Here is an 82,707-nt window from a genome sequence, read left to right as displayed (position 1 = left end):
CTTAATCTCTTAATGGTAAAAAAATCTTAATCTCTTAATGGTTCAATTCCAAAAAAGAAGAAGAATGAATAAAGAATATGCCGTTGGATTAGACATTGGGGGCACACATATTACCGCAGCAATTATAGATATAGTAAGCATGAAAGTGATTGATTTTTCGCTGCATAAAGAATCATTTGACTCTAATTTGCCGGTAGAAGAAGTGATGACTATTTGGGAAAAAGCAATTAGAACTTCTATAGAAAATTCTAAAGTAGAAAAACCGACAGGATTAGCCATTTGTATGCCAGGTCCGTTTGATTATATTAATGGAGTTTGTTGGATAAAAGGACAATCTAAATACGAGCATTTTTACGGATTAAACGTTCGTGATTTATTTCAGGATAAATTAAATCTTTCGACAGATTTTCCGATTCTTTTTGAAAATGATGCGGTATGTTTTGGTAAAGGCGAAGTTTTTAAAGATTCAGATAATCTTTCTAAAAAAGTAATGGCAATCACGCTTGGTACAGGACTTGGAGCTTGTTTTATAGACAAAGGAGAATCGATTTGTACAGGGAATTTAGTTCCTAAAGATGGCGAAATATATGACCAACCATATAAAGATGGAATAGCAGAAGATTATGTTTCGGCACGAGGACTTATAGCTGGTTATTTCGCTTTAAGCGGAAAAAAACTCAACAACGGATTAGAGCTTTTTAATTTGGCTAAAGCCGAAGATGAAATGGCGATAAAAGTATTCGAAGAAATGGGAGAGGATTTAGCTGCGATTGTTATTCCGTGGTTAGAAAAATTCTCTGCTGATAGTTTTATTATTGGTGGAAAAATTGCAAATGCAAGTGAGTTTTTCTTGCCTACTTTCATTAAAAAAATAAAAGGAGCAGGAAGTAAAGTCGATGTTTCTATTTCTACAGATAATGAAATTGCAGCTTTATTAGGAGCGACAAGTTTGCTTTATAAAGCTTAATAAGTTAAACCATATAAGTTATATAAGTTCATGTAAAAGAATTTTTGATAACTTGGTTTTAATTTTTTAGTAGCTATAAATAACTGTAAATGTTCTAAAAATTACTTATATGATTTAATTTTGAGTTGCTATAAACAGCCCACTTAAATGATCTTATATAACTTATATGGTTTAAAAATATTTAATATGACAAACTCAAATCGTAGAAATTTTATAAAAACAGCAGCAATAGCTTCAGTTGCTGTAGCATTGCAATCTTTTAATACAGACCAAGAAGAAGAAAAGATATTGGTATCTAAGAAAGTAAAGAAACCAATTGTACTTTCTACTTGGAAGTTTGGAATTCCTGCAAACGAAGCTGCTTGGGAAGTTTTAAAAAGCAAAGGAAGCGCTCTGGATGCTGTCGAAGCAGGAGTTAAAATTCCCGAAGGCGACCCCAAAGAGCGAAGCGTAGGTTATGGCGGACGCCCTGATAGAGATGGTCGTGTAACACTAGATGCTTGTATTATGGATGAAAATGCCAACATAGGTTCAGTTGGTTGTTTAGAGTTTATAAAACATCCTATATCTGTTGCAAGAGCCGTGATGGAAAAAACACCACACGTAATGTTGGTTGGTGATGGAGCTTTGCAATTTGCATTAACACAAGGTTTTAAAAAAGAAAATCTGCTAACAGAAGAGTCCGAAAAAGAATGGAAAGAATGGCTGAAAGACAGTAAATACAAACCAATTGCCAATATCGAAAATCACGATACAATCGGGATGATTGCTCTGGATGCCAACGGAAATCTTTCGGGTGCGTGTACTACAAGCGGAATGGCTTTTAAAATGCATGGACGCTTAGGAGATTCACCAATTATAGGAGCGGGTTTATATGTTGATAACGAAATTGGAGCCGCTACAGCAACAGGTCATGGTGAAGAAGTAATAAGGATTTCGGGTTGTCACCTTGTTGTTGAATTAATGCGTCAAGGAAAATCACCTCAAAAAGCCTGCGAAGAAGCCGTAGCAAGAATCGTAAAACTAACCAAGAACAGAAACAAAGATTTAAAAGATATTCAGGTAGGTTTTATTGCTTTGAATAAAGCGGGAGAATATGGCTCGTATTGTATTCAGGGCGGTTTTAATTATGCCGTTTATGACGATACTGGCAACCGATTAATCGATGCCGATTATTTTTTGAAGTAATTTTTTTGTTTTATCCCCAATCTTGTCTTTCTTATCCCGAGGTTTTAGGACAATAATCTCCACAAGAGATTCTGTAATCTTTGTCGAGCTACTAGCGGAGACCCTTCGTTCCTCAGGGAGACAAGATTGTGGAGTTTCTTTGTGTAATTGCGGTGTCGACAATCTTGTTTTATCTCAATCTTGTCTTTCTGACGAAGGAAGAATCTCCACAAGAAATTCCGTAATCTTTGTCGAACTACTAGCGGAGACCCTTCGTCAGGGAGACAAGTTTGTGGTTGTTTTGCATAATTGTATAATTGACAATCTTATGGATTTAAAACTATTCAAATAAGTAATCTAAGAAATTCAAATCAGGATTTATTGATTTTATAAGTTGTATTTTTTTATCTCTTTTCCATCCTTTTATTTCTTTTTCTCTTGCAATTGCTTCCTGAATCCAAGTAAATTTCTCAAAATAAAGTAAAAAATGGACATCATATTTAGAAGCAAAAGTTTTATTACCCACTAAAATATTTTCTTTATGTTGTCCTAATCTAATTTTTAAATTATTTGTGACTCCAGTATACAAAACAGTTTTTGCTTTGTTTGTAATTATGTAGATATAATAAGTGTGGTATCCTTCATTTAGATGCATTAAACGAAATTAATGTTTTTAAGTTTAAGTAAGTTAAAACTTATTTTTTTATTCCCTCAATCTTGTCTTTTCGACGCAGGAAGACACGAGCGATAGCGAACTGGCGAAGCAATCTCCACAAGAAACTCCATAATGTTTGTCGAGCGACTAGTGGAGACCCTTCGTTCCTCAGGGAGACAAGACTGAGGATAATCGTGCTGTTCCAAATTCAGATTATTATTTACTGTCTTTTAAAGCAGTTATTAATTCTACCATATCGACTATAGCGTATGTCGATGAATAATCGGATACGGCATAGGGCAATATTAAGCTGTTGTTGTGGATGATTGCTCCACAGGAATATACAACATTGGGTACATAACCTTCTCGCTCATCTTCGAGTGGCGAAAGTAGTGGTTCTTTAAGTCTTCCGATTTCTTTGGAAGGGTCATCAAGGTCAAATAGTGATGCGCCTATGCAATAGCGTCGCATAGCGCCTACGCCGTGGGTTATTACGAGCCAGCCTTCTTGAGTCCAGAGTGGAGATCCGCAGTTTCCTATTTGTGTAAATTCCCAAGTATAACGTGGTTCTTGGAGTAGGATAGGATTGTTCCATTGTGTGGCTCTGTCGGAATACATGATGTAATTGTTTACGCCATCGATACGGGAAAGCATGGCATATTTGCCTTTTATTTTTCGGGGAAATAACGCCAGGTTTTTATTTTGCGCACCTGCGCCATGCAGTGGCATTACCCTGAAGGTATAAAAGTCTTCGGTAGAAATAAGTTTTGGGAGTATGGTATGCCCATTATAAGCTGTATATGTTGCCATAACCCGATTGGAGCCATCATCATCGACAAAACGAACAAAACGAGCATCTTCGATTCCTTTGCTTTCAGAGTCAGATATTGGGAATATAACCCGTTCGGTAATATCGGAGTCATGTTTGAATTGTAAATCATAAAAAGAATCGGCTAACCAAATTATTTCTTCGAGCGCTGTTCTCCTTTCCTGACGAATTGATGGATCGCTTAATGCGATATTTACCATACTTTTTAATACTGCATACTCAAATTCATTTGGTAAATCCTGCATGATTTGCGCTATGTATTTGTCATGCGTATGCATTTCGGACAATTTTAAGAGGAATCGTTCTTTATTGTATAGACTTTTGTGCTCAATCTCGGCTTTATCGATATTATGCCCAATTTTCATTACTTGGAGGTTGTTGTCTTTATCGAGAATTCCTCTCCTAAAAACAATTGACGAAATATGTCCTTCGCCTGTGGCACGGAATGAAATAATAACTCGTTTTTCGCCTATTTGAAGATCCGATTGATCTAAATCTTCAACAATAGATGGGTTGAAAATAGCAGCCGATTCAATAGCATATTCCATCGTGCAGTAAGAACCTATAAGCATTTTTCGGTCGAGAGACATGGCTTCATAGTCTATTTTCATCCCTTCGATTATACCTCTTATTTTTCCGGAATGTTTAAGAAAGATGCTTGAAATATTTCGGTGACGTCTTGCAAATTCACGAAGTGTATGTTCTAAGGTTTCTACGACTTGTTTTTCATCGAGTGTCATTATGCGCGCAACCATTTGGATTGTCCGTTCATCACCATTCATAAAATATCGGGCAACAACTCTTTTGGAATCTGGGATAAATCGTATATTTTTTCGGATGACAGGTACTCGCATAGTTTTATTTTTTAATTAGAATAAAATAGGAACGCTATTTATTTTTGAAGAAATCAACTTTAAAAATCTAGGATTCTTAGGAAGTATTAACTTCCGATAAAGGGATTATTCCAAATTTACGAAAAAATAATAAATAAAATAATTGCAAATAATTGGTTTACAGTAGAAATGAATTTTCAGGATTTACCAGTTTAACAAAATGGGTATTTATACTGGGGGCTTTACTTTTATTTATTGGTATCCTTGTTGGAAATAAATTTTTTAACTCGATTGCGGTTTTCCGTAAGGAAGGGGATTATCTAGTGATGATATTTGTTTTGAATTAAAACAATCTAATAAAAATATAATTATGGCAACAACTTACCATTCTAATGGAAAAATAAAATGGAATAATTTAGGAAGCGCATATCACGATAATGGAAAGATTGCATATTCTTCATTAGGAACAGCGTATCACGATAATGGAAAGATTGCATATTCTTCATTAGGAACAGCGTATCACGATAATGGAAAGATTGCATATTCTTCATTGGGAACAGCGTATCACGATAATGGAAAGATTGCATATTCTTCATTGGGAACAGCTTATCATGACAATGGAAAGATAGCATATTCTCCATCTTTTAAGATATTTTACGAAGCAGATGGAAAAATTGTTAAGAAGTCAAGCTTTAGTATAAGTTTAGGCAAAGGAATAATTTTGAAAATAATACCAAATATAAAAGTTAGTGTTTATGGAAGAGTAGTTTAATTTTTTTAGGAAAAGGGGAGAGAGTACCAATTGAAGAGGTATAATAAAGTCTATGGAAAAATTTGAAAAAAACAATTAGTAAAGAATATATATATGTTCTTGATAATAGAATAAAATTCAAGAATTAATTAAACTTATTAATAAATCATTATAAGTTTTAAATCAATTAAAGATGAATTTATTGAAATTAAAGAAGTAAACACATTATTTAAAATTCTTATGTGTGAGTTGGCTTGAGTATAAATAATTAAATGTATTAAGAACTTAAAGTTATAATAAATCCTACATTTGATTTTATAAGATTAGAATATTAATTATAATTAAGAAAATGAAAAAAACATTATTGAGTTTCGCATTGCTATTTGGGTTTGTAAGTTTTGGGCAAACTATAAACGGAATTCCTATTAAAGATTTGGATGTACAATATTTGCAAATTTTGGGGACTTCTAAAATGATGTCTTCAAAACTTACTATAACAATTGACATTGGGCAAAAAACTAAATATTTTGCAAGTAATACAGATGCAACACTTTTAAAAGATGAAAATGGAGAAGGTTTAGTATTCAATTCGATGATAGATGCTTTAAATTATATGTCTTCAAACGGGTATGAATTTGTAGCGTCAAATGTTGTGACAGTTGGAGGACAGAATGTGTATCATTACTTGATGAGAAAAAAAGCTTAAAAGAATATTCCTTCTGGAAGTATCTATCATGAAAAAGTGCAAAAGTCTCTGATTTTGTGCTTTTTTTTATGATAAACTAATTAAAAAGATCTCTAGTCTTTTCATTGATTGTTTTTCTATTAGCTAGAAGTATATAGAATTTTTCAAAAAGCAAGACCATAATATGTTAGTAAGAGATAAAACTAAGGTTTAATCTTTTAAAAGAAGATTTGTATCTCTGAATCTTTGAACCTTAGTCCCTCAGAACCTCTGTACCTAAAAAAAACTAAGCAATATTCTCTAATCCACCAGGAAATGGTCTGTAGGCATAATAATGCAAGACTTCTTCGATGGCCATTTTTAAAGCTTCATTTATTGGGAGCAATGTAATTCCCATTTTGAGGTCTATTTGTGCTAATTGCATATAATAATCAGTAAAAATAGGCACGTACTGTCCTTTATTAATCAATTCTTCGGCTGTATTAAAGTTATCTTGTTGTTCTTCTTTTATGATTTTGCAGGTTGCCAATCGCAGTTTTCCGTATTTATCGGTATTTGCGGCATAACCAAATAGACGACATATAAGTCCTCTATAACGATAATTGCTACATTTTCCTTTATGATGTTCCAGAACAGAGAGAGGGCGGTATAAATGGCAATTTTTGTTGGATGTATTATTTAATTCTGCTAAAGTTTCTTCAGCCATACCATTCAAAAACAAATGAAATGCCCAGGGCAAAAATTCTAGAGGTGAAGCTTCTATATTAGGTTTAGAACAACATTTTCCACAACCAGCGTTACAAAATATATGTGTTTCAGATTGAAAAGCAGTAATTTCAATTTCAAGGCGGTCAAACAATGCTTCTACGAGCCGAACTTTATGTTCTATTGCCATTTTTTTGTGTAAGGTAGGCTAATAGAAATGGCTCATGCTACATTAGGTGTTTTTTTAATTTAGAAAGGTTCAAAGGAGCAGAGAAACAAAGGAACAAAGGTTTTTTAGGAAAGACACTAAGGTGCTAAGATGCAAAGGGACAAAGGCAGCTTCGTTTATGAATAAAATAGTTTTTTTTAGTTATTATATTTGTTTCTAAAAGAAATAGTCTTAGAATCTGTATAAGTAGCTTCTCAAGTTACTCTCAGAGGTTTTTTTAATTTAGAAAGGGTCAAAGGAGCAGAGTAGCAAAGGAACAAAGTTTTTTTTAGGAAAGGTACTAAGGTGCTAAAATGCAAAGGGACAAAGGAAGCTTCGTTTATGAATAAAAAAGTTTTTTTTTAGTTATTATATTTGTTTCTAAAAGAAATAGTCTTAGAATCTGTATAAGTAGCTTCTAAAGTTACTCTCAGAGTTTTTTTTAATTTAGAAAGGCTCAAAGGCTATTTAGTTTGTGTAGAGAAAGCTCTCTAGCATTATACTTTATCCGCAAACTAGGCAGTCTTTGTTCCTCTGTTTCTTAGGACCTTTGCATCTTTGTTTCTTAGCACCTTTGTACCTCAGAAACTAAAAACCTTTGTACCTTTGAACCTTTAAAATAAGCCCCCAAATTTTATATGAACCGAGAACATTATATTCCCTTTAACAAGGAGTTCTTACTCGAACAACAAATTGCAACTTTTAGTGAAGACCAAAAAAAGGTCGATGATTTTATAAAATTATTCGATATTATAGAGCACTATTATCATTATGAAGCTTTTAATCTTAACCGAAATTTAAAACAAAATTATGCTCTATTCGATCCTGATTTAAGCCCGAAAGAACGTGAAAGTTTTATAGGCAAGAGTGACTTTTCTGTTTTTAAAGAAACGCTTGTTACAGTTTTGGAACATGGTAATTATAGTCGCATTGACAAGGAAACGTTAGACAAGGCATTTAAAGATTCAGATTTAATAGGTCTAAATTTAGCAATAGATTTTAATGCTTTTAAAGATTACGAATTATATGTTAGAGGCAATCATAAGGCAAAAGAAAAGGTCACTAAATTTATTTTCTGGAAGAAAGAAATTGAGATAGAATATTATGATCGTGTCATGATTTATCTTAATTATAATGATGCCAATTATCTTAGAGAGAAAAAAGTAAAATTAGGAAAAATGCCTATTGAGCCTGGTTCTGTGGTTTTAAAAATCTTTAAGCGCGTTCCTAAAAATGACCTCGAAACGATATTCCCAAATGCAATCCCCAAGATGTCCACTACAGACAAACTATTGTTGTGGGTTCCTGGTATTTTTGGTGGAGTTTCGTTATTAAGTACTACCGTAATTCCGGCATTGATTCGTATGTATGCTGCATACAAATCGGGAGAAACTCTTGATTTGCTAAATAGTAAAGCTTCGCTAAATCAGGGCTTAATTGCATTAGGAATTTTATCTGCATATTTATTTAGACAGTATAGCAATTTTGTGAATAAGAAGATAAAATATTCTAAGATGCTTTCTGATAGTCTTTACTTTAAGAATCTAGGAAATAATAGCGGTGCTTTTTACTCTTTATTAAACTCATCAGAGGAGGAAGTACTTAAGGAAACTATCTTGGCTTATGCATTTTTAGAAAGAAGTAAGAATCCTTTAACTGCAGATGAACTCGATTATCAAATTGAATCTTGGTTTATGACAAAGCTAAATACAGATTTAGATTTTGATGTAAATGACGCTTTGTTGAAATTAAAAAACATTGGTCTTGGTATAGAAACAAATGGAAAATGGGAAGTTATCTCGCTTGATAAAGCGCTCATTAAGATTGATGAATTGTGGGATGGAGTTTTTTAGGAAAGGCGCTAAGGTTTTTTTTAAAAGGTTCAAAGGTTGCTTAGTTTGCGAGTAAAATGATTGTGATACATAAGTAACTCGACATAGTTTGAGGAACAATTTGGTACTAATATTTAAAAATGAGTAAATAATTGTGAAAAAAAAGGAATGATAAATATGAAATCAATCATGACAAAAAAGATTCTATTAATGTTAGCAGGTGTATTTTTTTTGAGTTGTCAAAAAGATAAAAATAATGTATTAATATTTGATGAGGTAGAGTATTATCACAGTAGCTTTTATAAATTGGCTGGTCCACCAGATAATACAGATAGGTTTGATATTTATTATTCTGATTTTGTGCAGGAAAAAAATAAATTCAATTATACAAAATTAGCTCAGTATGGATTTTTAAAAAGAGAAATAAGTAACGATTTTGAGGCCAATATAAAAGATTTTCTGACAGATAAAAATCCTGGAAAATATTTCCCTGACTATAGATGTTTAAACTGTTATCAAGATATTTTGATTTTTTACAACAAGAAAGAGTTAATAGGTGTTGCGAAATTTGACTTTTTATGCAACAAGTATTGTTTTACAAGTTTTCTTTCTGATAAAAATATTTATTTAAAAAAGGATTGTTTAAGGTATAAACACTTTTTTAAAGAATAAAGAAATGCGGTAGTTATCTTGTATGAGTTTAAGAACTTTTATAGGGTGATAGTATCATAATCATTTTATCCGCAAACTAAAAGCCTTAGCACCTCAAAACCTTTCTCAAAAAAACCTTTGCCTCTTAGAACCTTAGTACCTTCTTTAAAAAACCTTTTTTGTATCTTTCATAAATTTTATTAGATTTACGTATACCTAAATCCTGAAATATGAGAACGTTAGAACAATGGTTTGATGAATATGCAGTAAGTCACCAAAACCCAAAGAATAAAGCGATACATTATGTATGTGTTCCTGCAATTTTCTTTTCGATTGTAGGTTTATTAATGAGTATTCCGAGTGGTTTAATTGCTCGCACTCTAAAGTTGAATGCCCCAATAATCGAAAATTGGGCTGTGGTTGTGTTACTTTTTGTACTCGTTTTCTATATTAGATTGTCGGTTGGAATGGCTTTTAAGATTGCAATTTTCTCGGCTATTTGTCTGGTTGTAAATTATTATATCGGACAAGTTTTTCCGTTATGGATATTTTCTATTGGTGTTTTCGTTATTGCGTGGATTGGGCAGTTTTATGGACACAATATAGAGGGTAAAAAGCCTTCTTTCTTAAAAGATCTTCAGTTTTTAATGATTGGTCCAGCTTGGGTGGTTGAGAATTTATTCTCGAAGAAAAGGGTTTGAAATCCTGATTTTATAAGGGGTACGAGTTCAAATTGGTGGCGAGTTAACAGGCAAAACTGCTTGTGAAATTTTAGAATACTTATGATTAAATAATTGTCCTAATTTATTAATTATAAAACTTTTTATAGTTAAAGAGGAAAAAAAATAAAGGCATTTTTGGAGTTAAATTTTTTAACTTAAATAAACCTTTATGAATAGAACTTTACACCAAATTTTTAAGCGTTTTTTTTTATTGATAGTTTTAGTATCAATTTCTACAACTGCACAGATTAAAATAAATGAGGTCATGGCGAGTAATACCATGAGTTATGATCCTACACAATACAACTTTTCGGATTGGATAGAATTATATAATCCAGCGAATACTACAGTTAGCTTTCGAAATTATTATTTTTCTGATGATATCAATTTGCCTACTAAATGGCAAATTACAAGCTCTAAGGCTAGTATTTCTAAAGTAGGATATTTGCTAGTTTATTTTGATGAAACTAATACAAGCACAAATGCAAGTTTTAGGTTGGAGCCTAAAGGTGGAACTATCTATATGTTTGATGCCAGTAAAAATCTTGTAGATAAAATAACTTATCCTCCTTTAAATAATGGTAATATATCGTATGGCAGAACTACTGATGGTGGTAGTGAATGGAGTCTTATGAGTTATCCTACTCCTAAAACAACTAATGCTAAAGGTTTTCCTGCAAGTAAACAGGCTGAACAACCTTTGTTTAGTGAAGCGGGTGGATTTATTAGTGGGACGAAACAAATCACGTTAACCAGTAAAACTCCTGCAGCTTTAATTTATTATACATTAAATGGTGACGAACCTTTTGATGCAACAACTCAGGTAACTGATGCATCTAAAATGCTTACTGGAAAAGCGTTGCTTTATAATGGCGCAATCTCTGTTACTAATGCTGTTATTAGAGCAAAAGTTTATGCACCTGGTTATTTACCAAGTACTGTTGTTACTCAATCTTATTTGCTAAATAAACGAAATATTGATTTGCCTGTTTTTTCGGTTTCTATGAATGAAAAATATCGAAATGATGGAACGCTGGGAATATGGAGAAACTATAATAATAAGGTTATGAAAAGACCTTCTAATGTTGAATTTTTTCCAACTCAAAATGGGACGTCTAATTTTAACTATCAAATGAATGTTGAGATATTTGCAGCTAGCCAGCGTGCAAAAGAGCATAAACAATTTAATATTATAGCAGACAAAAGGTTTCAGGGAAATAACCGAATGAAATATGATTTTTTTAATGAGAAGAAAGGTCAAAAAAGAAAGTCGGTTACATTAAGAACTTCGGGACAGGATGGTAAAAAAACGATGCTGCAGGATGCATTAGTACATGTTTTGATAAAGGACCAAATGGATATAGACCGTAGAGCTTATGAACCTGCTGTTGTATATATTAATGGTAATTATAATGGCTTGATGAATATTAGAGAAAGAACTCAAAAGGATTATCTGGAATCTAATTATGGTTTGGAGACTAACGAATACGATTTGTTAGGTAAACATAACGATTATTCTACTATTCGTGCTTCTCAAGGGAATATGAATCAGTGGAATGAAATGGTAAGTTATCTTAAAGCAAATGACCTTAAAACTGAAGCTAATTATCTTAAATATGTAGAGAAGTATATTGATGAGCCTGAAGTACTAAATTATTTTTTAGTACAAACTTATATTAACAATCGTGATCAACCTGATAATAACATTAAAGCATGGAGACCTTATACTAATAAAACAAAATGGCGTTATATATTGCATGATGCTGATTTGGCTTTAATAGTTTATTCATCTGCGGATAATAACATAAACCGTACACAAAAGAGTTCTACAAGCTCGATGGGATATGTTTTTTATAGTCTTTGTAAAAATGCAACGTTTAAGCAAAAATTTGCTGGTCAGTATATTGTTCATGCTTATCAAACATTTGATCCTACCAGAACAACACCTATTACTGATAGTCTTGCAAAAAAGATTGAAAATGAAATAGGCTATACACATGATGTTCATTCTTCGGTTCCAACTTTAGCAACTTGGAAAAAAAATATCCAATCAATGAAAGATTATTGGATTAAAAGACAACCCTATGCTACTAAACACGTAAAATCTTCTTTTGGTTTGAGCGGTAATGAGATGGCATTGAATGTAAATAATGATTTTTCTAAAGGGGATGTGTTGTTAAATACTATTAAATTGTTGAATAATTTTAAAGGGAAATATTTACAAAGTCTTTCTTATTCTTTGGAAGTTAAACCTAAAGCAGGTCATACTTTTAGATATTGGGATATTAAAATAGATAATGTAAGTAGTCAAGAATTTGGTGTTACTTATTCTGGAGTAATTCCTGCTAAAGCAGCAAATGTTGTTATTACTGCTGTTTATGACAATGATACTGTAAGTTCTGAAACTAAAAAGAATGATGAAGATAGTACTGTAGATGTAGATGAGAATGTAATGAAATCCTCGGATGTGAATTTATCTGAGAACAAAGTTGTTATCGAGGAATTAAATAAACAGTTGGTAGCAAGCGATGTTAGACTATATCCTGTGCCAATTACGGAAGATATCCTTACGATTACTGCTGATGGAAATACGATATTAGCAGTCGAATTTTACGCTATAAATGGTTCTTTAGTAAAGAGAGTTGTACCAGAGGAAATGCCTCTTGATGTTTCTTTTTTAAGTAAAGGTGTTTACTTGTTGCGTATTTATACTGATAACGGAGTGGTTGTAAAAAAGATTATTAAGTAAACACAAATCAACTCGTACTACGTGAGTAGGTTTTAAAAAAGCGCATTGTCTATGACTTTGCGCTTTTTTTGAATGTTTTTTGAGTTTATTGTTTTTTAGCCCAGATAGTAACGGCATCCTTTTCTTTGTTTCTTTAACAAAGAAAAGATAGAGTGGATAGCTGGATTAGCTCCTTACAAAAATAATCAGGGTAATAATAAATCTAGATAATTAATAGGTCTAGTGCCGATAATTCTGTTACAAAAGGGCAGAACATACTAATTACCACTTCTTTTATTTTCATAAGTCCTGAACCTATGCAATTATTTTGATTCTTGATTTGACTAGGTGGATACCCAAAGTATTTACGGAATGCTGTACTAAAATGATTAGGAGATTTATAACCTAATGATTCTGCTATTTGGTATATGTTTAATTCGCTTTTTAGTAATTTTTGTTTGGCTTCAGTCATTTTTAGTTCGTTTAGATAACCAAAAACGGTTGTACCAAATATTTCTTTAAAGTATTTTTTTAGCTTAAATTCATTAGTTCCTACTTTTCGGGCAAGATCTATTAATGAGCAGGGTGCCATAATGTTTTGAGTAACTATTTCTCTGGCATGGTGCATTCTTTCGACATCAATTTTCGGAATTGAATGTAAAACCTTTTGCGCTTGAGTTAATTGCTCTACTTGTAATAATAATAATTCAGATACTTTTGTTTCCATATACATTCTGCGAAAATGACCTGTTCTTTCGCAAGTGCTAATATCTCTTACTACAGCCAAAATTTCGGGTGTCATAATTTCACTATAGTTTACTTGCTTGGCTGGATTTTCATTAGAATATGTTGTGATGAATTGAAAATCCAGATCTAAAGAATCTACTAGTGTGTTGTAGGTATCTTGCGGTATTAATATCGAGAGGTATTCTATTGCTGTAGGTGTAGCGGGAAGTTTAGCCAGTTTTGTACCTGCGGGTAAGTAATGTATTTGGTGATGCATCATGTTAGTACACCCTTTCATAAAAAAGAACATTTGCATCACAGGTTCGTCTGTGTAATATTCAATTTTTATGGGCTGTAATAAATCTACCTCGATAAAGTTTATAAAAAACGATCCTGCTAAAGTTTGGCTATCTTTTATGCTGCCATATTTGGAATCACTGAATGTAATAATATCTTCAATAATTTCGTAAGCGTGATCTTTTTCTTCAAAAAAAGTCTGGTCACAGAGCTTGTAATCTATATCTTTTATCGTGGTTTTAAGTTGCATTCTAATTCTTACTATGTTGGTTACAAAGATACGTTTATATTTAATATCTGTATTGAGTCTAAATAAAAACAATCCTTTTTGTGTATGTTATAATCCCTTATTGACACCCTTGACCCGAGAGACTAGAGGTAATTTTGCAGGCAAATTAACAATGCCAATTTTACTTTTTAATGCGTTTCAAAAACTACATCGATTGTTTTATAGCAATCAAGAATATAATAACTGATTGTATTACAAATGGATGCGATGATGTATTTGGGTTAAAAGAAAAACTTTTTTTTGTAACCAATACAAATATTCAGCCTTTAAAAGAGAAAAACTCTTTATTACAATCTCTAAAATATAGTTTGTTATTTGTTGGTATGTTTTTTCTGCCTTCAGGGGCATTTGCTCAAAACGGAACTCTTTCGGGAGTTTTAAAACTAGAAAATGGTACACCAATTAGTTATGCAGCTGTTGCTGTTAAAAACACAAAGAATCAGGTAATTACAGATGATGAAGGTAAGTTTGAATTTAGAGGTCTTGCTTTTGGGCAGTATGAGATTGAGGTAAGTTCTATCGAGATTACCAGAAAAAGCATTAATGTAGAATTTAAAGGCAGCAACGAAAGGATTATTCTGGTTGTTGAACCTTCAGAAAGTTTAGGCTTAAAAGAGGTTGTTATTAATGTAAAGACTGAGAAAAAAGAGGTTGAAACTAAGGGTTTTGCTGTAAATGTTATTGATACTCAAAAGATGGCTTTGCAGTCTATACAAACTAATGAGTTGCTGGATCGTTCGGCAGGGGTTCGTATTAGGCAAGATGGTGGATTGGGTTCTAAGATTGATTATAATATTAATGGTTTATCGGGTAATGCTGTAAAGGTTTTTATTGATGGTGTTCCTGCTTCTAACTTTGGTTCTTCATATTCATTAAATAGCATTCCTCCAGCATTAATTGACCGTATCGAGGTTTATAAAGGAGTTGTTCCTGCCAATCTTTCTGAAGATGCATTGGGTGGAGCGATTAATATTATTCTTAAAAAGAAAACTAGAAACACGCTTGTTACATCTTATTCATTGGGTTCTTTTAATACTCATCAATGGAATATAGCGGGTAATTACCGAAAAGAAAATGGGTTAACAGTTGATGCTTCTGCATTTTACAATTATAGCGATAATAATTATGAAGTTTGGGGAAAAAGTATCGCTTTTAAGGATTACACAGGACAAACGAAGACTGATCAACGTGCAAAACGTTTTCATGATGCTTATAAATCATCTGGAGTAAAGTTTGAAGCTGGTTTTACAGATGTTAAATGGGCAGATAGGTTTATGATTGGTGGTATTTTATCTAAGGATTATAAAGAGGTTCAGCATGGTATTACAATGGATAATGTATATGGTGACCGCCATACCAGACGTAATTCTAGCATTGCAACATTAACTTATAGTAAGAGTGATTTATTTACAAAAGGATTTTCGCTAAAAGTTGATGCAAGTTATTCTTATTTAAAAAGGCAGGCTATAGATACTGTAGGTGTTATGTATGATTGGACAGGAAAACCAATAATGTATCCTGACGGAACTTATGTAAAATATAGTAGTGGGGCAGAGGTAGCAAGTGCTAAAACTCTAGGTATTAATACTGATAAGACTTTGTTTGTTCGTACGAACTTAGGATATACAATAAATAGCAATAATACGATATATGCCAATTATATGTATAATAATTTTATACGTGGTATATCGGATGAATTACAACCTTTGGGTCTGCAATTACTAGAGAATACCAGGGATTTAGAAAAAAATATCGTTTCGTTTACGTATGAGAATTTGGCCTTTTCGCAGAAATTGAGAACTAATATTTTTTACAAGCATTATTTTCAAAAGGCAACTTCAAATGAACCTTATAGGAAAGATATTGTTACAGGAGTGCCTAATTACGAAATGAGAGTATTTACCAAAAAATCTGATTTTAGCGGATATGGTATTACTTTATCTTATGAATTAAATCCTAATTTGTATTTGTTAGGATCTGCAGAGAAAGCGATGCGATTACCTAGTCCTAACGAATTGTTTGGTAATGTTAATGATAATTTACTTGCTCCGGCAGGAGAGCTTAAGCCTGAAACGAGTTACAATGTAAACATTGGAGTAAATTGGTCTGGATTAAAATTTGGCGATCATTCTATTAGACTAAATACCTCTCTTTTTTATAGAGACACTAAAGGAATGATTAGGGAATCTATAAGGGCAGGAAGTTTTACTTACTCGCAATTTGAAAACCTTGAGAATGTTATGTCTCGTGGTATAGATGCTGAGATTATTTATGATTATGCCAAGAAGTTTAATCTCTCATTTAATGTGTCCAAGTTTGAGTCTTTATTTAATACTCAATTTGATGCCAATGGTGCTCCATATTTATTTTATCGTATGCAAATAAGAAACGAGCCTTCGTTTAAATTTAATATTAATGCAGTTTATTATCAGGATGATTTATTTGCAAAAAACGCTAAGGCTTCTATTTATTATAACATCAGTTATGTAGATGAATTTCTTAGGAATTGGGCAAATGTTGGAGGTAAGAACTTAGACTATATTCCAACACAATTTTCTAATAGTTTAGGAATCGCTTATACTTTTCCTTCTAATAGATTTACGATTAGTGTAGATGCGAAAAACATATTTGATCAACAGATATTTGACAATTTTGGTTTGCAAAAACCAGGCAGGGCATTTTTTGCCAAATTAACGTATTCATTAACTTCAAAATAAATAATCGCAATGAAAATTAAATTTAGAAATTTAAAAAGTACATTACTATCAGGTGCTTGTGCAATAGCACTACTAGGCTCATGTAGTAGTAATGATAATAATGGAGACACTCCTACATCGCCAGAGGTAAAAACTGATTTTCAATTGGCTTTTGCTAGTGGTTCTGGTAGTATTTCTGGTACTTATCTTCAGGGGGTTACAGATCTTTCTCAAGGTGAAATTTCATATTCTAAAAAAGGATATTCAATGACTTCATCTCGTACAGCAAGAGTATTTACATCTACAGATGGTTCGCTTGTTTACAGTCTTAATTATACAATTGGTACTATTGATAAGTTAACGTACCATGGTGGAGATAATTATAATAAAATAGTAACTTTTGATGCTTCTATTCCATTAGGGGTTAAGGCAGTACGTTTTACAAAAATGACTGATAAAGTTGGATCTGTTCATAGTATTGCTTCTGTTAAAGTATTTGGAGGAGCTAATAATACAGAGTTTTTAAAACATAAGATAACTGCAAGTATTGGTCTTCTTGATTTAGAAGCCATGAATTTTGGTAGTAACTTTAAGAAAGATATTGATGTAGTTCTTCCAGGAACTTTGGCAAGTGAGGGGTATTATATTGATCGTATTGATTGCCCGGTTATTTCTGGTAATAAATTGTATTATGGTACATCTGTAAGTAAATTTAATGCATCAACTGGTGCTAATGATGCAACTGATAAAACATTTACTCTTGTGTTAGACTATCCAAGTTTAGCTAATGCTACTGTAATTAGTACTTCGCAAGTTAAAGGAGCTACAAATGGTTACCGTACACCAACACAACACTTTAATGAAGCTGGTGAAATCATGCAAATGGTAAGTAACGGTAAGGATTTAAATATCGTGAAAATTATAAATGGCAAATATGATGAAACCTATAAATATAGCGTAAGCGGATTGTTAGGTAGAGATGCTTCTAGTAATGGTTGGTTCTATGCTGGTAACGGAATTGGATATATGCCTTACGAAAAGAAAGGTGACACAAAAATTCAGATTGGTGTTGATAAAAATGGTGATCCAAGCTATTCTGCTCCTTGGGGATTGGCAAGAATTGACCTTAAAAACAATACGATTGTAGACTTAAATGTACCTGCTGGATTATGGTTAACTCAATACCAATTTTCAGTTGTTAAAAATGGTAAATTTTATATTGCATTAACTCCAGTAGGAACTCCGGGTAACATATATATGTTTGATGTAAATTCTACAGCTGCTAATGGTACTTTGGGTGCAAGAATAACAGCAGGTGCAGATCAATATTATATCGGAATTTTTTGAGGTTCTGAGATTTTAAGAAAGGTGCTGAGGTACTAAGAAAGGTATAGAGGAACTAAGAAGCAAAGGTTCAAAGGTTTTTTAGGAAGGTACTGAGGTTTTTAAGAAGGTACTAAGGTTCTAAGAGACAAAGGTTCAAAGATTTTTAAGAAAGGTACTAAGAAACAAAGGTTCAAAGGTTGTTTGGTTTATGTATAAACTGAGTAACTTTTGGACCTTTGTTTATTTGTAAGGTGCTAAGGTTTTTTTTGAAAAGGCACTAAGGCACTAAGATGCAAAGGGACAGAGGGCACAAAGTAATCTAAAATCTATCCCGAAGCCTCGGGACTAAAATCTCTATTTCTTCGCAGTCATTGTTGCGCCAGCAGAAGCTATAACTACCAAGGCAACAGCTAGTATTTGGCTAATAGTAAGGTGTTCTTGCAAAAAGAAAAAGGCACAAATTGAGGCTGCAGCTGGTTCTAAACTCATTAAAATACTAAAGGTACGTGGAGGTAGTTGTCCTAGTGCTTTCATTTCTAAGGTAAACGGAATTGCGCTAGATAAAAGTGCAAGTGCAATACCCATTCCTAATAAACCAGGTGTAAGGTTACTTAATCCGTTTTCCATAATTCCAAAAGGGACGATAAGTATAGAGGCGAATAACATTCCTGTAGATACTGCATCACCATCTTTCATAACTCTGGAAACTTTTCCTCCTAATATGATATATGTTGCCCAGAAAACACCTGCTAATAATGCAAATAAAACACCAACAAGATCGATACCATTGCTAGACCACGGCGCAATAAGAGCAATTCCTATTGCAGCAAGTAATACCCATAAGTAATCGACTAAACGCTTAGAACCAAAAACGGCTACTAATAAAGGCCCTACAAACTCTAATGTAACACCAAGACCTACCGGAATTCGTTCTATAGCCAGATAGAAAATTAAGTTCATTGCTCCCAAAGACAAACCATAAGGAATTACAAGTTTCCACTGCGGAGGAGTAATCATGCGTAGGTTTGGTCTGTAAACTAATAATAATATTATTGCAGAAATTCCTATTCGTAACGATGCAGTTCCAGCTGCACCAAGAACAGGGAATAGACTTTTTGCAATGGCCGCTCCGCATTGTACACTTAAAATTGCTAAGATAATTGCTGGTAATGGAGGGATATTTATTAGTTTGTTTTTCATGGAAAGATTCAAAATATGAGGGCGCGAAATTACAAAAAAAACTAACTTAAAATTTTGTAATAAAAGTTAAATGATTTGTAATCTTTTCTTGAATATTTTACAGGAAAAACACTACAATATTTTTAAGCGTTTTTCGGTGATTTTTTAACCATATAAGTCATTTAAGAAAACTTAAGTTTCGTTTACATGAAAGTTATATTCTTATATGGTTAACTTTTTAGTTTAATGATATAACTCAAGAATTAATCCTCCAGTTTGGCGAAAAAATCATTCCTTGAAATATAATTTTTAAGAGGTAAAACCAAGCAAGTTGCCAAAACAAATGGTAGCGTAAATGCACCACCAGCATTTTGAAGAATTTCAATTTTAGCATTTACTAATCCGATATTGATTATGACACAGATTACTACTGAAATTAAAACCAGAGCACCATCTATTTTTTTATTTCCAGCAAAAACAATGGCACACAGTACAGCGTTAAAACTAAATAATCCCATATGAATTTCATTAATAGGCTCGTGTCCATGGAAAGAAAGCGCCGAACTTATTGCAGAAGCCATTAAACCATATAAAGCAGCAATAGGCGAATTAATATAAACTCCGATAAAGAAAAGAAGCCCTGCCCAAATACTTGCCTGAAAAATTACTTCTCCAAAGCCATTAACCTCAGAAGAAAAAGCGTCAATATCTGTTAAATCAGGAACGGTTAGGTATTCTGGTGATGGAGGAATATTTGAAAAGTGGTGAAGTAACGATACTATAATCCAGGTTGCAAAAATGAATGGGAAAGTAAAAACAGGAATTTTTCTTTTGATAAAGAAATGCTGAAGCATTGCAGCAGCAATAGATCCCAGAATAACGAGTAGCCAAATAATGACTTCATTTTTGAATAAAAAAACCAATGCAACACCTACTAATGACGGACTGAATCCGTATAATCCCATTTTAATTTCTTCTTTGTCATATTTTAAAACCTTAGCGGTAAGTGTACCCGTTAAAGATGCAAGAAGTACTGCAATACCCATTGATGCAGATCCTGCAAAAAGTCCAATGGTAAAAAATAATCCAGTATAGATATTTTCTTGCAGCATTATTTGTCCAACACCTTTTAAAACTTCACTTACAAGGGGAAATTTTTGTTCTATTATTTTGTTCATCTTTTTCTTTTTTAATCTAATTTGTAGATTTTTTGTTTGTTATAATTGTAATTATTTATAAGGAAATTATAACAGTTTACCATCCTAAGAATACCATCCCGAATGCACAAGTTGTAATTACAAAACCACCTATTGCGTTAGAGTAGCGTTCTAGTTTTTCAGTCTTGATAAGGCTGTATCCATAACGACCTAAGATTACCATAAGTAACATGGTTAGAACGGTAGAAATTGTAAAGACACTAATAAGTACCACGATTTCGGTTACAGAACGATGTGTTCCTGAGAAAAAGAGTAGAGGAATCAAGGGTTCGCTTGGACCCATAACAAAAATTGCAAATAGTACCAAAGGCGTTACTTTTACTCTTTTATCAGGCATTACAATTTCGCCATGTTTGTGTTCAAAAACATAAACATCTTCACCTAGAACATCAAAATGTTTATGAGGTTTGTTTTTATAAGCTTGCCAAACTCCATAGATTAAATAAATGAGTCCAAAAATCAATAAAGCCCAGCCAGAAATGTTTCCGCGTATATCCTGAAACCAGCTTATTTTATTCATTTGCCAGCCTAAAAACACAGCAATAAGACCAAGAACTACAGAACTTAAAACATGACCAAAACCACAAACTATTGTGAGCATATAGGTTTTAAAAGCGGACCATTTTCTTGAACGTGATAATACAATAAAAGGTAAATAATGATCTGGTCCCGACATGGTATGTATGGAACTAATGGATATGGCGGTGAGCGATAATGCCCATAATGTCTCTGTCATGATAAAATATTTTCGGTTTTAAAAGCCCATACTTTTTCCTGTATTTTCTGGAAGCAATTAAACATTTGTTCTCCTCCGTGGCCTAATAATCTTAGAACAAAACCATCATTTTGTAAAGATGAAATTCCGAATTCCAACTCCTTTTCAGTTGACATCATTTCGTAAATCTCTTCTATAAAATCATCAGTTTTAATGTTTTTAGTATTCAGATAAACTAAAGTGCCTTGATGAGTAAATGTTTCTAAGCAACCTATAGAATCTAATGGGATTATTTGGGGGCGTAATAAAATATTGTCTTTAAAAATTAATTTTTGCTTATGGAAGACTTCAGTTTTATTCTGAAAATGAGAATATTTAAAAATTTCTCCATGGTGTTTTCTTCCACAAGTAATTATTTCACCCATCATAAGATCACAATCATCTTCGATATAAATTGTATTTGTACTTATAAATGTTGAATTTTCATGCGGTACAATCGGATGTGGTACATAAAAGAAAGAAGTGTTTGCTTCCATTTTTGCAACAAGATTTTGTGTTGCATGACCATCCATATTAAATAAACGCTGGTAGGATTGTGATAATAGCTGCAAACGAGCATTTTCTTCTACTAGAACATTAATATAATAATTATCACCATTTAAAATTCCTGGTGACGAACTGGTTATCATTAAGTATGCGCCACCATCCTTTTTTAATTGTCCCACAGGAACAACGCGAAAAGGAGGTGTTACATACACATCTTTCATGTAAGAGTTTCCGTCTCTACAGCCTGTTACGATGCTTAATTTAGAATCCATTAGCGGTATAACTTTGGTTCTTCGACATCTTCTAAAAGGGCATATTTTTTAATCCATCCTATAATACTGTCAAGACCTTCATCTGTTTTAAGATTACTAAAAACAAATGGATTTCCCTGACGCATTCTGCGAGCATCATTTTCCATTACTTCTAAGCTTGCACCAACCATAGGAGCAAGGTCAATTTTATTAATTAGTAATAGATCAGAACGTGTAATTCCAGGACCACCTTTTCTTGGAATTTTTTCACCTCCAGATACATCAATAACAAAAATGGTTACATCGGCTAAATCTGGACTAAAGGTTGCCGAAAGGTTATCACCACCGCTTTCGATTAAAATAATTTCGATGTTAGGAAATCGTTTTGCCAGTTCATCTACAGCCTCTAAGTTCATACTTGCGTCTTCGCGAATGGCCGTGTGTGGGCATCCACCAGTTTCTACTCCGATGATTTTTTCTTTTGGCAAAAGACTGTTTTTAGCCATAAATTCGGCATCTTCTTTAGTATAGATATCATTGGTAATTACCCCGATATTATAATCGTCCATTATTTTTCTGGAAAGTCTTTCCAAAAGTGCTGTCTTTCCAGATCCTACAGGACCAGCGACACCTATTTTTACATATTTTCTATCTTCCATTTTTATTCTAAATATTATTGTTTTAAGACATATATAGTCTTGAATATAATCTCTCATGTTGCATGGCTCTTATATCAAAAGCAATGCTGCACATTCCGATTAAGTTTTTATCTAAACAAAGGGTTTCTGCTACCAATTGCGCTATTTTAGGCTGAAAGCGAAACATCATATCTTGTCCGTCTAGCTGACTCAGAGGAACTAATTTTACACTATTGGTAATCATTCCGATGCAACTGTTGTAAAAAAAGGCAAACAAAGATTCTTCCAGAGGGATTTCCATTAAGCAAGCATACATCCCAAAAGCAATAGCATAATGTCCCGTTGTTTCACTTTTATAAATGCTTTGCTCGTATTGCAAAGCCAGATCAAATTCTTTATGTCGTCTGAAAATTTTAATGAATCGCAGCCCTAATTTTTGGCTGGCGTCTCGCATTTCTCTGGGAGATTTTAATGCAGTACATTCCTGATCCAAAAGAATCAGGGCTTGCAAATCATTGTTAAGCGTTTTTTCATAAGCCATTCGCATAAAAGTAGCATCATTGAATTTGATGTTGTATTTAAGCATGTTTTCAATGAAAATTTCTGCCGAAGGGGTATCTTTTACGATATTGTTTTGTACATAAGTTTCCAATCCATTAGAATGGGAAAATCCTCCTATGGGCAATGTGGGATCGGCTATATGCAGTAAACTGCCTAAAAATTTATTGGTCATTTTTTGAGGCGATATTAATAATTTTGCTGAATAAAGAAGTACTTCCCGCATGACCGTGAGGTTCTACGTTTGATTTTAATAAATTCAGTAATTGATGTTCTTCCTTTGTAGGCTGGTAACCTGCGGCTTCTAACCATCTAAACATGGGCATTTCAAAAGGCATTAATACTTTATCGTCTTGTATAAAAAGTGGCATATGTTTATTGCCAATTTCATAACAAACAGTTCCCATTTGCAACATCGTAGTAGGCTTTATTACAAGAGCTTCGCAAGGTTTTATGTACACAACAATAGCTGTATCATTATCTTGATAAAGGATGTCGCCATCACGTAATCGTTGTCCTTCTTTTAAGAACTTTATAGACAATTCGGTACCACCATTGCTAGTTTTTCGCTGGATGCGCTTGGTAAATTCATACCATTCTATTTCCAGTAAGTCAACCTTTAGTTTACCTAAAGGTTGCTGGGCAGTATTACCTAATATTTCTTTAATAAGCATGTGATAACTTTTTTAATTTAGTTTTAGCTAAGCTCTTAAAACATAAAATACAATTGAGCCAAAGGCAATTTAGTAGCAGGTTCACATGTAATATGTACACCATCTACCAATACTTTGTAATTCTCAGGATTTACTTCAATATCAGGAGTTCCATCATTATGAATCATGTTTGCTTTAGAGATGTTACGGCAGTTTCTTACTGGTAAAACCATTTTTTGCAAACCATATTCTTCAACAATTCCTTTTTCGATAGAAATTTGAGATACAAAAGTGGCACAAGTACCATATTTAGCTTTTCCGTGAGCACCAAACATAGTTCTGTAAACAATAGGTTGTGGAGTAGGGATAGAAGCATTTGGATCTCCCATTTTTGCAGCAGCAATAAATCCGCCTTTATAAATTATTTCTGGTTTTACACCAAATAATGCAGGTTTCCAAAGTACAAAATCGGCTATTTTACCTATTTCGATAGATCCAACATAATCAGAAATACCGTGAGCAATTGCTGGATTAATAGTGTATTTAGAGATGTATCTTTTTACACGGAAATTATCATTTTCGGTATCTGGCTCTAAATATCCTCTTTGAGAACGCATTTTGCTAGCCGTTTGCCAAGTTCTGGTAACAACTTCACCTACACGCCCCATAGCTTGCGAGTCAGAACTCATGATGCTAAATACTCCCATATCTTGTAAAATATCTTCGGCAGCAATAGTTTCTGGACGAATTCTAGAATCTGCAAAAGCAACATCTTCAGGAATGTTTTTACTTAAGTGATGACAAACCATTAACATATCCATGTGCTCATCTATAGTATTTACTGTAAATGGTCTTGTAGGATTTGTTGATGCTGGCAAAACATTTTTATACATTGCAGCTTTAATAATATCTGGAGCGTGTCCGCCTCCAGCACCTTCAGTATGAAAAGTATGTATAACACGACCATTAATCGCTGTCATAGTATCTTCTAGAAAACCAGCTTCGTTTAAGGTATCTGTATGTATTGCAACTTGCACATCATATTCATCAGCTACAGTAAGAGAAGCATCAATAACAGCAGGAGTTGCTCCCCAATCTTCATGAATTTTTAATCCTAATGCACCAGCTTCAATTTGTTCTACTAACGGTTTAGATGTAGAACAGTTTCCTTTTCCGAAGAAACCTAAATTCATAGGATATTCTTCTGCAGCCTGAAGCATTTTTTCAAGATTCCATTTTCCAGGAGTAATTGTTGTAGCATTAGTTCCGTCATTTGGTCCAGTTCCACCACCAATCATTGTTGTAATACCACTATACAAAGCAGTTTCTATTTGTTGCGGACAAATAAAATGAATGTGTGTATCGATTCCGCCAGCAGTAAGGATATAACCGCTACCACCATGAACTTCGGTAGAGGCACTAATGATAAGATTAGAATCTACACCATCCATAATATCTGGATTTCCAGCTTTACCAATACCTACGATTTTACCATCGCGAACACCTACATCGGCTTTTACAATTCCCCAATGATCAATAATAATAACTCCTGTAATACAAAGGTCTAACGAACCTTGCTCACGGATAGAAGTTGTGGATTGTCCCATACCATCACGTACCGTTTTTCCTCCACCAAAAATTACTTCGTCACCATATACTGCATAATCTTTTTCGATTTCTATTATTAAATCGGTATCTCCTAATCTAATTTTGTCTCCAGTTGTTGGTCCTGCTAGATTAGCATATTTATCTCTACTTATTTTAAGACTCATTTGATGTATTTTTAAAATTTAATTGCTCAGCTAATTTTAATGCCATGTCTTTATTATGTGATGAATTGGCATCACCGTTTACAAGATTATTTAGTCCCATAATTCTGCGATTTCCACCTATTTTTACAAGGCTAACTTCTTTTTCTTCGCCTGGTTCAAAACGAACCGCAGTGCCAGATGGAATGTTTAAACGCATGCAAAATGCTTTTTCTCTATCAAATTCCATGGCTCTGTTTACCTCAAAAAAGTGAAAATGTGAACCTATTTGTATTGGTCTGTCTCCTGTATTAATTACTTTTATACTAGTTGTTTCACGACCTTCATTTAAGATGATATCGCCTTCTTTTATAAATATTTCTCCTGGTATCATTTTTTGTTTTTTTAGATTAACGAATTGGGTTGTGAACAGTTACCAGTTTAGTTCCGTCTGGGAAAGTTGCTTCTACTTGTATGTCATGAATCATCTCTGGGACACCCGGCATTACATCGTCTCGTGTTAGTACTTTGGCACCACTTTGCATAAGTTCGGCAACAGTATTGCCATCTCTGGCACCTTCCATAACAAAAGCTGTTATGATTGCAATAGTTTCGGGATAATTAAGTTTTAATCCTCTAGCTTTTCTTTTTAAAGCGACCTCGGACGCTAAAAAGACCAATAATTTCTCGGTCTCTCTTGGAGTTAAGTGCATATTTTTTGTTTTTAAATTGTTTAAAGAATACGGTGAATTACTTTCGAATTTGAGTACATCGAAAGTGGGGAAAACAGTAAAGTAATTTGTTGTATGTAATTCGTAAAAATGGCACTTGATACATAGGGAGATAGATTCCGAAATTAAGTTTCAGGCAATTTTAAAACATCAAAAAGTTAGCACATAGAGTTATGCGTTTTTTTGATAAGAATACCTTTTCTACACTTTGGAAGTTATGTTTCTGTGTATTAAAAATAGTTAACCCGAAGGTTTATGGTATTTTTATTGCGTGGTATTGTAAGAATAACGGTAAATTATACTGCGTACTATTTGGACTCTCTTTTAGAAGTGAGAATCTATTATCAAATGAGTTAGTTTGTAAGTAAACCAGAATTTCATAAGGAATGAAATATGGGTTTTCTATATCTAAATCTTCATTTGAAATTATTGAATCAATATCATTATTTATTCCTGATAAGGTTTTTTGAATAGACACTTCCTTTTTGTGACTACTCTTTAATAATGGTATTGCTTTGTTATTATCTGCTAACAAATTTTGTCCAAAAAACAGGAAAAATATAAAATAGAAGAATAGGACAAATCTTGTCTTATTCTTAATTTTTAAAATCTCGCTTTTTAGATTATGCATTTATTTTTTTGTAGAAATTACTTTACAAAATTACTGTTTTTAGTAATTTGTAGGCTGCTCTACCTGCTAAAGATTTGTTAAATATAATACTAAAAAAATAAATTGTCGTTGTTTAAAGAATTTGTTTTACGCATAAGTATCTTATTTGCAGTGTTTTATGTGGTTTTTGAATGGGCTTTAGATTATCCGTTTTGATTGAAAAAAGCTTGAGTAAACTATTTTCTATAAAAGATGACTGATATTGATTGACGTTTATAATTGGTATTATGATTTCTTGTTGTTTCTCTTTTTATGATGGTAAATCATTGTTTATATTTTTACAAATAGTATATTTTTTTTAGAATAATTTTGTTTTTATGTATTTAACTACGTAGTTTTGAATTGTAAAATATTTTGGCTATGAAAACAATAATTGTTCCTATCAATAATGACTATTCAGAAGCAGTAGTTGATTTAATATTAAGCATTCAGCAAAAAGAATTTAATGTTCCTATAACTTTACAAGACCAGCCTGATCTTCTTGAAATAAATAGTTTTTATCATGAAAAAGGAGGTTGTTTTTGGGGAGCATTTGTAGATGGAGAATTGGTTGGTACTATTGCCTTGGTAAGATATAATGATAGGGAAGGCGCAATAAGAAAGATGTTTGTAAAAAAAGAGTTCAGAGGTAAAGAGTTATTCATTGCGCAACAGCTTTTGGATACTTTAATTGCTTTTAGCAAAGAAAATGACATACTTGATTTATATTTGGGAACAGTTTCGATATTAGAAGCAGCTTTACGTTTTTATGAGAGAAATAATTTTATAAGAATTGAGAAAGAAACACTTCCAGAGGCTTTTCCTGTAATGGGAGCCGATAATGTGTTTTGTCATTTAAAATTAAACTAGATATGATGAATATTATAGACGAATCGGGGATTTTGGCACTATCTACAAGGTTACAACGCCTTAGTGAGCAGTTGCGCAAAGACGGTGCTTTGCTCTACAAATCATTTGATATTGAGTTTGAACCTAAATGGTTTCCAGTAATTTACACGCTTTACAATAAAGGCGTATTGAGTATTGTAGAAATAGCCAATGAGATTGGTTACACACATCCATCTACAATTAGTTTGCTAAAAGAATTAGAAAAACAGAAACTTATTCGTTCCAAAAAAGATAAAGAAGATGAGCGTAAACGTTTAGTTGTGCTTACGCCAAAAGGGCAAGATCTTATTTTAAAAATGAAACCTGTTTGGGATATTATCTCCGAAGTTCTCAATGAAATTACCGATAATGAGAATAATTTATTGAAGGCTATTAATGAAGCCGAAAGCAAAATTGCTAATCAGAGCTTTTTGCAAAGAGCATTACAATTAAAAGAGAGTAGATTGTAATCTGTTTTTGCCTATATATTTTTGTGCGATTACAATGTAATGTAGAGACGCACCACAGTGCGTCTAACAAGAGGTTAAATTATCATTTTATAATTGCTCTATAAATGAAATATAATCATGTGCGCTTTTTTCTATCCTTTCTGGAGTAGCATTATTTTCTGCACCATAAAAAGCGAATAGCGGTTTATAATCGGCTTTTATATAATTAAAAGTAATTTCAAACGGAGCAGTTAGTTGCTCTAATGTGTATTTGTATCTACCCGTTAAACTATAGTCTTCTTCATTAATTCCTGCGGCGATGCTTAAAGCAATTTTTTTATTGCTTAGTTTATATCCGCTTTTTGAACCATATGCCCATCCGTGTGTTAATACTTCATCCAACCATTTCTTGAACAATGGCGGTGAATTAAACCAGTAAAAAGGAAATTGAAATATAATTGAATCATGGGTTTCTAAGAGCTGTTTTTCTCTTTCAATATCAATTTTCTCATCTGGATATTCGCTATGTAAATCATGTAAGAGATACTTTTCGGGATGTTTTTTTAGTTCCTCAATCCATCGTTTGTTTATAATCGAATTCTTTAAATTGGGATGTATAATAATTACTAAAGTTTTCATGTTATGAGTTTTAAAATTTGCTACTGCAAAGGTCAAATAGATAGAGGGATTAATCAATAAGGGGCGAATTAATCATGTAGTGATAAATTAATCACCATAGGAAATTGGGGCAAGCGTTCTATTTTATCTTTACTTTTGTAAATTAACAAATGAAACTAAAGATATGTATCAACGAAAAATTCCAATAGATTATAATTGTGGTCTTACTGTTGCAATGGAAGTGGTAGGTTCTAAGTGGAAGTTTTGTTTACTAGATGAAATTTCTAAAGGGATAAAGCGCCCTAAAGATTTAGTAAAAGAAATCAGAGGTATTAGTAAACGCGTATTACAAAACCAATTAAAGGAACTGGAATTTCATGGACTTTTAAGTAAAACAGTTTATACAGAAGTTCCGCTACGAGTAGAATATTATCTTACCGAAACTGGTGAATCTCTTTTACCATTAATTGTGGCACTCGATAAGTGGGGATTGGGTTTTGCTCCTCAGTTGCAAATGATATTAGAAAAAGAAAGCTTAGAAGTAGAGGTTTAGACTAGGAGAGGAAGTTTTTTGCCACAGATTACACGAATTTCCACAAACTTGTCCTTTGCGGTTATTTTGTTGCTTAATCCTCAACTTTTTAATCCGATTCGATTTAACCGCAAAGTACACAAAGAAAAAAACGCAAAGGCTCGCAAAGCTATTGATTAAACTTTGCGACCTTTGCGGTAAAATTCTTTTGAAAATAAAATCAGAAAAGTGTTAAAAACAAAAAACCCGAATATTTCTATTCGGGTTTCGTGGTACCTCCAGTCCCGAGGCTTCGGGAGAACCAGGGGCAAATTATGATTTTCTTTTAAAAAGGATATCTTTTAAAATAGATGGGTCAGCGATTATTTTATTGTTAAATACTTTACTTTTCATTCTTTTTATAAACTTTTCTAAATAGATAGCTTCTTCTTTATCAACGCAGTTAAATATTAAAACAATTTCCCAGTCATCAGCTATTTTAGTAAAAGAATTTGAATAAAAATGTTCCTGATGTTTTGAAACTCTATTATCTATATTGTTAGTTTCTCCAATATAGAATTTTTGACAAGAATCTGAGTAAATGATATATAAATAATGCATTTGTGGAGAAGTATTAAAAACAAAAAACCCGAATATTTCTATTCGGGTTTCGTGGTACCTCCAGGGATCGAACCAGGGACACATGGATTTTCAGTCCATTGCTCTACCATCTGAGCTAAGGTACCGTGCTTGTTGCGGGTGCAAATATAGAATGTTTTTTAGTTTCTCCAAAACAATTTTAAAAAAAAATCAATTCGTATCTTCGCATTCGTAAAGTAAGAAGCTATGGTTTTAACAATCGATGTAGGGAATACTCGTATTAAGGGTGCTGTTTTTGAGAATGATACTGTTTTGGAATTGTTTGTTTTTGATAAAAATGAGCTCCAAATAAAAATTAAAAAAATTTTAAAAAAATTTGAAAAAGTGACCGATTTGGTCGTTGCGTCTGTCGGAAATGTCGAAAAAGAGTCGTTTTTGAATTTTGAAAATGATGTAAATGTCTGTTTTTTGACAAATGAAGGTCATTTTCCATTTAAAAATAATTACGCAACGCCAAAAACTTTAGGAATCGATAGAATTATACTTGCTAGTGGAGCAACATTGCAATATCCTAATCAAAATAGATTGGTTATCGATGCTGGAACTTGCATTACATACGATTTTGTCGACGAAAATGACAACTATTTGGGAGGAGCTATTTCTCCAGGGTTGCGATTACGATATGAAGCGCTTCATAATTATACAGCAAAACTTCCGTTATTAACTTTTGAAGAGCCTAAATCATACGTAGGTAATTCAACGCCCGAATCAATGCATTCGGGGGTTGTAAACGGATTCGTCTATGAAATAGACGGTTTTATCGATCAATACAAAGCAGACTACTCAAACTTTATAATAATTTTAACGGGTGGTGATGCACTTTTTTTGGCTAAACGATTAAAAAATACCATATTTGCCAATTCAAATTTCTTATTAGAAAGTTTGAATCAAACATTTCAATATAAAATCAACAATGATTAAAAAAATTATAATAAGCGCTTGCTTACTTTTGTCATTCGTATCTTTTGCTCAGCAAGGAACAGCTTCTCCTTATTCTTTTTACGGAATTGGAGATGTAAGATTTAAAGGAACTATCGAAAATCGCTCTATGTCGGGTGTTGCAGTTGAGCAAGATAGTATTCATATGAATTTAGAGAATCCTGCGAGTTACGCAAATCTTAAACTTACAGCTTTTACGATAGGGGGAACATACAATTCAAGTACATTAAAAACAGATACTGAATCGGCAAAAGCACAAAGAACAGCTTTAGATTATTTAGCTGTGGGTATGCCTTTAGGAAGTAAATTCGGATTAGGTTTTGGATTAATTCCATATTCATCTGTAGGATATCAAATTGAGTCACTTGCTATAAATACAGGAGATAACAATAAAAGGTTTGATGGTTCAGGAGGATTAAATAAAGTTTATTTAGGATTTGCTTATAAAATCAAACCTAATTTTAGCATTGGTGCTGATATGCATTATAACTTTGGTAAGGTAGAAACTACTAGTTTAGAGTTTATTACTGATGTTCCAGTTGGAACAAGAGAGTTGAATACGACTCATTTATCTGGAGTTAATTTTAATTTGGGAGCAATGTACCAATATAAAATTAATAAAAAATTATCTCTTTTCACTAGTGCAACATATACATTACAGAGTAAATTAAATTCTGAAAATACAAGAAATATATCTACAGGAATGTTAGGTTCTGGACTTAACTTTAGTGTTATTGATCCTGGAACGGATCAAAAATCTGAGGTAGATGTAAATATGCCATTTAAACTTGCTTTAAGTGCTGGTGTTGGACAGGCAAGAAAATGGTTAATTGGAGGAAAGGTTTCTTATCAAAATTCAGTTGATCAATCAAGTACTTATAATGCTGCATCAAATGTAGGATACGGAAAATACGCTAGCGCAAGTTTAGGAGGTTATTATATTCCTAACTATAGTTCTTTTGCAGGTTACTTTAATAGAGTTACTTATAGAGCTGGTCTTAAATACGAGAAAACAGGTTTGATTATCAATGGAGAGCGCATAAATGATATTGGGCTTACTCTAGGAGCTGGATTCCCTATTTCAGGAACATTTTCTAATATTAATTTCGGAATGGAGTTCGGAAAAAGAGGAACTACATCTGCAGGTTTAATTCAAGAAAATTATGCTAATTTTAGTCTTGGTTTCTCATTAAACGATAAATGGTTCGAAAGAAGCAAGTTTAATTAATCCGGATTATAGATTACAAACTCTGGTTTAGAGTTTAATTTACCTTATTTAGCGAATGAATTTACTTAGAACATATAGCGTCATTCTTGGGCTTGTAATTTTTATTGCGATGTTTTTTCTAGGATGCGAAAGCAATTTTAAAGAGGTACAAAGAAGTAATTTTACTGAGTTTGTTCCTGCTAGTGATGCTGATAATGTTAATATAAAATATACCGACTCTGGACTTATTTCAGGAATTTTAATAAGTCCTAAGATGTTGGATTATTCCAATGTTGCTTTTCCATTTACCGATTTTCCAAAAGGTATAGATGTTACTTTGTATGATAAAAAGCGCAAACGTACTTACGTAAAAGCAAATTATGCTATTTCGTACAAGCAAACTTCTATCATCGATTTGCAAGGAAAAGTGAAGATTACAACAGATGACGGTCAGATGTTAGAGACTGAACAGTTGTATTTTGATCAAAAAAATGAATGGTTTTATACCGAAAGAAAGTTTAAATTTACAGATGTAAAAGGAGTTTCTTATGGTCAGGGAATCGATTTTAGTAAAGACTTTAAAATAATAAACTCTCAACGAATAAACGGAGAGATACAAACCGAAGAATAAAAAACGATAATTATGGGTTACTTAAAATATACACAATACGCTTATCTAGTAATTGCAATTCTGTTTATTTATGATGCAGTAATGAAAATAAACGCGGGTGGAGAAACTCCTTGGTTAAGTTTTTTAATTGCGGGAATGGGAATTTTTATGTTTTTCTTCAGAAGAAAATTTTCTAAGAAGTTTGAGAATCAGAATCCTAATAAAAAATAATAAAAAATGGAGATTAGTATTATAATAGTTTGCTTAATACTATCGGCCTTTTTTTCGGGTATGGAAATAGCATTCATATCCTCGAATAAAATTTATCTTGAGATTGAGAAAAAACAAGATAATTTTTTATCCAAAATCCTTACCAAACTTACCGAAAAACCATCAAAATTTATAGCTGCAATGCTTATTGGTAACAATATTGCATTGGTTGTTTATGGTTTTTTTATGGGGGATTTGCTTTTAAAGGTTATAATTAAATTTGGGTATCATTTCTCGGATGTTACTAGCTTAATTGTTCAAACTGTGATCTCTACCTTTTTGGTTTTAATTACGGCAGAGTTTTTTCCAAAAGTTTTTTTTCAGATTTATGCAAACTCTTTAATTAAGTTTTTTGCAATCCCAGCGTATTTTTTCTACTGGCTTTTTTATTATATCTCTACATTTTTTATCTGGATTTCAGATTTTATACTCCGAAGATTTTTTAAAACTGAAGGGGATCAAGTGCAGCTTTTTTTTAGTAAAGTTGAACTTGGGAACTATATTACCGAACAAATGAGTGCGGTAGAAGATGATGAAGAAGTGGACTCAGAGATACAAATATTTCAGAATGCATTAGAGTTTTCGGGTGTAAAAGCAAGGGACATCATGACGCCTCGTACAGAGATTGATGCAGTAGAACTTTTTGATACAGTTGCAGAGCTTAAAGCATTATTTGTAGAAACTGGATATTCTAAGATTTTGGTATATCAGAATTCTTTGGATGATATTTTAGGATATGTTCATTCTTTCGATTTGTTTAAAAAGCCTAAGACTATAAAGTCAGTATTGATTCCTGTAGAATTTGTTCCGGAAACAGTTTATATAAAAGACGTTTTGAATTTGCTTACAAAAAAACGAAAAAGTGTTGCTGTGGTTTTAGATGAATATGGAGGAACTTCGGGTATAATAACTGTTGAAGATATTGTAGAGGAGTTGTTTGGAGAGATTGAAGATGAGCACGACCTGGACGAGGAATTAATAGAAAAAGAATTGGGTGAAGGTAAATATCTTTTTTCGACTCGATTTGATGTTGAGTATCTTAACGAGACTTATAAACTAGATATTCCCGAAAGTGATTCTTATGGAACATTGGGTGGTTTTATTGTAGATCATACGAAAGAAATTCCTCAGGTTGGGGAAGAAATTACCATCGAAAACTATCATTTTGTGATAGAAGAGGCGACAAATAAGAAAATAGAATTAGTAAAAATGACTATTAGAGAGTGATATTTTTTTAGAAAAGTAAAAATTCTTGCAAAATAAATTGCTAGTAGTATTATTATTAACTAGATAATTGTATTTTCGCAAACTGAATATAAAATTAACAACAATAAAAATGGCAGTTTTAGCAAAAATTAGACAACGTTCCGCTTTATTGATAGGCGCTATTGCACTTGCATTATTCGCATTTATCATTCAAGATCTTTTCAGTAAAGGAGGGATGGGCGAAAGTTCAAAAGACGTGGGAAGCATCAATGGGAAAGATATCTCATTTGAGGATTTTAGAATCAAAGTAAGTAGTGTTGAGAAAAGTGGGCAAGGAATAACTTCCACTGAAGCTGCAAACAGAGTTTGGGATCAAGAAGTTTCTATTGCTTTGTTATCATCTGAATTTGATAAACTAGGATTAAGAGTAGGTGAAAAACATTTACTTGAGGTTTTAAAAGCTGACCAAAATATCGGAAAAAATCCAATGTTCTTAAATGCAGCAGGGATGTTTGACGTAGCAAAATTTAAAGAATATTTTAAAGCAAATCCTGAGCAAGCTCAATTCTTAAAAGATAGAGAGAAAGATGCAGATTTGAATGCAAAATACCAAATATACAATACGTTGATTAAAGCAGGTCTTTATACAACTGTAGCTGAAGGTAAATTGAAATATGAAATGGAAGCAAACAAAGTTAACTTTGCTTTTGCTGCTGGTTTATATTCTTCTATTAAAGACAGTGATGTAAAAGTAACTGATTCTGAGATTGTAGATTTCATGAAAAAAGACGAAAAGAAATTTAAAGCAGATGAAACTCGTGAGGTTCAATATGTTTTAATTGAAGATAAAGCGTCTAAAGAAGATGAAGCTGATATTAAAGCTAAAATAACTGCTCTATTATCTGGAAGTGTTGTTTACAACCAAAAAACAGGTAAAAACGATACTTTGCCAGGATTTAAATCGGCTAAAAATGTTGCTGACTTTGTAAATTCAAATTCAGATGTACCTTACGATTCTACTTATGTAGCTAAGAAAGATTTGCCAGCTGTTGATGCTGATAAATTATTCAGTCTTGCTCCAGGTGAAATTTACGGTCCTTATGTTTTTGGTAAATACTACTGTATTTCTAAATCTTTAGGTTTTAAAGCTGGAGTTAATGCAAAAGCAAGTCATATCTTAATTAGCTATGAAGGAACTCAAGTTCCAAACCAAAAAGAAAGAAGAACTAAAGAACAAGCAAAAGCTAGAGCAGAAGAAATTTTGGCTCAAGTAAATGCAAATCCAGATAGTTTCTTAATGTTAGCTTTTACAGCTTCTGATGATTCATCTGCACAACAAGGTGGTGATTTAGGATATTTTGGTCAAAACCAAATGGTGAAACCATTTAATGATTTTGTTTTCAGTAACCCAATTGGAAAAGTTGGATTGGTAGAAACTCCTTTCGGATTCCATATCATCAAAATTACAGATAAACAAGACGGTATTCGTTTAGCAACTATTGCTCAAAAAATCGAAGCTTCTGAAGCTACATCTGATAAAGCATTTACTCAGGCAACTAAATTTGAAATGGATGCTGCTGATAAAGACTTTAATCAAGTTGCAAAAGAAATGAAATTAACGGTTGCAGCTCCTGCTACTGTAAAAGCTATGGATGAAAACTTTGGTCCATTAGGAAACCAAAGAACAATCGTAAGATGGGCTTTTGATAAAGAAACAAGCAAAGGTGATGTAAAACGTTTTGAAGTATCAAATGTTGGTCACGTTATTGCACAACTTAAGAGTGTTAACAAAACAGGTTTAGTATCTGTAGATGTTGCAAGACCTTATGTTGAGCCAATTCTTAAAAACAAGAAAAAAGCTGAAATATTAAAAGCTAAAATGACAGGTGCAACTATCGAAGCAGTAGCTAAAAATGCTGGAGTAGCTGTACAACAAGCTACAGATGTAACGATGAATAACCCAATTTTACCTGGTGGTGTTGGTCAAGAGCCAAAAGTTGTTGGTAATGCATTTGCTTTGGCAGCAGGTAAACTTTCTGCTCCAATTGAAGGTAATACAGGAGTATATGTTGTTAAAAACGTTAGTACTGTAAAAGCACCAGCTTTAAAAGACCATGCAGCTTATGTTGCTCAGGTAAAAGCTCAAAGTGCACAAGATGTAAGTAGAATTCTTCCTGCATTAAAAGACAATGCTAAAATCGTTGATAACAGAGCTAACTTTAGCTACTAGTTCATCACGACTTAAATAAAAGATTAAATTAAAAAATCCCGAAATGTTTATTTCGGGATTTTTTTGTTTTAACCTGCAAGGTTTTTAAAACCTTGTAGGTTTGTTTGTATTAGGAGTTATGGCTTCGAGTCCGTTTAGTTTTATTTTGATTGTGTTCACGAGCGGGACGCTCGCGCCAGCAAGTGATACAGATTTCGATACACAAGAAGAATTAAAAGAAGAATTATTACAATATTTATATTATTATAATCATGAAAGACCACATCAAAGAATTGACGGAAAAAAAACCAATCGAAATGATTAATCCGTTACCGAAATAAGTAACCTTTACAAGAAAGACAAGTTTGTGGATAAAACAAGATTATGAGTTAAAGACTTGTCTATTATTAAAATCTTTTTAGGTATTTTGTATTGATTATAATAACTAAAAAATAAAAAAACCTTGTTAGAATATAACAAGGTTTGTATTTAGTAATCGAATATTTGTAATTTGGTTTATGCCAATATCATTTCGTTATAAGGGATTATTGTTTCGTATCCTTTGGTTGTGAAATATTCGGTTGGGTCTTCTTTGGATATTGCCATTACAAAATCGCCTCCCCAAGCACCAAGGCTTTTAATTACACCATCAAAATCAGGAAAGAGTCTTTCTTTAATAGTTTGCACTTCTAATACATTACTCATTTCGGCTTCGTGTATTGCTAGTGCCTTTGCGAATTCTTTTCCAGTTTTGGCTTGTATAACTGTTTGTGTGATTTTGTCGTTATTGGTAATTATCTTGGCAAGGTTGTTATTCTTGTTGTTGTAATAAGCAGAAATAGCTGCTTTGCTACTTTGTTTCTTGTTTAAGTACACAAAGTGTAGATTCTGGCTAAACTCTGGCTTAAATGCTATTTTTTCGACAATTGGTAAGTCTTGTTGTAAATGATATAATATAGGAGTGTTGTTTTGTGCACAGGCAATATCATATCCGCTACCTCCAAAACTGTTTTTAAGCAATGTAAAAGCATCGATCTTTGTCCATTGGGCAATATTGTTTAATAATGTCGATGATGTACCTAAGCCCCAATTTTTAGGAAATGTAAGTTGTGTGCTTATTTGATATCCTTCGGATTGGGTTATAAATTCTGGATTTAATAAATAGGCTTCGTGAAGAATATTTATTAATGTTGTTTTTACAGTTTCGGTTTCGGTTTCGGGATTGTCTATTATTTCGGCAAATGTTATGTTGTCTTCGAACCAAACGTGGTTATCGGCATCGTAACTTTTCCATTGTATTTCTTGATTTTCTCCTTTAGCAACAATTAAATTTTGTCCGAATTTAGTAGGTAATGCAAAGGCTTTAGCGCCATCTAATACTAAATATTCTCCTGTTATTAAAAGTTTTCCGTTACTGTAAAAAGTTGTTTTCATGCATTTGTTTTTAGCCCTGATGGTAGCGGTATCCTTTATGTTTTTCCTTTAAAAACATAAAGATATAGCGTACAGCGGGAGATAGCTTCTGGAAAAAAACGTTCTCCCTTTGATTTTGCTTTAGTTGTTCTTTGACTCCGCTCAGGTTGACAATTAAATTATTTTCTTAAGTTCTCGATAAAATCTACCACGGCACTATGTGAGATGGTGTTGTTTTTAAAGTGATTTTTGATTAAATGACGTTCTTCGTCATTGGCAGCAAATTGATTGATGATATTATTGATGTGCATTTTCATGTGTCCTTCCTGGATTCCTGTTGTTGTTAAGGAACGCAATGCGGCAAAGTTTTGCGCTAATCCTGCAACGGCAACGATTTGCATTAACTCAGGAGCCGATGGATTCTCGAGCATTTGTAATGAAAATTTAACTAACGGATGTAAAGATGTAAGTCCGCCAACGGTTCCTATAGCAAGTGGAATGTCTAGCCAGAATGTGAAAATTCCATTTTCGATTTTAGCATGAGATAAACTTGAATATTGTCCGTTTCGGGATGCGTATGCATGAACTCCTGCTTCGACTGCGCGGAAATCATTTCCTGTGGCTAGTATTACTGCATCGACACCATTCATGATTCCTTTGTTGTGTGTTACTGCTCGAAATGGTTCTACTTCGGCAATCTGAACTGCCTGTACAAATCGCTCTGCAAATTCTTGAGGATTCGGGATGTGTTTTTCTGCTAGTTCTTCGACAGGACAAGAAACTTCGGCTCTAACTACGCAATTTGGGACATAGTTAGAAAGGATGCTCATGATAACTTTTACTTCTTCATTGGCTTCGGTGAATAATTCATATTCTTGAGAAGCTTCTTTTAGTGTTTTGGCAAATTGCTCTAAACACGAATTTATAAAATTGGCTCCCATGCTATCTTTGGTTTCAAAAGTAGCATGAAGCTGAAAGTAATTCGGTAATAAATTGGTTTTGTCTTTTAGAACAATATCCAGAATTCCGCCACCGCGTTGTTGCATATTTTTAGTGATGCTTTCGGTATCGCTAAAAAACTTGCTTTTGGTTTGTGCGAAAAATAAATTCAGTTTTGATACATCTCCATTAAAAGTAAAATGTACCTGACCAATTTTTTCGGTGTTAATTACTGTAGCTTTAAACCCACCTCTTGTCGACCAAAACTTAGCTGCTTTTGAAGCTGCTGCAACAACAGAACTTTCCTCAATTGCCATTGGAATTGTGGAATATTTGTCGTTGATGAGGAAATTTGGAGCTACACCAAGTGGAATATAAAAATTGGTTATGGTGTTTTCGATGAATTCATCATGTAATTTCTGTATTTTTTCGTCAGCATTCCAGTAATTTTTAAGTAAAAAAACTGCTTCTTCGGGTGTCGAAAAGTACTTTTTTGCAATCCAGTTTATTTTTTCTTCTTTGGATAATTTAGAAAATCCAGAAACCGCGTTGTTCATTCTCAGTAGATTAAATGGTAGTATTGCTGCAAAGATACCACTTTAACGGATTTGTTTATAATGTAATTATGGACATTAAATAATATGAAAAACCAATTTCTTAACATTTAACATACAAAAAGTATATTATGTGTATTTTTTTCACTAAAATTGGGCTCTTTTTTATATTTAACTCAATTGTATGAATACTAACAAACTTACCGCATTGTTTTTATTTTTTTGTGTGACACTTTTTGGTCAACAAAAAATTACTGTAGATGATATTTTTAATGGAACATTTCGAGCTAAAGAAATGTTTAAATTACAATCACTACACAATACAAATCAATATACTGTACTGAATTTTGATAGAGCTGGTAGAAGCATGCAGATTGATTTATATGATTATGCTACATTAAAAAAAGGAGCAACTTTAATCGATACTAAAGATCATAGAAGTTTACCGATGATTGATAGTTATACTTTTGATGCATCAGAAAAAATGATTTTGTTAGCTTGTAATTCTAAAAAAATCTTCCGTCACTCGTTTACAGCAGATTATTATTTATATAATATAGGCACTAAAGAGTTAACTAAGCTTTTTGATTTTCAGGTTCAGGAGCCGACTTTCTCGCCTGATGGACAAAAAATCGCTTACGCAAAAGAGAATAACCTTTATGTTTATGATGTAGTTTCGAAGAAATCGACTCAGATTACAACAGATGGAAAGAAAAATTCGGTAATTAATGGTATTACGGATTGGGTTTATGAAGAAGAATTTGCTTTTGTGCGGGCTTTTGATTGGAGTAAAGACAGTAAGAAAGTAGCTTATATTCGTTTTGACGAAAGTATGGTTCCAGAATTTTCGATGTCAATTTTCAAGACAGATCTATATCCTTCAATCGAAACATTTAAATATCCTAAAGCTGGAGAGAAAAATGCAGTAGTTTCGTTACATATATATGATGCGACTGCAAATGCAACTAAAGAAGTTAAGCTTGGTAATTACAACGACTTTTATATTGCAAGAATGCAATGGACAAATGATAATAATACCTTATCTGCACAGGTATTAAACCGTCACCAGAATAATTTGGATTTATTATTTGTAGATGGTACTTCGGGAACTTCGAAAGTGGTTCTTAATGAAAAAGATAAAGCTTATGTAGATGTTACTGATAACTTAACATTCTTAAAGGATAATAGTTTTATCTGGACTAGCGAAAAAGATGGTTTTAATCATATTTATTTATACGATAAAACTGGAAAACTTAAAAATCAGGTTACTAAAGGAAACTGGGAAGTAACTTCATATTACGGATTTGATGAAAAAACTAAAACTGTTTTTTATCAATCTACAGAAAATGGGTCAATCAATCGTGATATCTACCGAATTGCACTTGACGGAAAAAATAAAATACGTTTATCTAAAAACGTAGGTACTAGTAAGGCAACCTTCAGCCCGAATTTTGAATACTACATTAATACATTCTCAAGCGCTTCTCAGCCTACAACTTATACTCTTAATGAGGCTAAAGCTGGAAAAGAATTACAGGTTATAGAGAATAATGAAGCATTGACTTCTAAACTTAAAGGATATAATCTTGCTACTAAAGAGTTTTTTGTATTAAAAACGGCTAAAGGAAACGAATTAAATACTTGGATTTTAAAACCTAAAGATTTTGACCCTGCGAAAAAATATCCTGTTTTTATGTTTCAATATTCAGGACCAGGTTCTCAGCAAGTGGCTAACCAATGGAATAACTCTAATGATTACTGGTTTGAAATGTTAACGCAACAAGGATATATCGTGGCTTGTGTTGATGGTAGGGGAACAGGTTTTAAAGGAGCTGATTTTAAGAAAGTAACTCAATTGCAATTAGGGAAATATGAAGTTGAAGATCAAATTGATGCTGCTAAAGTAATTGGTGCGTATCCTTATGTTGATGCTTCTAGAATTGGAATTTTTGGATGGAGTTACGGAGGTTTTATGGCTTCGAACTGTATTTTCCAAGGAAACGATGTGTTTAAAATGGCAATTGCTGTTGCTCCTGTTACTAACTGGAGATTTTATGATACGGTTTATACTGAAAGATATATGCAAACTCCTCAGGAGAATGCAAGTGGTTATGATAATAACTCCCCTATTAACCATGTAGATAAATTAAAAGGGAAATTTCTTTTAATTCATGGGTCTGCAGATGATAATGTACACGTACAAAACTCAATGCAAATGATGGAGGCTTTAATACAAGCTAACAAACAATTTGATTCGCAAATTTACCCAGACAAAGATCACGGTATTTATGGCGGAAAAACAAGAATTCAGCTTTATGATAAAATGACTAACTTTATCAAGGAGAACCTATAATATAAAACTAATAAACCTAAATAAATAATGAATAATATGAAAGAAACAGAAGTAAAAACGGCGCATCCAAAAGGGCTTTGGGTATTGTTTGGAACCGAGATGTGGGAGAGATTCAATTTTTATGGCATGCGAGCCTTATTGACTTTATTTCTTGTAAATTCATTATTGATGAAAGAAGAAGATGCTTCATTAATTTATGGAGGTTTTCTTGGTCTTTGTTACCTTACACCAATGCTTGGAGGGTTTATTGCAGATCGTTTTTTCGGAAACAGAAACTGTATTCTTCTTGGTGGTTTAATGATGGCGATTGGACAATTATTATTGTTTACTAGTGCCAGTGTTTTTGGATCTGATTTAAATTTTGCTACTATTATAATGTATTGCGGATTGGGAGTTATCGTTTTTGGTAACGGTTTCTTTAAGCCAAATATCTCTAGTATGGTAGGAAGTTTATATCCTAAACAAGAAAAAAGTAAGCTTGATACTGCTTTTACTATTTTCTATATGGGTATTAATTTAGGTGCTTTTCTTGGGCAATCTATTTGTCCTTTATTAGGAGATGTAAGAGATACAGGTGGAGTTAGAGATATTCACGCTTTTAAATGGGGATTCCTTGCTGCTTCGATAGCAATGTTTTTAGGAACAATGCTTTTCTTTTTCTTAAAGAATAAATATGTGGTTACTCCAGAAGGAAGACCTTTAGGTGGATTACCGTCTAAAAATGTTGCTGCTGATTTTGAAGAGGGTGAATCTCAAAAAGCTAACTTTTCTCAAACAGCATTGACAGTTGCTGGTGTAGCATTTTTCGTTATAGGTGCAATTGTTCATTTTGGTTTTGGTCAAAACTTAATTTATACTTTGATTTATTCAAGTGGTTTGACATTAGCAGGATTAATCGTTTCTGATTCTTCTTTAACAAAAATTGAAAGAGATCGTATTTTTGTAATTTACATCGTTTCTTTCTTTATTATCTTCTTCTGGGCTGCGTTTGAGCAAGCTGGTTCATCTTTAACTTTTATTGCAGATAACCAAACAGACAGAAACTTCTTTGGATGGGCAATGCCTGCTTCGATGGTACAAATCTTTAATGGTTTATTTGTTGTAGTTCTTGCAGTTCCTTTTAGTATTTTATGGGATAAATTAAGAGCTGGTGGTAAAGAACCTATTTCGCCAGTAAAACTTGCTTTTGGTTTATTGATTATTACAATAAGTTTCTTTATGATTGCTACTCAGGTTAAAGTAATTGGAACTTCAGGATTGTTAGCTATCAAATGGTTGATTTTATTATATTTATTAAATACTTGTGCTGAGCTTTGTTTGTCTCCAATCGGATTGTCTTTGGTTGGTAAGCTTTCGCCAAAACGTTTCTCTTCATTATTATACGGAGTATTCTTCTTATCTAATGCTTCTGGTTATGCTTTAGGTGGTACTTTAGGTTCTATCTTGCCTGCAACAGGAGATAAATTTGTAAAAGCTAAAGAATTAGGTATAGATTTACAGGCTGTTCTGGATAAAACTATTACGCCAACTGCGGCTCAATTAAAGTTATTGGCAGAGCATCATATCAATGATCATAACCCTGTTTTTGCAGGTTTCGAAATTCATAACTTATTCGAGTTCTTCATGGTGTTTGTTATTTTAACGGGATTGGCGGCTATAATTTTGTTTGCACTGTCTCCGGTTTTAAAGAAAATGATGCACGGTGTTAGATAAAAAATAATAATAATATATAAAAATTACCTACAGGTTTAGACTTGTAGGTAATTTTAATTTTAAAGAGTTTATAGTTATGTGGAAAAAACATCCTAAAGCATTGCCTTATTTGTTCTTATCTGAAATGTGGGAGCGTTTTGGTTATTATTTAATGATTGGAATTTTTACTTTATATCTTAAAGATGTAAAAGAAGGTTTTGCAATGACCGAAAAAGAAGCTTCTGATTTGTATGGAACTTTTATTGCATTGGTTTTTCTAACACCTTTTATTGGAGGTCTTATTGCTGATAGATATTTAGGGTATAAAAAATCTATTGTTATTGGTGGGATTTTAATGGGTATTGGTTACTTCCTTATGGGGGTACATGATGTCACGGTACTTTATATTGCTATGACTTTGGTAATTGTAGGGAATGGTTTTTTTAAGCCGAATATTTCTACCTTATTAGGGAGTTTTTATAATAATGAAGAGTATAAAGATAAAAAAGATGAAGGTTACAATATTTTCTATATGGGAATTAATGTTGGGGCTTTTATTTGTAATTTCTTTGGGGCTGCCCTGCAAATTCTTTTAGGATGGCATTGGGCTTTTATGGCTGCAGGTGTAGGAATGTTTATAGGTGTTATTGTATTTTTATTAGGTACAAAACATTATGTTGGACACGACCAGAAAAAAGGAGTGCAAGAAGGGGATATGCCGTTTTATAAAATTGTCTTATTTATTTTATTGCCTTCATTTGTTTTTGGTGCAATAGGTTGGTTATTAAAAGGAGTTACTTCAGAAGCTAATCCGGATAGTTATATCTTTGGATCAGATAGTACAGATGCATTTATTTTTGCTTGTATTCCGATAATCTTCTTTTATGGGTCACTTTATTTTAAGGCTAAAGTAGAAGACAAACGTCCGATTGGTGCCTTGTTGGCAATTTTTGCAGTAGTGATTTTATTTTGGGCAGTATTTAAGCTTAATGGTTCGGCGCTTACAACTTGGGCTGACCGTTATACAGATAGAGAAGTTACTGGAACTGCTGGACAGATTGTAGGTAACGTAAAATTAGCAAAAGAAGTCGAGTATAAAAAAGTATCTACAGAGCTTTATGATGATCAGTTCCGTTTGCAAAAAGTTAACGGAGTTGTTGAAAAAGTAGAGGATTATCCGTTGTATTTTAGAAATGTTGCTCCAGAAAAATTACCTGAAGAAGGAGCCAAAGTGCATCTTTGGGCAACAAATTTAAGCCAGTCTATTAATCCAGCCTGGGTAATTATATTAACGCCATTGATTGTTGCTTTTTTCTCTTTTTTACGAGCAAGAAAAAAAGAACCATCAACACCTACGAAAATTGCTTTTGGTTTATTAATTTCGGCGCTGTCAGTTTTAGTTATGATTGCTGCTGTAGAAATTGGAAATGATGGAGCAGAGAAGGTTAGTGCTTGGTGGTTGGTAGCAAATTACGGAATCATAACAATCGGGGAGCTATTTTTGAGTCCCATGGGATTATCTGTGGTGTCTAAATTAAGTCCCGTTAATATTACTTCCTTAATGATGGGAGGTTGGTTTTTATCAACTTCTATAGGGAATAAACTAAGTGGAGTTTTAGCGAGTATGTGGGATACATACGATAATAAAGCCAACTTTTTTTGGGTGAATTTTGCATTGTTGATGTTTGCAACTATATTGATGTTTGCTTTGGTAAAGCAACTCAACAAGGTGATGAAAGAAAAAGGAATCAATTAATTATTTATAAATAAATGGAACATAGTATTACTTTAGATGAAATACAAAATTTTAAAGGCAAGTACCCAAAGCAATTATGGTATTTGTTTTTAGTCGAAATGTGGGAGCGTTTTTGCTTTTACGGTATGAGAGGTGTTTTGGCATTTTTCATGGTCGACCAATTAGGATTATTAGAAGGAAAAGCAAATTTGCAATATGGAGCCATACAGGCATTTGTATATGCTTTTACTTTTATTGGAGGTATTTTTGCCGATAAAATTTTGGGATTTAAAAAATCGTTGCTTTTTGGTGGAATCGTTATGATTATAGGAAACTTGATTATTGCAGCTTCGCCACATGATTTTTTCTACTACGGTATTACGCTGTCGATTATCGGAACAGGATTTTTTAAGCCAAACGTTTCTTCTATGGTAGGAGAGTTGTATCATGAAAATGATGGGCGTAGAGATGCTGGATACGGAATGTTCTATGCAGGTATTAATATTGGTGGTATGTTAGGTGGAGCTATTCCTATTTATTTAGGGAAAAATTACTCTTGGAGTTTATGTTTCCTTTCTGCTGCTATTGTTATGATTATTGGTGTAATCACTTTTCTATTAACAAAGAAACATTTAGCGCCTATTGGTAATTCTCCATTAGAGAAATTTACTCCAAAAAAACGTAATACGTATGAAATTGGAGTATACATAGGTTCGTTATTGGCAATTCCGCTTATTTATATAATGGTGATAAATTCTGATTTTACAGAATATTTCATGTACACTATTGGTGCCGTTGCTCTTTTATATTTCTTGTATGAATTACTAAGAATTAAAGACCGTAACCAACAATATAAATTGCTTGCGGCATTTGTCTTTATCTTTGGGTATTTTATGTTTATGGCAATCTCTGAGCAATCGGGTGGATCATTGTCGTTGTTTGCAAAAGATAACCTGTCTAGTCAGTTATTGTTCTTTAATATTGATCCAAACGTAGTTAATAATAGTATAAACTCTCTATACGTTATTATTTTTAGTCCACTAATCGGGTTATTATGGATATTCCTTTATAAGAGAAAAATTGAGCCAAATACAGTTGTGAAATTTGGATTCTCATTCATTCTTCTTGCGGCTGGATTCTTCATATTTTATAGTGCTCGTTTCTTTGTTGATCCAAATGGATTGAGTTCACTTAATGTATTTGCTTTAGGGTATTTAGTATATACACTTGGGGAATTATGTATTGGACCAATCGGAATGTCGGTTATTACTAAATTGTCCCCTAAAAGACTTTTTGGAATGATGATGGGATTATGGTTTTTATCAAGTGCATTTGGACAGTTTGCAGCCGGAAAATTGGGCTCGGAAATGTCGAATGCAAATACAGGAACTACATTAATGTCTAAGTTACTTGCTTACACAGATGGGTATTATCATTTAGCAATTTATTCGCTTATAGCGGGTATTGTTTTAATTGTAAGTACTCCATTGATTAAAAAATTAATGCAAGAAGTAAAATAGAAAATATTTTCTAGTTCATTTTTTCCTTAAATTTGAAAAAAAATAAAAACAAGATGAAAAAGATATTTATTGCATTGTTACTTATGTTGGGTTCTTTTGCTGTTGAAGCACAAGAATTAAAATGGTATACAGATGTAAAAGAAGCAATTGCTGTAAGTAACAAAGAGAAAAAACCAATGTTGTTGTTCTTTACTGGTAGCGATTGGTGTGGATGGTGTATTCGTTTGCAAAGTGAAGTTTTAAAAACACCAGAGTTTAACAAATGGGCAAAGGATAATGTTGTTTTGGTAGAATTAGATTTCCCTAGAAGAACACCACAAACTCCAGAGGTTAAGGCTCAAAATAGTGAGTTGCAACAGGTTTTTGGAATTCAGGGTTTTCCAACCGTTTATTTTACTAAAGCCGAGAACAAAGACGGAAAAGTTAATTTTCAAGGGCTTGGTACTACAGGATATGTAGCTGGCGGACCTACGGCTTGGCTTGCTGTTGCAGACGGGATAGTTAATCCGGTTAAGAAATAATTAAATGATTTAGATAGTTTCTAGTAACTATCAATAAATAAAAGAAGCTCTTTTCGTTTTATACGGAAAGAGCTTTTTGCTGTTTATAAGGTAATTCATTTGGTTTTTGGATTCTGAATATTGGTTTTTTATTAGATGTTTAAAATATTAGTTATAAAAAAACATAAAATATATTTTTAGTTATAAAATAATTTGGATAATTAAAATTAAATGTTAATTTCGTTTACCTTAACTAACCAAAAACCAAATTTAATATGATGAAAAAACTACTTGTATCCCTGTTTTTTTTAGGATTTATTACAATGCAATCGCAGAATTTAGTTTGGAAAACAAATATTAATGACGCTATTGAATTAAGTAACCAATTGAAAAAACCAATGTTGATTTTGTTTACTGCAAATAATTTAGCCGATAACTTACAAAACGAAATAATGAGAACGCTGGACTTCGCCCTTTGGTCTAGAGATAATGTTGTTTTAGTGAAATTAGATTTATCAGATAGTCAAATTTCAGATAGTGACAAAGAACAGAATATTAAGCTTAAAAATGCTTTTGGAGTTCAGGATCTACCAGAGATTTGTTTTGCTAATGCTGTGATCAGAAAAAATAAAACTACTTTTCAGGCACTGGGTAAAATGGCTTATAGTGGAGGCGGAGTCAAAGCTTGGATTTCGGAGTCCAATGCGCTTTTGCATCCTAGTGAATTTTAAACATTACTTTAAAAGAAGTTATAATCCTGATAAAGATTAAAAAAAGCCAACCATATAAGTTATGTGAGTTCATTTAAGAGTGCCATTTGAATCTTATATTTTCTTAAATTCTTATATGGTTAAAACAATAATGTTACTATGTTAATTCAATTTATAGAACCCTTTTTCATTAGTAGAATGAAAAGGGATTTTTTCTTTTAGGCACGTTTTCTTCCAATAGTGCTGAATCGATTTATAGTTTGTACCATCAGCAATAACCATTTTGGGTTGTGTGTATTTTAATAGCCTTTCTAGATTTATTTTTGATGATTGTGTAATCATTATAATATCTGGTTTTATTCCTTTAGGATATATGCCTGTGCTATCTATAATCAGAATTTTATTTTTATTGAAGTAAGCAATGTTTTGAAGCTTTTCTCTTTTTGCTAACTTTCCAAAATTACCTACCAAATAAGATGTCAATGAGTAATTGTTAGTGATACTATTAGAGGAAGTGTCTGTAGTAAATAATTGTACATTGTTGCCTTTTCGTTCTGTAATCTGCGAATTCCTGGCTACATTATAAACGATCCATTCTTCTTGAATTTCTGTGTCTTTTCTGTTTACTAAAAAAGTAATTTGTAATAAAATTATTGAAATCAAAGTGAATGCTAACTTTGTAAAAGTTGGTTTCTTGAACCAAATAGTTGCGGTAATGATTAATAAAAAAGAACTAATTAATAGATAAGTGTTAAACGAGATATCTCGAATAATAAAGCTTTCGAATGAAGCAATACCATTTATGATTTTGTTTAAATAGAATATACTTTTCTCCAGTAATTGGACAAGAATTAACGGAGTAACATCAAATGCTGCTAAAACCATTACTATAATTCCTAATATCATTATAACGCTTAAAAATGGTATGATTACAATATTAGCAACAAAGAATAATCCTGGAAACTGGTGGAAGTAATATAGGCATAGTGGTAAAGTACCTATTTGAGCAGCAAAAGATACTGTCAAAGCATTCCATATTGCAGTTGTGAATTTATGCTTTGGTTTCCAGATTGTTTTTAATATTGGCTGCAGCCAAATAATAAAAAATAAAGCCAAGTAGCTTAATTGGAAACCAACATCAAATAAAAAAGCGGGTTCAAAAAGCAGTAACAATAATATCGAAACTAATAGTGTATGATAAATGTTTACACTTCTCCTTAAATGATTTCCTAAGGCCACAAATGAAAACATTACCACAGATCGTAATACTGAAGGTGAAAATCCTGAAATAACAGCAAAAGAGAATAAAGAAACTATTAGTGCTATAAGTTTTATCAGCGAGCCTTTTTTAGTATTAGGAATCGGTTTTAAGAGATAAGTTATAAAGATTAATATATAGCCAACATGAAGACCAGAAACGGACAAAATATGAGTTACTCCTGCATATTGATAGTCTTTGATAATTTCGGGCGTAATATCTTGCTGCTGGCCTAAAATTAAAGCCAGAGCAACATTCATTTCGGTTTTATTAAAATTGTTTTTCTCTAGATTCTTTATGATGTTTGTTCGCATTCGAGCTGCATAATACCAAATGCTTTTCTCGATTTTAGAACTAATAGCAATATCATTGTTTTGTACGTACAGTTGCGCATAGATATGTTTGTTATTTAAATATTTACTATAATCAAACTGGTTGGGGTTTTTGGGAGCGCTATTTTTAGATAAAAGACCTTTTGCCCGAATGCAATTTCCTATTTCTAGACTTAATCCTGTGCTGTCCTTTTTTATGTTAAGTATTATCTTGCCGGAAGCAGGTTTTTGATCAATTTGGTTTACGCTGGCAATATACCTGTCGCTGTAATTGTTGCTTTTTAATTTCTCACTAATTATACAATCTATTAAATGCGGTTTATCATAGATGCCTTCATAATTAGAGTAATTGTTTTTTTGGAGTGATTCGGTATGAAGAGTTTGAGTTGTTATACCAATGCAACATGCTAATAAATAGGCTGCAATGCCAAAGTAGGCTGTTCTCTTTGGTTTTATAGTTGAGAAATAATAAAAGCCACAAAAAAGTAGTGTTACTGTACTAAGGGATACAAACGTAAAAGTTAAGGAAAGACTTAAATAATAAGCCAGCAAAATGCCTATTATAAAACTAATTGTAATTCTTACCAATGGAAATTGTAGTACTTTCATGTAGCTAAAATACGATAATTTTGTAAGAAATAACACCTGTTTATATTTTGAGCTTACTTTTATAACCTATCAGAGCGTAGTCATTATTGCAATTTGTATCACACGGTTGAAACCGTGAGCTATGATCTAAAATAGGATAGTGAATAAAGGATGTTAATCAAACTAATAGCATGATTGGGGATTGCAAATACAAATGCTACGTGAAAAACATTGCCAACGGTTTTAACCGTTGGAGCGCAATCATTATTACAAGATTAAAATCATGTGTTATGATTAAAATATTTCTTTAAACTTTGGCAAAGGTAATTGCGTGAGTAACCTAACAGGTTTTTAAAACCTGTTAGGTTTGTGTTAGGAAAAAAAATATAGATTTAATTTACTTCTTAGTTATTCGATAACGCGATTTACTTGTGCATAGGAATCACGATAATAAGGCTCTTTTGTAGACGAAATAATTACGCCTTTGGAAGTAGAGGAATGTATGAATTTAATTTCGTCATTATTAATTTCGACAATTAACCCGACATGATTTATTTGAGAACTTCTATTGGTTTTAAAAAATATTAAATCTCCTTTTTTAGCTTTATTTCGATTAATAACTTCTCCAACTTTAGACTGTTCGTAAGAAGATCTGGGTAATTTAATGTTCTCAGAATTGAATGTTGTAAATACCAAACCAGAACAATCGTAACCTTTATTTGTTGTTCCGCCAGCTTTGTAGCGCACACCAATATTTTCGGAAGCTGTATAAATTAAATCTTTAACAACTGCTTTTGGATTGTCTTCTTTTTTAGTGGTAGTAACAGACGATGTCGATTTACAAGATGCAAATAACAGTAATAAGGCTAGTATGGATAATATGTTTTTCAAGACAATGTTTTTTAAGCCGATGGACTATTTTTGTAAATCGGCTACGATTAATTTTGCCGTTTTTTCACTGGCACCAATTCCTCCAAGTTTTTCTTCTAATAAATCATAATTAAGCAAAAGTGTTTTGCGGTAATTAGGTTCAAGTATTTTATTTAATTCTTCATTAATTCGTTTAGGAGTGCAATCATCTTGAATAAGTTCGGTAACTACTTCTTTATCCATAATTAAATTTACCAACGAAATATATTTAAGCGTAATAATGCGCTTTGCGATTTGGTAAGATGCCCAACTACCTTTGTAGCAAACTACTTCGGGAACCTTAAAAAGTGCCGTTTCCAGAGTTGCCGTTCCTGATGTAACTAAAGCTGCTGTAGAAGATTGCAATAGAGCATATGTTTTATTTGATACAAACTTTATGTTCTCGTTAGTTATAAAATGTTGGTAGAAAGAATAATCCTGACTAGGAGCGCCAGCAATAACAAACTGATACTCTTTAAAATCATTTATAACACTTAGCATAACCGAAAGCATTTTGGTGATTTCCTGTTTGCGACTTCCTGGTAATATGGCAATAATAGGTTTATCGCTTAAATTGTTTTCTTTTCGGAATGTCGTTTCGTCAAATGAAGGCTGGTTATGAATAGCATCAATTAGCGGATGTCCAACAAATTCTACTGGAAAATGATGTTTGTCTTCGTAAAAACTTTTTTCGAAAGGCAAGATTACAAACATCTTATCGATATCGTGTTTAATACTTGTAATACGGCTTTCTTTCCAAGCCCAGATTTGTGGTGAAATATAATAATGAGTTTTATAATTCAGTGCTTTTGCCCATTTTGCAATACGCATATTAAAACCAGGATAATCGATAAAAATTAATACATCTGGTTTAAATTGTGAGATGTCTTTTTTGCAAAAAGAAATATTACTTAGTATTGTTTTTAAATTAAAGATAACTTCAATAAAACCCATAAAAGCGAGCTCACGGTAATGTTTTACCAATGTTCCGCCAGTTTTTTGCATTAAATCACCTCCCCAAAAACGAATATCGGCGTTTGGGTCTTCTTTATATAAGGCTTTCATCAAATTAGAACCATGTAAATCGCCTGAGGCTTCTCCTGCAATAATGTAGTATTTCATGTTTTTGTTTTTGCGAATGGTAGTTATCTAAGTTGTCATTAAATTGAGAATGACAATTTCTTTATAATTGCAAAGATAAATTAAATTAATAAAGTGAGAAGAGCTAATATGATAACAGCCAAAACAACACCTCTTGCTCTAAATTCTTTGTTTTGTTTTAAAAATACACCAAAAGCTACTAAGGATAAAATAGAACCCAGAGTAATTACTTTGCCTAGATATCCGTAGTTTTTTATGATTCGGATGCTTTCCATTCCGTTCGAAACATCAAAATCAGTAAGTAAAGTAAGAAAGAGAAAGCTTCCTAATAGTGAAGCCATCAATCCTATAATAAAACCTATAAGTAAATCTTTTTTATTTCTTGAATTATTCATTCCATTTCCAGGTATTAAGTTGTTGCATTGTATGATGTGCCGTTAAGTCAAATTGTACTGGTACTACAGATATGTAACCATTTTCTAATGCCCATTCATCAGTATCTTCGCCTTTATCCTGATTTACAAATTCGCCCGAAAGCCAATAGTAATCCTTGCCAGATGGAGTTTTTCTTTTATCGAATTTTTCCATCCATTGTGCTTTCGCTTGACGACAAATTTTAATTCCCTTGATTTCGTTCTCTTTTAATTTCGGAAAGTTCACGTTTAAAACAACTCCTTCAGGTAATTTGTTTTCCAGTGCTTCAAGAGTGATTTTTTTGATAAAAGATTTTATGCTTTCAAAATCTGCATTCCAGTCATAATCTAATAATGAAAAGCCTATTGCAGGAATTCCTTCGATACCAGCTTCAACAGCTGCACTCATAGTTCCTGAATATATTACATTTATAGAGGAGTTTGATCCGTGGTTTACTCCCGAAACACATAAATCTGGTTTGCGTTTTAAAATTTCGTTTACTGCAAGTTTTACACAATCTACCGGAGTTCCAGAACAACTGTATTCTGTAACTAAATCTCCTTCTTTAGATAATTTATTTAGGTATAAAGTACTGTTTATAGTGATGGCATGACCCATTGCGCTTTGTGGTTTGTCTGGCGCTACAACTACAACTTCGCCAATTTGAGACATTACACTAATTAAAGCTCTAATTCCGGGAGCCGAAACGCCATCGTCATTAGTTACTAAGATCAAAGGTTTTTTTGAATTCATTTTGTAAAATATAAAGGAAAAATTAGGTATGTAGGGTTTTTATTAGCAAATGTAGTAACTGGTTTTCTTAAAATAGTAACAAAATATCTTAAATTTGCGAACTTCGCGCTTTTAATTAATTGAAAGAAAAACTATATTTATATCTTTAACAAAAAATTATACGACTCGTACTTTGTTGGCATAGTTTTTACCGTAAATTAGATTAAAAAATTGATGAATGCTATTATTAAATTTATGAAACGAAATTATAAAATTATCCTAGCCGTTATTTGTTTATCTGCTACATTGTTTGCATTTAAAATTAATAGCGATAAAGGTATAGACCCAGACCCGAATAAAGATAAGATGCTTTTGGAATTACTTGCCTTTGTAATCGAGAAAGGACATTATAATCCTCCTGTTATGAACGATGAGTTTTCTAAAGGAGTTTATAAGGATTATATCGAAGCATTGGATCCATCCAAAAGATTTTTCTTGCAAGCTGATATCGATGAATTTTCTAGATATGAGTTGCAATTAGATGATCAATTTGTAAATAAAGATTTAACTTTCTTTAATCTTACTTATGCGCGTTTGATGAAAAGAATGGAAGAGGGAAAAAAGAGATACAAACTTATTTTAGCTCATCCGTTTAACTATAAAGTAAACGAAACTTTTAGTACAGATTACGAGCATTCACCTTACGCAAAAACTCCTGCCGAATTGGTAGAGAAGTGGAGAAAACAAATTAAGTTATCTACACTATCTTCTCTTGTAACCAAAGAGAATATCGAAGACGAAAAGAAAGTAAAAGACCCAGCTTATAAAGCAAAAACATTTGAGGCTTTAGAAAAAGAAACTAGAGATAATTCATTAAAATCATTAGATGAATATTTTGGTTTTATTAAAGATTTAGATAGAAGTGATTGGTTTTCAGTTTATGTAAACTCTATCATGGCTCGTTTTGATCCTCATACAAGTTATTTTGCACCAGAAGAAAAAGAGCGTTTTGACGTTAACATCAGTGGTAAACTTGAAGGTATTGGTGCTAAGCTGCAAAAGAAAAATGACTTTACCGAAATTTCAGAACTTATTTCAGGCGGACCAGCTTGGAGAGGTAAAGAATTAGAAGCAGGTGATTTAATTATAAAAGTAGGACAAGGGACTGATGAACCTGTAGATGTTGTGGGTATGCGTCTTGACGATGTAGTTAAGAAAATCAAAGGACATAAAGGAACAGAAGTTCGCCTTACAGTTAAAAAAGTAGACGGAACTATTAAAGTAATTTCTATCATCAGAGATATTGTAGAGATTGAAGAAACGTATGCTAAATCTAGTATTGTAGATAAAAACGGATTGAAATATGGAGTAATTTATTTGCCTAAATTTTATATCGATTTTGAAAACAAAGATGGTAGAGATGCAGGAAAAGATATTGCTCTAGAGGTTGAAAGACTTAAAAAAGAGAATGTAAACGGTATTATTCTGGATGTTCGTGATGACGGTGGAGGTTCTTTATCTACAGTTGTTGACATTGCTGGATTATTTATTGAGCAAGGTCCTATAGTGCAGATTAAATCTGCTGGTAGAAAAAAAGAAGTTCTTTACGATCGTGATAAAAAGATAGAGTGGGATGGACCTTTAGTAATTATGGTAAATGGTTTCTCTGCTTCGGCTTCAGAAATTCTTGCTGCTGCAATTCAGGATTACAAAAGAGGAGTTATTATTGGTAGTAAACAAACGTACGGAAAAGGTACAGTTCAAAACGTTATCGATTTAAATCAGTTTGTTCGTAGTAGTGATTTTGGTGATTTAGGAGCTTTAAAAATTACAACTCAAAAGTTCTATAGAATCAATGGTGGATCTACACAACTAGAAGGTGTGCGTAGTGATATTGTTGCACCAGATCGTTATGCTTACTTAAAAATGGGTGAGCGTGATATTGATAATGCTATGCCATGGGATAAAATAGATCCAGCAGAATATAGTGTTTGGAATAATGGTTCTAATTTTAACCAAGCTATTGCAAATAGTAAAATGCGTATCGCACAAAATCCTCAATTCCAATTAATAGAGGATAATGCAAAATGGATTGATACTAAGAGCAAAGAGAATACGTATAGCTTGAATATAGATGATTTCAAGAAAACTCAAACAGAGGTAGAGGCAGAAGCTAAAAAATATAAACCAATTACGGATTATAAAAATAACTTACAGTTTACTTCGTTACCATACGAAACTGCAGAGATGGCCAAAGATCCTTCTTTAAAAGAGAAAAGAGAAAGCTGGCATCAAGCTTTAGCAAAAGATATATATGTAGAAGAAGCTATAAATGTATTAGATGATTTACAGTCTAAAAGTGGTGCAAGGCAATCTTCGATTCCTGGTAAATCAAAGAAAGACAAGCTAGCTTCTAAATTATAGCGCTTAGTAAAAGCATTAAATTTTTAGTTAATTAATAAAATGCTCCAAAAATCATCATGATTTTTGGAGCATTTTTTATTGGATTCATTTAGTTAACTTTGGATTCGTGTTTTTGTAAAATGATGCGAGCACTATTTAAGGTTTTAATAATGATTTTATGGTAATTGTAAAAAGAGTTTTGTTGGTTGGTTTTGCAGTTGTATTTCTTTCTTCTTGTAAAAAGGATTCAGGAAGTGGTAGCAATAGTTCTGATTCTAATGTAAAAGATAGTTTAAAGGGCGAAACAGCTTTATATAAAGACGATAATACGGAGTTTGATTACTTACCTACTTCTACAACAAATCAAATCGTAAAACACGATTATTACACGCTTTCGTATAATGAAAAGTTTGAACAAGCAGAATGGGTTGCTTACGAGTTAAAGAAAAACTATATCAAGAATAATGATTTTAAAAGGCCTTACTTTAATGAAGATCCAAAAGTAACTACAGGCTCTGCAGATTGGCGTAATTACAAAAAATCGGGTTATGATAAAGGGCACCTTTGTCCAGCCGGAGATATGGAGTTTGATAAAAAGGCGTATGAAGATACTTTTTTAACCTCGAATATTTCACCACAAATACACGAATTTAATGACGGAGTTTGGAATAGGCTAGAGCAAAAAGTACGTTATTGGGCTGTAAAATATGATGATATTTATGTGGTAACTGGCGGAGTTCTTACCGACTCGAATACTACAATTGGAAAAGAAAATGTGCTAGTGCCTAAATATTTCTATAAAGTACTATTAGATGAGTCTAATGGGAAATATAAAATGATCGCATTTTTAGTTCCAAATGAAAAAAGTGAAAGACCTTTGTACGAGTTTGTAGTTTCGGTAGATAGTATCGAAAAATTAACAGGCATAGATTTCTTTCCCCATCTAGATGATAAAATAGAGGATAGTTTAGAGAAAAATACAGATTATAAAGCTTGGGCTTTTTAGTTTATTTGGCGTGAAGCTACCACTCATTTACTTTATTAGCATCCATTTTTAGGAAGATAAAAAGCAAAATGGTGAATCCCCATAATCCTGAACCTCCATAAGAGAAGAAAGGAAGTGGAACCCCAATAGTTGGGAAAATACCAATAACCATGGCAATATTTACAAAAAAGTGAATAAACAAAATACTAGCAACACAGTATCCATATACCCGGCTAAATTTTGTTTTTTGCCTTTCGGCCAAATAAATAACTCTTAAAAATAGTCCAACAAATAAGGCGATGACTACTATAGAACCAGCAAATCCCCATTCTTCTCCTACCGTAGTAAAGATGTAATCAGTATGTTGCTCAGGTACAAATCCTCCTTTGGTTTGAGTTCCCTCTAAGAAACCTTTACCTATCCATCCGCCAGATCCAATCGCAATTTCAGATTGATTGGTATTGTATCCAATACCTTTCATATCGACTGTTTTTCCTAATAAGATATTAAAACGGTCTCGGTGATGTTGCTTAAAGACATTGTCAAAAACGTAATCTACAGATAAAACGAAGCCAGATATAAGTGCAAGTAGTATACCGCTTAAAATGAAATTCCTATCTACAGCCCTGCTTTTAAAATGCATTATAAGGAGAACCAATATGGATATGAGTATTACGTATTCTGGTTCTAAAACAAGAGTTAATACAAATAAAAGGATTGCTATAAAGCCAGTCCATATATACCAGGAAGGAAGTCCTTCGCGATATAATACGATTAAAAAGATACAGTATATTAAAGCACTTCCTGGATCGGGTTGAGGAAGAATTAATATTACAGGTAAAAAAACAATTGCAAGGGCTTGTATTTGCCTGTTAACGTCTTTTAGGTTTATTTGTGTATCACTTAAGTATTTTGCTAATGCAAGTGCAGTTGCAGATTTAGTAAACTCTGATGGTTGTAAAGTAAAACTTCCTATGGCATACCAACAACGCTGTCCTGCTATGGTTTTTCCGAAAAAGAACAATCCGACTAGTGATAATAAAGCAACTCCAAAAATGATACTGGCATATTTTTCATAGAATTTACCATCTACAAAAAGTACCACAAAAATTAAAGGGATAGTAAGCAAAATAAAAATCAGCTGTTTCTCAGAAGTACCATCAGTAGAGGATAGAGAAGATGAGTATATGTTTAACCATCCCATTACCACTAATGCGATATAGATGATTACACTTATCCAGTCAATATTATTTTTTACACTTTGATTTTTCATCAGGAATGAATCTCTTTATTAGTTTTTTTGAGTTGTATCTACTTTTGTTGTTTTAACTTCTTTAGGTTTAGGCTTGTTCATTTTTGCTCTCATAACAGAATCTTTAGGTGTAGTTTCTATTAAACTAGCTTCAGTCATTCCTCCTAATTTTGCATATTGGTCTTTCAAGCTTGTGTTTAGAATGCGAATTTCTAAATCGTTTCTTGTGATTTTTTTACGAAGGTATTTCTCAATCATTAAACTGGCTATAGGTCCTGCAATTGTTGCTCCAAATCCTCCGTTTTCGATCATTACTGCTATCGCAATTTTCGGATTGTCTTTTGGTGCAAATGCCACAAATATAGAATGGTCTTTAAGTTGTGTTCTTTTGCCATTGATTTTAGCAAAATTCTCAGCAGTACCCGTTTTTCCACAAATGTCAATCCCTTCAACACGTAACCTACTAGCAGTTCCTAGGTTGTAAACATCAAATAATCCGCTGATTATAGGAGGGAAATATTTTTTGTCTATCGTAGTTTCGTGTTTAGTCGTGAATTTAGGGTCTATTTTTTCTCCCTCAATTTTTTTAATGATATGAGGTGTGTAGTAATGACCTTGATTGGCTATTGTAGCCATCATATTTGCTAACTGAATTGGTGTCATTAAAACTTCACCTTGACCTATCGAGTTGGATACAATTGTTGTACTTCTCCAGCCTCCGTTAGGATAAATTTTCTTATATGTTTTAGAGGTTGGTATATTTCCTTTTTTACCTGTTGGTAAATCATATCCCATAAACTGACCTAGACCAAAGCTTTTTACGTGGTTGCTCCATATGTCAACTGCGTAAGCAGGATTGTTGTATTTGTTTATGGTAAGCATGTAAGTCTGGGCGAAATAAGTATTACATGAATTGTAAATACCATTATGTAACTGTTGGTTTGGTGCGTGGCTATGACATTTCATAAAACGACCTCTTCCATAACTGAATCCATGGTGACAAAAAAACGTCGTGTTTTCGTTTATTACTTGTTCCTGTAAACCAATTAAACCTGTTAGGATTTTAAATGGTGAACCTGGAGGATATTCGGCTAATAATCCACGATCGTATAATGGTTTTGCAATTGAATCATGATACAATAAAGTATAGTTTTTAGAACGTTGTCTACCAACTAAAATACCAGGATCATAAGATGGGGCAGTAACTAAAGCTAAGATTTCGCCAGTTTTAGGTTCTAAAGCTACAATCCCACCACGTTTGTTAATCATTAACTCTTCTCCGTATTTTTGAAGTTCAGCATCAATCGTTAGGTTGATGTCTTCTCCTTGTACGGCGATTGTGTCATATTTTCCGTCTTTATAGGAACCTATTTCTCTATTGTATTTGTCTTTTTGAATATATTTTACACCTTTAATTCCGCGTAAAACATCTTCATAGCTTTCTTCTACACCTTGTTTCCCAATTAAATCTCCACTGTTGTAATAAGGGTTTTTGGAAACTAATTTTTCATTTACCTGAGTAATAAAACCAAAAATGTTAGCGCCATAATCGACTTCATAATCACGTAACGATCTTTTTTGGAAATAGAAACCTTCAAATTTTCTGATTTTCTCTTGAAAAGCAGCAAATTCACTTTTGTTTAACTGTGCTAAAAATACAGATGGTAATCGAGGGCTATATACTTTAGCCTTCTCGATTTTTTTTATAAAATCTTCTTTGGTAACATTCAAGAGTTGACAAAATTCTAAGGTATCTATGTTTTTTATCTCTCTAGGGATAACCATGATATCATAAGATGCCTGATTAGCAACTAATAATTTACCGTATCTATCGTATATATAACCTCTTTCGGGATAGTCGTATTTTATCTTTATAGCATTATTCTCTGATTTAAGTTTAAAAGAATCGTCTATAATTTGTAAATAGAATATGCGAATTACTAGCAAAGATGCTGCAATGATTATTAAAGAGGGCAGCAGAACTTTTCTCATCTTCTGTTGGGCTTAATAAGATATATTATTATGATACAGGTTATAATGGTAAATATGGTACTGAATAATGTACGAAGTAAAACATCTAAAATGAAGTTAAACTGGAAAGCCTCCAATGTAAACAGTATTATATGATGTAATAATACCGATACTAATAAAAACGAGAATCGTTCAGGGGTTAAAGAATCGTTTAATTTTATAGTTTGGTATTCGTAACTCAATCCAAATGAAAATTTAAATATATAAGGTCTGTAATAGGCAAGAATTAAACAAGCTGTTGCGTGTATTCCTCCCGAATTACAAAACATATCCATTACAAGGCCGAGTAAAAAGCTAGATACTATAAGACCAGATTTGTTTCCGTTTACAGGAAATAATATGATATAAAGTATGTAAGGAAACGGACTTATATAGCCAAGGAAGTTCATGTTATTAAAAATAATAATCTGAACTGCCAATAGCAGGATAAATCGAGAAATATTGATTAACAACGCGCTATTCATCTTTTTCTCTTTTTTCTAATTTAATAAGCTCTTCTCTATCTCTACTTTTGATAATATATACATGTCCTAAATTTGTCATGTCATTAAATAATTTGACATTGATTGTATAATAATTTGTTTCCTTAGATGTGTATATATTCTCTACAGTACCAATTCCAATATTTTCAGGGAAAATTACCGATTGACCACCAGTTACAATAGTGTCTCCTTTACGTACAGAAGCCAGTCTGGGAACATCTATTAACTGAACAAAACCAGTGCTTTTTCCATTCCAGATTAAAGAACCAAAATGATTTGATTTCTTTATTTTGGCATTAATCTGTGATTTGATATTAAGAATACTTACAACAGTAGCGTATCTTGGCGATGTATTATCTACAATACCTATGATTCCTAAACTATTGATTACTCCCATATCAGGTTTAACTCCTTCATTAGAACCAGAGTTTATAGTAATGTAGTTTTCATGTACATTATAAGAGTTATGTATCACTTTCGAAACGATAATATCGGCAGGTTTAACGCCTTTAATGCTGTCTGGAAGAGGTAATTTGGTAGTGTCTTCTGCATTAAATAAAAGACTTTTTAGTCTTGCGTTTTCAAGAACCAATTCGTCGTTTTCTTTTCTTAAATTCAAATATTCATTTACGCTGTTTATTTTTTCGTAAACACCACCGCTCAAGAAATTAGCAGAACTAATAACTCTACTTTTATGAAAAGAATGAGATTGAATGGAGAGACCCAACGAAATACCTAAAAGCAGCAAAAACAGTAACCGATTACTGTTTCTTATAATAAAATTAAATATCTGCTGCATTTCTTGCTTGGTTATTTTGTTTCAGGATATGCTTTAAGTTTCAAAATTCCTTCAGAGCTAAGTTTTATAAATTTTAGCTCTGAGGAAATATATAATAATTGTTTATCTTATTTGATTAAGATACTTTTAAATTTTGCAATGTTTTTAAGTGCCATTCCAGTTCCACGAACTACTGCTCTTAATGGATCTTCAGCAATGTAAACAGGTAAATCTGTTTTTTGCGAAATTCTTTTATCAAGACCTCTTAACATAGATCCTCCACCTGCAAGATAAATACCTGTATTGTAAATATCGGCTGCTAATTCTGGAGGTGTTTGAGATAATGTTTCCATTACAGCATCTTCAATTCGTTGAATTGATTTGTCTAATGCTTTAGCAATTTCACGGTAAGAAACATCTACTTGTTTTGGTTTACCAGTAAGTAAATCTCTACCTTGAACTGACATATCTTCTGGAGGTCCATCTAAATCTTCGATAGCGGCTCCAATTTGAATTTTTATTTTTTCAGCAGTACTTTCTCCAACAAATAAGTTGTGTTGTGTACGCATGTAATAAACGATATCATTTGTAAATACATCACCAGCAATTTTTACTGATTTGTCACATACAATTCCACCTAATGCAATTACTGCAATTTCAGTTGTTCCACCACCGATATCAACAATCATGTTTCCTTTTGGTTGCATAATATCGATACCAATACCAATTGCCGCAGCCATTGGTTCGTGAATCAAATAAACTTCTTTACCATTTACTCTTTCGCACGATTCTTTTACTGCACGCATCTCTACTTCAGTAATTCCAGAAGGAATACATACCACCATACGTAATGCAGGAGTAAACATTCTCTTTTTTAATGCAGGAATACTTTTGATGAACATATTGATCATTTTCTCAGAAGCATCAAAGTCGGCGATAACCCCGTCTTTAAGTGGCCTTATGGTCTTTATGTTTTCATGGGTTTTACCTTGCATCATATTGGCTTCCTTACCAACAGCAATGATTTTGCCTGATATTCTATCACGTGCCACGATTGAAGGACTGTCAATAACGACTTTATCATTATGTATGATTAAAGTGTTTGCGGTACCAAGGTCTATCGCAATATCCTCGGTCATGAAATCAAAAAATCCCATAAGTTTTTTAGGGGTTTAAAAGTTATAAATTAGTAACGCACAAAGTTAAACAAATTAATGTTTAAAATGACGCGTTCCTGTAAATACCATTGCAACTTTATTTTCATTGCAATAATTTATGCTTAATTCGTCTTTTATTGATCCACCTGGCTGAATTACAGCTGTAATTCCTGCTTTTTTGGCTAATTCTACACAATCCGGAAAAGGGAAAAATGCGTCACTTGCCATCGAAGCTCCATTTAAATCAAATCCAAATGCTTTTGCTTTGTCAATTGCTTGAACCAAAGCGTCTACTCGAGAGGTTTGTCCCGTTCCAGATGAAATTAAAGTTCCGTTTTTTGCAAATACGATTGTATTCGATTTTGTGTTCTTACAAATCTTTGAAGCGAATATTAAATCTTCTACTTCTTGCTCTGTAGGTGCAGTAATTGTAACGGTTCTTAAATGCGCTTTATTGTCGGTAATATTATTTTTATCTTGAACTAAAAGCCCGTTTAGACATGTTCTCACTTGTCTTGTAGGTAATTCTACCTCATTTTGAACCAATATAATTCTGTTTTTCTTTTCTTCTAAAACTGTAATTGCTTCATTGTCATAACTTGGAGCGATTACTACTTCGCAAAATAATTTATTTATTTCTTGAGCTGTAGCTAAATCAATTTTTGTGTTAGAAATTAAAACTCCACCAAATGCAGATGTTGGATCGCAAGCCAAAGCTGCTAAATAAGCCTCGTTAATGTTTTTTCTTGTAGCTAAACCACAAGCGTTATTGTGTTTTAAAATTGCAAACGTAGGTCCGTCAGTTTTAAATTCTGCAATTAAGTTTACAGCAGCATCTACATCAAGTAAGTTGTTGTACGATAATTCTTTTCCGTGTAGTTTTTTGAACATTGCGTCAAAATCTCCAAAGAAAAATCCTTTTTGATGTGGGTTTTCACCATATCGTAACACTTGTCCGTCAGCAATACTTTCTTTGTAAATAGTATCGTCAGTATTAAAATAGTTGAAAATTGCAGTATCATAATGAGATGAAACATGAAATGCTTTTGTAGCAAGTAATCTTCTGTTCTCAAGAGTTGTTGCTCCGTTTTGTTCTGTAATTAAATCCAACAATAAGCTGTACTCATTTACCGAAGCTACAATAGTAGTGTCTTTAAAGTTTTTTGCAGCAGCACGGATTAATGAAATTCCACCAATATCAATTTTCTCGATAATATCTGTTTCACTAGCTCCAGAAGCAACTGTTTTTTCGAATGGGTATAAATCAACAATTACTAAATCAATTTGAGGAATGTCAAATTCCTTCATTTGTTGTACATCACTTTCGTTATCTTGACGGTTTAAGATTCCACCAAAAATTTTCGGGTGTAAAGTCTTAACTCGTCCACCAAGAATTTCAGGAAAAGAAGTTATGTCTTCTACAGGAACTACAGGAATTCCTAAGTTTTTAATAAAATCTTCCGTTCCTCCAGTAGAGTAAAATGTTACTTTTTGTTCGTGTAGTTTTCTTACAATTGGTTCAAGCCCATCTTTGGAAAAGACTGAAATTAATGCCGATTGAATAGTTTTTGTTGTGCTCATTGTGTAGTTATAATTATGAAGGTGCAAAAATAGTTTTTTTTTGATTATAAAAATCATCATTTTATGTAACATTCTCTTAAAAAATCCTACCTATGAGTAAGTGAATTTTTATTAGGTTTTTGACTAAAATTTATTGAATTTTACTTTAATGTAAATTTAAAATCTATGCTGCTTTATCTTCGATTATTAAAAGAAAGTTTTGGTTTTGCGATGAATGCCTTACGTAGTAACAAACTAAGAACGTTGTTGTCTTTGTTGGGAGTTACCATTGGTATTTTTTCAATCATCGCAGTACTCGCAGCTGTAGATTCTTTGAATAGAAAAATTACTAAGGATTTAAGTAGCTTAGATAAAAATACGATTTATTTAATGAAGTTTCCTTTTGGTCCATCAGATATTCCGCAATGGAAAAGAGAACAATTTCCAAACGTAAAATATGATGAATATACTTATCTGAAAAATTCTCTTACAAATACAAACCAGGTAGGATATCAGCTTTTTGTTAAGCGTGAAAGTTTAAAATACGATTCTAAAACAGTTAGTGATGTAAATGTAGTTCCAGTTTCGTATGAATTTATGGAAATCGAAGGTTTGGATTTTGAGAAAGGTCGTTTTTATAACGAATCAGAATCAAATTCTGGAACACCAGTTATAGTTTTAGGACATGATATAGCCGAAGGTCTTTTTGGAGACGAAGAACCTATCGGGAAAAATATTCGTTTGTACGGGCAACGTTTCACTGTTATAGGTGTCGTGAAAAAGCAAGGAGCAGGTTTGTTTGGAGATAGTAATGATACATCGGTATTTTTTCCAGCAAATTTTTTACGTCGTATGTATGGTGATAATAATGATGGGATGACTCCGGTAATTGTATTGAAGCCTGAAAAAGGAATTGATATGGATGCATATAAAGCCGAAGTGTCTCAGAAATTAAGAGCCGTTAGAGGTTTGAAAGCAGGACAAATCGATAATTTCTTTGTTAATGTGTTTTCAGGGTTTACAGATTTTATAGATGGAATTATCGGACAGATGAATATGATGGGTTGGATAATAAGCGGATTCTCTCTTCTTGTTGGTGGTTTCGGGATTGCAAATATTATGTTTGTTTCTGTAAAAGAACGAACGAATCTTATTGGAATTCAGAAGTCTTTGGGGGCAAAAAATAGATTTATCATGTTTCAGTTTTTGTTTGAGGCAATTATTCTTTCAGTAATTGGCGGAGCAATCGGGTTAATTCTGGTTTGGTTAATTTCTGTGATTCTTACCAAAGCACTCGATTTTGAGTTTGTACTCGGAATGGGTAATATTCTTCTGGGAACTGGGCTTGCAGCATTAATTGGATTAATCGCTGGGATTCTTCCTGCAATATCTGCTTCCAAATTAGATCCTGTTGAAGCTATTAGAACAGGAATGTAGGTTTTTTTGAGGTTCTGAGGTTCAGAGGAACAAAGACATAAAGGTTTTCTGTAGAGACGCACCGCAGTGCGTCTACGCAATATTGGTTTGTTATAGTAATCCTAAACTTGTTTTTCTTTCTGACGCAGGAAGAACCTTCGTGAGTAGCTCGATAATTTAAAATCAAGTTAGTGTTAGTTTCTTGTGGAGATCCTTAGTTCCTCAGGGTGACAAGATTGGAGAGAAAGGAGTAGAAGTTTAAGTCCGTAGTGTCTCTACGCAATATAGGTCTGTAATAATATAATCAGATGTCAGATTGAGACGAAGTCTCCCATCTTTGTACTCATACCAATAGGTTATTTATCATCGTGTTGCGGTAAAGTTGAATGATTGTAGTTTTAGTCTTTGATTTTGTAATTAGGGAATTTGATTTTTGTTTTGTCCCAGTTTATAGAATCAGAATAATAATATTTATCGTTCTTTTTGTACTTCAGTACAGTGTCTTCTTCTTGTGTTGTTCTCCTGATATGATATGCTTGTAAATGGCTATTTTTTATGAAATTTAAAAAGTAGGTATTTGTAATAGTGTCCCTTTGGGATGCAATTATTAAAATTTGTCTTCTTTTTTCTTTTGTTATGATGTTTTCCGAGATGAAATCACTCAAGCTTTTTTGTGGAATCTTTATAATATCCTCAGTCTTTAAGTTTATAAAATGGGGTAGTGTGTCATTCTCTTGTCCATAGTTACATAGGATTTGAATGTATTCTCTTTGGTAATAGAGGAAATTCCCTTTGTTGTCAATGATAAGTTGGTTTTCTCCATAATAAAATCCTTTTGAGTTTGGGAGTACTATTTTACTTTCATTATTTTTTAATGAGTCGGTATATTTTTGGAGTTTAATATCTTCTTTCGAAATTATATAAGTGATGTTTTTTGCAACAGTCTTTTCTTCTTTCTTGGTACAATTAAAAAGGAATAAGCAAGTAATAAAACTGATAAAAGCGCTTTTCATATATTAGTATTTGAAATAAAGATATAAAAAAATCCCATTTGCCGTAGCGAATGGGATTTTGGTATTTTTAGAAGTTTGTAAACTATCTAATTGTATTGTTTTGAATCAAATCGATATACAAGTTTATCTTGTCTTTCAATTCTTTTCTAGGCGTTATAAAGTCTAAAAAGCCATGTTCTAAAAGGAATTCAGCAGTTTGGAAACCTTCAGGTAAATCTTTTCCTGTAGTATCTCTTACAACTCTTGGTCCTGCAAATCCAATTAAAGCACCAGGCTCAGAAATATTAATATCTCCTAACATAGCATAAGAAGCAGTTGTTCCTCCTGTTGTAGGGTCTGTACATAACGAAATGTATGGTAATCCAGCTTCGGCAAGTTGGGCAAGTTTAACAGATGTTTTGGCTAACTGCATCAAAGAGTAAGCTGCTTCCATCATACGTGCTCCACCAGATTTAGATATCATTACAAATGGTAATTTGTTTTTGATAGCATGATTAATTCCTCTAGCAATTTTTTCACCTACTACAGCTCCCATAGATCCACCAATAAAGGCAAAGTCCATACAGCAAATAACAAGTTCTTTTCCTTTAGATTTTCCCACTCCTGTACGCACAGCGTCTTTTAAGTGAGTTTTCTCCATTACATCTTTTAATCTTTCTGCATATTTTTTTGTATCCACAAAATGCAAAGGATCTTTAGATGTCATGTTTTTATCTAATTCAACAAACTCGTTGTTATCAAATAAAATCTCAAAATAGATTGCGCTTCCAATTCTAACATGGAAATCATCTTCTGGGCTCACAAATAAGTTACGAGCCAACTCATCAGCATCAATAATTTTTCCAGTTGGAGATTTGTACCAAAGTCCTTTTGGGACATCCATTTTGTCTTCGGTAGCAGTTGTAATCCCTTTTTCGTGTCTTTTAAACCAAGCCATTTTTTTTAATTTAGAATGTAGTCCCGATAGTTATCGGGATTAAAGTTTAGATTTTTCAATCTGATTCAAAATTTAGATTTCAGGCTTTTTAGAAGTCCGAAATCTAAATTACGAAATCTAAAATTTAAAGTGTATTTACGTTATTCAAGTCAGCAAAAGCTTGCTCAAGTCTTGTATTGAATGTTACTTCGCTTTCACGTACCCATTTTCTTGGGTCATAATATTTTTTGTTAGGAACATCAGCGCCTTCTGGGTTACCAATTTGTGTTTTTAAATAGTCAATGTTTTTAACCATATAATCACGAATCCCTTCAGTATATGCAAATTGTAAATCTGTATCAATGTTCATTTTGATAACACCGTATCCAATAGCTTCTCTAATTTCTTCAAGTGTAGAACCTGAACCTCCGTGGAAAACGAAATCTACTGGGTTATGACCAGTTTTGAATTTGTCTTGAACGAAATCTTGAGAATTTTTTAAGATTTTTGGAGTTAATTTTACGTTTCCTGGTTTGTAAACACCGTGAACGTTTCCAAAAGCTGCTGCAATTGTAAATTTAGGACTTACTTTAGATAATTCTTCGTAAGCATAAGCTACTTCTTCTGGTTGAGTATATAATTTAGAGCTATCAACATCAGAGTTGTCAACACCGTCTTCTTCACCACCTGTAATACCAAGCTCGATTTCAAGAGTCATTCCCATTTTGCTCATTCTAGCTAAATAGCCTTTACAAATTTCGATGTTTTCTTCGATTGGCTCTTCAGATAAGTCAATCATATGAGAACTGAATAAAGGTTTTCCTGTTTCTGCAAAATGTTTTTCAGAAGCATCTAGTAAACCATCAATCCAAGGTAATAATTTTTTTGCGCAGTGGTCAGTATGTAAAATTACTGTTGCACCGTAAGCTTCTGCTAAAGTATGAATGTGTTTTGCTCCAGCGATTCCACCAGCAATTGCTGATTTTTCGTTAGCATTAGATAATCCTTTTCCAGCGTTAAATTGTGCTCCACCGTTAGAAAATTGAATAATAACTGGCGCATTCAGTTTTGCTGCAGTTTCAAGAACTCCATTGATTGTACTTGATCCAGTAACGTTTACTGCAGGAAGTGCAAATCCTTTTTCTTTTGCATAATTAAAAATCTCTTGAACTTGATCCCCTGTTGCTACTCCTGGTTTAATATTGTGTGCCATTGTAATTCTTTTTAGTTGTTTTTTAGTTTTTAGGTTGCAAAAATAAGAATTAATTAGCATTAGAAAGGATAATTTATTCCAAAATTTAAAACTGAGTGTCCGAAATTGTAATCTCTGAACCAGCGTTTGTTCATTTCGTAAGCAGGATTATAGGTTTTAAATCCTAAGTCAAAACGGATTACGAAAAAACTCAAATCATAGCGAAACCCTATTCCTGTTCCTAGTGCGATGTCTTTAAGGTCGCTTAAGTTCTTAAATGTTGCTTTTTCATCCGTTACATTATCTAGTACATTCCAGATATTTCCTGCATCTGCAAAAATAGCTCCTTTTAACTTCCCTAAAATCTTATATCTAAATTCACCGCTAATAGCGATTTTCATATTGGCTTCATTAAAATCATTAACAGCTCCTGTGCTTCCTGGTCCTAGTGAATAGGGTTGCCAGGCTCTATTGTCATTTGAACCTCCAGAATAGTAACTTCTTGAAAAAGGTACATAATCTGAATTACCAAAAGGAACAGCAATTCCAAAAAACGTTCGTACAGCAATTACTTTTTCTTTAGATAAATCCCAGTGTTTAATGTAGTCAAATTCGGTCTTTAAATATTCTGAATATTCTAAATTGAAAATTTCATAGTTCCCATTTGCATTTTTTTGCAAACTAGCAGCTTGAGAGATTAGAGAAAGTAATGATCCGGCAGTTTCGATTTTTGCTTTAAAAAGATAAAAAGTATTATCTAATAAATCTTTTTTTGTCGTTTTTGTGAATGTGTAATTAGATGCTAAGATAAAATCATTTTCCGTAAGTCTAATCCTTCTTTCTTCGATGCTTTCTACCGATTGATAATCATCACTAGAAACAGGAATTGTTTTGTCTAATACCTCTTTTGTAAAACCTGATGTGCCCTCGTCTATTACTAAATCATTATTATCGTCAACAAATAGAGGCTTGTCGTTATAAGTGTATTCTTGTGAAATATCATTTAAAGCATTGTAAGAGGAACGATATACTCTGTAGTAATTTTGCGGATTTAAATTTCGCACATATTGTATGTTCAAAAGATCGACACGTGCAGTGTTATTTCTTTTTGGAGTCCAGTTATAGGTAAATGCACCCGTAAAATTTTCTTTATCAAGACCAATGTTACGCTGTTTTGCAAAACCAGCAGTCATTACCGTAGACGGAATCATACTTTTTGGAATGATTTTTTCAGTTCCAAAAGGCATTAATATTCTAGGTACATTCAGTTTAATATCAACCCCATATTCAGAAGCATTAAAGAAAGTTCCGTTTGGATTTGCTAAATCTTGTGAAGAACCAACATTAACACGACCAGCTATTTCTAGTGTTTCGGCACGATTAAAAACATTTCGAATTGTTTCAGAAAGACTAAATCCAATTCCGAAATCCTGAATATTCGAGTGTGTAACATCCAATGTCGTTTGGAAACTATATTTTTTTCTAGGAGTTAAGTATATCTTGGCGATTAAAGATTGTGCAGTCGAATCTCTTTTGTCGACTTCATAATGAATAGACGGATAATTAAATATCTTTAAATTGTTTAAATATCGGGTTGTAAGAGTTGTTTTATAATCAGCAAATGTGCTTCCTTTGGTAATAAAGATAGCATCGGTTATAGCGTAAGGCCTATATTTTAATTTCTTGTAACTGTATAAATTAAAGTTTTTATAGGTAGTACTATCTTTAATTTCTAATTTGGCATTTGCAGCAGAATAGTCTGTGTATATGTTAACGTCGCTAATTTTGTAGATTTTAAAAGGCATAGTTCTACTAGAATCTTTGTCTTGATAACTATAATCTTTTATGATTAAATCGATATTAGCTTTGTTCTTTTTATTTATCGTGTCAATATTATAGGTAACATTGTTAGATTGAAAATAATATACACCGTGATTTCTAAAGTAAGTTGTTATACGGTTTTTTTCATCCTCTAAATCACTTGTTTTGTATTGATTTCCAGATTTTAATACTGTGTTTTCAATGCTTTTGTTATATAAAGAATCTACATCAGGAGATGATATGTTAGTACTGATAGTATCTAAGAGAAATGGTTGTCCTGTTGTAATATTGTAACGAATCTTGGCTTTTTTTGCGGCTACACTATCAATTGTAAAAGCAGTTTTTACATTAAAATAACCATTGTGAAAATAATGATATTTTAAACGCGTAGCTGATTTTTTTACCTTGCTAGTATCAATAATTACTGGCGGCTCACCAGTTGTTTTAAAAAACTCATTTATTCCTTTATATAAGAAAGATTGTCCTAATCGGTCTACCTGTTTTGCAGATAATAATTTTGATAATCTTTCATATCTTTTAGGATTACTTTTATATTTTGCCTGAAAAGTTGAATCTGGATTTGGATTGGCTAAGTTGTATAAGTTTAAGCGCAACTTGTATCCACCAATAAGCGTACTGTTAGGTTTTTGGTACAATTGGTTGGACACGCTTTCGTCATTAATAGGCTTGTCATTTACTATAATTTCATTCTTTGTAAGAAGCTTTTTGCCGTTAGGAACTCTTTTTACAGAATTACAAGCTGAAATAAATATTGCTATTAGAATAAATGCTGCTATTTTTGTGGAATTCTTTCTCAAGTGTTCTAAAATATTTAATTCAAAAGTACATTATTTTATGGTTAGTAAAAACCAAATCAAGCTTATATCGGGTTTACTTCAAAAAAAACAGCGTTTTGCTAATCAATTGTTTTTTGCCGAAGGGGTAAAAGTAATTCAAGAATTGTTGCAATCCAACTTTGAACTGGAACACCTATATACTACTCAAAACGATTTTGAGACTGTTTTAGTCTCTAAGAAAACGTTAATTAGTGCACAAGAATTAAAAAAAATAAGTGCATTATCAACTCCTAACTCTTGTTTGGCAGTTTTTAAAATTCCTGCCGATAAAAAAATAATAGAATCTGGTTTAATCTTAGCTCTTGATGACATTCGTGATCCAGGAAACTTAGGGACTATTTTACGTCTTTGTGATTGGTTTGGAATTAAGCAATTGCTTTGTTCTAAAGAATCAGTAGATATTTATAATCCTAAAGTAGTTCAGGCTACAATGGGTTCAATTGCCAGGGTTAATGTAAATTATATTGATTTAAAAGCTTTTCTTGCTCAAACACCACTTCCTGTTTTTGGGACTTTTATGGACGGATCCAATATTTACCAAACAGCTTTACCCCAAGAAGGGATAATTATAATGGGCAATGAAGCCAACGGAATTTCCGACGAAATCGAAAAAACTATCAAAAACAGACTAACTATTCCTAGATTTGGGGAACTTCAAAAAACCGAAAGTTTAAATGTGGCTACTGCAACCGCAATTATACTTAGTGAGTTTAAACGAAATAGCTAGTTATATGTGTTTAATGAAAAGTAAAGTTAATTAAAATTGCTCTTGATTTTATAGATTCAATATTTCCTGTCCAAGGACTATTTGGGTCTTTGTCACGTATTAACTCGTCATTAATACCAAATGAACCCCTGATAGAAGGAGAGAATATAAAATACTCTGAAAAGAAATCTATACCAAAACCTAATTCATAATTCATAGTCCAGGCTTTTACCCTAAAGCGTTGCTCTAAGTTGTCGTCTATAGATTTTGCGTTACTAGATAAATTTAATGTTGTAGAAACTCCTCCAAGTAGGTAAGGACGTACGTTTCCGGTTCTTAGAGATGAAAATTTTAATAACAAAGGAAAATTGATGTAAGTGCTACTTACTTCTCTTAAATAATCTGTCTTCGAAGTTAATTCGGGATTAGGAAAGTATAAATCTCTCTTTGTGTAATATAACCCCGGTTCAAAACGAAGGTTGATATATTCCATTAATCTTAAATCGGCTACAACCCCAACATTAAATCCAGTTGTTTTTTTTACCTGAATGTCTTGGTTTATTTCTTCATACGATTTATAGTCTATTTTGAAATCATAACTATTAAATCCGAGGTAATACCCAAAATAAAGGCGTTGTTTTTGCCAGGTTTCCAAATTGATAATAGGATCTTTACTAAACATACTTTTAGTAAATTGACTATATCCTTTTGTAGTCAGGGCAAGTAAAATTAAGATTACAGTTTTTTTCATACTATTTTTTAGAAGCTGAATATATTGTTGCTACACCAAATGTTTGTGGCATAGCCACGACACTTATAAACCCAATTTTTCTTAAAATATTGTTTAAGACTTCTCCATGTGGAAATGCGGCAGCAGATTCTGACAAATATCCATAAGCTGAATTGTCTTTTGAAAACAATTTTCCTATTAACGGAAGTATATTTTTAGTGTAAAAAGAGTAGCCTTGACGGTATAGAGGTTTTTCTGGAACCGAGGTTTCAAGAATTACAAAAACACCATTAGGTTTTAAAACTCTTAAGATTTCTGATAATCCTTTTTCTAGATTTTCGAAATTTCTAACACCAAAAGCAACGGTAATTGCATCAAAATGATTGTCTCCAAAAGGTAAATTTTCAGAATCTCCTACAACCATGTCAATAGTTTGAGTAAGGTTTTTTGCTGCGATTTTCTTTTTTCCTACTTCAAGCATTCCTGAAGATATGTCTAAGCCAATAATTTTTTCGGCATTTGTCTGAGCCATCAAAATAGCTAAGTCGCCAGTTCCTGTTGCAATATCTAGAATTATCTTTGGTTTTTTGTCCGAAACTATTTTTAAAACTTTCTTACGCCATTTTATGTCAATACCAAATGAAATTACACGATTTAAGTTATCGTAATTTCCTGATATTGTATCAAACATTTGTTCTACTTGTTCTTTCTTGCCTAAGGCTGAATCTTTATAAGGTGTTATTTTCTCTGCCATTTTTTTTATTTGTACAAATATAATACAATCTGTATTAACTGTTATTCAGTTTCTTTAATTACGATATGAAATTATTTTTGGATCTGTGTTCTTATACCCACTTTTAATGATTTGTAAAAAATCACTAAAAGTGGGTATTGTAGGATCCTTATTTAATGTGGAAATTTACTTTGTAAAAATGTATATATTTTTTCAATGATTAATAGAGAATTAATGACCCAAATCAAATGGGTGCTACTTGCGCTTATCATCTCGTTTGTTCTAGTAAGTTGTTTTGAAAGTACTGTTTTTGAGAGCAGTATTCTTTTTAAAGCGCAAAATACGTTCTTAGGATTAAATTTGTTTTTGGAAATTTTAATTTTCTTTGTCTTTAGTACCTTCGTGGTATTTGGTATTAAAGGCTTTTTTGAGATGTACTCTCAAAAAATCTCAAATATTATAATATTCTTTTCTGGTGTATTTTTAATATTTGTAATTTTTATTTTATGTTATCAAATACTCTTTCTAGAGTAGGTCATTTCTCTAATCATTGTTTGCCAAAAAAAAGTCCCTCATTATTGAGGGACTTTTTTTTTGTGCTATTGTCTAACGTAGGTCTCGTAAGTGTAATCGTAAAGATGTTTTTCATCTCTGGTGTTGGGTTCAGCCTCTACGAGTTGCCATTCCTTTTTATTAATTTCTGGAAAAAAAGCATCGGCCTCAAAGCTATGATGTACTCTTGTAATTTCTAGAATATCTGCTAATGGCATTCCAAGATTGTAAATTTCTCCTCCGCCAATAATAAACGAATCATCATTTTCGGGACATTTTGCAATTGCTTCTTCTATGCTTTTTACAACAATACATCCTTCTGGTTGATAATCTTCTTGACGCGTTATTACAATATGAGTTCTGTTTGGTAATGGTTTAGGAAAACTTTCAAATGTTTTTCGTCCCATTATAATATGATGTCCAGTGGTAAGAGCTTTAAATCTTTTAAAATCATTTGATAAATGCCAAATCATTTCGTTATTTTTTCCAAGCGCATTGTTTTCGGCAACTGCCGCAATCATTATAATCATTTTGTTTCGAACTAAAGTTTGTTTTCGGTATTGTCATTTATGCTTGAGTCTAGCTGAGCTATTCTTTTTTGTTGTAATGCAACAAGTCGGTCAATTTGTTCTCTTTCCCAATTCTTATTCATGAAACGGTCGGTGATATATACTTTTATAAAGTGTAAAATAAAAATAAAACACCATGCGGTAATTATCCATAGGTACCAAGTTTGCCCATTTGAGACATTAAAAAACCGATTGGCAATAAATAAAAATAAACTTCCTAAAAGAAATAAGACAAAATGGAAATAAAGGGTTTTCTTTTGTTTGATTCTTCTTCTGGCGTATTCATACTGCTCGTGTAATTCCTTTTCCATGAGTAAAATATTAGATTATAAAGATAAAATTTATTTTGAAACAGGACTGTTTTGATAGTTGAATATTTATCCTGTAAGATATTTTGCTCTTGAAAGAGCATGGTTTGCATCTTTTGAGATAAAAAAAATCCGCTCGTTAAAGCGGATTGTTGTTATTTTGATGTTTTATACGGCAACACTACCTTTGATTCCTGCATGTGGTTCATAACCTACAAGGGTAAAATCATCATAATCAAAATCGAAAATGTTTTTTATATCTGGATTTAAAACCATTTTTGGTAATGGTTTTGGTTCACGTTTTAATTGTAATTCCAATTGTTCAAAATGGTTATTGTAAATGTGTGCATCTCCAAAAGTGTGGATGAATTCTCCAGCTTCGAGGTCGCAAACTTGTGCAATCATCATAGTTAATAAAGCATATGATGCAATATTAAATGGAACTCCTAAAAAGATATCGGCACTTCGTTGGTATAATTGGCAAGATAATTTTCCTTTAGTTTCGCCTTTTTCAAGGTCAGGACTTGCTACGTAAAACTGAAAAAAAGCATGACAAGGAGGTAAAGCCGCTTTGTTATTGGCTACATTTTCTTCAAATGATTTTTTTGTGTCTGGCAATACCGATGGATTCCAAGCAGAAACCAACATTCGGCGACTGTTTGGATTTGTTTTAAGTTCGGTAATCAGTTCCGAAATTTGGTCGATTTCTTCACTATTCCAATTACGCCATTGGTGTCCGTAAACAGGACCTAAATCTCCATTGCTGTCTGCCCAGGCATCCCAAATTTTAACTCCGTTTTCTTGTAGATATTTAATATTAGTATCTCCTTTTAAAAACCAGAGTAATTCGTATATGATAGATTTTAAGTGTAATTTTTTGGTAGTAACCATTGGGAAACCTTCACTTAAATCAAAACGCATTTGGTATCCAAAAACACTTTTTGTACCAGTTCCGGTTCTATCTCCTTTTTGACAACCGTTCTCAAGAACATGTTGTACTAAGTCTAAGTATTGTTTCATTTTTGGTTTATTCGTTTATTCGGTAAATTGTTTAATCGATTAAACGAATAAACAAATTCACAATTAAACATTAGGATTCTCTCTTCGAAATTTCATCACGAATCTTGGCTGCTTTTTCATAATCTTCCTGAAGAACAGCTTGCTCTAATAATTCGTTAAGTTCCTGAGTTGTGTGTTTAGAATAAGTTTCGCCAGATTGATTAGATTCTTCTTCGCGACCAAATGTTTCTGGATTAGAAAGAACATCATCAATTTCTTGAGAATCCTTATCGCTCTCCATAGAGTTTGACTTTAAATAAATTCCTGCCTTATCCAATATGTTTTTATAAGTAAATATTGGAGCATTAAAACGCAATGCCAATGCTATAGCATCAGAAGTTCTTGCGTCGATTATTTCTTCAATTTTATCTCTTTCGCAAATTAAGCTGGAATAGAATACTCCATCAACCAATTTGTGGATAATAACTTGCTTAACAACAATATCAAATCGTTCTGCAAAGTTTTTGAATAAATCATGTGTTAATGGGCGAGGTGGTTTTATCTCTTTTTCTAAAGCAATAGCAATTGATTGCGCTTCGAATGCACCAATTACAATTGGTAACTTTCGTTCGCCATCAACTTCATTCAAAATCAAAGCATAAGCGCCATTTTGAGTTTGACTGTATGAAATTCCTTTTATAGATAATTTAACTAAGCTCATAAGTTGCAGACGTAAAAGGTATTAATACCTCATTTTAATTAGAATTTTGTGTAAAAAATAAAAGTGCAATTTTAATCAAAAAATATGGAACAAAAAAGCTACCTAAAGCAAAGATACGATTATCTTATTTTTAGGTAGCATTATTTTAGTATAGAATTTTTAAAATCTATGAATGTTGCGCTTTGAATGCTTTTAATTTCTCAATTAACTTAGGTACAATTTCAAAAGCATCACCAACAACACCATAATCTGCTACTTTAAAGAAAGGAGCTTCTGGGTCATTATTGATTACTAATTTTACTTTTGATGAGTTAATACCAGCAATATGTTGGATAGCACCAGAAATTCCTATTGCAATATATAAGTTTGTTGCAACTGGTTTACCTGTTTGTCCTACGTGTTCGCTATGAGGTCTCCATCCTAAATCCGAAACTGGTTTAGAACATGCGGTTGCAGCACCAAGTACAGCAGCTAAATCTTCTACCAATCCCCAGTTTTCTGGTCCTTTTAATCCACGACCTCCAGAAACTACGATATCAGCATCTGCAATAGATACTTTTCCAGTAACTTTTTCTACAGATTCTACTTTTACTCCAAAGTCATTGTCACCAATTGTTGGATTAAAATCTTCTGCAGTTGCAGCACCAGCGCTTTCGTAAATACCATAAGAGTTTTTAGCAAGAGCTAATACTTTTACATCTGTACTGATTTCTGTAACATTGAAAGCTTTGTTAGAAAAAGCATTTCTTTTTACCTGAAAAGGGGATGTGCTTACAGGTAATCCTACCACATTTGATGCAAATCCAGCGTCTAAGCCAACTGCAACTAATGATGAAAGATAAATACTGTCTGTACTAGAAGATAGTAAAACTACTTTTGTACCTTCTTTTTGAGCTGCTTGTTTAATAACGTCAGCATAAGCTTTAGCAGTAAAACCTGCTAATTTATCGTTAGTTACTTTAAGAACTTTATCAACTCCGTATTTCGATAATTCGCTTACGTCGCTTGTGTTTATAGTTAATGCTGTAACAGTTGTTCCTAATGATTCGGCAATTTTTTTAGCGTATGAAGCTAATTCAAAAGCTACCTTTTTAAATTTTCCTTCTGCAGATTCTGCATATATTAATATTGACATGATTTTATTTGTTTAAAAGTTTAAAGTTTTAGGTTTAAAGTTATTGTAACTGAAAACGGTGACTAAAAACTGATTACTAGATTACTTTCGCCTCGTTGTGTAATAAATTAATTAACTCATCTAAATTGTCTGGAGAAACTAATTTTACTGCAGATTTTGGAGCTGGTTTTTCAAATTTAACCGCTTTAGTATTTACAGGAGCATCAACTGGTTCAAGAATTGCTAACGCTTTTGTTCTTGCAGTCATAATTCCTCTCATGTTCGGGATACGTAAATCTTTCTCTTCAACTAATCCTTTTTGACCACCAATAATTAATGGTAAAGATGTGCTTACAGTTTCTTTTCCACCGTCAATTTCACGAACCGCTTTTACGATAGTTCCGTCAACAGTTATATTTGTACAAGAGTTTAAAAAGTTATATCCTAAGATTCCAGAAATCATTCCAGGAACCATTCCGCCATTATAATCTAATGATTCTTTTCCTGCAATTACTAGATCGTAACCACCAGTTTTGATAACTTCTGCAAGTTGTTTTGCAACGAAGAAACCATCAGTTGGGTTTGCATTGATACGAATTGCTTCGTTTGCTCCAATTGCTAATGCTTTACGTAAAGTTGGTTCAGTGTCAGGACCTCCAACATTTACTACAGTAACTGTAGCGCCTTGTTGCTCCTGAAACCAAATTGCACGTGTTAGGCCAAATTCGTCGTTAGGATTAATTACATATTGTACGCCGTTGGTATCAAATTCTGAATCACCATTGGTAAAGTTGATTTTTGAAGTAGTATCAGGTACATGACTGATGCAAACTAATATTTTCATAAGTATATATTTTATTATTTCTAAATACGTTTCCACAAATTTAGAAATATAATCCGAATAATTTACTATGCATGCATAATATTTTAGAAAACTATTACGTTTTCGTAAAATGGGACTTGAATTTTGAATAATGTTGCTTTTTATGCCTGAAAAAGTGGTTATTAAGCAAATATTTATGACTTAAAAAGAATCAATAGTAAATGAAAAAATGAAATATCGGAGTCTTTTTTGCTGAATTTTATTTCCTTAAAATGGAATTTCTAATAAAATAAAAAATAAATAAGAAGGGTGTAACTATTTTATAGTGTAATATATCGATTTCGTAACTGGAAAATTTTGATTGTCAAAAGTTAAAGTTCTAGTAAAACATCCATATAGCAAGTACTTCTTGTTTTTTAAACTAAATTTATGCATTTAAGTAATTTAAAATATTTATTTTTGCTTTTCAGAAAATTACAACATACAATATAAAATATGAGAACAATACAATTTAGAGAGGCCATTTGCGAAGCGATGAGTGAAGAAATGCGTCACGATGAATCCATATATTTAATGGGCGAAGAAGTTGCAGAATACAACGGTGCATACAAAGCATCAAAAGGAATGCTTGCTGAGTTTGGCGAAAAAAGAGTAATTGATACTCCAATTGCAGAACTTGGATTTACTGGAATTGCAGTTGGATCTGCAATGAACGGTTGTCGTCCAATTGTAGAATATATGACTTTCAACTTCTGTTTAGTTGGTATTGATCAAATTATAAATAACGCTGCTAAAATGCGTCAGATGACAGGAGGACAATTTAATGTGCCTATCGTTTTTCGTGGACCAACTGCTTCAGCAGGTCAATTAGGAGCAACACACTCTCAAGCTTTAGAGAACTGGTTTGCAAATACACCAGGACTTAAAGTTGTAGTTCCATCTACTCCTTATGATGCAAAAGGACTTTTAAAATCAGCTATTCGTGATAATGACCCTGTAATCTTTATGGAGTCTGAGCAAATGTATGGTGATAAAGGAGAGGTTCCAGACGGAGAATATACAATTCCTTTAGGAGTTGCAGATATTAAACGTGAAGGAACTGATGTAACAATCGTATCTTTTGGAAAAATTATCAAAGAAGCATTTATTGCAGCAGATGAATTAGCTAAAGAAGGTATCTCTTGTGAGATTATCGATTTAAGAACAGTTCGTCCAATGGATAAAGATGCAATCTTAACTTCTGTTAAAAAAACAAACCGTTTAGTAATTCTTGAAGAGGCTTGGCCATTTGCAAGTATATCTTCTGAGATTACATATATCGTACAAGAACAAGCTTTTGATTTTCTTGATGCGCCAATACAACGTATTACAACTGCAGATACACCTGCACCTTACTCTCCTGTATTGCTTAAAGACTGGTTGCCAAATTCAGGTGATGTCATAAAAGCAGTTAAGAAGGTAATGTATAAAAAATAAGAAAATTAACAATACTAATAAAACTTCATCATTTTCTTATTTGATGAAGTTTTTTTTTGGATTATGAAAAGAATAATTGTACTCAGTCTATTTTTCTTATTCGCATTTGTGAATAGCATTTTTGCACAAACAAAAGTGAGTGGAATCGTCTTAGATAAATCCAATCAACCGATTCCGTTTGCAAACGTAGTTTTTAAAGGAACCAATATAGGGATTGTTTCTAATGAAGATGGACGTTTTTATTTAGAATCGGCAAACACTTATACTACAATAATTATTGCATCGGCAGGTTTTTCTGAAAAAGAAATTACTTTAGAGAAAGCAGTAAACTACAACTTTAAGGTAGTGCTGAACGAAGCCGAAAGTTTAAAAGAAGTAGTAATCTTTACTGGTAAAACTTCTAAAAAAAATAATCCTGCGCTTGACATCCTTAGAAAAATCTGGGAGCGAAAACGTAAAAACGGATTATACCAGTTTAAACAATACCAAATGGAGAAGTACGAAAAAGTGGAATTCGATATGAATACCATTGATAGTGCCTTCATGAAAAATAAGATTTTTAAAGGAATGGAATTCATCTTTAAACAGGTGGATACTTCTAAAATTACAGGAAAAACATATTTACCTATTTTTATAAATGAATCTTTGTATGATGTATATGGAGATAATAATATAAAGAAAGTAAAAGAGATAATAAAAGGAAGTAAGACTTCTGGGTTTAATAATAACCAGCAAATATTATCTTTTGTAAAAGACCTATATTCTGAATACAATATTTACGACAATCACCTTACATTCTTTGATAAAAGCTTTACAAGCCCATTATCTACAACAGGAATCGATGTGTATAACTATGTTTTAAAAGACAGTACATTTATCGATAACAAATGGTGTTATAATATCGTGTTTTATCCAAGACGTAAAAACGAATTAACTTTTAAAGGAGATTTTTGGGTAAATGATACCACATTTGCAATCAAGAAAATTAATATGGCAGTTACAAAAAGTGCCAATATTAACTGGGTAAAAGATATTTATATCGAGCAAGAATTTGATGTAGTAAGTGATTCGATCTTTCTTCTTACGAGAGATTATATGATGTCGGATTTTGCATTAAACAAAAAAGAAAGTTCAAAAGGTGTCTATGGAAAAAGAACGAGTTCTTATAGAGATCATAAATTTAATATATCAAAACCAGCAGCTTTTTATAAAGAAGAAGTTAACTATATAGATAACGAAGTTTATAATAGGCCTGATGAATATTGGGAAGAAAACCGATTTGAAAAACTGACAAAAGACGAGCAAGGTGTTTATAAAATGCTCGATACATTACAAACGGTCAAGAAGTTTAAGCAATTGTATAGCTTAGTTTCGATACTTGGTAGCGGATATGTAGAGTTTCCTAAGTTTGATTACGGACCAATATTCTCCACCTTTGGATATAACGAAGTCGAAGGAGTTCGTGTACGAGTAGGAGGAAGAACTTATTTTGGACCAAATGACCCGTGGCGATTACAAGCATATACCGCATATGGTTTTGAAGATAATAAGTTTAAATATGGAGTTTCGGGAAAATGGATGGTCGATAAAAAGAATCGTCTTATTATCTCGGGAGGAAACAGGCGCGATGTAGAGCAAATTGGAGCTAGTTTAACAACGACCAATGATGTTTTAGGTCGAAGTTTTGCTTCATCAGCATTGTTTACAACAGGAAGCAATGGGAAATTAACCAACATTAATTTAACCAATGTTGCTGCCGAAATCGAACCAATCAAGAACCTAACATTTCAGGTAGGATTATCATATCGTACATTAGAGTCAGCATCGCCAACTTTTAGTTTAGATTATTACACAACTTTGCCTACCGCTACAAATCCTGCGGGAGTTATAGAAAGTGAAGTAAAACAATCCGAAGCAAATATTCAGATAGAATACACTCCAAATCGTAAAACAATTGGTTTTGGGGTTGAAAGAAATAACGTTGACAGTCCGTTTAGTAGATTCTTTATTAATTACAGCCACGGATTTAAAGGCGTACTGAATAGTGATTTTAAATACGAAAAAGTTCAGTTGTATTACAAGCAACCTATAATTATTGGACCGCTTGGTCGTACAAACCTTATTTTGGAAACAGGAAAAACATTCGGAACAATTCCGTTAGGATTAATGAGTGTAATCCCTGGTAACCAGACTTACTTTACAATCGAGAATACATTTAGTAACCTGAATTTTTATGAGTTTGTAACCGATCAATACACGACTTTGCAATGGGATCATAATTTTGGCGGACGACTTTTTGCTCGAATTCCATTTATGCGTAAACTCAATTGGAGAGAAATTATTGGTGCCAAAGCAGTTTACGGAACAATCTCTGATGCTAATAGAGCAATCAATGCATCAGGCTTAATTTACAATGCACCCGAAAAAGTGTATTGGGAATACAGCGCGGGAATCGGAAATATCTTTAAAGTATTCCGTATCGATTTCTCTTGGAGAGGAAGTTATCTAAATACACCAGATGCTAATAAATTTGCAGTAAAAGGATCTTTCGGATTTTACTTCTAATATTAGATAAAAAAATAATCTCGTAAAAACGCCAAGTCACTAAGTTTAATTTCTTAAGACCTGGCGTTTTTGTATGATTAATAATTTGTTTCATGCAGATTAAGCAGATTTATTCTTTTTGCAGAGCTAATTAAAAGATCTCTTTAATCTGCCAAATCTGCGTGAAAAGAAAACTTTGCGAGATTTTTTTAATTAATTTTAGGAGCTATTCCCGCTATCCGTTTCAATCTTTTGTTTTTTAAAGGAAAAACAAAAGGATTTCCACTTCTATCGGGGCTA

The 82,707-nt window shown here is 32.7% G+C and carries 74 protein-coding genes and 1 tRNA gene; 32 read left to right on the top strand and 43 right to left on the bottom strand.

Features of this window, described 5'->3' with window-relative positions:
• The first annotated feature begins 64 nt into the window (after positions 1–64).
• Positions 65–967: an ROK family protein gene (locus B8T70_RS05690; RefSeq protein WP_242667429.1), complete on the top strand. Its 903-nt coding sequence runs from the start codon at positions 65–67 to the stop codon at positions 965–967.
• Between the two features lie 186 nt (positions 968–1,153).
• Entirely contained in the window at positions 1,154–2,155 is a 1,002-nt protein-coding gene (locus B8T70_RS05685) for an isoaspartyl peptidase/L-asparaginase family protein (RefSeq protein ID WP_086894217.1), read from the top strand.
• Between the two features lie 319 nt (positions 2,156–2,474).
• Here B8T70_RS05685 and B8T70_RS05680 read toward each other — a convergent pair whose 3' ends face one another.
• Positions 2,475–2,789 carry a GIY-YIG nuclease family protein gene (locus tag B8T70_RS05680; protein ID WP_086894212.1) on the bottom strand — a complete coding sequence of 105 codons (315 nt, stop codon included), beginning with the start codon at positions 2,787–2,789 and terminating at the stop codon, positions 2,475–2,477.
• Between the two features lie 216 nt (positions 2,790–3,005).
• Complete coding sequence (locus B8T70_RS05675; RefSeq protein WP_086894211.1) at positions 3,006–4,472, bottom strand: glycoside hydrolase family 130 protein; 1,467 nt, start codon at positions 4,470–4,472, stop codon at positions 3,006–3,008.
• Between the two features lie 349 nt (positions 4,473–4,821).
• On the opposite strand from B8T70_RS05675, the gene B8T70_RS05670 reads away from it, so the two are divergent.
• Together B8T70_RS05670 and B8T70_RS05665 are read left to right on the top strand one after the other, a co-directional pair.
• Complete coding sequence (locus B8T70_RS05670) at positions 4,822–5,223, top strand: hypothetical protein (protein WP_086894210.1); 402 nt, start codon at positions 4,822–4,824, stop codon at positions 5,221–5,223.
• Between the two features lie 328 nt (positions 5,224–5,551).
• A complete protein-coding gene (locus B8T70_RS05665) occupies positions 5,552–5,908 on the top strand; it encodes a hypothetical protein (protein WP_086894209.1) in 357 nt (118 codons plus the stop codon).
• 265 nt (positions 5,909–6,173) lie between these two features.
• Here B8T70_RS05665 and B8T70_RS05660 read toward each other — a convergent pair whose 3' ends face one another.
• Entirely contained in the window at positions 6,174–6,782 is a 609-nt protein-coding gene (locus B8T70_RS05660) for a YkgJ family cysteine cluster protein (protein WP_086894208.1), read from the bottom strand.
• A 656-nt stretch (positions 6,783–7,438) separates the two neighbouring features.
• Here B8T70_RS05660 and B8T70_RS05655 point away from each other — a divergent pair.
• The 4 genes from B8T70_RS05655 (at position 7,439) to B8T70_RS05640 (ending at position 12,754) form a co-directional block, all read left to right on the top strand.
• The gene (locus B8T70_RS05655; protein ID WP_086894207.1) at positions 7,439–8,653 is read left to right on the top strand and encodes a TMEM143 family protein; all 1,215 of its coding nucleotides are present in this window, start codon (positions 7,439–7,441) and stop codon (positions 8,651–8,653) included.
• 168 nt (positions 8,654–8,821) lie between these two features.
• Positions 8,822–9,304 carry a hypothetical protein gene (locus B8T70_RS05650; RefSeq protein WP_123912076.1) on the top strand — a complete coding sequence of 161 codons (483 nt, stop codon included), beginning with the start codon at positions 8,822–8,824 and terminating at the stop codon, positions 9,302–9,304.
• Between the two features lie 209 nt (positions 9,305–9,513).
• Positions 9,514–9,984 carry a DUF962 domain-containing protein gene (locus tag B8T70_RS05645; RefSeq protein ID WP_086894205.1) on the top strand — a complete coding sequence of 157 codons (471 nt, stop codon included), beginning with the start codon at positions 9,514–9,516 and terminating at the stop codon, positions 9,982–9,984.
• A 190-nt stretch (positions 9,985–10,174) separates the two neighbouring features.
• On the top strand, positions 10,175–12,754 hold the full coding sequence (locus B8T70_RS05640) for a CotH kinase family protein (protein ID WP_086894204.1): 2,580 nt from the start codon (positions 10,175–10,177) through the stop codon (positions 12,752–12,754).
• A 202-nt stretch (positions 12,755–12,956) separates the two neighbouring features.
• On the opposite strand, the gene B8T70_RS05635 is transcribed toward B8T70_RS05640, so the two are convergent.
• The gene (locus tag B8T70_RS05635; RefSeq protein ID WP_086894203.1) at positions 12,957–14,006 is read right to left on the bottom strand and encodes a helix-turn-helix transcriptional regulator; all 1,050 of its coding nucleotides are present in this window, start codon (positions 14,004–14,006) and stop codon (positions 12,957–12,959) included.
• 170 nt (positions 14,007–14,176) lie between these two features.
• On the opposite strand from B8T70_RS05635, the gene B8T70_RS05630 reads away from it, so the two are divergent.
• Both B8T70_RS05630 and B8T70_RS05625 read left to right on the top strand, forming a co-directional pair.
• Positions 14,177–16,762 carry a TonB-dependent receptor gene (locus B8T70_RS05630; protein WP_052259460.1) on the top strand — a complete coding sequence of 862 codons (2,586 nt, stop codon included), beginning with the start codon at positions 14,177–14,179 and terminating at the stop codon, positions 16,760–16,762.
• 9 nt (positions 16,763–16,771) lie between these two features.
• Positions 16,772–18,088, top strand: a complete 1,317-nt coding sequence (locus B8T70_RS05625) for a hypothetical protein (protein WP_086894202.1) — start codon at positions 16,772–16,774, stop codon at positions 18,086–18,088.
• A 333-nt stretch (positions 18,089–18,421) separates the two neighbouring features.
• Here the strand turns inward: B8T70_RS05625 and B8T70_RS05620 are convergent, their stop codons facing one another.
• From B8T70_RS05620 to B8T70_RS05570, 11 genes are all read right to left on the bottom strand, one after another.
• Positions 18,422–19,267 carry a DMT family transporter gene (locus B8T70_RS05620; protein WP_039114076.1) on the bottom strand — a complete coding sequence of 282 codons (846 nt, stop codon included), beginning with the start codon at positions 19,265–19,267 and terminating at the stop codon, positions 18,422–18,424.
• Positions 19,268–19,509: 242 nt separating this feature from the next.
• Positions 19,510–20,424: an urea transporter gene (locus B8T70_RS05615; RefSeq protein WP_086894201.1), complete on the bottom strand. Its 915-nt coding sequence runs from the start codon at positions 20,422–20,424 to the stop codon at positions 19,510–19,512.
• 76 nt (positions 20,425–20,500) lie between these two features.
• A complete protein-coding gene (locus B8T70_RS05610) occupies positions 20,501–21,199 on the bottom strand; it encodes a sulfite exporter TauE/SafE family protein (protein ID WP_039120287.1) in 699 nt (232 codons plus the stop codon).
• On the bottom strand, positions 21,196–21,996 hold the full coding sequence (locus B8T70_RS05605) for an urease accessory protein UreD (RefSeq protein ID WP_086894200.1): 801 nt from the start codon (positions 21,994–21,996) through the stop codon (positions 21,196–21,198). The genes B8T70_RS05610 and B8T70_RS05605 overlap by 4 nt, the downstream gene beginning before the upstream one ends.
• On the bottom strand, positions 21,996–22,634 hold the full coding sequence (ureG, locus tag B8T70_RS05600; protein ID WP_086894216.1) for an urease accessory protein UreG: 639 nt from the start codon (positions 22,632–22,634) through the stop codon (positions 21,996–21,998). The genes B8T70_RS05605 and ureG overlap by 1 nt, the downstream gene beginning before the upstream one ends.
• A 22-nt stretch (positions 22,635–22,656) precedes the next feature.
• Complete coding sequence (locus tag B8T70_RS05595) at positions 22,657–23,346, bottom strand: urease accessory protein UreF (RefSeq protein WP_086894199.1); 690 nt, start codon at positions 23,344–23,346, stop codon at positions 22,657–22,659.
• Complete coding sequence (gene ureE / locus B8T70_RS05590; RefSeq protein ID WP_086894198.1) at positions 23,336–23,845, bottom strand: urease accessory protein UreE; 510 nt, start codon at positions 23,843–23,845, stop codon at positions 23,336–23,338. The genes B8T70_RS05595 and ureE overlap by 11 nt, the downstream gene beginning before the upstream one ends.
• A 35-nt stretch (positions 23,846–23,880) precedes the next feature.
• Positions 23,881–25,596: an urease subunit alpha gene (gene ureC / locus B8T70_RS05585; protein WP_039114084.1), complete on the bottom strand. Its 1,716-nt coding sequence runs from the start codon at positions 25,594–25,596 to the stop codon at positions 23,881–23,883.
• The gene (gene ureB, locus B8T70_RS05580) at positions 25,586–25,966 is read right to left on the bottom strand and encodes an urease subunit beta (RefSeq protein WP_039114086.1); all 381 of its coding nucleotides are present in this window, start codon (positions 25,964–25,966) and stop codon (positions 25,586–25,588) included. Before ureB ends, ureC begins: the two co-directional genes overlap by 11 nt.
• Positions 25,967–25,982: 16 nt before the next feature.
• Positions 25,983–26,285 (bottom strand): urease subunit gamma, encoded by a 303-nt coding sequence (gene ureA, locus B8T70_RS05575; RefSeq protein ID WP_039114087.1) that lies wholly within the window; start codon positions 26,283–26,285, stop codon positions 25,983–25,985.
• A gap of 271 nt (positions 26,286–26,556) precedes the next feature.
• Positions 26,557–26,934: a hypothetical protein gene (locus tag B8T70_RS05570; RefSeq protein ID WP_086894197.1), complete on the bottom strand. Its 378-nt coding sequence runs from the start codon at positions 26,932–26,934 to the stop codon at positions 26,557–26,559.
• 399 nt (positions 26,935–27,333) lie between these two features.
• Here B8T70_RS05570 and B8T70_RS05565 point away from each other — a divergent pair, with 399 nt between their 5' ends.
• Together B8T70_RS05565 and B8T70_RS05560 are read left to right on the top strand one after the other, a co-directional pair.
• Positions 27,334–27,822 (top strand): GNAT family N-acetyltransferase, encoded by a 489-nt coding sequence (locus B8T70_RS05565; RefSeq protein WP_086894196.1) that lies wholly within the window; start codon positions 27,334–27,336, stop codon positions 27,820–27,822.
• A 5-nt stretch (positions 27,823–27,827) separates the two neighbouring features.
• Positions 27,828–28,310: a MarR family winged helix-turn-helix transcriptional regulator gene (locus tag B8T70_RS05560; RefSeq protein WP_086894215.1), complete on the top strand. Its 483-nt coding sequence runs from the start codon at positions 27,828–27,830 to the stop codon at positions 28,308–28,310.
• Between the two features lie 87 nt (positions 28,311–28,397).
• Here the strand turns inward: B8T70_RS05560 and B8T70_RS05555 are convergent, their stop codons facing one another.
• Positions 28,398–28,928: an NAD(P)H-dependent oxidoreductase gene (locus B8T70_RS05555; RefSeq protein ID WP_086894195.1), complete on the bottom strand. Its 531-nt coding sequence runs from the start codon at positions 28,926–28,928 to the stop codon at positions 28,398–28,400.
• A 163-nt stretch (positions 28,929–29,091) separates the two neighbouring features.
• Between B8T70_RS05555 and B8T70_RS05550 the strand changes: the two genes are divergently transcribed.
• Positions 29,092–29,460: a helix-turn-helix domain-containing protein gene (locus tag B8T70_RS05550; RefSeq protein ID WP_086894194.1), complete on the top strand. Its 369-nt coding sequence runs from the start codon at positions 29,092–29,094 to the stop codon at positions 29,458–29,460.
• A gap of 291 nt (positions 29,461–29,751) precedes the next feature.
• Here B8T70_RS05550 and B8T70_RS05545 read toward each other — a convergent pair whose 3' ends face one another.
• Complete coding sequence (locus B8T70_RS05545; protein WP_086894214.1) at positions 29,752–30,039, bottom strand: GIY-YIG nuclease family protein; 288 nt, start codon at positions 30,037–30,039, stop codon at positions 29,752–29,754.
• Positions 30,040–30,091: 52 nt separating this feature from the next.
• Positions 30,092–30,164, bottom strand: a tRNA-Phe gene (locus B8T70_RS05540).
• A gap of 100 nt (positions 30,165–30,264) precedes the next feature.
• On the opposite strand from B8T70_RS05540, the gene B8T70_RS05535 reads away from it, so the two are divergent.
• From B8T70_RS05535 to B8T70_RS05505, 7 genes are all read left to right on the top strand, one after another.
• Positions 30,265–30,999: a type III pantothenate kinase gene (locus B8T70_RS05535; RefSeq protein ID WP_039112520.1), complete on the top strand. Its 735-nt coding sequence runs from the start codon at positions 30,265–30,267 to the stop codon at positions 30,997–30,999.
• Entirely contained in the window at positions 30,992–32,245 is a 1,254-nt protein-coding gene (locus tag B8T70_RS05530; protein WP_039112519.1) for a membrane protein, read from the top strand. Before B8T70_RS05535 ends, B8T70_RS05530 begins: the two co-directional genes overlap by 8 nt.
• Positions 32,246–32,300: 55 nt before the next feature.
• Complete coding sequence (gene lptC, locus B8T70_RS05525) at positions 32,301–32,855, top strand: LPS export ABC transporter periplasmic protein LptC (RefSeq protein WP_086894193.1); 555 nt, start codon at positions 32,301–32,303, stop codon at positions 32,853–32,855.
• Between the two features lie 12 nt (positions 32,856–32,867).
• Complete coding sequence (locus tag B8T70_RS05520) at positions 32,868–33,065, top strand: hypothetical protein (protein ID WP_086894192.1); 198 nt, start codon at positions 32,868–32,870, stop codon at positions 33,063–33,065.
• Positions 33,066–33,071: 6 nt separating this feature from the next.
• On the top strand, positions 33,072–34,331 hold the full coding sequence (locus tag B8T70_RS05515) for a hemolysin family protein (RefSeq protein WP_039116871.1): 1,260 nt from the start codon (positions 33,072–33,074) through the stop codon (positions 34,329–34,331).
• Between the two features lie 109 nt (positions 34,332–34,440).
• The gene (locus tag B8T70_RS05510; RefSeq protein WP_086894191.1) at positions 34,441–36,540 is read left to right on the top strand and encodes a peptidylprolyl isomerase; all 2,100 of its coding nucleotides are present in this window, start codon (positions 34,441–34,443) and stop codon (positions 36,538–36,540) included.
• A gap of 100 nt (positions 36,541–36,640) precedes the next feature.
• Positions 36,641–36,844, top strand: coding sequence for an IS3 family transposase (locus B8T70_RS05505; RefSeq protein ID WP_123912075.1), 204 nt, complete (start codon positions 36,641–36,643; stop codon positions 36,842–36,844).
• A gap of 191 nt (positions 36,845–37,035) precedes the next feature.
• Here the strand turns inward: B8T70_RS05505 and B8T70_RS05500 are convergent, their stop codons facing one another.
• Both B8T70_RS05500 and B8T70_RS05495 read right to left on the bottom strand, forming a co-directional pair.
• Positions 37,036–37,953: a GYDIA family GHMP kinase gene (locus B8T70_RS05500; RefSeq protein ID WP_086894189.1), complete on the bottom strand. Its 918-nt coding sequence runs from the start codon at positions 37,951–37,953 to the stop codon at positions 37,036–37,038.
• A 158-nt stretch (positions 37,954–38,111) separates the two neighbouring features.
• Entirely contained in the window at positions 38,112–39,428 is a 1,317-nt protein-coding gene (locus tag B8T70_RS05495; protein WP_039116874.1) for a hydroxymethylglutaryl-CoA reductase, degradative, read from the bottom strand.
• Between the two features lie 181 nt (positions 39,429–39,609).
• Between B8T70_RS05495 and B8T70_RS05490 the strand changes: the two genes are divergently transcribed.
• The 6 genes from B8T70_RS05490 to B8T70_RS05465 all read left to right on the top strand — a co-directional run bounded on the left by B8T70_RS05490 (position 39,610) and on the right by B8T70_RS05465 (position 47,956).
• A complete protein-coding gene (locus B8T70_RS05490) occupies positions 39,610–41,778 on the top strand; it encodes a S9 family peptidase (protein WP_086894188.1) in 2,169 nt (722 codons plus the stop codon).
• Positions 41,779–41,814: 36 nt separating this feature from the next.
• Entirely contained in the window at positions 41,815–43,491 is a 1,677-nt protein-coding gene (locus B8T70_RS05485; protein ID WP_039116961.1) for a peptide MFS transporter, read from the top strand.
• Positions 43,492–43,567: 76 nt separating this feature from the next.
• Positions 43,568–45,226 carry a peptide MFS transporter gene (locus tag B8T70_RS05480; RefSeq protein ID WP_039112510.1) on the top strand — a complete coding sequence of 553 codons (1,659 nt, stop codon included), beginning with the start codon at positions 43,568–43,570 and terminating at the stop codon, positions 45,224–45,226.
• A 14-nt stretch (positions 45,227–45,240) separates the two neighbouring features.
• Positions 45,241–46,725, top strand: coding sequence for a peptide MFS transporter (locus tag B8T70_RS05475; RefSeq protein ID WP_086894187.1), 1,485 nt, complete (start codon positions 45,241–45,243; stop codon positions 46,723–46,725).
• Positions 46,726–46,778: 53 nt separating this feature from the next.
• The gene (locus tag B8T70_RS05470) at positions 46,779–47,246 is read left to right on the top strand and encodes a thioredoxin family protein (protein ID WP_086894186.1); all 468 of its coding nucleotides are present in this window, start codon (positions 46,779–46,781) and stop codon (positions 47,244–47,246) included.
• Positions 47,247–47,500: 254 nt separating this feature from the next.
• Positions 47,501–47,956: a hypothetical protein gene (locus B8T70_RS05465; protein ID WP_039116878.1), complete on the top strand. Its 456-nt coding sequence runs from the start codon at positions 47,501–47,503 to the stop codon at positions 47,954–47,956.
• Between the two features lie 141 nt (positions 47,957–48,097).
• On the opposite strand, the gene B8T70_RS05460 is transcribed toward B8T70_RS05465, so the two are convergent.
• The 5 genes from B8T70_RS05460 to surE all read right to left on the bottom strand — a co-directional run bounded on the left by B8T70_RS05460 (position 48,098) and on the right by surE (position 53,290).
• Entirely contained in the window at positions 48,098–50,134 is a 2,037-nt protein-coding gene (locus B8T70_RS05460; RefSeq protein WP_086894185.1) for a ComEC/Rec2 family competence protein, read from the bottom strand.
• A gap of 387 nt (positions 50,135–50,521) precedes the next feature.
• Positions 50,522–51,004 (bottom strand): C40 family peptidase, encoded by a 483-nt coding sequence (locus B8T70_RS05455; protein ID WP_039112505.1) that lies wholly within the window; start codon positions 51,002–51,004, stop codon positions 50,522–50,524.
• 24 nt (positions 51,005–51,028) lie between these two features.
• Positions 51,029–52,144: a lipid-A-disaccharide synthase gene (gene lpxB / locus B8T70_RS05450; protein ID WP_086894184.1), complete on the bottom strand. Its 1,116-nt coding sequence runs from the start codon at positions 52,142–52,144 to the stop codon at positions 51,029–51,031.
• 80 nt (positions 52,145–52,224) lie between these two features.
• A complete protein-coding gene (locus B8T70_RS05445) occupies positions 52,225–52,518 on the bottom strand; it encodes a hypothetical protein (RefSeq protein ID WP_039112503.1) in 294 nt (97 codons plus the stop codon).
• Positions 52,511–53,290 carry a 5'/3'-nucleotidase SurE gene (gene surE / locus B8T70_RS05440; protein ID WP_039116881.1) on the bottom strand — a complete coding sequence of 260 codons (780 nt, stop codon included), beginning with the start codon at positions 53,288–53,290 and terminating at the stop codon, positions 52,511–52,513. Before surE ends, B8T70_RS05445 begins: the two co-directional genes overlap by 8 nt.
• 213 nt (positions 53,291–53,503) lie before the next feature.
• Between surE and B8T70_RS05435 the strand changes: the two genes are divergently transcribed.
• Both B8T70_RS05435 and B8T70_RS05430 read left to right on the top strand, forming a co-directional pair.
• Positions 53,504–55,693, top strand: coding sequence for a carboxy terminal-processing peptidase (locus B8T70_RS05435; RefSeq protein WP_039112501.1), 2,190 nt, complete (start codon positions 53,504–53,506; stop codon positions 55,691–55,693).
• 157 nt (positions 55,694–55,850) lie between these two features.
• Positions 55,851–56,678 carry a DNA/RNA non-specific endonuclease gene (locus B8T70_RS05430; RefSeq protein WP_086894183.1) on the top strand — a complete coding sequence of 276 codons (828 nt, stop codon included), beginning with the start codon at positions 55,851–55,853 and terminating at the stop codon, positions 56,676–56,678.
• Between the two features lie 16 nt (positions 56,679–56,694).
• On the opposite strand, the gene rodA is transcribed toward B8T70_RS05430, so the two are convergent.
• The 6 genes from rodA to purH form a co-directional block, all read right to left on the bottom strand.
• Entirely contained in the window at positions 56,695–57,930 is a 1,236-nt protein-coding gene (gene rodA / locus B8T70_RS05425; protein ID WP_039112499.1) for a rod shape-determining protein RodA, read from the bottom strand.
• Positions 57,931–57,948: 18 nt separating this feature from the next.
• The gene (gene mrdA, locus B8T70_RS05420) at positions 57,949–59,901 is read right to left on the bottom strand and encodes a penicillin-binding protein 2 (RefSeq protein ID WP_039112498.1); all 1,953 of its coding nucleotides are present in this window, start codon (positions 59,899–59,901) and stop codon (positions 57,949–57,951) included.
• Positions 59,898–60,404, bottom strand: a complete 507-nt coding sequence (locus tag B8T70_RS05415) for a rod shape-determining protein MreD (protein ID WP_082001792.1) — start codon at positions 60,402–60,404, stop codon at positions 59,898–59,900. Before B8T70_RS05415 ends, mrdA begins: the two co-directional genes overlap by 4 nt.
• On the bottom strand, positions 60,397–61,221 hold the full coding sequence (mreC, locus tag B8T70_RS05410) for a rod shape-determining protein MreC (protein WP_039112497.1): 825 nt from the start codon (positions 61,219–61,221) through the stop codon (positions 60,397–60,399). Before mreC ends, B8T70_RS05415 begins: the two co-directional genes overlap by 8 nt.
• 107 nt (positions 61,222–61,328) lie before the next feature.
• On the bottom strand, positions 61,329–62,357 hold the full coding sequence (locus tag B8T70_RS05405; RefSeq protein WP_007804822.1) for a rod shape-determining protein: 1,029 nt from the start codon (positions 62,355–62,357) through the stop codon (positions 61,329–61,331).
• 54 nt (positions 62,358–62,411) lie between these two features.
• Positions 62,412–63,938 carry a bifunctional phosphoribosylaminoimidazolecarboxamide formyltransferase/IMP cyclohydrolase gene (gene purH, locus B8T70_RS05400; RefSeq protein WP_086894182.1) on the bottom strand — a complete coding sequence of 509 codons (1,527 nt, stop codon included), beginning with the start codon at positions 63,936–63,938 and terminating at the stop codon, positions 62,412–62,414.
• 165 nt (positions 63,939–64,103) lie between these two features.
• Here purH and B8T70_RS05395 point away from each other — a divergent pair, with 165 nt between their 5' ends.
• Entirely contained in the window at positions 64,104–65,354 is a 1,251-nt protein-coding gene (locus B8T70_RS05395) for an ABC transporter permease (RefSeq protein ID WP_039112495.1), read from the top strand.
• Between the two features lie 377 nt (positions 65,355–65,731).
• On the opposite strand, the gene B8T70_RS05390 is transcribed toward B8T70_RS05395, so the two are convergent.
• From B8T70_RS05390 to B8T70_RS05375, 4 genes are all read right to left on the bottom strand, one after another.
• The gene (locus tag B8T70_RS05390) at positions 65,732–66,346 is read right to left on the bottom strand and encodes a hypothetical protein (RefSeq protein ID WP_086894181.1); all 615 of its coding nucleotides are present in this window, start codon (positions 66,344–66,346) and stop codon (positions 65,732–65,734) included.
• An 82-nt stretch (positions 66,347–66,428) separates the two neighbouring features.
• Positions 66,429–67,283, bottom strand: coding sequence for an acetyl-CoA carboxylase, carboxyltransferase subunit beta (gene accD / locus B8T70_RS05385; RefSeq protein ID WP_035621709.1), 855 nt, complete (start codon positions 67,281–67,283; stop codon positions 66,429–66,431).
• Between the two features lie 124 nt (positions 67,284–67,407).
• A complete protein-coding gene (gene fbaA / locus B8T70_RS05380; RefSeq protein WP_039116962.1) occupies positions 67,408–68,475 on the bottom strand; it encodes a class II fructose-bisphosphate aldolase in 1,068 nt (355 codons plus the stop codon).
• A gap of 59 nt (positions 68,476–68,534) precedes the next feature.
• Positions 68,535–71,093: a BamA/TamA family outer membrane protein gene (locus B8T70_RS05375; RefSeq protein ID WP_086894180.1), complete on the bottom strand. Its 2,559-nt coding sequence runs from the start codon at positions 71,091–71,093 to the stop codon at positions 68,535–68,537.
• Between the two features lie 37 nt (positions 71,094–71,130).
• Here B8T70_RS05375 and B8T70_RS05370 point away from each other — a divergent pair, with 37 nt between their 5' ends.
• Complete coding sequence (locus tag B8T70_RS05370) at positions 71,131–71,859, top strand: RNA methyltransferase (protein ID WP_039116889.1); 729 nt, start codon at positions 71,131–71,133, stop codon at positions 71,857–71,859.
• Between the two features lie 10 nt (positions 71,860–71,869).
• Here the strand turns inward: B8T70_RS05370 and B8T70_RS05365 are convergent, their stop codons facing one another.
• From B8T70_RS05365 to B8T70_RS05325, 8 genes are all read right to left on the bottom strand, one after another.
• On the bottom strand, positions 71,870–72,589 hold the full coding sequence (locus tag B8T70_RS05365; protein WP_086894179.1) for a porin family protein: 720 nt from the start codon (positions 72,587–72,589) through the stop codon (positions 71,870–71,872).
• 1 nt (position 72,590) lies between these two features.
• A complete protein-coding gene (gene ubiE, locus B8T70_RS05360; protein WP_039112491.1) occupies positions 72,591–73,322 on the bottom strand; it encodes a bifunctional demethylmenaquinone methyltransferase/2-methoxy-6-polyprenyl-1,4-benzoquinol methylase UbiE in 732 nt (243 codons plus the stop codon).
• A gap of 578 nt (positions 73,323–73,900) precedes the next feature.
• Entirely contained in the window at positions 73,901–74,383 is a 483-nt protein-coding gene (locus B8T70_RS05350; protein WP_086894178.1) for a dihydrofolate reductase, read from the bottom strand.
• 11 nt (positions 74,384–74,394) lie between these two features.
• Entirely contained in the window at positions 74,395–74,733 is a 339-nt protein-coding gene (locus B8T70_RS05345; protein ID WP_039112489.1) for a 2TM domain-containing protein, read from the bottom strand.
• A 165-nt stretch (positions 74,734–74,898) separates the two neighbouring features.
• Complete coding sequence (locus tag B8T70_RS05340) at positions 74,899–75,750, bottom strand: thymidylate synthase (RefSeq protein WP_039112488.1); 852 nt, start codon at positions 75,748–75,750, stop codon at positions 74,899–74,901.
• Positions 75,751–75,820: 70 nt separating this feature from the next.
• On the bottom strand, positions 75,821–76,450 hold the full coding sequence (locus B8T70_RS05335) for a bifunctional nuclease family protein (RefSeq protein WP_039112487.1): 630 nt from the start codon (positions 76,448–76,450) through the stop codon (positions 75,821–75,823).
• Positions 76,451–76,616: 166 nt separating this feature from the next.
• On the bottom strand, positions 76,617–77,585 hold the full coding sequence (locus B8T70_RS05330) for an electron transfer flavoprotein subunit alpha/FixB family protein (protein WP_086894177.1): 969 nt from the start codon (positions 77,583–77,585) through the stop codon (positions 76,617–76,619).
• Positions 77,586–77,661: 76 nt separating this feature from the next.
• Positions 77,662–78,408 carry an electron transfer flavoprotein subunit beta/FixA family protein gene (locus B8T70_RS05325; RefSeq protein ID WP_086894176.1) on the bottom strand — a complete coding sequence of 249 codons (747 nt, stop codon included), beginning with the start codon at positions 78,406–78,408 and terminating at the stop codon, positions 77,662–77,664.
• A gap of 474 nt (positions 78,409–78,882) precedes the next feature.
• Between B8T70_RS05325 and B8T70_RS05320 the strand changes: the two genes are divergently transcribed.
• Together B8T70_RS05320 and B8T70_RS05315 are read left to right on the top strand one after the other, a co-directional pair.
• On the top strand, positions 78,883–79,863 hold the full coding sequence (locus B8T70_RS05320) for a pyruvate dehydrogenase complex E1 component subunit beta (protein ID WP_086894175.1): 981 nt from the start codon (positions 78,883–78,885) through the stop codon (positions 79,861–79,863).
• Positions 79,864–79,926: 63 nt separating this feature from the next.
• Complete coding sequence (locus tag B8T70_RS05315) at positions 79,927–82,428, top strand: DUF5686 and carboxypeptidase-like regulatory domain-containing protein (protein WP_086894174.1); 2,502 nt, start codon at positions 79,927–79,929, stop codon at positions 82,426–82,428.
• The last annotated feature ends 279 nt before the right edge of the window (positions 82,429–82,707 follow it).

Source organism: Flavobacterium sp. AJR, from assembly GCF_002156885.1.
Classification (GTDB): Bacteria; Bacteroidota; Bacteroidia; order Flavobacteriales; family Flavobacteriaceae; genus Flavobacterium.
This window is presented reverse-complemented; position numbering and strand designations above follow the sequence as displayed.

What these genes read in the sequence shown, in the direction of transcription:
- B8T70_RS05690 (WP_242667429.1), top strand. Translation starts at nt 65, where the DNA reads ATGAATAAAGAATATGCCGTTGGATTAGACATTGGGGGCACACATATT.
- B8T70_RS05685 (WP_086894217.1), top strand. Translation starts at nt 1,154, where the DNA reads ATGACAAACTCAAATCGTAGAAATTTTATAAAAACAGCAGCAATAGCT.
- B8T70_RS05680 (WP_086894212.1), bottom strand. Translation starts at nt 2,789, where the DNA reads ATGCATCTAAATGAAGGATACCACACTTATTATATCTACATAATTACA.
- B8T70_RS05675 (WP_086894211.1), bottom strand. Translation starts at nt 4,472, where the DNA reads ATGCGAGTACCTGTCATCCGAAAAAATATACGATTTATCCCAGATTCC.
- B8T70_RS05670 (WP_086894210.1), top strand. Translation starts at nt 4,822, where the DNA reads ATGGCAACAACTTACCATTCTAATGGAAAAATAAAATGGAATAATTTA.
- B8T70_RS05665 (WP_086894209.1), top strand. Translation starts at nt 5,552, where the DNA reads ATGAAAAAAACATTATTGAGTTTCGCATTGCTATTTGGGTTTGTAAGT.
- B8T70_RS05660 (WP_086894208.1), bottom strand. Translation starts at nt 6,782, where the DNA reads ATGGCAATAGAACATAAAGTTCGGCTCGTAGAAGCATTGTTTGACCGC.
- B8T70_RS05655 (WP_086894207.1), top strand. Translation starts at nt 7,439, where the DNA reads ATGAACCGAGAACATTATATTCCCTTTAACAAGGAGTTCTTACTCGAA.
- B8T70_RS05650 (WP_123912076.1), top strand. Translation starts at nt 8,822, where the DNA reads ATGACAAAAAAGATTCTATTAATGTTAGCAGGTGTATTTTTTTTGAGT.
- B8T70_RS05645 (WP_086894205.1), top strand. Translation starts at nt 9,514, where the DNA reads ATGAGAACGTTAGAACAATGGTTTGATGAATATGCAGTAAGTCACCAA.
- B8T70_RS05640 (WP_086894204.1), top strand. Translation starts at nt 10,175, where the DNA reads ATGAATAGAACTTTACACCAAATTTTTAAGCGTTTTTTTTTATTGATA.
- B8T70_RS05635 (WP_086894203.1), bottom strand. Translation starts at nt 14,006, where the DNA reads ATGCAACTTAAAACCACGATAAAAGATATAGATTACAAGCTCTGTGAC.
- B8T70_RS05630 (WP_052259460.1), top strand. Translation starts at nt 14,177, where the DNA reads ATGCGTTTCAAAAACTACATCGATTGTTTTATAGCAATCAAGAATATA.
- B8T70_RS05625 (WP_086894202.1), top strand. Translation starts at nt 16,772, where the DNA reads ATGAAAATTAAATTTAGAAATTTAAAAAGTACATTACTATCAGGTGCT.
- B8T70_RS05620 (WP_039114076.1), bottom strand. Translation starts at nt 19,267, where the DNA reads ATGAAAAACAAACTAATAAATATCCCTCCATTACCAGCAATTATCTTA.
- B8T70_RS05615 (WP_086894201.1), bottom strand. Translation starts at nt 20,424, where the DNA reads ATGAACAAAATAATAGAACAAAAATTTCCCCTTGTAAGTGAAGTTTTA.
- B8T70_RS05610 (WP_039120287.1), bottom strand. Translation starts at nt 21,199, where the DNA reads ATGACAGAGACATTATGGGCATTATCGCTCACCGCCATATCCATTAGT.
- B8T70_RS05605 (WP_086894200.1), bottom strand. Translation starts at nt 21,996, where the DNA reads ATGGATTCTAAATTAAGCATCGTAACAGGCTGTAGAGACGGAAACTCT.
- ureG (WP_086894216.1), bottom strand. Translation starts at nt 22,634, where the DNA reads ATGGAAGATAGAAAATATGTAAAAATAGGTGTCGCTGGTCCTGTAGGA.
- B8T70_RS05595 (WP_086894199.1), bottom strand. Translation starts at nt 23,346, where the DNA reads ATGACCAATAAATTTTTAGGCAGTTTACTGCATATAGCCGATCCCACA.
- ureE (WP_086894198.1), bottom strand. Translation starts at nt 23,845, where the DNA reads ATGCTTATTAAAGAAATATTAGGTAATACTGCCCAGCAACCTTTAGGT.
- ureC (WP_039114084.1), bottom strand. Translation starts at nt 25,596, where the DNA reads ATGAGTCTTAAAATAAGTAGAGATAAATATGCTAATCTAGCAGGACCA.
- ureB (WP_039114086.1), bottom strand. Translation starts at nt 25,966, where the DNA reads ATGATACCAGGAGAAATATTTATAAAAGAAGGCGATATCATCTTAAAT.
- ureA (WP_039114087.1), bottom strand. Translation starts at nt 26,285, where the DNA reads ATGCACTTAACTCCAAGAGAGACCGAGAAATTATTGGTCTTTTTAGCG.
- B8T70_RS05570 (WP_086894197.1), bottom strand. Translation starts at nt 26,934, where the DNA reads ATGCATAATCTAAAAAGCGAGATTTTAAAAATTAAGAATAAGACAAGA.
- B8T70_RS05565 (WP_086894196.1), top strand. Translation starts at nt 27,334, where the DNA reads ATGAAAACAATAATTGTTCCTATCAATAATGACTATTCAGAAGCAGTA.
- B8T70_RS05560 (WP_086894215.1), top strand. Translation starts at nt 27,828, where the DNA reads ATGAATATTATAGACGAATCGGGGATTTTGGCACTATCTACAAGGTTA.
- B8T70_RS05555 (WP_086894195.1), bottom strand. Translation starts at nt 28,928, where the DNA reads ATGAAAACTTTAGTAATTATTATACATCCCAATTTAAAGAATTCGATT.
- B8T70_RS05550 (WP_086894194.1), top strand. Translation starts at nt 29,092, where the DNA reads ATGTATCAACGAAAAATTCCAATAGATTATAATTGTGGTCTTACTGTT.
- B8T70_RS05545 (WP_086894214.1), bottom strand. Translation starts at nt 30,039, where the DNA reads ATGCATTATTTATATATCATTTACTCAGATTCTTGTCAAAAATTCTAT.
- B8T70_RS05535 (WP_039112520.1), top strand. Translation starts at nt 30,265, where the DNA reads ATGGTTTTAACAATCGATGTAGGGAATACTCGTATTAAGGGTGCTGTT.
- B8T70_RS05530 (WP_039112519.1), top strand. Translation starts at nt 30,992, where the DNA reads ATGATTAAAAAAATTATAATAAGCGCTTGCTTACTTTTGTCATTCGTA.
- lptC (WP_086894193.1), top strand. Translation starts at nt 32,301, where the DNA reads ATGAATTTACTTAGAACATATAGCGTCATTCTTGGGCTTGTAATTTTT.
- B8T70_RS05520 (WP_086894192.1), top strand. Translation starts at nt 32,868, where the DNA reads ATGGGTTACTTAAAATATACACAATACGCTTATCTAGTAATTGCAATT.
- B8T70_RS05515 (WP_039116871.1), top strand. Translation starts at nt 33,072, where the DNA reads ATGGAGATTAGTATTATAATAGTTTGCTTAATACTATCGGCCTTTTTT.
- B8T70_RS05510 (WP_086894191.1), top strand. Translation starts at nt 34,441, where the DNA reads ATGGCAGTTTTAGCAAAAATTAGACAACGTTCCGCTTTATTGATAGGC.
- B8T70_RS05500 (WP_086894189.1), bottom strand. Translation starts at nt 37,953, where the DNA reads ATGAAAACAACTTTTTACAGTAACGGAAAACTTTTAATAACAGGAGAA.
- B8T70_RS05495 (WP_039116874.1), bottom strand. Translation starts at nt 39,428, where the DNA reads ATGAACAACGCGGTTTCTGGATTTTCTAAATTATCCAAAGAAGAAAAA.
- B8T70_RS05490 (WP_086894188.1), top strand. Translation starts at nt 39,610, where the DNA reads ATGAATACTAACAAACTTACCGCATTGTTTTTATTTTTTTGTGTGACA.
- B8T70_RS05485 (WP_039116961.1), top strand. Translation starts at nt 41,815, where the DNA reads ATGAAAGAAACAGAAGTAAAAACGGCGCATCCAAAAGGGCTTTGGGTA.
- B8T70_RS05480 (WP_039112510.1), top strand. Translation starts at nt 43,568, where the DNA reads ATGTGGAAAAAACATCCTAAAGCATTGCCTTATTTGTTCTTATCTGAA.
- B8T70_RS05475 (WP_086894187.1), top strand. Translation starts at nt 45,241, where the DNA reads ATGGAACATAGTATTACTTTAGATGAAATACAAAATTTTAAAGGCAAG.
- B8T70_RS05470 (WP_086894186.1), top strand. Translation starts at nt 46,779, where the DNA reads ATGAAAAAGATATTTATTGCATTGTTACTTATGTTGGGTTCTTTTGCT.
- B8T70_RS05465 (WP_039116878.1), top strand. Translation starts at nt 47,501, where the DNA reads ATGATGAAAAAACTACTTGTATCCCTGTTTTTTTTAGGATTTATTACA.
- B8T70_RS05460 (WP_086894185.1), bottom strand. Translation starts at nt 50,134, where the DNA reads ATGAAAGTACTACAATTTCCATTGGTAAGAATTACAATTAGTTTTATA.
- lpxB (WP_086894184.1), bottom strand. Translation starts at nt 52,144, where the DNA reads ATGAAATACTACATTATTGCAGGAGAAGCCTCAGGCGATTTACATGGT.
- B8T70_RS05445 (WP_039112503.1), bottom strand. Translation starts at nt 52,518, where the DNA reads ATGAATAATTCAAGAAATAAAAAAGATTTACTTATAGGTTTTATTATA.
- surE (WP_039116881.1), bottom strand. Translation starts at nt 53,290, where the DNA reads ATGAATTCAAAAAAACCTTTGATCTTAGTAACTAATGACGATGGCGTT.
- B8T70_RS05435 (WP_039112501.1), top strand. Translation starts at nt 53,504, where the DNA reads ATGAATGCTATTATTAAATTTATGAAACGAAATTATAAAATTATCCTA.
- B8T70_RS05430 (WP_086894183.1), top strand. Translation starts at nt 55,851, where the DNA reads ATGGTAATTGTAAAAAGAGTTTTGTTGGTTGGTTTTGCAGTTGTATTT.
- rodA (WP_039112499.1), bottom strand. Translation starts at nt 57,930, where the DNA reads ATGAAAAATCAAAGTGTAAAAAATAATATTGACTGGATAAGTGTAATC.
- mrdA (WP_039112498.1), bottom strand. Translation starts at nt 59,901, where the DNA reads ATGAGAAAAGTTCTGCTGCCCTCTTTAATAATCATTGCAGCATCTTTG.
- B8T70_RS05415 (WP_082001792.1), bottom strand. Translation starts at nt 60,404, where the DNA reads ATGAATAGCGCGTTGTTAATCAATATTTCTCGATTTATCCTGCTATTG.
- mreC (WP_039112497.1), bottom strand. Translation starts at nt 61,221, where the DNA reads ATGCAGCAGATATTTAATTTTATTATAAGAAACAGTAATCGGTTACTG.
- B8T70_RS05405 (WP_007804822.1), bottom strand. Translation starts at nt 62,357, where the DNA reads ATGGGATTTTTTGATTTCATGACCGAGGATATTGCGATAGACCTTGGT.
- purH (WP_086894182.1), bottom strand. Translation starts at nt 63,938, where the DNA reads ATGAGCACAACAAAAACTATTCAATCGGCATTAATTTCAGTCTTTTCC.
- B8T70_RS05395 (WP_039112495.1), top strand. Translation starts at nt 64,104, where the DNA reads ATGCTGCTTTATCTTCGATTATTAAAAGAAAGTTTTGGTTTTGCGATG.
- B8T70_RS05390 (WP_086894181.1), bottom strand. Translation starts at nt 66,346, where the DNA reads ATGAAAAGCGCTTTTATCAGTTTTATTACTTGCTTATTCCTTTTTAAT.
- accD (WP_035621709.1), bottom strand. Translation starts at nt 67,283, where the DNA reads ATGGCTTGGTTTAAAAGACACGAAAAAGGGATTACAACTGCTACCGAA.
- fbaA (WP_039116962.1), bottom strand. Translation starts at nt 68,475, where the DNA reads ATGGCACACAATATTAAACCAGGAGTAGCAACAGGGGATCAAGTTCAA.
- B8T70_RS05370 (WP_039116889.1), top strand. Translation starts at nt 71,131, where the DNA reads ATGGTTAGTAAAAACCAAATCAAGCTTATATCGGGTTTACTTCAAAAA.
- B8T70_RS05365 (WP_086894179.1), bottom strand. Translation starts at nt 72,589, where the DNA reads ATGAAAAAAACTGTAATCTTAATTTTACTTGCCCTGACTACAAAAGGA.
- ubiE (WP_039112491.1), bottom strand. Translation starts at nt 73,322, where the DNA reads ATGGCAGAGAAAATAACACCTTATAAAGATTCAGCCTTAGGCAAGAAA.
- B8T70_RS05350 (WP_086894178.1), bottom strand. Translation starts at nt 74,383, where the DNA reads ATGATTATAATGATTGCGGCAGTTGCCGAAAACAATGCGCTTGGAAAA.
- B8T70_RS05345 (WP_039112489.1), bottom strand. Translation starts at nt 74,733, where the DNA reads ATGGAAAAGGAATTACACGAGCAGTATGAATACGCCAGAAGAAGAATC.
- B8T70_RS05340 (WP_039112488.1), bottom strand. Translation starts at nt 75,750, where the DNA reads ATGAAACAATACTTAGACTTAGTACAACATGTTCTTGAGAACGGTTGT.
- B8T70_RS05335 (WP_039112487.1), bottom strand. Translation starts at nt 76,450, where the DNA reads ATGAGCTTAGTTAAATTATCTATAAAAGGAATTTCATACAGTCAAACT.
- B8T70_RS05330 (WP_086894177.1), bottom strand. Translation starts at nt 77,585, where the DNA reads ATGTCAATATTAATATATGCAGAATCTGCAGAAGGAAAATTTAAAAAG.
- B8T70_RS05325 (WP_086894176.1), bottom strand. Translation starts at nt 78,408, where the DNA reads ATGAAAATATTAGTTTGCATCAGTCATGTACCTGATACTACTTCAAAA.
- B8T70_RS05320 (WP_086894175.1), top strand. Translation starts at nt 78,883, where the DNA reads ATGAGAACAATACAATTTAGAGAGGCCATTTGCGAAGCGATGAGTGAA.
- B8T70_RS05315 (WP_086894174.1), top strand. Translation starts at nt 79,927, where the DNA reads ATGAAAAGAATAATTGTACTCAGTCTATTTTTCTTATTCGCATTTGTG.